96 protein-coding genes, 1 rRNA gene, 1 other RNA gene, 4 pseudogenes, 1 riboswitch and 1 other annotated feature (1 of these 104 running past the window's edge) are annotated in these 106,986 nt (G+C 38.0%); of the genes and pseudogenes, 76 read left to right on the top strand and 26 right to left on the bottom strand.

Features of this window, described 5'->3' with window-relative positions; genetic code table 11:
- The first annotated feature begins 31 nt into the window (after positions 1-31).
- The 5 genes from rrf to FTX43_RS03130 all read left to right on the top strand — a co-directional run bounded on the left by rrf (position 32) and on the right by FTX43_RS03130 (position 6,386).
- Positions 32-147: ribosomal RNA gene (rrf, locus tag FTX43_RS03150) — 5S ribosomal RNA — on the top strand.
- Between the two features lie 330 nt (positions 148-477).
- The gene (locus tag FTX43_RS03145; RefSeq protein ID WP_002314166.1) at positions 478-1,323 is read left to right on the top strand and encodes a Cof-type HAD-IIB family hydrolase; all 846 of its coding nucleotides are present in this window, start codon (positions 478-480) and stop codon (positions 1,321-1,323) included.
- Positions 1,324-1,520: 197 nt separating this feature from the next.
- Positions 1,521-2,741 (top strand): DNA repair exonuclease, encoded by a 1,221-nt coding sequence (locus tag FTX43_RS03140; RefSeq protein WP_002335238.1) that lies wholly within the window; start codon positions 1,521-1,523, stop codon positions 2,739-2,741.
- A complete protein-coding gene (locus FTX43_RS03135) occupies positions 2,738-5,458 on the top strand; it encodes an AAA family ATPase (RefSeq protein WP_002314164.1) in 2,721 nt (906 codons plus the stop codon). The genes FTX43_RS03140 and FTX43_RS03135 overlap by 4 nt, the downstream gene beginning before the upstream one ends.
- Positions 5,442-6,386 (top strand): 3'-5' exoribonuclease YhaM family protein, encoded by a 945-nt coding sequence (locus FTX43_RS03130; RefSeq protein WP_002314163.1) that lies wholly within the window; start codon positions 5,442-5,444, stop codon positions 6,384-6,386. The genes FTX43_RS03135 and FTX43_RS03130 overlap by 17 nt, the downstream gene beginning before the upstream one ends.
- A gap of 67 nt (positions 6,387-6,453) precedes the next feature.
- Here FTX43_RS03130 and FTX43_RS03125 read toward each other — a convergent pair whose 3' ends face one another.
- The 3 genes from FTX43_RS03125 to FTX43_RS03115 form a co-directional block, all read right to left on the bottom strand.
- Complete coding sequence (locus FTX43_RS03125) at positions 6,454-7,464, bottom strand: peptidylprolyl isomerase (protein WP_002316849.1); 1,011 nt, start codon at positions 7,462-7,464, stop codon at positions 6,454-6,456.
- Positions 7,465-7,641: 177 nt separating this feature from the next.
- The gene (locus FTX43_RS03120; protein ID WP_002309926.1) at positions 7,642-7,989 is read right to left on the bottom strand and encodes a YtxH domain-containing protein; all 348 of its coding nucleotides are present in this window, start codon (positions 7,987-7,989) and stop codon (positions 7,642-7,644) included.
- Complete coding sequence (locus tag FTX43_RS03115) at positions 7,982-8,416, bottom strand: HIT family protein (RefSeq protein WP_002291337.1); 435 nt, start codon at positions 8,414-8,416, stop codon at positions 7,982-7,984. Before FTX43_RS03115 ends, FTX43_RS03120 begins: the two co-directional genes overlap by 8 nt.
- 137 nt (positions 8,417-8,553) lie before the next feature.
- On the opposite strand from FTX43_RS03115, the gene FTX43_RS03110 reads away from it, so the two are divergent.
- The 4 genes from FTX43_RS03110 to trmB all read left to right on the top strand — a co-directional run bounded on the left by FTX43_RS03110 (position 8,554) and on the right by trmB (position 12,212).
- Complete coding sequence (locus tag FTX43_RS03110; protein ID WP_002309930.1) at positions 8,554-9,291, top strand: ABC transporter ATP-binding protein; 738 nt, start codon at positions 8,554-8,556, stop codon at positions 9,289-9,291.
- Positions 9,284-10,495: an ABC transporter permease gene (locus tag FTX43_RS03105; RefSeq protein WP_147606726.1), complete on the top strand. Its 1,212-nt coding sequence runs from the start codon at positions 9,284-9,286 to the stop codon at positions 10,493-10,495. The genes FTX43_RS03110 and FTX43_RS03105 overlap by 8 nt, the downstream gene beginning before the upstream one ends.
- 203 nt (positions 10,496-10,698) lie before the next feature.
- Positions 10,699-11,481 carry a phosphotransferase family protein gene (locus tag FTX43_RS03100; RefSeq protein WP_002291341.1) on the top strand — a complete coding sequence of 261 codons (783 nt, stop codon included), beginning with the start codon at positions 10,699-10,701 and terminating at the stop codon, positions 11,479-11,481.
- Positions 11,482-11,549: 68 nt separating this feature from the next.
- Positions 11,550-12,212, top strand: a complete 663-nt coding sequence (gene trmB / locus FTX43_RS03095; RefSeq protein ID WP_002314161.1) for a tRNA (guanosine(46)-N7)-methyltransferase TrmB — start codon at positions 11,550-11,552, stop codon at positions 12,210-12,212.
- A 113-nt stretch (positions 12,213-12,325) separates the two neighbouring features.
- Here trmB and ade read toward each other — a convergent pair whose 3' ends face one another.
- Positions 12,326-14,053, bottom strand: a complete 1,728-nt coding sequence (gene ade / locus FTX43_RS03090) for an adenine deaminase (RefSeq protein WP_002343940.1) — start codon at positions 14,051-14,053, stop codon at positions 12,326-12,328.
- 131 nt (positions 14,054-14,184) lie between these two features.
- Between ade and comGA the strand changes: the two are divergent.
- The 9 genes and pseudogenes from comGA to FTX43_RS03045 all read left to right on the top strand — a co-directional run bounded on the left by comGA (position 14,185) and on the right by FTX43_RS03045 (position 20,265).
- A pseudogene (gene comGA / locus FTX43_RS03085) lies at positions 14,185-15,113 on the top strand (competence type IV pilus ATPase ComGA).
- The gene (comGB, locus tag FTX43_RS03080) at positions 15,070-16,119 is read left to right on the top strand and encodes a competence type IV pilus assembly protein ComGB (RefSeq protein ID WP_002314159.1); all 1,050 of its coding nucleotides are present in this window, start codon (positions 15,070-15,072) and stop codon (positions 16,117-16,119) included. The pseudogene comGA and the gene comGB overlap by 44 nt, the downstream one beginning before the upstream one ends.
- Entirely contained in the window at positions 16,116-16,394 is a 279-nt protein-coding gene (gene comGC, locus FTX43_RS03075) for a competence type IV pilus major pilin ComGC (RefSeq protein ID WP_002309938.1), read from the top strand. The genes comGB and comGC overlap by 4 nt, the downstream gene beginning before the upstream one ends.
- A complete protein-coding gene (comGD, locus tag FTX43_RS03070; RefSeq protein WP_002316846.1) occupies positions 16,369-16,839 on the top strand; it encodes a competence type IV pilus minor pilin ComGD in 471 nt (156 codons plus the stop codon). The genes comGC and comGD overlap by 26 nt, the downstream gene beginning before the upstream one ends.
- Positions 16,811-17,158, top strand: coding sequence for a hypothetical protein (locus FTX43_RS03065; RefSeq protein WP_002345560.1), 348 nt, complete (start codon positions 16,811-16,813; stop codon positions 17,156-17,158). Before comGD ends, FTX43_RS03065 begins: the two co-directional genes overlap by 29 nt.
- Complete coding sequence (gene comGF / locus FTX43_RS03060; protein ID WP_002335232.1) at positions 17,121-17,546, top strand: competence type IV pilus minor pilin ComGF; 426 nt, start codon at positions 17,121-17,123, stop codon at positions 17,544-17,546. The genes FTX43_RS03065 and comGF overlap by 38 nt, the downstream gene beginning before the upstream one ends.
- Complete coding sequence (comGG, locus tag FTX43_RS03055) at positions 17,518-17,877, top strand: competence type IV pilus minor pilin ComGG (RefSeq protein ID WP_002343943.1); 360 nt, start codon at positions 17,518-17,520, stop codon at positions 17,875-17,877. The genes comGF and comGG overlap by 29 nt, the downstream gene beginning before the upstream one ends.
- Before the next feature lie 171 nt (positions 17,878-18,048).
- Entirely contained in the window at positions 18,049-19,056 is a 1,008-nt protein-coding gene (locus tag FTX43_RS03050) for a class I SAM-dependent methyltransferase (protein ID WP_002316844.1), read from the top strand.
- Positions 19,057-19,080: 24 nt separating this feature from the next.
- Positions 19,081-20,265, top strand: coding sequence for an acetate/propionate family kinase (locus FTX43_RS03045; RefSeq protein WP_002309945.1), 1,185 nt, complete (start codon positions 19,081-19,083; stop codon positions 20,263-20,265).
- Positions 20,266-20,518: 253 nt separating this feature from the next.
- Here the strand turns inward: FTX43_RS03045 and FTX43_RS03040 are convergent, their stop codons facing one another.
- The 4 genes from FTX43_RS03040 to FTX43_RS03025 form a co-directional block, all read right to left on the bottom strand.
- Complete coding sequence (locus tag FTX43_RS03040) at positions 20,519-20,989, bottom strand: universal stress protein (RefSeq protein ID WP_002335230.1); 471 nt, start codon at positions 20,987-20,989, stop codon at positions 20,519-20,521.
- Between the two features lie 72 nt (positions 20,990-21,061).
- A complete protein-coding gene (locus tag FTX43_RS03035) occupies positions 21,062-21,346 on the bottom strand; it encodes a hypothetical protein (RefSeq protein ID WP_002309947.1) in 285 nt (94 codons plus the stop codon).
- A 77-nt stretch (positions 21,347-21,423) separates the two neighbouring features.
- A non-coding RNA gene (gene ssrS, locus FTX43_RS03030) (6S RNA) lies at positions 21,424-21,618 on the bottom strand.
- Between the two features lie 71 nt (positions 21,619-21,689).
- On the bottom strand, positions 21,690-22,976 hold the full coding sequence (locus FTX43_RS03025) for a replication-associated recombination protein A (RefSeq protein WP_002314154.1): 1,287 nt from the start codon (positions 22,974-22,976) through the stop codon (positions 21,690-21,692).
- A 137-nt stretch (positions 22,977-23,113) separates the two neighbouring features.
- On the opposite strand from FTX43_RS03025, the pseudogene FTX43_RS15090 reads away from it, so the two are divergent.
- The 7 genes and pseudogenes from FTX43_RS15090 (at position 23,114) to FTX43_RS02995 (ending at position 30,296) form a co-directional block, all read left to right on the top strand.
- A pseudogene (locus FTX43_RS15090) lies at positions 23,114-23,784 on the top strand (DNA-3-methyladenine glycosylase).
- On the top strand, positions 23,750-24,238 hold the full coding sequence (locus FTX43_RS15085; protein WP_002309951.1) for a DUF3013 family protein: 489 nt from the start codon (positions 23,750-23,752) through the stop codon (positions 24,236-24,238). The pseudogene FTX43_RS15090 and the gene FTX43_RS15085 overlap by 35 nt, the downstream one beginning before the upstream one ends.
- Before the next feature lie 12 nt (positions 24,239-24,250).
- Positions 24,251-25,198, top strand: coding sequence for a 50S ribosomal protein L11 methyltransferase (gene prmA / locus FTX43_RS03015; RefSeq protein ID WP_002309952.1), 948 nt, complete (start codon positions 24,251-24,253; stop codon positions 25,196-25,198).
- A complete protein-coding gene (locus FTX43_RS03010) occupies positions 25,199-25,963 on the top strand; it encodes a 16S rRNA (uracil(1498)-N(3))-methyltransferase (protein WP_002309953.1) in 765 nt (254 codons plus the stop codon). It abuts the gene before it with no gap.
- A gap of 231 nt (positions 25,964-26,194) precedes the next feature.
- Positions 26,195-28,408: a bifunctional (p)ppGpp synthetase/guanosine-3',5'-bis(diphosphate) 3'-pyrophosphohydrolase gene (locus FTX43_RS03005; protein WP_065772716.1), complete on the top strand. Its 2,214-nt coding sequence runs from the start codon at positions 26,195-26,197 to the stop codon at positions 28,406-28,408.
- Positions 28,409-28,419: 11 nt separating this feature from the next.
- Complete coding sequence (gene dtd, locus FTX43_RS03000; RefSeq protein ID WP_002291377.1) at positions 28,420-28,866, top strand: D-aminoacyl-tRNA deacylase; 447 nt, start codon at positions 28,420-28,422, stop codon at positions 28,864-28,866.
- A gap of 170 nt (positions 28,867-29,036) precedes the next feature.
- Positions 29,037-30,296, top strand: a complete 1,260-nt coding sequence (locus tag FTX43_RS02995; protein WP_002335227.1) for a cytochrome P450 — start codon at positions 29,037-29,039, stop codon at positions 30,294-30,296.
- Positions 30,297-30,383: 87 nt separating this feature from the next.
- On the opposite strand, the gene FTX43_RS02990 is transcribed toward FTX43_RS02995, so the two are convergent.
- A complete protein-coding gene (locus tag FTX43_RS02990; protein ID WP_002335226.1) occupies positions 30,384-31,331 on the bottom strand; it encodes an aldo/keto reductase in 948 nt (315 codons plus the stop codon).
- 394 nt (positions 31,332-31,725) lie between these two features.
- Between FTX43_RS02990 and hisS the strand changes: the two genes are divergently transcribed.
- The 4 genes from hisS (at position 31,726) to FTX43_RS02965 (ending at position 37,935) form a co-directional block, all read left to right on the top strand.
- Positions 31,726-33,018, top strand: coding sequence for a histidine--tRNA ligase (gene hisS, locus FTX43_RS02980; protein ID WP_002291383.1), 1,293 nt, complete (start codon positions 31,726-31,728; stop codon positions 33,016-33,018).
- A 13-nt stretch (positions 33,019-33,031) separates the two neighbouring features.
- Entirely contained in the window at positions 33,032-34,801 is a 1,770-nt protein-coding gene (gene aspS, locus FTX43_RS02975; RefSeq protein WP_002314149.1) for an aspartate--tRNA ligase, read from the top strand.
- A gap of 108 nt (positions 34,802-34,909) precedes the next feature.
- Positions 34,910-35,785, top strand: coding sequence for a YitT family protein (locus tag FTX43_RS02970; protein WP_002291388.1), 876 nt, complete (start codon positions 34,910-34,912; stop codon positions 35,783-35,785).
- A gap of 266 nt (positions 35,786-36,051) precedes the next feature.
- Positions 36,052-37,935 carry an acyltransferase family protein gene (locus tag FTX43_RS02965; RefSeq protein WP_002314148.1) on the top strand — a complete coding sequence of 628 codons (1,884 nt, stop codon included), beginning with the start codon at positions 36,052-36,054 and terminating at the stop codon, positions 37,933-37,935.
- A gap of 74 nt (positions 37,936-38,009) precedes the next feature.
- Here FTX43_RS02965 and FTX43_RS02960 read toward each other — a convergent pair whose 3' ends face one another.
- Both FTX43_RS02960 and FTX43_RS02955 read right to left on the bottom strand, forming a co-directional pair.
- Positions 38,010-38,294 (bottom strand): GIY-YIG nuclease family protein, encoded by a 285-nt coding sequence (locus tag FTX43_RS02960; RefSeq protein ID WP_002309959.1) that lies wholly within the window; start codon positions 38,292-38,294, stop codon positions 38,010-38,012.
- Positions 38,284-39,018, bottom strand: coding sequence for a tRNA1(Val) (adenine(37)-N6)-methyltransferase (locus FTX43_RS02955; RefSeq protein ID WP_002309960.1), 735 nt, complete (start codon positions 39,016-39,018; stop codon positions 38,284-38,286). The genes FTX43_RS02960 and FTX43_RS02955 overlap by 11 nt, the downstream gene beginning before the upstream one ends.
- 128 nt (positions 39,019-39,146) lie before the next feature.
- Between FTX43_RS02955 and FTX43_RS02950 the strand changes: the two genes are divergently transcribed.
- The 4 genes from FTX43_RS02950 to FTX43_RS02930 all read left to right on the top strand — a co-directional run bounded on the left by FTX43_RS02950 (position 39,147) and on the right by FTX43_RS02930 (position 47,424).
- Positions 39,147-39,770 carry a 1-acyl-sn-glycerol-3-phosphate acyltransferase gene (locus tag FTX43_RS02950; protein ID WP_002309961.1) on the top strand — a complete coding sequence of 208 codons (624 nt, stop codon included), beginning with the start codon at positions 39,147-39,149 and terminating at the stop codon, positions 39,768-39,770.
- A 187-nt stretch (positions 39,771-39,957) separates the two neighbouring features.
- Positions 39,958-41,079 carry an exonuclease SbcCD subunit D gene (locus FTX43_RS02940; protein WP_002309963.1) on the top strand — a complete coding sequence of 374 codons (1,122 nt, stop codon included), beginning with the start codon at positions 39,958-39,960 and terminating at the stop codon, positions 41,077-41,079.
- A 6-nt stretch (positions 41,080-41,085) separates the two neighbouring features.
- The gene (locus tag FTX43_RS02935) at positions 41,086-44,211 is read left to right on the top strand and encodes an SbcC/MukB-like Walker B domain-containing protein (protein WP_073490493.1); all 3,126 of its coding nucleotides are present in this window, start codon (positions 41,086-41,088) and stop codon (positions 44,209-44,211) included.
- Positions 44,212-44,229: 18 nt separating this feature from the next.
- On the top strand, positions 44,230-47,424 hold the full coding sequence (locus tag FTX43_RS02930; RefSeq protein ID WP_002335221.1) for a DEAD/DEAH box helicase: 3,195 nt from the start codon (positions 44,230-44,232) through the stop codon (positions 47,422-47,424).
- Between the two features lie 145 nt (positions 47,425-47,569).
- Here FTX43_RS02930 and FTX43_RS02925 read toward each other — a convergent pair whose 3' ends face one another.
- Positions 47,570-48,277: an HAD family hydrolase gene (locus FTX43_RS02925; protein WP_086307489.1), complete on the bottom strand. Its 708-nt coding sequence runs from the start codon at positions 48,275-48,277 to the stop codon at positions 47,570-47,572.
- Between the two features lie 764 nt (positions 48,278-49,041).
- On the opposite strand from FTX43_RS02925, the gene spxA reads away from it, so the two are divergent.
- From spxA to pepF, 4 genes are all read left to right on the top strand, one after another.
- The gene (spxA, locus tag FTX43_RS02920; RefSeq protein ID WP_002296384.1) at positions 49,042-49,440 is read left to right on the top strand and encodes a transcriptional regulator SpxA; all 399 of its coding nucleotides are present in this window, start codon (positions 49,042-49,044) and stop codon (positions 49,438-49,440) included.
- A 330-nt stretch (positions 49,441-49,770) separates the two neighbouring features.
- A complete protein-coding gene (locus tag FTX43_RS02915; RefSeq protein ID WP_002309970.1) occupies positions 49,771-50,424 on the top strand; it encodes an adaptor protein MecA in 654 nt (217 codons plus the stop codon).
- A gap of 97 nt (positions 50,425-50,521) precedes the next feature.
- The gene (locus FTX43_RS02910) at positions 50,522-51,520 is read left to right on the top strand and encodes a competence protein CoiA (protein WP_002335219.1); all 999 of its coding nucleotides are present in this window, start codon (positions 50,522-50,524) and stop codon (positions 51,518-51,520) included.
- Positions 51,521-51,698: 178 nt separating this feature from the next.
- Positions 51,699-53,507, top strand: a complete 1,809-nt coding sequence (gene pepF / locus FTX43_RS02905; protein WP_002309974.1) for an oligoendopeptidase F — start codon at positions 51,699-51,701, stop codon at positions 53,505-53,507.
- A gap of 71 nt (positions 53,508-53,578) precedes the next feature.
- Here the strand turns inward: pepF and FTX43_RS02900 are convergent, their stop codons facing one another.
- The gene (locus tag FTX43_RS02900; protein ID WP_002309978.1) at positions 53,579-54,256 is read right to left on the bottom strand and encodes a ClpXP adapter SpxH family protein; all 678 of its coding nucleotides are present in this window, start codon (positions 54,254-54,256) and stop codon (positions 53,579-53,581) included.
- 117 nt (positions 54,257-54,373) lie between these two features.
- Positions 54,374-54,949 carry a CYTH domain-containing protein gene (locus FTX43_RS02895; RefSeq protein ID WP_002314142.1) on the bottom strand — a complete coding sequence of 192 codons (576 nt, stop codon included), beginning with the start codon at positions 54,947-54,949 and terminating at the stop codon, positions 54,374-54,376.
- A 130-nt stretch (positions 54,950-55,079) separates the two neighbouring features.
- On the opposite strand from FTX43_RS02895, the gene FTX43_RS02890 reads away from it, so the two are divergent.
- From FTX43_RS02890 to mgtE, 4 genes are read left to right on the top strand one after another with little or no spacing between them, the layout of a single operon-like run.
- Positions 55,080-55,787: a GTP pyrophosphokinase family protein gene (locus FTX43_RS02890; protein ID WP_002309982.1), complete on the top strand. Its 708-nt coding sequence runs from the start codon at positions 55,080-55,082 to the stop codon at positions 55,785-55,787.
- Positions 55,762-56,559, top strand: a complete 798-nt coding sequence (locus tag FTX43_RS02885) for an NAD kinase (protein WP_002315658.1) — start codon at positions 55,762-55,764, stop codon at positions 56,557-56,559. The genes FTX43_RS02890 and FTX43_RS02885 overlap by 26 nt, the downstream gene beginning before the upstream one ends.
- A 1-nt stretch (position 56,560) precedes the next feature.
- Complete coding sequence (locus FTX43_RS02880) at positions 56,561-57,460, top strand: RluA family pseudouridine synthase (protein ID WP_002335218.1); 900 nt, start codon at positions 56,561-56,563, stop codon at positions 57,458-57,460.
- 17 nt (positions 57,461-57,477) lie between these two features.
- Positions 57,478-58,839, top strand: coding sequence for a magnesium transporter (gene mgtE, locus FTX43_RS02875; RefSeq protein ID WP_002315660.1), 1,362 nt, complete (start codon positions 57,478-57,480; stop codon positions 58,837-58,839).
- 59 nt (positions 58,840-58,898) lie between these two features.
- Here mgtE and FTX43_RS02870 read toward each other — a convergent pair whose 3' ends face one another.
- Positions 58,899-59,540 carry a copper homeostasis protein CutC gene (locus FTX43_RS02870; RefSeq protein WP_002309986.1) on the bottom strand — a complete coding sequence of 214 codons (642 nt, stop codon included), beginning with the start codon at positions 59,538-59,540 and terminating at the stop codon, positions 58,899-58,901.
- Between the two features lie 108 nt (positions 59,541-59,648).
- On the opposite strand from FTX43_RS02870, the gene FTX43_RS02865 reads away from it, so the two are divergent.
- The 4 genes from FTX43_RS02865 (at position 59,649) to FTX43_RS02850 (ending at position 64,537) form a co-directional block, all read left to right on the top strand.
- Positions 59,649-60,515 carry a methyltransferase domain-containing protein gene (locus FTX43_RS02865; protein WP_002309987.1) on the top strand — a complete coding sequence of 289 codons (867 nt, stop codon included), beginning with the start codon at positions 59,649-59,651 and terminating at the stop codon, positions 60,513-60,515.
- Positions 60,516-60,735: 220 nt separating this feature from the next.
- Positions 60,736-61,239, top strand: a complete 504-nt coding sequence (gene trmL, locus FTX43_RS02860) for a tRNA (uridine(34)/cytosine(34)/5-carboxymethylaminomethyluridine(34)-2'-O)-methyltransferase TrmL (RefSeq protein ID WP_002320545.1) — start codon at positions 60,736-60,738, stop codon at positions 61,237-61,239.
- Between the two features lie 48 nt (positions 61,240-61,287).
- Positions 61,288-61,947 (top strand): histidine phosphatase family protein, encoded by a 660-nt coding sequence (locus FTX43_RS02855; protein ID WP_002309989.1) that lies wholly within the window; start codon positions 61,288-61,290, stop codon positions 61,945-61,947.
- A 19-nt stretch (positions 61,948-61,966) separates the two neighbouring features.
- Entirely contained in the window at positions 61,967-64,537 is a 2,571-nt protein-coding gene (locus tag FTX43_RS02850; RefSeq protein WP_002314140.1) for an ATP-dependent RecD-like DNA helicase, read from the top strand.
- Between the two features lie 236 nt (positions 64,538-64,773).
- On the opposite strand, the gene FTX43_RS02845 is transcribed toward FTX43_RS02850, so the two are convergent.
- Positions 64,774-65,736, bottom strand: coding sequence for a diacylglycerol kinase family protein (locus tag FTX43_RS02845; RefSeq protein WP_147606722.1), 963 nt, complete (start codon positions 65,734-65,736; stop codon positions 64,774-64,776).
- Positions 65,737-66,274: 538 nt separating this feature from the next.
- Positions 66,275-66,321, top strand: a riboswitch (PreQ1 riboswitch).
- Between the two features lie 12 nt (positions 66,322-66,333).
- On the opposite strand from FTX43_RS02845, the gene FTX43_RS02840 reads away from it, so the two are divergent.
- Positions 66,334-66,837: a QueT transporter family protein gene (locus FTX43_RS02840; protein ID WP_073490490.1), complete on the top strand. Its 504-nt coding sequence runs from the start codon at positions 66,334-66,336 to the stop codon at positions 66,835-66,837.
- Between the two features lie 55 nt (positions 66,838-66,892).
- Here FTX43_RS02840 and cbpA read toward each other — a convergent pair whose 3' ends face one another.
- A complete protein-coding gene (cbpA, locus tag FTX43_RS02835; RefSeq protein ID WP_002309993.1) occupies positions 66,893-67,537 on the bottom strand; it encodes a cyclic di-AMP binding protein CbpA in 645 nt (214 codons plus the stop codon).
- 161 nt (positions 67,538-67,698) lie between these two features.
- On the opposite strand from cbpA, the gene rpmG reads away from it, so the two are divergent.
- The 5 genes from rpmG (at position 67,699) to FTX43_RS02810 (ending at position 70,838) form a co-directional block, all read left to right on the top strand.
- Positions 67,699-67,851 carry a 50S ribosomal protein L33 gene (gene rpmG / locus FTX43_RS02830; RefSeq protein ID WP_002294578.1) on the top strand — a complete coding sequence of 51 codons (153 nt, stop codon included), beginning with the start codon at positions 67,699-67,701 and terminating at the stop codon, positions 67,849-67,851.
- A gap of 20 nt (positions 67,852-67,871) precedes the next feature.
- On the top strand, positions 67,872-68,042 hold the full coding sequence (gene secE / locus FTX43_RS02825) for a preprotein translocase subunit SecE (protein ID WP_002309994.1): 171 nt from the start codon (positions 67,872-67,874) through the stop codon (positions 68,040-68,042).
- 100 nt (positions 68,043-68,142) lie between these two features.
- Positions 68,143-68,688 (top strand): transcription termination/antitermination protein NusG, encoded by a 546-nt coding sequence (nusG, locus tag FTX43_RS02820; RefSeq protein WP_002294580.1) that lies wholly within the window; start codon positions 68,143-68,145, stop codon positions 68,686-68,688.
- A gap of 58 nt (positions 68,689-68,746) precedes the next feature.
- Positions 68,747-69,646 (top strand): alpha/beta fold hydrolase, encoded by a 900-nt coding sequence (locus FTX43_RS02815; protein ID WP_002314138.1) that lies wholly within the window; start codon positions 68,747-68,749, stop codon positions 69,644-69,646.
- A gap of 91 nt (positions 69,647-69,737) precedes the next feature.
- Positions 69,738-70,838 (top strand): lactate oxidase, encoded by a 1,101-nt coding sequence (locus tag FTX43_RS02810; protein ID WP_080491742.1) that lies wholly within the window; start codon positions 69,738-69,740, stop codon positions 70,836-70,838.
- A gap of 93 nt (positions 70,839-70,931) precedes the next feature.
- Here the strand turns inward: FTX43_RS02810 and sdaAA are convergent, their stop codons facing one another.
- Together sdaAA and sdaAB are read right to left on the bottom strand one after the other, a co-directional pair.
- Positions 70,932-71,804, bottom strand: coding sequence for an L-serine ammonia-lyase, iron-sulfur-dependent, subunit alpha (gene sdaAA / locus FTX43_RS02805; RefSeq protein WP_002309997.1), 873 nt, complete (start codon positions 71,802-71,804; stop codon positions 70,932-70,934).
- Between the two features lie 12 nt (positions 71,805-71,816).
- The gene (sdaAB, locus tag FTX43_RS02800; RefSeq protein WP_073490488.1) at positions 71,817-72,485 is read right to left on the bottom strand and encodes an L-serine ammonia-lyase, iron-sulfur-dependent subunit beta; all 669 of its coding nucleotides are present in this window, start codon (positions 72,483-72,485) and stop codon (positions 71,817-71,819) included.
- A gap of 342 nt (positions 72,486-72,827) precedes the next feature.
- Between sdaAB and rplK the strand changes: the two genes are divergently transcribed.
- The 6 genes from rplK (at position 72,828) to FTX43_RS02770 (ending at position 77,445) form a co-directional block, all read left to right on the top strand.
- On the top strand, positions 72,828-73,250 hold the full coding sequence (gene rplK / locus FTX43_RS02795; RefSeq protein ID WP_002291638.1) for a 50S ribosomal protein L11: 423 nt from the start codon (positions 72,828-72,830) through the stop codon (positions 73,248-73,250).
- A 103-nt stretch (positions 73,251-73,353) separates the two neighbouring features.
- Entirely contained in the window at positions 73,354-74,043 is a 690-nt protein-coding gene (gene rplA / locus FTX43_RS02790) for a 50S ribosomal protein L1 (RefSeq protein WP_002291636.1), read from the top strand.
- A 78-nt stretch (positions 74,044-74,121) separates the two neighbouring features.
- Positions 74,122-74,249, top strand: a sequence feature (ribosomal protein L10 leader region).
- 203 nt (positions 74,250-74,452) lie between these two features.
- Positions 74,453-74,956, top strand: coding sequence for a 50S ribosomal protein L10 (rplJ, locus tag FTX43_RS02785; RefSeq protein ID WP_002291634.1), 504 nt, complete (start codon positions 74,453-74,455; stop codon positions 74,954-74,956).
- Positions 74,957-75,008: 52 nt separating this feature from the next.
- Positions 75,009-75,377, top strand: coding sequence for a 50S ribosomal protein L7/L12 (rplL, locus tag FTX43_RS02780; protein ID WP_002291633.1), 369 nt, complete (start codon positions 75,009-75,011; stop codon positions 75,375-75,377).
- A 106-nt stretch (positions 75,378-75,483) separates the two neighbouring features.
- Complete coding sequence (locus FTX43_RS02775) at positions 75,484-76,173, top strand: TVP38/TMEM64 family protein (protein WP_147606720.1); 690 nt, start codon at positions 75,484-75,486, stop codon at positions 76,171-76,173.
- Positions 76,174-76,254: 81 nt separating this feature from the next.
- Complete coding sequence (locus FTX43_RS02770) at positions 76,255-77,445, top strand: MFS transporter (protein WP_002310000.1); 1,191 nt, start codon at positions 76,255-76,257, stop codon at positions 77,443-77,445.
- 55 nt (positions 77,446-77,500) lie between these two features.
- On the opposite strand, the gene FTX43_RS02765 is transcribed toward FTX43_RS02770, so the two are convergent.
- Positions 77,501-79,033, bottom strand: a complete 1,533-nt coding sequence (locus tag FTX43_RS02765) for an ABC-F family ATP-binding cassette domain-containing protein (protein ID WP_147606718.1) — start codon at positions 79,031-79,033, stop codon at positions 77,501-77,503.
- A gap of 233 nt (positions 79,034-79,266) precedes the next feature.
- On the opposite strand from FTX43_RS02765, the gene nagB reads away from it, so the two are divergent.
- The 5 genes from nagB (at position 79,267) to FTX43_RS02740 (ending at position 85,195) form a co-directional block, all read left to right on the top strand.
- The gene (gene nagB / locus FTX43_RS02760; protein ID WP_002287787.1) at positions 79,267-79,968 is read left to right on the top strand and encodes a glucosamine-6-phosphate deaminase; all 702 of its coding nucleotides are present in this window, start codon (positions 79,267-79,269) and stop codon (positions 79,966-79,968) included.
- Between the two features lie 258 nt (positions 79,969-80,226).
- Entirely contained in the window at positions 80,227-80,940 is a 714-nt protein-coding gene (locus FTX43_RS02755; protein WP_002290559.1) for an MgtC/SapB family protein, read from the top strand.
- A gap of 178 nt (positions 80,941-81,118) precedes the next feature.
- Positions 81,119-82,258: an AI-2E family transporter gene (locus FTX43_RS02750; protein WP_002345547.1), complete on the top strand. Its 1,140-nt coding sequence runs from the start codon at positions 81,119-81,121 to the stop codon at positions 82,256-82,258.
- Positions 82,259-82,638: 380 nt separating this feature from the next.
- Entirely contained in the window at positions 82,639-84,375 is a 1,737-nt protein-coding gene (locus FTX43_RS02745; RefSeq protein WP_087063222.1) for a DUF2264 domain-containing protein, read from the top strand.
- Positions 84,362-85,195 carry a hypothetical protein gene (locus tag FTX43_RS02740; protein WP_086307486.1) on the top strand — a complete coding sequence of 278 codons (834 nt, stop codon included), beginning with the start codon at positions 84,362-84,364 and terminating at the stop codon, positions 85,193-85,195. The genes FTX43_RS02745 and FTX43_RS02740 overlap by 14 nt, the downstream gene beginning before the upstream one ends.
- A 126-nt stretch (positions 85,196-85,321) precedes the next feature.
- Here FTX43_RS02740 and FTX43_RS02735 read toward each other — a convergent pair whose 3' ends face one another.
- The 3 genes from FTX43_RS02735 to FTX43_RS02725 all read right to left on the bottom strand — a co-directional run bounded on the left by FTX43_RS02735 (position 85,322) and on the right by FTX43_RS02725 (position 89,122).
- Positions 85,322-87,109, bottom strand: a complete 1,788-nt coding sequence (locus tag FTX43_RS02735; RefSeq protein WP_002314131.1) for a beta-galactosidase family protein — start codon at positions 87,107-87,109, stop codon at positions 85,322-85,324.
- 15 nt (positions 87,110-87,124) lie between these two features.
- The gene (locus tag FTX43_RS02730; RefSeq protein ID WP_147606716.1) at positions 87,125-88,288 is read right to left on the bottom strand and encodes a glycoside hydrolase family 88 protein; all 1,164 of its coding nucleotides are present in this window, start codon (positions 88,286-88,288) and stop codon (positions 87,125-87,127) included.
- 126 nt (positions 88,289-88,414) lie between these two features.
- Positions 88,415-89,122 carry a GntR family transcriptional regulator gene (locus tag FTX43_RS02725; protein ID WP_002290565.1) on the bottom strand — a complete coding sequence of 236 codons (708 nt, stop codon included), beginning with the start codon at positions 89,120-89,122 and terminating at the stop codon, positions 88,415-88,417.
- Positions 89,123-89,399: 277 nt separating this feature from the next.
- On the opposite strand from FTX43_RS02725, the pseudogene FTX43_RS02715 reads away from it, so the two are divergent.
- The 9 genes and pseudogenes from FTX43_RS02715 to FTX43_RS02675 all read left to right on the top strand — a co-directional run bounded on the left by FTX43_RS02715 (position 89,400) and on the right by FTX43_RS02675 (position 98,775).
- Positions 89,400-90,882: pseudogene (locus tag FTX43_RS02715) on the top strand (BglG family transcription antiterminator).
- Entirely contained in the window at positions 90,872-91,267 is a 396-nt protein-coding gene (locus FTX43_RS02710; RefSeq protein ID WP_002316826.1) for a PTS sugar transporter subunit IIA, read from the top strand. Before FTX43_RS02715 ends, FTX43_RS02710 begins: the two are co-directional and overlap by 11 nt.
- 13 nt (positions 91,268-91,280) lie before the next feature.
- Entirely contained in the window at positions 91,281-91,601 is a 321-nt protein-coding gene (locus FTX43_RS02705) for a PTS fructose transporter subunit IIB (RefSeq protein WP_002345542.1), read from the top strand.
- A 19-nt stretch (positions 91,602-91,620) separates the two neighbouring features.
- The gene (locus FTX43_RS02700; RefSeq protein WP_002310017.1) at positions 91,621-92,718 is read left to right on the top strand and encodes a PTS fructose transporter subunit IIC; all 1,098 of its coding nucleotides are present in this window, start codon (positions 91,621-91,623) and stop codon (positions 92,716-92,718) included.
- A gap of 56 nt (positions 92,719-92,774) precedes the next feature.
- Positions 92,775-93,464 (top strand): D-allulose 6-phosphate 3-epimerase, encoded by a 690-nt coding sequence (alsE, locus tag FTX43_RS02695; protein WP_002314126.1) that lies wholly within the window; start codon positions 92,775-92,777, stop codon positions 93,462-93,464.
- A 211-nt stretch (positions 93,465-93,675) separates the two neighbouring features.
- Positions 93,676-94,602, top strand: coding sequence for a PTS mannose/fructose/sorbose transporter subunit IIAB (locus FTX43_RS02690; RefSeq protein WP_002316822.1), 927 nt, complete (start codon positions 93,676-93,678; stop codon positions 94,600-94,602).
- A gap of 23 nt (positions 94,603-94,625) precedes the next feature.
- On the top strand, positions 94,626-95,423 hold the full coding sequence (locus tag FTX43_RS02685; RefSeq protein WP_002348299.1) for a PTS sugar transporter subunit IIC: 798 nt from the start codon (positions 94,626-94,628) through the stop codon (positions 95,421-95,423).
- Positions 95,410-96,216, top strand: a complete 807-nt coding sequence (locus FTX43_RS02680; protein WP_002320364.1) for a PTS system mannose/fructose/sorbose family transporter subunit IID — start codon at positions 95,410-95,412, stop codon at positions 96,214-96,216. The genes FTX43_RS02685 and FTX43_RS02680 overlap by 14 nt, the downstream gene beginning before the upstream one ends.
- Positions 96,217-96,351: 135 nt before the next feature.
- Positions 96,352-98,775, top strand: coding sequence for a polysaccharide lyase 8 family protein (locus tag FTX43_RS02675; protein ID WP_147606714.1), 2,424 nt, complete (start codon positions 96,352-96,354; stop codon positions 98,773-98,775).
- A gap of 46 nt (positions 98,776-98,821) precedes the next feature.
- On the opposite strand, the pseudogene nrdF reads toward FTX43_RS02675, so the two are convergent.
- The 3 genes and pseudogenes from nrdF to nrdH form a co-directional block, all read right to left on the bottom strand.
- Positions 98,822-99,786 (bottom strand): annotated as a pseudogene (gene nrdF, locus FTX43_RS02670) (class 1b ribonucleoside-diphosphate reductase subunit beta).
- A 49-nt stretch (positions 99,787-99,835) separates the two neighbouring features.
- Positions 99,836-101,995 (bottom strand): class 1b ribonucleoside-diphosphate reductase subunit alpha, encoded by a 2,160-nt coding sequence (nrdE, locus tag FTX43_RS02665; protein ID WP_002310024.1) that lies wholly within the window; start codon positions 101,993-101,995, stop codon positions 99,836-99,838.
- Positions 101,996-102,153: 158 nt separating this feature from the next.
- Positions 102,154-102,378, bottom strand: coding sequence for a glutaredoxin-like protein NrdH (gene nrdH, locus FTX43_RS02660; protein WP_002287795.1), 225 nt, complete (start codon positions 102,376-102,378; stop codon positions 102,154-102,156).
- Between the two features lie 401 nt (positions 102,379-102,779).
- On the opposite strand from nrdH, the gene FTX43_RS02655 reads away from it, so the two are divergent.
- The 5 genes from FTX43_RS02655 to FTX43_RS02630 form a co-directional block, all read left to right on the top strand.
- Complete coding sequence (locus FTX43_RS02655; protein WP_080491753.1) at positions 102,780-103,253, top strand: ferrous iron transport protein A; 474 nt, start codon at positions 102,780-102,782, stop codon at positions 103,251-103,253.
- Positions 103,250-105,382: a ferrous iron transport protein B gene (gene feoB, locus FTX43_RS02650; protein WP_147606712.1), complete on the top strand. Its 2,133-nt coding sequence runs from the start codon at positions 103,250-103,252 to the stop codon at positions 105,380-105,382. Before FTX43_RS02655 ends, feoB begins: the two co-directional genes overlap by 4 nt.
- A 1-nt stretch (position 105,383) precedes the next feature.
- Positions 105,384-105,518, top strand: a complete 135-nt coding sequence (locus FTX43_RS02645; RefSeq protein WP_002290587.1) for a hypothetical protein — start codon at positions 105,384-105,386, stop codon at positions 105,516-105,518.
- A 93-nt stretch (positions 105,519-105,611) separates the two neighbouring features.
- Entirely contained in the window at positions 105,612-106,256 is a 645-nt protein-coding gene (locus FTX43_RS02635; protein ID WP_002287801.1) for a GntR family transcriptional regulator, read from the top strand.
- A 186-nt stretch (positions 106,257-106,442) separates the two neighbouring features.
- Positions 106,443-106,986, top strand: partial view of a glycine betaine/L-proline ABC transporter ATP-binding protein gene (locus FTX43_RS02630; protein WP_002310029.1) — the start only. Its footprint extends 650 nt past the window's final position; the window shows 544 of its 1,194 coding nt (coding positions 1-544); the start codon lies at positions 106,443-106,445; the stop codon falls past the right edge of the window.

The raw sequence follows: 106,986 nt of genomic DNA, 5'->3' as shown, positions 1-106,986 counted from the left end.
AAAATTTACTCAATAAAAGATAACACCACAGTGTGGTGGCGATAGCGAGAAGGATACACCTGTAACCATGCCGAACACAGAAGTTAAGCTTCTTAGCGCCGATTGTAGTGAGGGGTTGCCCCTTGTGAGAGTAGGACGTCGCCACGCAAAGGTAAAAAGATGGACTAGAAATAGTTCATCTTTTTTTGTTTAAATCTTTTACTAAATTGAACTAATAGAGTTTTCTATGAATATCAAAGTTAGTTTTCACCTACTTTGTTTTTTTATAGTTGGTTATTATAAAATAACGATATAATTGATTTTGATACAATACACGTTTATTTATAAATCAAAAATATAGAGAACAGTATACAAATGTCCGTTTCTATTCTTAAAATGATTCTTATACTTACTTAAAGTTAGGTATAATTAGTATATGTTTTGTAAGAAATTTAGACTTATAATCAGTAGTGAATGTATAATTAACGTATAGGAGACATGGATAAAATGAAACTAATTGGTATAGATTTAGACGGTACTCTTTTGAATTCTGACCAGAGCATTAGTCAAAAAAATGCAAGAACAATGCAACATTTACCTAAAGACTGTTTTCCATTCATTTGTTCTGGAAGAGAAGTAGAAGACATTAATAATATTCTCAAAAAATCTGGTTTAATGGTTCCAGCAGTAGGATTAAATGGTTCTGTTGGATTTGATGGAGAAAAAAAAATATTTGAGTCTTTTTTCGATAAAAAGGATGTAAAAAAAATTGATTCTGTCATATCGAAATTTCCAACTAAAATATATACGAATCTCGGAAGTTATGAATCGCAGAACTATAAAAATAAAATGAAAAAAATCTTTCACGAGGTAGGCAGTGAATTTTCTGTCAAGGAGTTGAACTATGAGCTTGAGTATGAAAAATCTATTTGCTCTATTCCTTATAATAATATTGAGGAAATTATAGAAAAGGATGATATCAGCATTTACAAATTTTTTATTTTTATTCCCAATCGTCAATTGAAAGCGAATATATTTAACCGTTTGAAAAAGATGCTAAATGTGACTGTTACTGAATCAGCACCTGTAAACATTGAGATCGTGCCTCAAAATGTATCTAAAGGCACGGTGTTTGATCGTTTGGAATCAATCTACAATTTAAAAAAACCTTTGAGAATCGCGATCGGGGATAGTTTAAATGACTTATCTATGTTTGAGAGTGCAAATATTAGTTTTGCAATGGGAAATAGTCATCAAGAGATCATGAAAAAAGCTGATTATATTACCGTTTCAAACGATAAAGACGGAGTATCTCAAGCTTTTGAAAGAATTCTTACCATATAAACTAATTTAGGGAGTATAGTATATAAATATTTAGGATTGTGACAAAAATCATGTCACAATCTTTTTTCGAATAAACTCATTTTTTGAAGCCAACTATTTATCGTAATTTCTTTACATAATACGAACAAATTTTCGGTTATTGATGAAAAAAAACATTGAAAATGGTATGATAAAAGAAAAAGAGGAGGGAATTTTTAATGGTGAAATTTATCCATGCGGCAGATTTACATATGGATCGGTCATTTGAAGGACTGACAACTCTAGATAAAACTGTACAGGAAAAACTATTGAAGACGAATCTGACCGTTTTATCAAATATCATTGAACAGGCAATAATAAATAACGTTGATTTTGTTTTACTTGCAGGAGATAATTTTCATCAAAATCGTCCTTCATTAAAAATACAGAAACATTTTTCAGAACAGATGAAACGGTTAGAAAAAAATCATATACCTGTATTTATAATATTCGGAAATCATGATTTCTATCAAAAAGAGCGGTATTGGTTCTCCTTTCCTAAAAATGTCCATTTATTTACATCCGAAACGGTAGAGACAAAAAAAATAACGATAAAAAGTGGAGAAACTGTCTCTCTCAGTGGATTCAGTTATCGACAACCATGGATTCAAAAAGACAAAGTGATGGAATTTCCTTCTAGAGAACTCACAGATTACCATATTGGTTTGTATCATGGGGAACCTGGTACCTCGCAAAAAGGGAACTATGCCCCTTTCCAACCTTCAAAAATGCAAGAAAAAGGATACGATTATTGGGCTTTGGGGCATATCCATGTGCCAACAGTTTTAAATGAAAAGCAAACCATCGTTTATCCAGGTGCGCCTCAAGGTCACACTAAAAAAGAACAAACTTCTACATCCATTCTACTTGTTGAATTAAGTAAAGGAAGTTGTCAAATACATCCGATTAAAGTAGCAGAGGTCTATTGGAAGACAAAGGAAATATCATTGAGGCAAGCGAGGACGACAAAAGAGGTCATTGTTCATATTCGTCAGCAACTTTCAAAAGTAGAGGATGGATTTAGTTTAATTGAGATAAAATTAAAAGATTATGACCATCTCAATACAGATGTTCTAGAGCGAATACAATCAGGAGAGTTATTAGATTATCTGTTAGAGGAATTTTCAGATAGGATAAGGGATTTATTTATTTGGCGTATTTCTCTCATGGAGGATACTTTTTATACGAAGATTCCACTTGCTGCTTCTGCTAAATTGATGGAACAGCTATTTCAATACTATCAGACACCTCAAGATTTCCAACAAATTTTAAATGAAGTATATAGCCACCAAGAAGCGGCTAAAATATTGAGCGAACTGCCGGAATATCAAGAAGAAACACTTGAAAAAGCCAAGCAGCTACTTAATCAAGATTTTTTATTTGAGGAGGATCAGGAATGAAGATTTTAAGGATCGAGATTGCTGCTTTTGGAAAATGGCGTCAAAAAAGTTTTGATTTTTATTCAGGCAATCAGCTGATCTATGGGGGAAATGAAGCAGGAAAATCAACGATTTATCAATTTATCCAAGCCATCTTATTTGGATTCCCTTCAAAAGGCCGCAAAAAAAAGGATTATACACCAAAAGACGGCTCAGCCTATGGTGGCAAAATATGGCTTAAACATCCTATATACGGTGAGTTTGCTGTCGAACGCTATAAACAGCAAAATCGTGGAAAATCGAAGGTATGGCTGGGGAATCAAGTTGGAAGTGATGAATTACTAGAAAAACTGATTGCACCTTTGACGAAAGAGTTATTCCAGCAGGTATTTACTTTCCAGCAAGAACAGTTGATGGAACTAGATCACTTGAGAGAAAAAGAGCTACATGATGCACTGATTTCTTTAGGAATTACGGGCAGTTCTCAAGTATTCCAAAAAAGACAAGAATATTATCAGAAAGCACAACAGTTATTCAAGAAAAAAGGCCAAAAACTGCTGATCAATCAAAAATTAAATGAATGGAAAGAGCTTCAAGAGAAAATCCATCTAAAACAAGAACAGGAAGCTTATTTTGGCAAGTTGATCCAACAAGAACAGGAATACGAGTCGCAACAGCAACAGTTACTGGAACAACTAAATGAGGCGAATAAGCAATTTGCACTAGCCAGACAGCAAGAACTCAATTTTTCTTTATATGAAGAATGGCAATCCCTCAAAAAAAACATCGCTACAGGTCTTCCTGATGAACAACTTCTTCTTGATCTGGAGTCTTTTTCCAAACGGTATCAGCAAACAAATGAGCGTTTAGAAGAATTAGAAGCAACTCTGGAAAAGCATAGCGGGATGGATCAGCAGTCAGCTAGATATTATTTTTATTTAGAGCAGGAGCAAGAACTAAAAGACCTCCAACAACTCCAGTTTACAACGGAACAATTAAGCGAAGAATGGCAAAGACTTCAAATAGAGACTAGAGAAACAAATTCAGAATTGAAAATCTTGGAACAAAGATGGCAGTGGCAGAAAAATCCGTTACCGGAAGAATTTTTATATGAAGAAGAGTGGAAGAATCTTCTGGCTGAAGAAAGAAGGATTGCTGATCTAGAAAGCCAGATTTCTGTGCGTCTCCAGATAGCTAAAGAACAGCAAAAAATGATCGAAGCAGAAGTGAATGAGTTGGAAGAGACTTATCCAGCATTATTACAAAATCAGTCAGAGATAGCACCAACCCCTTCATCTAAACCCTATATGCTAATTGCTGGCGGAGCAATAATCATTGCAGGTATATTTGTTCCAATGCCCTTAAAAGTGATCCTTTTACTAATTGGTGCAGGCATGATTGGCTATTTCTTCTACAAACAGCAACCAAAGGTCAAAACTAAAAATGATTTCTCAGAAATAAAAGGAATGTGGCAAGAAAAACTAGGTCAGCTTGATTTAGCTTTAGCCCAATTAGCAGAAGCAGAAGAAAAACAAAAGAGAATAGAAGAAGAAAAACAGATTCTTCAGCAAGAAGTATATCGTTTTGCTGATCATCGGCACTTAGGAAAGATGGATACACTCAAACTCATGAAAGAATATGGGCAAGAAGTCATAGATTATCAGAAATTGTATGGCGTATTTGTGCGGAAACATAAAAGAGAGCAGGAAATCCAAGAAAAACTACAACAGATCGATCAGAAATTTGAGTTTGTTAAAGAATGGCTACCCATACAAGATAAGACGATCTCAGAAAAAATGGCTATGCTTTCCCGTTTTATCCAAGAAATGGAACAGATGAAATTTGCCAGAAGCTATCAGCAAAATACTTTATTGAAGCAAGAAATCAATCAATTGAAAAAGAAACAAAAAGTATGGGTACAAGAATACAGCGAACAATTGAGCCAAGCTGGATTATCTTATCCTTCGGAAGTACCTGTCTTTTTACAAAAAGCCAAACAAGCCGAACAGCAGATGAAAAGATACAATGAACTGTCAGAAATGCTTCGTCCACTGTTTCCTGAAGAACTGACGAAAGAGAAATTATCTGTAAGACTGCGGCAACTGAAAGAAAAACAAGGCCAACTCCAGCAAGAAGAAAAAGAAGCAAGTGAAAATCGGCAACGACTCCAACTTCAAGTAGAAGAGCTGCAAAGAGACGGCACATTGGACGAACTCTATCAACAAGCTAGCCGACAAAAAGCAAAATTGCAGGAATTGCTGGAGGAATGGGGCGCATTTGAAATCGCCGGAACATTCTTAGGCGATCTTTCAACAGAGATGAGTGAAAGACAATTACCACAGTTGTTAAAAGCAGCGGGTGATTATTTAGGTATTTTAACAAAAGGAAATTATCAGAAGATATTACTGAAAAACGATACACTGACTTTAACAGACGGATATACAGACTTTCCAATCTATGAGTTGTCTACAGGTACGAAAGATCAGCTGATAATGGCGATGAGGTTTGCTTACCTCTCGTTAGAAGCCAATCGTTCGATATGCCCGATCATCATAGATGATGGCTGGCTTCATTATGATCATCAGCGAAAGTATCAATTAGCTGAACTTTTAGCTAAATTTGGAGAAAAGTATCAAATAATTTGTTTTTCTTCTGATAAAGAAATGGTAAGCTATTACCATGAGATGAACCAAACCGTAAAACAATTAGAAGGAGCAAATAATGAAAAAAATTCGTGATTTAGTAATCGATGAGCAGTTTGAGCAATTTGTCCTGATCAAAAGTGCAGATGTAAGAATCGCTAAAAACGGAAAAAAATTTATTGCTTTTACTTTCCAAGATACTTCAGGTACTATCGATGGCAAGTACTGGGATGCTTCGGAAGAAGAAATCAATAAATTTACAGCCGGCACAGTCGTTTTTCTAAACGGTAAAAGAGAGGTTTATCAAGGGAACCCGCAAGTAAAGATTCTTCACATGCGTTTAACAAGGATGGATGAGCCAGGGGAACCTAGTTTATACATGGAAAGAGCCCCTTTGAAGAAAGAAGAAATGGAAGAAGAAATCAATCAATTATTATTTGAAATCACAAATGCGCATTGGAATCGGATCGTTCGCTATCTACTCAATAAATACCAAAAACAATTTTTTGAGTTTCCGGCAGCCAAAAGAAACCATCATGCATTTGCCAGTGGATTAGCTTATCATACTTTGACAATGCTTCACTTAGGAAAATCAATTGCCGATGAATATCCTGAGTTGAATCGACCATTATTATATGCGGGTATCATTTTGCATGATTTAGGAAAGGTGATCGAACTTTCCGGTCCTATGTCGACAGAATATACGCTTGCAGGGAATTTAATCGGACATTTGGTATTGATTGACGAAGAAATAACTAAAGCCTGTCTTGCGCTGAAAATCAACGAAGCTGACGAAGATGTTCTCGTATTACGTCATATGGTTTTAGCACATCACGGCCTATTAGAATATGGTTCACCTGTACGTCCAAGGATAATGGAAGCAGAAATATTACATCAAATCGACAATATTGATGCTTCCATGCAGATGATGTTGACTTCGATTCGTCAAACAGAACCAGGAAAATACACAGATCGGATTTTTGGTATGGACAACCGAAGTTTCTATGTACCAAAAGATTTATAGCAAAAATTTATTTTTTTCATTCAAAACAAAAAAGCGAGACATAAGTCTTCGCTTTTTTTGTTTTCTTTTATTTTGATGAATCAGTTGTTTCTTCAGTTGAAGATTCTTTTGTTGAATCAGTTGATTTTGTGTCAGAGCTCTTTGTTGAAGATGTGGCTTCACTTGAGTCTTTAGCACCTGATGAAGTTGTTGTGAATGCACTCAACACATTTTCAAAGGCATCGTCTTTGATTTTTACATTTGCATCTTTTAATTCTTCACCGATTACTTTAGTCGTGAATGCATTGTCACTTAATTTTGTTTCAGTAGCGATTTCTTTTAATTGATCTTTGTATTTATCCATGTCGTTGCCTTTATTTTGGTTTTTCACCATTTTGACAACATAGTATTCTGTTGCATAAGAAGTAGTATTTGTTGCAGTAATAACGTCAGAGACTTCGCCGTCTTTCAATTTGAAAGCTGCTTCTTTTACTTCTGCAGGAATGGTTGTTGTCGTTGAGTCGAATTTGACTTTACCGCCATCTTCTTTTGTCTCTGAATCAGTTGATTTGTCTTCGGCTAATTTAGAGAAATCATCCCCATCGTCCGCTGATTTTTTGACATCTTTTGCTTCATCTTCACTTGATAATTTGATGATTTGTGCTTCTACTTCTGGATGGAAAGATTCCCAAGCAGTTTTCAAATCATCATCTGTAATATCTACATGAGCCTTCAAACCAGCTTCAAAAGCTAGATTGTTACGGATATATTCTTTGTAAGAATCTTTCGTATACCCAGCAGTTTCTAATTGTGATTCAAAAGTATCACCTAAAGATTTCGCTTGTTTGTCGTATTCTGCATCCACTTGTTTATCTGTTACTTTATCGCCGTATTTGTTATTGAATACTTTATAGATGATCATCCGTTGTACTAATGATTGGTTCGATGATTCGAGCTTTGCTTCATCGTAGAAATCAGATACAGTGATCGTTCCGCCTTTCATCGTTGCGATATCTTTATTGGTATCGCCTGAACAAGCCGCTAGAGTTAAAACAGCCAACGCACTAGTAGCTGCCAAAATAATTGATTTTTTTTTCATTAATGTTTGCACTCCTGTAATTAGTTATTATTTTTTATATATTAACTATACCATACCCCATGCCCTTTAAAAGCGTTCTCGTGATAGTTTCAAACAAAATTCAAAATTTCATCACATTCCTAGGAAATGTGCAATTATTCCTCTATTAGACAGTCATATCTGTTGAGAAAATGATCATTATTGTATGTGATCAGGATACTCAGGCAGATCAGCTGTTAGTTTTTCTACTTGTTCATTGATTTGGGCGATACGTGGTTCGGCTTGGAATTTAAAATTTTCGATATCTTTGTTGATGGCTTCTTGGAAAGCGGGAATCACAGATTCAGCTGTTTCTTTTGTCTCGATCAATGCGCTTTTAAAATGATCCAAGCTGTTATTTAAATCGTTTGTCAGAGTGGTTGCTTCTTCCAGTTCTTCAATCAGTTTTTTTCTTGTTTCGTTCCCGCTCCTAGGTGCAAATAGCAGACCACCGACAGTTCCAGCAGCAGCTCCGAATAGCAGTCCTTTGAAAAAGTTTTTAATCATCGCTATGCACCTGCTTTACGATTGTTTCTTGAATAGCTTTTAGTTCTTCTGGTCCATAACTGTCTTGATGGTTGCCAAAGTGGATAGAAAAATCGTCCTCTTTGCTATAGCGAGGAACTAAATGGATATGTGAATGAAAAACAGATTGATAAGCTAATTCACGGTTGTTATTCAAGATATTAAGACCTTTCATTTCTGGAAAAGCTTTTTCTAATGCTTGAGCAATCTTAGGCACACGTGAAAAAACTTCTCCTGCAAGTTCAGGATCATATTCAAAAATATCTGCTACATGACGTTTAGGAACAACTAACGTGTGTCCTTTCGTTGCTTGAGAAATGTCTAAAAAAGCATAGACTTTGTCGTCTTCATAAATTTTATAGCTTGGGATTTCTTGATTGATGATTTTGCAAAAAATACAGTTTTCCATAAAAAACATCCTTTCCATAAAGAATAAATACTTCAGCTTAACTTTACCATAAGTTAAAGCCATTGTAAGGAAAAAAACAAAATACCGTCATTTTCTTCGTGGTATAATAAATAAAAATAAATGGCGGAGGAAAAAGAATGAGTTTAATTATCGATCATGTCACAGGAGGGTATGGCCATCTCCCTGTGTTAAAAGATATCAGTTTCAACGTACAGCCTGGAGAGATAGTAGGATTGATTGGGCTGAACGGAGCAGGGAAAAGTACAACCATCAAGCACATTATCGGTCTGTTGGAAGCTACAAAGGGAACGATAGAAATCAATCATCTATCTTTAAAGAAAAATACAGAAGAATATCGTAAACAAATTGGGTATATTCCAGAGACGCCTTCTTTATATGAAGAATTGACTTTGAGGGAACATATCGAAGTCACTGCAATGGCCTATGATATACCTATGGATACAGCAATGAAAAGAGCTGAAAAGCTGTTAGAGACTTTCCGTTTGTCTAATCGCCTTGACTGGTTTCCGGCTAATTTTTCAAAAGGGATGAAGCAGAAAGTGATGATCTTATGCGCCTTTTTGATCGAGCCTTCTTTATATATCATTGACGAACCATTCTTAGGATTGGACCCACTAGCTATCAATGCGCTGCTTGAATTGATGGTAGAGATGAAAAAAGAAGGAGCCGGTATTTTGATGTCTACGCATATTTTAGCTACTGCAGAAAAATACTGTGACCGTTTTGTGGTCTTACATAACGGAGAGATACGAGCAGATGGAACCCTTGAGATGTTGAGAAAAGAATTTCATCTGCCGGATTCTTCTTTGGACGAAATCTATATCGCTTTAACAAAGGAGCAGGCACATGAGTAGTTTTTTTCAAAAACGTTTAGCAAGGCATCAAAAGAAAATGATGAAATATATGCGCTATGTGTTGAACGATCATTTTGTTTTAGTTTGTCTTTTCTTAATTGGTGGCGTGGGATTGTACTATTCTAGCTGGTTGAAAACCTTGCATCCGCCTTTTGCACTTGGGGGAATGATAATCTCTGTATTTTGGATGCTCTGTTTATTTGTAGGCAAGATGGCTACTTTTGCGGAGGCAGCAGATATTGTTTTTTTACTTCCGAAAGAAAAAGAAATGCAGACCTATTTGGAACGAGCTTTTCGCTATTCTTGCATTTTTCCGATGATCCTTTTGATATTGGCATGCGGATTTGCTATGCCATTAGTGGTGGTTAGTACTCAGCAAGTCTTTTCGATGTTTTTCGTCTATCTGATTATATTATGGTGTTTGAAATTTAGTCATCTGCAAATTAAGCGAGCAGAATTGTTTCGGCTAGATCAACAGGTCATTCGTTATTGGAAAACAGGTTGGTTACTTTCTTCTATGCTCATTTTGCTTCTTTCATTTTATTGGCTAGTCTGGGCAGGGGTAGCAGGTGCATTGGTACAGGCAAGTCTATATTACTGGTTTTTGTGGAAGCAACAGGAAAAAGGATTGGATTGGGAGAAAATGGTGCATGTAGAAGAACAAAGGTTGCATCAAATCTATCAATTTATTAATTTATTCACCGATGTTCCCGAAATTACGGCAAAGGTAAAAAGAAGACGCTACTTGGATCCTATATTGACTCATATTAAGAGAGAATCAAAAAACACTTATCTTTATTTGTTTGCAAGAAGATTGGCAAGAGGTTCTGATTTTAGTGGTCTTTACTTCCGGTTAGTAATTATAGGTGGGGTATTGATTTTCGGAGTGATCGACTTTTATTTTAGTCTGATAATCGGTTCTTTATTTTTATATTTAATCGGTTTCCAATTGTTGCCTTTAGCGAGCCAGTTCCGTTACATGGTGCTCGTTCAGCTTTATCCAATCCATGAGAATCAGAAGAAGCAAGCAATCCAGTATCTGCTCACATGGGTATTAGTTATCGCATCGGTTATCTTTGGATTGATTGCTGCAGTCGTATTGGATGGTCAGCAGCGATGGGTTCCGCTAGCGGCTTATTTGATTGTTACGGGTCTCTTTGTTAAACTATATGTACCAACTCGTTTGAAGAAGATGTCAGACTGAAAACAAAGCTGTGTAGGATAAAAATGAACATGAAAAATAGAGCGTTGACAGTAAGAATGCTGTTCGTTCTATTTTTTTTGAGAAAAGTCGGTTTTTTGAATGGCAAATAAATGAAAAAGAACGTATATGTGCTTGACGTGTAGTGATCAGGCGACTAGAATAATAAGTACTGCAAAACAAAGAGTAAGAGGACGGGAGAATGCATGATGGAGTTTCAGTTAGACCAAGAGTGGCGGTTACGTCCCATCAAAGGCGATACAGGAAAAACATACATAGGCATGCGTGATGAAGACAAAGTCTTTATTAAACGAAACACGACTCCGATGTTGGCTGCTCTTTCAAGGGAAGGAATTACACCAAAACTTGTTTGGACAAAACGAACGGGGAATGGCGATACCTTGACAGCACAAGAATGGCTAGAAGGCCGCTTGCTAACTCCTAATGAGATTGGTCAAAGAAATGACGTGATTGATGTTTTGTACCATTTACATCATTCAAATTCTCTTAAAACCATGCTGACCCGTATCGGCGGACGTGTTATGACGCCGGAGAAGATGTTGCAAAAATATGAAAAAGAATTACCAGAAGAACTCCAGAAAAATCAATTTCTGCAAATCGTCCATCGATTTCTTCGTGAGCAGATCCCGCCGATAGATAAGGAAAATCTATCAGTGGTGCATGGAGATGTAAATCATCGAAATTGGTTAGTATGTAAAAATTATTTATATCTCGTGGATTGGGATTCAATCATGTTTGCAGACCCTGCGGTAGATATTGCAACGATTTTAGGGAATTATGTGCCTCTATCCAGTTGGAATCAATGGCTGATCAGTTATGGCATACGTCCAACTGACGAAATGCTTGAAAAGTTTCACTGGTATGCGGCCATGAATTTGCTCCAAGAAATCACTAGATACTGCAAACGTGAAGATCATCGACGAATGAACGAAGAAATTTTACAATTAAAACGAATTTTCAGTGGCTGAGGTTTGGCCCAAACTCTGCGGAGATTTGGCCAGACCTTTTTAATTAGAGAAAGGAATGGAGATAAATAATGCGTGTCCGAAATCGTCCGGGAGCAGCGGAAATGTTAGCGGCTCACCCGAATTTTGTAATTAGTGATCCAACATTGTGGAAGGGGAAATGGAATGAATTGTTTGGAAACGATCATCCAATCCACATTGAGATTGGAATGGGGAAAGGCCAGTTCATCACTGGAATGGCAAAAGCCCATCCTGAAATCAATTATATTGGAGTAGAAATGCAAGTAAGTGTTGTTTCTATAGCATTAGACAAGTTGATTGAACAACCGCTTCCTAACCTGAAGCTTCTGCATGTGGATGGATCAGCATTGACAGAATATTTCGCTGACAGCGAAGTAGATCAGATTTATCTGAATTTTTCTGATCCATGGCCGAAAAAACGACATGAAAAACGGCGCTTGACATACAAAACTTTTCTTGCTGTAGATGAACAGATCCTCCGCCCAAATGGAGAAATCCACTTCAAAACAGATAATCAAGGATTGTTTGAGTATTCGCTGGCAAGTTTTTCTCAATATGGCATGATCCTCAAACAGGTATGGTTGGATTTGCATCAAAGTCAATTTGAAGGCAATATTATGACGGAGTATGAAGAAAAATTTTCTTCGAAAGGTCAACGTATTTATCGAGTAGAAGCTCAATTTCAAGATAAGACCAAAAAGAAAAGTCTGTGAATGAACTTTTTACTTTCATAAAAATATAAATCAAATCCCAGAAAACACATTACATCTGTCATGTGCATTTTCTGGGACTTTTTTGATTTAAGATATACCTATTTCCTCGGTTTTCAACAAGGTGGAATCAATTGGAATCGAGAGAATGAAAATAATCCTTTGTCAGTGATCTTCAATTCGGGTATGACAGATAATGTTAAGAAAGAAAGTGTCAAAAAAGGATCAAAGGTTTTAGCTGCCCCTAGTTGATGTGTTTCAGCTATTAATTCATTCAGCTGTTCATTGACGAACGAAAAAGGTTCCTGTGTCATGATACCGCCTATCGGTAGAGGAAGACAAGCCATTTCCTTCTGTTTATTGACAACAGTCATCCCGCCACCTTTTTGAATCAAAAGATTAGCAGCATACAGCATATCCTCATCATTTGTCCCCACGACAACTAGATTATGAGAGTCATGAGCAATTGTTGTCGCTATCGCCCCTTGTTTCAGCTGAAATCCTTTTACGATGCCTAACCCAATATTTCCGGTTTGATGGTGACGCTCGATCACCGCAATCTTTAATTGGTCTTTTTCGATTGAAGGAATGAATCGTTCGCCTTGTCGGTCCACTTTTTCTACCAAATCGTTCGTGACGAGACTATTCGGGATAATTTCGATCACATGGGCTTGTGAAGAAGGGAGAAGCAGCTCTAACGAACGAGGATGCAATGGTTGAGCATTTAGGTTTGGTAGACAGCACATGTATGGATTTGAATAATCAGCAAATAAATGGTCTTCGAGTTGACCAGATTGGACGACCAATGTTCCCTTATAGAAAACTTCATGAATTGGCAGCTTGGTAAGATCGTCTGTTAAGAAGAAATCAGCTTGATATCCAGGAGCAATCGCACCTAGTGTTTTCAAATCAAAACATTCTGCTGCATTCAATGTTGCCATCTGGATTGCCTGTAATGGATCAATTCCCATTGAAATAGCTTGACGGACGATATGGTCAATTGATCCTTCTTTAACTAAATCATTGATGAGTTTATCATCGGTGACAAAGAAGCATCTTCTTGAATTATCAGGCGTGATCGCCGGTAGTAGCGATGCCAGATCTTTTGCAACGGTCCCTTCTCGAACCATTAAATACATACCAAGATCCAAACGTTCTTTAGCCTCTTTTGCAGTTGTAGCTTCATGATCCGTCCGAATACCAGCTGCGGGATAAACATTTAATTCTTCCATGCCGATACCAGCTGCATGTCCGTCAATCTTTTTCTTATGCTGGTGCATCAATTGGATCTTTTCTAGGATATCTGCTTCATTATTTGCTACTGCTTGATAGTTCATGACTTCAGCTAAGCCTAAAACTTCGGGATTTTGTAAAAAAGGTGCTAGATTTTTGGCATTTAGATTTGCACCATTTGTCTCAAATGGAGTGACAGGTACACAAGAAGGGAGCATAAAGAAAATATTCATAAGCGTTTGTCTTGCGTCTTCTATCATAAATTGAAGACCAGTACTCCCAGCGATGTTTCCTATTTCGTGGGGATCTGTTACTACAGTAGTAACTCCATGAAGCAAGGATACTTTTGAAAATTCACTTGGTGATAAAAGTGAACTTTCAATATGCACATGTCCATCAATGAATCCTGGTACTAGATATTGCCCCTTAGCATTATGTACGCTTTTTCCTTCATATTCACCAATCCCTACAATCATTCCTTCGTAAATCGCTACATCTTTTTCCATGATCTCTTTCGTAAAGACATTGACGATCTTAGCCTGTTTGATTACTAGATCAGCGGGCTTTTTTTTACTTGCTACTTCGATGTATCTCTTTAATGTTGATTCCAATGGAATGCCTCCCAAGATAAATTTTTATAAGTATAACATAAATTCGTTTTTTGCCAATGTTTTTTAATAAATTCATTTTATTTGAAACAAAAAGATCAAAAAGACGTATGTTTTTTGTGGAGGGGAGAATAATGGAAATAAAACGATTATCAGATCAAATGATAAGTGAAAGTTTCGCCAAACATGCCCAAGACGTATATATCTTGCCAGCTTCAGAAGTATTTTACATCTATTTTCGCTATGGCAAAAAACGAACGTTCTGGAAGGAAGTATCTTCGGCAGATGGCCAGCAATTGATTTCAAGATTTAAGTATTTGGGACAAATGGATATCGGAGAAAAAAGAAAAGCTCAATTAGGTGCATTGACCTATTCTTTAGAAAAACAGAAGGTTCGGTTACGACTGTCTTCTGTAGGAGATTACCTTCAACGAGAAAGCTTAGTGATTCGGCTATTATACGGTATTTCTGAAACACCTCATCGTTGCTTTAATTCTCGAGATTTTGCAACTATTTTGCAGAAAACCGTTAGACGTGGATTATATCTATTCAGTGGACCAGTCGGATCAGGCAAGACGCCATTAATGTATCGGTTGGCTTTGAAAGAAAAACGGCAAGTAATCACGATCGAAGATCCTGTAGAGATCGAAGAACCATTCTTTCTGCAATTGCAGATCAATCCCAAAATAGCACAGACTTATGACACACTTTTGAAGCTCGCATTACGGCATCGCCCTGATTTGTTGATTATTGGTGAGATAAGAGATGAATCAACTGCACATGCTGCGGTAAGAGCTGCACTAACGGGACATCGGGTATTCGCAACCGTACATGCACGCAATCTTGAAGGTACATTGATCAGAATCCATGAACTAACAAAGAAAAAAGAAGAGCTATCTGAATGTTTAGCTGGAGTCATTTATCAAGAACTTTTGGAAGATGCCGATCACCATCCTTCTGTCTTGTGGAGTTATCAATTTATGGAGGAAGAACCAGTAAAAAATCATGGGAGGAAAGCTATGAAGAAGCTCAGAAAAAAACTTGGCAGTCAGAACTATTTTAAAGGATTGACAAGAAGCCAGCAAAATCAGTTTGCACAAACTATGGGAGAGCTGCTTTTAACTGGTTTTAGTTTGCAAGAATCCCTTTATTTATTACTCACGATCCGTTCGTTCCAGCCTGCTATTTTGGCAAACATCCAACATCAGCTAAAGGAAGGACAACCGTTTAGTGAAGTACTTTCGCAAACAGGGTATGGAGCAGAACAACTGGTACAGATCGAATTAGCTGAACTTCACGGGAATCTGCCGGCAACTTTGTTGGAAATTGCCAAACAGTTACGTCTGGTCGAAGGATTTCGCAACGATTTGAAAAAGCTGCTCGCCTATCCGATGCTATTGCTCACCTTTTTGCTAGGTATCTTATTTAGTATGCGTTTGATCGTTTTGCCTCAGCTTATTGGTTCAGGGATGGTTATAGAAGAGCATTGGGGGATTCAGCTGATACAAGTCTTTCACTGGTACGTTCTACTATTTATCCTAGTGGTTACTTTATTGACTTTGCTAGTAAGGTATCGGCTGATGAAATTGTCTCCTATTGATCGGAGTGAATGGATAAGCAGACAATTAGTGATTGGACCAATATATTCCTTATATCAATCTGCTTATTTGTCGCTAGAGATTGGCAAACTTTTTCATGAAGGTTTCGAATTAAGGCAAATCATCGTTTGCTTGAAGGAGACGAAACAAGAAAGTCTGATTCAACACCTTGCTTCCAAGATGATACAAGGATTAGAGGCAGGTATACCATTAGCTGATCAGTTCCAGAATTACCATTTTCTATCTGAAGAATTCAGCAAGATTATTTTGCAGGGAGAGGCAAAAGGAAATTTAGGGAAAGAGCTGATATTTTACAGCGAATGGACAAGAAAACAGCTTTTCAAACGACTTCAGCACTGGCTGCATTTTATTCAGCCAATTATTTTTTTGGGCGTAGCGGTTTTGATTTTACTGGTTTATGCTGCTGTTTTATTACCTGTTTATGGAAGTATCGAGGAGGTCTTGCCATGAAAAAGAAAAGAACACCTTATTATAGCGGTTTTACATTAATCGAAATGCTGATCGTTTTACTGATCATCAGTGTACTAGTATTGTTGTTTGTCCCAAATTTGTCACGTTATAGGAATCATGTAGACCAAGAAAGTCGTGAAGCAATCATTCAGTTGGTAGACACACAAAAAGAGCTCTACGCGCTTCAAAACAATGGAAGAATCCCTACCGTGGAGGAATTATTGAATGAAGGCTATATCAAACGAGAACATGCAGACATCTACCAGCGGCCTTGAAGGAAAAACATTAGCATCAGGATATACGTTGGTTGAGTCACTCTTACTGATTTTATTGCTTACAACAATCCTTTCTTTTCCAGTTCTCGCATTTTCTGCATGGAAGAATGAATTGGCAGTCTATCAATTTTTCAGCCAGTTTGAAAAACGAATCTATACCACTCAAAAAATCGCTATTGTGAACCAAATCCAAACAGGCTTTTATTGGAACATTGACGAAAATCAGATCATTTTTCGTATGTCGCAACCCGATGAAGCGAGCTGGAAAGTATTAGATATTCCTGATGAGATTACCTTGAAACGCCATGCTTCCATCACTTTTGCTGCTGGAACTGGAAATGAAAGTTCACTAAAAGCATATCAATTTTATTGGGAAGAAAAAGGGCAAACGATTACGTATCAATTCCAGATGGGGAGTGGACGTTATACAAAAAGAATTGAATAGAAAAGGGTTTATTTTATTAGAATCCCTTACAGCGCTGATGATTGCTTCCGTCTGTGTGTACTTAGTGAGTTTTGGTCAGCTTTTTTTACTTCAGGCAGAAAACAACAGCGGGGAGGAAATGCTACTTATTCGAATGGTTTACGAAGATACCAAGACACAACGGATATATCACAAAAGACCAGAGCGAAGCGAAGAAATGACTATGTACGATATCCAAATTGTCGAAAATAATGGAGTAATCGAAAAAGTGCTTGTCAATATGGAGAAAGAAGCGATCAATATTGAAAAAACAAGAAATCCCGGCATTTACGCTGATTGAATGTCTAATCGGACTAATGATAGTAAGCAGTATATTGCTGTCATTCAATCTTTTGATCCAGCAAACTATCCAAGTAAGTGACTTTCTGCAGCGTAAAGATCAAAAAGAGTGGCTGATATTTTTAGCACAATTAGAAGAGGAACTTAACAGCAGTCACAATGTTTCCGTGAAAAATCAGCAATTGTATTACACTGTAGAGGATAAACAGTACATCATCGAAAGATATCAGACGATGATACGTAAAAGAAGAACTTCCGGCGGACATCAACCTATGTTAACAAGTATCACTGAGTTTCAATTATTGGAAAAAGAACACACAATTTCTTTTTATGTACACTTTGAAAATGGAGAAGATGGATATGCCATATGGACAAAAAACGATCAATAGAAAATGTTGTAAGGGATCTATTTTATTTTCTGTGTTGCTTTTATTTCTTTTATGTACGTTTTTATTGACGGCAGCATTAGAAAGCTATCGCTTGTCAATAGATCTGAATATACGAATAAAAAATTATTATATAGCAAAAATAATGAAACAGATGTCTCTATCGGAACAGTCTATACTTGCTGAGAAGTCGGAAGGGATTTTTTACTACACAACTGGATCTGTAACATATCAATGGGTACAACAGTCTCTATTCTTGGAGGTAGAAGTCTCGCCGTTTATCTTTCGATTCATAGAAGAAGTAAAAAATGATACAGATACTGGTACAGAATGAGGGGTTGTTCGTGAAAACGCCCTCTTTTCTGTTATAACACTGTTTTTAATAAAAAAATGTTTGCCGTTTCACAAATAAAAAACAGTGAAAACGATTGAAATTTTGTCAATTGTTCGATAGAATTAAACAGGTGAAAAAATTGTTATAATATATCTAGAAATGAGGTGCACCATGTTACCAGAAAAAATGGAACAAGGGTTCAATCAGAACCTGGAAGCTATTCAGCTTTTACAGAATGCATTGGGAACTTCCTTTTTAGAAGCCTATGTCGAAAATGCAGAAAATCTAATAGATGATTATCAAGTACGTGTGGTGGATGGAGTGCCGACAAAAGAGACAACACAACGGATCACAGCTCTTTATGAAGAGTTGAAAAAACTTTCTTTCGAGCCAGAAGAATGGCGCAGATTGTCTCAATTGCTTTTATTGAAGGGCAACCAGACAGAACATCTGCAGGCGAACCATCAACTCACTCCTGATAGTATCGGTTTTTTATTTGTTTTTCTTATTGAACAACTATACACAAATAAAAAGGAACCAGTTAAGATTCTGGATATTGCGGCAGGAATGGGCAACTTGTTATTAACAGTTCTTTTAAACCTATCGAATGCGGGGTATCAAACAGAAGGATTTGGTGTGGATATTGATGATACATTGTTGGCTGTGGCAGCTTCTACAAGTGATTTGACACAAGCAAATGTTCAATACTTCCATCAAGACGGGTTGCAGGATTTATTAATCGATCCTGTCGATTTTGCAATCAGCGATTTGCCGATCGGTTATTATCCGAATGACGAAAAAGCAAAAGAATTTTTAACAAGTACTGAAGAAGGCCACAGTTATGCACATCATTTATTGCTGGAGCAATCAATGAAATACGTGAAGCCGGATGGTTTTGGTTTGTTTTTGATGCCAAGCGGTTTTTTAGAAACGGATCAAAGCGAAGAAATCAAAAAATGGTTTAAAGAAGAAGGCTATCTTCAAGGAATGATTCAATTGCCAGATGAGTTGTTCCGCAACAAACAATCACAAAAAAGTATTTTGATCTTACAGAAAAAAGGACCACAAGCAAAACAAGTAAAAGAAGTGTTGCTTGTGAAACTTGCTTCACTAAAAGAACCAGAGAAGGTGACGGAATTTTTCAACGAGTTTAAAAACTGGAAATCATCTGCTCTGTAATCATTCAACGAGAAGGAGAGTCATATGTCTAAAACAATTGCAATCAATGCTGGAAGTTCAAGTTTGAAGTGGCAATTATATCAAATGCCAGAAGAAACCGTAGTTGCGAAAGGAATCGTCGAACGTATCGGTTTACAAGATTCTATTTTTACAATCAAGTACGGCGATAGTCAAAAATTCGAACAAATCATGGATATCGAAAACCACGAAGTAGCAGTAAAAATGCTGTTAGATCAGTTGATTGAACTGCAAATTTTAAGTTCTTATGATGAAATTACCGGTGTAGGGCACCGTGTTGTTCACGGAGGAGAAACTTATGGGGATTCAGTAGTGATCGATGAGGGAGTAATGGACCGCATTGCTGAATTAGCAGAATTTGCTCCTTTGCATAACCCTGCTAACCTGATGGGAATCAAAGCCTTTAAAAAGATTTTACCTGACATTTTGAGCGTAGCTGTATTTGATACATCTTTTCACTCAACAATGCCAAAGCAAAATTATTTATACAGCTTGCCAGTGTCTTATTACGAAGATTTCAAAGTAAGAAAATATGGCTTCCACGGCACAAGCCATCGTTATGTATCGGAACGTGCAGCAAAATTATTGAATAAACCGATTGAAGATTTAAAAATCATTACTTGCCACTTAGGAAACGGAGTATCAATCACAGCTGTAAATGGTGGTAAATCCATGGATACTTCTATGGGATTCACGCCATTAGCTGGTGTAACAATGGGTACGCGTTCAGGCGATATCGATCCGGCTGTTCTTCCATACTTAATGGAAAAATTAGAGATTGATATTGATGAAATGATCAATGTTTTGAATAAGAAATCTGGTTTGCTAGGCCTAACAGGATTGTCTAGCGATATGCGTGATCTTGAAAAAAACTATGAAAAAGAACACATTCGTTTAGCTTATGATATCTTCGTGGATCGCATCCGAAAATATATCGGCGGATACGTGACAACGATGAATGGTGTCGATGCAATCGTCTTTACTGCTGGTATCGGCGAAAATGACGGACATGTACGCAACGAAATCATTAAAGGTATGTCTTGGTTTGGCTGTGAAATCGATCCAGCGTTGAATGAATTGCATGGTGAAGAAGTAGATATCTCTACAAAAGAATCAAAAGTAAGAGTATTAGTGATTCCAACAGATGAAGAACTAATGATTGCCCGTGACGTGGAGCGTTTGCGCGGCTAAAAATACACGCGTGTTCTCTTTAGAAAATGGATAATTTTATATCCGTTTTCTAAGAGGACATGCTTTTTTATTTTTTACACAGAAGGAGCTGAATATAAAGAAGTGAGTGAATCCAAGTATTCTATGAATCGTGAGAGGAAAGACGCTCAATAAGCGACTTTATTTTTTGAAGAGCAAAAAAAGCTGTGTCCAGACAAGTGATCTTCAAAAGTTTTACTTTTGAGATCCCCTCTGAAACACAGCTTTTCATCAATTAGTCTTTTTTAGGAGGCAATTGGTTTTCTAAATCAGTTCGAACAACAAGCACATCGCAAGCCGCGTTTCTAATAACATATTCAGAAACAGAACCAATAAATAAACGTTCTACAGCATTCAATCCTGTAGCTCCTAACATAATCAAGTCTACTTGATTATCTTCTGGGATTTCTTTCGCAATAATTTGTTTTGGTGAGCCATATTCTACAACAGAGGTTACATTATTCAAGCCAGCTTTCTTCGCGTTGCTTTCATAATCTGCCAATGTTTGCTTTGCCATTTCAGTAGCTTGTTCTGCCAACATTCCATCAAAAGATGAAACGGTTTGGAAAGAACGTGTGTCAATGACATGTGCTAATAGAAGTTCTCCGTTATTTCGGATAGCTACATTGACCGCCTTTTTAAAAGCTAATTCAGCTTCATCAGAACCATCCACGGCAACCATGATTTTTTTGTATTGTTGTAACATAAGCATTCACTCCTCAAGTCAATCGTGTTGTACTCTTTTATTGTAGAACAATTTGTGGAAAAAGAGAATTATTTACTGCTTTGGTTCAGCAATTTTTTTTGCAAAGCGGATACTGAAGGTGGCAGAAACGAGAATCACAATCAATAAAAAGATCAAAGCGATGAAGCGTTGATTGAAAAAAGCGGCTAAAACACCCATAACGCCTAAAACAGCATACGCAGCTCCATAAAATTGTAGGAATCCTTGATTTTTGTCATTTTTCTTGATCAATACAAAAAAGATATCCTGTTTATTAAATAAATAATAGCTAACGAATAATAATAGTAAAGTGGCGATAATCATCAAAATCCTAATCATGAACAAATCCTCCAAAATAAGCAACAAATAGAAAAAGCAATTTGCCAAGAGCAAATTGCTTTATTCTTTAAAAGATGGTAATCTCCGTTAATGCCGTTATTTGTCCTGTAGTATTGATCCCGCGAATTCAAGCAGGTGGGTCCCATGGTCGTAGCTTCGAACTACCAAATGATAAGGCATGTTACCAGCAGTGACACAAGACGGGTCCCAAGATATCAATAAAAATGTTCGGTCAACACACAAAGAGGACAATTCGAACATCACAGATTTCCCATCTCTATAGTAGCATATGAATTTAAAAAGAGCAATGAGAGAGCTCGCAGAAATAGAACCGTTTTCTTGTTTAATTTTTTAGGGGATGTTTTTTCCACTCTTTTATGCGGTAATACTGTTGACCTAGCGCCTGTTCATATTTTCCTGTATCCTTTGGCTGATAATATTGAGCATTTTTTAACCTATCTGGTAAATATTGCTGATTGACCCAAGCATGATCGAAATGATGAGGATACTGATAACCCACACCGCGGTTGAGGGATTTCGCACCTTTATAATGGCTATCTCTCAAATGGTCGGGAACATCACCAGCTTTGCCCTCTCGAATATCAGCAAGTGCTGCATCTAATGCCATATAGGCAGAATTGGATTTTGGCGACAAGCAAAGATCAACGACGACATCTGCTAGCGGGATACGTGCCTCAGGTAACCCTAGTCGTTCAGCAGCTAATACAGCGTTTACTGTACGCGCAGCAGCAGCAGGATTGCCTAAACCTATATCTTCATAACCGATAACCATCAGGCGACGACAAATACTTGCCAGATCACCTGCTTCAACTAGACGGGCGAGATAATGAAGGGCAGCATCCACATCACTTCCGCGAATCGATTTTTGAAACGCTGAAATAACGTCATAATGAGCATCTCCATTTTTGTCATGGGTAAGAGCTTTTCTTTGGACACATTCTTCGATAATCGACAGAGTAAGATGAATCTTTCCTTCTTTATCTGGAGGAGTCGATCGTGCAGCCAGTTCCAACCCATTCAAAGCACTCCGCAAATCGCCATTCGTTGCACGAGAAAGGTGAAGAAGAGCCTCTTCATCTAACTGGATTGCTTGTTGACCAAGACCGCGTTCCTTATCCTTTAAGGCGTGTTTCACTGCCAACTGGATGTCTTGCTCTGTTAATGGCTTGACTTCAAAAATCTGTGTGCGGCTGCGGATCGCTGGATTGATAGTAATATAAGGATTTTCAGTAGTCGCTCCGATCAAGATGATTCTGCCACTTTCTAAATGAGGAAGCAGAAAATCCTGTTTTGTTTTATCTAATCGGTGTACTTCATCCAATAAGAGGATCACAGTACCACTCATTTTAGCTTCTTCCGCTACAACCTGCAGCTCTTTTTTTGAATCTGTAGCCGCGTTCAGCATGCGAAATGCATAATTAGTAGAACCGGCAATCGCACTTGCGATACTCGTTTTTCCAGTACCAGGAGGCCCATATAAAATCATGGAAGAAAGCATACGAGCATCGACCATGCGGCGTATGATTTTTCCTTCACCGACTAGATGTTGCTGACCAACGACTTCATCGATCGTTCGAGGTCGCATGCGATAAGCCAATGGCTGTTGCATAGGATTTTCCTCCTTCTTGTTTTTACATTCCTTAATTATAACATATTTAGTAATATAGCTAGAAAGAACAGCCTTCTGTTGTTTTGTTTTCATAGCTTATCCAACTAATATTGTGTATGATAAAGTAGGTGAGAAAAATGACGGATAAACAAAAGATAGATGAATTTTTTTGGAATAAAACGACGCCGGAAGTAGCGCGGGATTTATTGGGGATGTATTTGGAGCATGACACACCTGAAGGAAGATTAGCTGGATATATTGTAGACGCGGAAGCATACTTAGGTCCAGAAGACGAGGCCGCCCATAGCTATGGTTTAAGAAGAACACCACGTGTGCGGGCAATGTATGAAAAACCAGGTACAATCTACCTTTACACGATGCATACTCATCGGATTTTGAACATCATCACTCAGCCAGAAGGGATTCCTCAAGGAGTAATGATACGTGCAATTGAACCAGCTACAATGATTGAACAAATGAGTAAAAATCGTGGTGGAAAAACTGGTCCAGATATCAGCAACGGTCCTGGAAAATTAGTGGAAGCATTAGCAATTCCTCAAGAACTCTACGGACAATCTATAGCAGATAGTTCATTACGTTTAGTTTTTGAGAAAAAGAAGATACCAAAAAAATCGATGCTTTGCCTAGGATCGGTATCCCGAACAAAGGAGAATGGACAGAAAAGCCGTTGCGTTTTGTTGTGTCTGGCAATCCATATATCTCTTTACAAAGAAAAAACCAAATCGAGGAAGATTGGGGTTGGAGGAAAGAAAATGAAAAAGAAGGATCTATTAACATACTTAGATGAAATAATCGAAAAACAAGTGACGGACTATGATGTGGCTTTAGATTGGGATACAAAAAATCATACGATCGAAATCGTTGTTCGTTTGTTTGCGGAAAATAAAGCACAATTTGAGATTGATGATGCAGAAGGGATCGTTTCGCAAGAACCAATTATCGAATTTGAAGATGGCGTACTCCTTTTTAATCCTCAGAAATCTGTTTTTGATGAACAAAATTATCTAGCGGTAATCCCCTATGAAGGAAAAAAAGGATTGGCAAAATCAGTAGCTGATTCTTTAGTGGAATATTTGAATGAAGTATTAGCACAAGGGCAAAGTGATTTGCTTGATTTTTTAGATGAAGATGATGACGAAGCTGTATTCGAACTCCATTGGGATAATCAGAAACTAGCAGAGTTAGTAGAAGCAAAACAGCAAAATGAAATAGAGACTTATTTACCGTACCCAAGTTATTAAGGAGTGACAGACATGAAATGGAATGAAGTAAAAGTAGAAACCGAAAGTGAAGCAGTCGAAGCGGTCGCTAATATTTTGATGGAGGCAGGAGCGAGTGGTGTTGCGATTGAAGACTCTTTAGATGTTGAACATTTTCAATCGGATCAATATGGTGAAATTTTAGATAAAAATGATTTTACATCGTTGAAAGAAGGCGCGCTAGTCATGGCTTATTTTCCAGAAACGACTTTTTTGCCGGAAATCTTGCCTTTTATCAAAGATCGTATCACGCAATTGCCTGAGTTTGGTCTAGCGATTGGAAAAAACAAAGTAACTGTTAGCGAAGTAGAGGAAAGCAATTGGGCAACAGCATGGAAGAAATATTATCATCCGGTGCGTATTACACGAATGCTGACGGTTGCGCCAAGCTGGGAAAACTATCAGACAGAAGATCCTCTAGAAAAAATCATCACATTAGATCCAGGCATGGCGTTTGGAACAGGCACCCATCCGACGACTTCTTTGTCATTGACAGCACTAGAAACAGTATTGCGTGGTGGCGAAACATTGCTAGATGTTGGAACTGGTTCGGGTGTACTAAGTATTGCAGCAAAATATCTTGGTGCGAAAGATGTCTATGCCTTTGATTTAGACGAAGTAGCTGTTCGTTCAGCGAAAGAAAATATGGATATGAATGAAGTAGCTAAAGATGTTCACGTATCAGCTAATGATCTTTTGAAAGGAATCGAGATTGAAAGTGATGTAATCGTTGCGAACATTTTAGCAGATATCATCTTATTGATGATCCCGGATGCATGGCGTTTACTAAAACAAACAGGGACATTGATCGTTTCAGGAATCATTGAAGAGAAGAAGCAAATGGTTCTAGATGCTATGATAGAACAAGGATTCATCGTGGATCAAATTTTCCAACAAAAAGACTGGTATGCAATTATTTTGAAAAAACCAGAGGTGGAATAGATGCAGCGATATTTTTTGAAAGAATCGTATGAACCAAAAGACCATTTTATTTTAAAAGGGGAAACCTATCATCACATTGTACGGGTTATGAGAATGGAACCGAAAGATGAAGTTTTTTTGGCATTCAATGATCAGATAGCCGTTGTTGCAGAAATCACAAAAATCACCGAAGATGCTGTTTATCTGAAAGAAATTAAAAAAGAAGAAAACCAAAAGGAACTGCCAAGTTCGATAACCATAGCTAGCGGCTATCCTAAAGGAGAAAAATTGGATTGGGTTATTCAGAAGTCCACTGAATTAGGCGCACAAGCTTTTATTGGGTTTCCGGCATCAGCCTCTGTGGTTAAATGGGATGCAAAGAAACGTATGAAGCGACAACAACGGCTTGAAAAGATTGCTCAAGAAGCAGCGGAACAATCCCATCGGCAAATCGTGCCCTCAGTAGAGTTACTGGAAACGAAACGTGACTTATTTGAACGGTTAGATGATTATGATGTGGTCTTGGTTGCTTATGAGGAATCAGCAAAACAAGGCGAAAAATCAAATGTAGCCAAAATTCTTAGTGAAACAAAACCGGGCAGTCGAATCTTAGCTGTCTTTGGACCAGAAGGCGGCTTGTCCCACGAGGAAATCGATTATTTCGTAGAACACAAAGGGATACTATGTGGATTAGGACCAAGAATCCTTCGTACAGAAACAGCGCCTCTTTATTTATTAAGTGCTGCTAGCTATCAATGGGAGTTAATGGATCCCTCTCATAGCTAACATTTTTCATCAATAAAAGAGTATCGACGGAAAGAATTGAAAAAATAGGGAACAATTTGTATAATAGAAACAATTATTTGTACAATGAATACGAAAAATTGTTTGAAAAAGCTTTTTAAAAGCGAACATTTCCGTAAAAAAATGTATAACTTCACGGATTTTGGGGCAACTATCAAACAGATATTTGTCCCGATTCCTGTTTTACCGAAAAAGAAAGGGGGATCGATTCCTGTGCCAAAAGAAGAAATTTTAACGGGTCCCGGTGTCATAAAGCTCGTTAGTCAATATATGGGGCCCGAACATGTAGCATTTGTTGAGAAAGCATGCGAATATGCGACTGCTGCACATGACGGACAGTTTAGAAAATCAGGAGAACCCTACATTATCCATCCTATCCAAGTCGCAGGTATATTAGCAGATTTAAAAATGGACCCCCACACAGTGGCTACTGGCTTCTTGCATGATGTTGTTGAAGATACAGAAGTCACCTTAGAAGATCTGAGAGAAGAATTTGGCGCTGATGTCGCTATGTTAGTAGACGGAGTAACCAAATTAGGGAAAATAAAATACAAATCCCACGAAGAGCAGCTAGCAGAAAACCATCGAAAGATGCTGCTGGCAATGGCTCAAGATTTACGCGTTATCATGGTCAAATTAGCTGATAGACTACATAACATGCGTACGTTGAAACATCTGCGAGAAGATAAGCAAAGAAGGATTGCCCAAGAAACTTTAGAAATCTATGCACCTCTTGCACATCGTTTAGGTATCAGCCGAATCAAATGGGAATTAGAAGATACAGCACTTCGTTATCTTAATCCAAAACAGTATTACCGTATCGTTCATTTGATGCAGACGAAGCGAGAAGAACGTGAAAAATACGTGAATGGTACTGTTGAGGATATTCGAGTAGCAACAGAAGAGCTAGGGATTTTTGCAGAGATCTATGGACGGCCAAAACATATTTATTCGATCTATCGTAAAATGAAAGACCAGAAAAAGCAATTCAACGAAATCTATGACTTGCTAGCCATTCGAGTAATCGTAGATTCAATCAAGGATTGTTATGCTGTATTAGGTGCGATCCACACAAAATGGAAACCAATGCCTGGCAGATTCAAGGACTATATTGCCATGCCGAAAGCTAATATGTACCAATCTTTGCATACTACAGTGATTGGTCCGGCAGGAAATCCAGTAGAAATCCAAATCCGTACACAGGAAATGCATGAAATCGCTGAATTTGGGGTGGCTGCGCACTGGGCGTATAAAGAAGGAAAAAATGAAAAAGTAGAACCAGATGGTATGACGAAACAATTAAGCTGGTTCCATGAGATACTTGAACTCCAAGATGAAAGCTATGATGCCTCTGAATTTATGGAAGGTGTAAAAGGAGATATCTTTAGTGATAAAGTCTATGTCTTCACGCCAAAAGGAGACGTTACTGAGCTGCCAAAAGGATCTGGACCACTGGACTTTGCATACAGTATCCATACAGATATCGGTAATAAAACCACTGGTGCAAAAGTAAATGGCAAAATGGTGCAACTTGATTACAAATTAAAAAACGGGGATATCATAGAAATCATGACTTCTCCAAATTCATTTGGTCCAAGTCGTGACTGGTTGAAATTGGTGGCAACTAGCAAAGCAAGAAATAAGATCAAGCGTTTCTTCAAAGCACAAGATCGGGAAGAAAATGTGATCAAAGGTCACGAGTCTGTGGTCAAGTGTATTACAGATTTAGGGTTTACACCTAAAGATATTTTGACAAAAAACAAACTTCAAGAAGCACTTGATCGTTTTAACTATCAATCAGAAGATGATCTATATGCAGCTGTAGGATATGGGGAAGTCAGTCCTTTGACAATGGCCAATCGTCTGACAGAAAAAGAACGGAAAGAACAAAAAATCGAGCAGCAAAAGCAAGAAGCAGAAGAAATCATGAATCAGCCGAAAAAAGAACCTGAGAAAATGAAAGTACGTCATGAAGGTGGCGTTGTCATTCAAGGGGTAGAAAACTTACTGATTCGTATCAGCCGATGCTGTAATCCGATTCCTGGTGATGATATCGTTGGCTACATCACTAAAGGCAGAGGGATATCCATCCATCGTCGAGATTGTCCGAATGTTCAGCCTGATAAACCAAATGTAGCAGAACGTTTGATTGAAGTCGAATGGGAAGATACATCGAATACACGAAAAGAGTACGATGCAGACTTGGAAATCTACGGCTATAACCGTTCAGGCTTATTGAATGATGTACTTCAAACAGTCAATGCGCTGACGAAAAATCTCAACAGCGTCGAAGCTCGGACGAATAAAGATAAAATGGCGACAATCCATTTGACGGTTGGTATCCAGAATTTGTCCCACCTAAAAAGTATCGTGGATAAAATCAAAGCAGTACCTGATGTCTACAGTGTACGCCGGATGAATGGATAGGAGGGCCAGATATGAGAGCAGTCATTCAACGGGTGAGTCAAGCGGCAGTGTCAGTTGATCAGCAAGAGATTGGAAAAATTGGCTGTGGCCTACTCGTTTTATTAGGTATCCATGAAACAGATACGCCAAAAGATGTGGAATATCTAGTAAAAAAAATCGCACAAATGCGTATTTTTGAAGATGATCAAGGAAAAATGAATATTAGTGTAGAAGACGTAGGAGGTCAAATTTTAAGTGTCTCTCAATTCACACTATTTGCGGATACGAAAAAAGGAAATCGACCAAGTTTTGTGGAAGCCGCACGACCAGAAATAGCTATTCCTTTATACGAATCGTTCAATGAAGGAATCAGAAGTCGCGGCATCACAGTCGCTACCGGACAATTCGGAGCAGATATGTCGATTTCTCTCGTCAATGATGGACCTGTAACGATTATTATTGATTCTAAAAACAAATAAAGTCAGTTGGTTTTCATCAATAAGAAATATAAATCAAGTCGTTTAAGTTAGACTGAAAAACTCTAACTTAAGCGACTTTTTTCTCGTCTATAAAAAGCGCTTCTTTTGTCAGCAGTCAGAAAAAAAGTTAAGCTTAAATTATACAAGTTATTTTTGGGAGGTTGCTGAAGATGAAAGAAGTACCAGTAATAGATGTCAAAATCACGGATCTAAAAAGATTGTATCAAAAGGGATACAATATGTTGGAGGAGTTACGTCATGAAGCAGACGCTCCCGTTGTCAAAGCAAAGATTTTCAATAAAGAAGCTATTGTGATCTACGGATCGTCAGCGGCAAAAATATTTTATGACCCAAGAAATTTCAAACGAAAAGGTGCTATGCCAAAATTAGTGTTGAAGACACTTTTTGGTCAAGGTGGAGTACAGACTTTGGATGGAGCTGCCCATCATCATCGGAAAAATATTTTTATGGATCTGATGACCCCCGAAAGAATGGAAGATTATCATCGTATCTTAGATAAGAACCTGACGCAAGCACTTGAAACACAGCATGGTCAATTTGAATTATTTGATTTAAGCAAGATGGTTTTCTTTACATCGATTTGTGAGTGGGCAGGTATCAATTTATCTTTGCTTTCTAAGGATGAAGTCAAAAAATTAGCAGAATATCAAATCTCTATGATCAGCGGAACGTTTACTTCTCCGATTGATCACATAAAAGGTGTCGAAAATCGCAAAAAATCAGAAAAATGGGCGCAAGGCTTGATTGAAGAAGCTCGGCAAAATCCTGTGGCTGGAAAAGAAAATGTGGCATTATATGCTTTTGCCAATGCCACAGATCTAGACGGACAGCTTTTGCCTCTGGAAGTAGCAGCTGTTGAATTATTGAACATCATCCGTCCAACGGTTGCTCTAACTGTGTGGGCGGCGTTGATGGGACACGCGCTTTTCAGCAGACCTGATTTGTACCAACAATTGAAAAACGACTTTTCTACGTTGCAAGATCCGTTCATTCAAGAAATGAGACGCTATTATCCGTTCTTTCCGATGTTACCTGCGATTTCTCTGAAAGAAGTAGAAGTCGATGGTTATCGTATACCAGAAGATAGCTGGGTCATTCTAGATTTATATGGAACAGATCATGATGAACGAACGGTTGAAGCACCAGACTCCTTTATGATCAAACGATATTTAGGAAAAGCAAAAGATATTTCATATAAAGAAGAATATGAGATGATTGCCCAAGGTGGAGGAAACTTTCGACAAATGCATCGCTGCGCAGGAGAATGGATCACTCTCCACAGCCTACGTGTGTTTTCTGATCAGCTAGTAAACAAGTTTGAATTCTCTGTACCTGAACAAGATTGGACGATCCCATTCAATCAGTTTCCGACTTATCCAAATAGCCGAGCGCTACTTTATAAGAATTAGATTAGTATAAACTTATCGAAAAAAGGAAGATCAGCACTGTTTGATCTTCCTTTTTTCATACTACTATAAGTGGATAAGGTCAATTGCTCAAAATCCGTGAAATGCTTCATCAATGGTTTGATAATCCTCACTGGATAAATGCAAATCTAAAGCTTGGACATTATCAGAGACTTGCTCTGGACGTTTAGCTCCGGGTATGACTACAGACACTCTTGGATTCTTCATATACCAGGCTAGAACAAGTTGCGCAGGGGTGGCTTGGTATCTTTTAGCAATGGGGCGAAGTATGTCGACAGCGGCTAAAATTTCTTTGAAACGTTCTCCTTGAAAATCCGGATTGCTTTTTCGAGGATCTCCTTCGCCGAATTGTTTTTCCTGACCACGTTCATATTTTCCTGTCAGTAAACCGGAAGCAAGAGGAAAATAGGGGACAAAGCTGATTTTGTTTTTTTCAAGATAAGGAAATAATTCTTTTTCAGCCTCCCGATGGATCAAACTGTATTTATCTTCTACTACATCGACATATCCATCTGCATTCGCTTCTTTCAATTGTTCTAATGTGAAGTTCGATACACCAACTGCTCGGATTTTTCCTGCTTCTTTCAATTCATGCAATGCAGCAACTGCTTCATTTTTTGGTGTGCTTTTATCCGGAAAGTGGATATAAAAAATGTCGATGTAATCAGTTTGCAGACGTTTCAGTGCGTCTTCCACCGATTGTTTGAGAAATTCGGGTGAATTGTCAAATGTTCGTCCTTTATTTGGCACATGAGCAGCTTTTGTAGCAATGACGATACGTGAACGATCATATTCTTTTTCCTTCAATACCTCACCGATCAGTTCTTCAGAACGGCCGTTTCCATAAGCATAGGCGGTATCGATCAAATTGATTCCGCTATTCAAAGCTGTACGAACCACTTGTTTTCCTGTCTCGTCTTCCAAACCGTCAAAAAGATTGTGTCCCCCAACGGCATTTGCTCCTAGTCCAAGCTGTTCTGCGTAGACTTGTGAATGTCCGATTCTTATTTCTGCCATAGCTGATTCCTCCTTTTTTTCTAGTCTAAAACAAAAGAACAAAAAGCTGAACTAAAATGTTTTTGTGAGGGAAAATAGTCAGATAACTCTTGACTTTGAGATTGGTTTTTAGTAGGTTATAAGTAATATCGAAATGTCAATGAAAGAGCGAGTAAGTTTTTGAAACTTTACAAGAGAGGATCATCGAGGCTGAAAATGATCCAAAGTTTCATTAGCCCAAAGACACTCTGGAGATGGACGAGTGAAAAGCCGTCCCGCGTACGAGCGTTATTCGTAAGAGGAAAGAGAAATCTTTCAAAATTAGGTGGTACCGTGTATGAATTTCATTCACCCTTGTTCAAGATGAACAAGGGTGATTTTTTTATTTACATAGCTAAGAAAGGGAGAGAAAACTATGAGTTTCCAAAGACCAAAAGGAACAAATGATATTTTGCCAGGCGAATCAGAAAAATGGCAGTTTGTCGAAGAAACAGCACGTTTATTGTTCAGAGATTATCAGTATAATGAAATGCGTACACCGATTTTTGAACATTATGAAGTGATATCCCGCAGTGTAGGTGATACGACGGATATCGTTTCAAAAGAGATGTATGATTTTTATGACAAAGGGGAACGTCATGTGACGCTTCGACCAGAAGGTACAGCGCCAATCGTTCGTTCTTTTGTTGAGCATAAATTGTTCGGTCCAGAGTATGCAAAACCGTTCAAAACTTTTTATATGGGACCAATGTTTCGCTACGAACGTCCGCAAAAAGGACGGTTACGTCAATTCCATCAGATCGGAGTAGAAGCATTTGGATCAGAGAATCCTGCAACAGATGTGGAGAGCATGGTGATGGCACTCGATTTCTTCAAACAGTTGGGAATCACGCAAATCCGTCTAGTCATCAATTCATTGGGTGATAAAGACACACGTCAAGCCTATCGTCAAGCATTAATCGACTATCTTTTACCTTTTGAAGCAGAGTTGAGTGAAGACTCTAAACGCCGTCTTCACGAAAATCCATTGCGTGTGTTGGATAGTAAGGACAAACGAGATCAAAAATTTGTAGCAGATGCGCCATCTATCTTAGATTATTTAAGCGAACCTGCTCAAAAACATTTTGATACCGTTGTTTCCATGCTGGATGCATTGGCTGTTCCTTATGAAATCGACAGTAATATGGTTCGCGGATTAGATTACTATACGCATACGATTTTTGAAATCATGAGTGACGCACCGAAAATGGGGGCACAAGCAACGATTTGCGCAGGCGGACGTTATGACAATCTAGTGGAAGAACTGGGTGGTCCTTCAACACCTGGCTTTGGATTTGCAATGGGTATCGAGCGATTACTCTTGACTATGGAAGCAGAGGAAGTAGTTATCCCTGCATTTAATGAGTTGGATGCTTATGTGGTCGCACTCGGAGACGAAACAAATATCGAAGCATTGAAAGTGGTCCAAGCGATTCGAAACTTCGGTTTTTCAGCTGATCGCGACTTCATGAACCGTAAAGCAAAAGCACAATTTAAGACAGCAGATAAAGCGAATGCCAAGTTAGTATTGGTGATCGGTGAAGATGAGCTTGCTAGCCAAACAATCAATGTCAAAGCAATGGCAAGCCGAAAAGAAAAAAGTTTTCCATTAGAAGAAATATATGAGCATTTTGATGAAGTCTATGATGAAATGACTTTATTCGAGTAGGAGGAAAAAAGAAATGGCACAAAGAACGATTTATTGCGGATTAGTTTCCGAACAACAATTAGAACAAACAGTTACATTAAAAGGATGGGTACAAAAAAGACGAGACCTTGGGGGAGTAATCTTTATCGATCTACGGGATCGTGAAGGAATCGTTCAAGTCGTCTTCAATCCTGAAATCAACAAGGAAGCATGGGAAATCGCAGATAAATGTCGCAGTGAATACGTGATCGAAGTAACTGGGGTAGTCAGAAGACGCGGTGAAAATGCAGTAAATCCTAAAATGGCCACTGGTGAATTTGAAGTGATTGCAAGTGAAATCGTGATTTTGAATCAAGCAAAAACACCGCCATTTCAAATTGAAGATGATCAAGCAATCAGTGACGAAATACGTTTGAAATATCGTTATTTGGATCTGCGACGTCCCAAAATGACTAAAAACATCAAATTGAGAAATGCGACAACAAAAGCGATTCGTCATTATTTAGACGATAATGACTTTCTAGATATTGAAACACCTTACCTAGGAAAATCTACACCAGAAGGCGCAAGAGACTACTTAGTTCCTTCACGTGTCCATGCTGGACATTTCTATGCGTTGCCGCAATCTCCTCAACTATTCAAACAATTGCTGATGAATGCTGGGTTCGACCGTTATTATCAAATCGTTCGTTGTTTCCGTGACGAAGATTTACGTGGAGATCGTCAGCCTGAATTTACGCAAGTAGATATTGAAACAACGTTCCTAACAGCAGAAGAAATCCAAACTTACACAGAAGGATTGATTGCGAAGGTAATGAAAGAAGTTCGCGGCATTGAAGTCACATTGCCATTTCCCCGTATGACCTATGATGAAGCAATGGCTCGCTACGGCAGCGACAAACCGGATACACGTTTTGAAATGGAATTGATCGATCTAAGCGAAACAGTCAAAGAAGTAGAATTCAAAGTCTTCCAAATGGCTCTTGAAAACGGCGGAGTCGTGAAAGCATTGAATGCGAAGGGCGCTGCAGATCGCTACTCACGAAAAGATATGGATCAGTTAGGACAATATGTAGGGCAATTCGGAGCTAAGGGACTTGCATGGCTGAAAGTGGAAGAAGACGGTCTGAAAGGCCCGATTGCTAAATTCATGGGAGAAGCAACAGAAGCAATCATCAAAGCAACAGATGCAGAACCAGGTGACTTGCTGATGTTTGGCGCAGATAAAAGTGAAATCGTCGCTGCTGCATTAGGGGCTATCCGAACACGTTTAGGAAAAGAATTAGGACTGATCGATGAATCAAAATTCAATTTCTTATGGGTAACTGATTGGCCTCAATTTGAATTTTCAGAAGAAGAAGGTCGATATGTCTCTGCTCACCATCCATTCACGATGCCAAAAGCAGAAGATATCCCATTACTGGCTGAAGACCCTGCAAAAGTCTATGCAGAAGCTTATGATATCGTCTTGAACGGCTATGAATTAGGTGGAGGTTCTATCCGGATCCATACTCGGGAACTTCAAGAAAAAGTGTTGAAAACTTTAGGCTTCACAAAAGAACAAATGGAAGAACAATTTGGGTTCTTGCTAACAGCTTTAGATTACGGATTCCCTCCACATGGCGGCATTGCATTAGGATTGGATCGTTTTGCAATGTTATTAGCAGGGGAAGACAATATTCGTGAAGTCATTGCCTTTCCTAAAAACGGAAAAGCAGCCGATGTGATGAGTGATGCACCAAGTATGGTTTCACCTTTACAATTGTTCGAATTGAATATTGATGTAACCAATATAGAAGAATAGCCGATAAAAAGGCAAAAAGGATTTGTCGAATCTGCTTCTTTTGGCAACCTTGATTTAATTGAAAAACACTTTATAATGAAGCCATAACATATAAAGCGGGGCTTTTCCATGAAAAAAACATTCGAAAATTGGGCTTACCATGATTACACGACCAAACTTTCGGTATCAATCGTTTATGCGTTGATTGCATCTGTCGCATTGAATTTCTTTTATCAACCAGGACATATTTATTCAAGTGGTATTACGGGCCTGGCTCAGATTTTGACGACTTTGTCAAAATCACTGATAGGGTTCGAGGTGCCGGTATCAACCACTTTGTATTTACTGAATATACCTTTGTTCGTCTTGGCGTGGTTCAAAATCGGGAAGAAGTTTACAATTTTCACTTTTATCACAGTCACTTTGACCTCCCTTTGTATCCATATTTTACCGGAAACAGTCTTATCTACCGATCCAATCATTTGTGCGTTGTTTGGTGGGGCTGTGATGGGACTAGGGATTGGGCTAGCGTTGAGAAATGGCCTATCATCGGGTGGTCTAGATATCGTGAGTATCACGATTCGTAAAAAAACAGGAAAGTCGATTGGTTCTATCTCGATCTACTTCAATGCATTGATCGTTTTTGTTGCTGGGATTCTATTTGGCTGGCAATATATGTTTTACAGTACGTTGTCTATTTTCGTCAGTGGAAAAGTAACTGATGTCGTTTATACTAAACAAAAGAAAATGCAGGTAATGATCGTAACGAAACATCCAGAAAAAGTAGTGAATGAAATCCAAAACTGTATGCGTAGAGGAATCACGATTATCAATGAAGCAGAAGGTGCTTATAAACATGATAAGCAGACAGTATTGATGACAATCGTTACACGTTACGAACTGCCTCTACTCAGAGAAGCGATGAAAGCTTCTGATCCGCAAGCTTTTGTAAGTATTGCAGAAAATGTCCAGATACTTGGGCGTTTCTACGAGGATGGCATTTAGATCGAGTTTGACAAAAATTCATGAAATACTACTGTAGACAGACATTCGTTTGTCTGCAGTTTTTTTCTACCAAAGGATGGATCAGCAAATAGAAACTACTTTTTTATTTGAAATTTTCTTAAAGTTGAAAAAAAGCATGTTTATTTTTTAAAATTTATGGGATGATAGAAAAAAATAGTAGAGAAAGGACACGATTCTACTTGCTATTTTCACTTAATACCCGTATATTACGAATGAAAAAAGTTTATGAAAAGTTGGAATATTGAATGGAAAAACAAAAAAGGTTAAAAAACAGCCGCTACATCACTGGGTTTGATGGGCTCCGTTCATTAGCTGTGGTTGGTGTTATCTTCTATCACCTTCTGCCAACTAGTATGAAAGGCGGCTATTTGGGCGTTCCGATTTTTTTCGTCGTATCTGGTTATCTGATCACGGATCTGCTAAGGCAGGAATGGGAACAAAATGGAAAAATCAATATTTGGCAATTTTATGTCAGAAGAATGAAGAGACTCTATCCGGCACTCGTTTTTATGCTTGTTACAGCTTCGGCTTATATCACCTTGTTCCAGCGAGGATTGTTGAATAATCTTAGAGGAGTTGTCGTCAGCAGCTTACTGTATGTCAACAATTGGTGGCAAATCAATAACGGTTTATCTTATTTCGACCGATTTGCTAATGAATCACCGTTTACACATATCTGGTCTTTAGCGGTAGAAGGTCAAAACTATTTGGTTTGGCCAATCTTGTTTGTATTGTTGATGGTATTTGTTCGTAAAAGAAAATGGATCTTTTATACCGTGTTAGGTACATCTTTCCTCTCTGCGATCTTGATGATGATTTTGTATACACCAGGGGGCGATCCAACCCGTGTTTATTATGGAACGGACACCCGGCTGTTTTCTATATGGTTGGGAAGTGCGCTCGCTTTTGTTTGGCCAAGTACTCGTTTGAAGAAAAACATCCCGAAACAAGCAAAAAGTATCCTGAATATCGCTGGAGGAATCTCACTGCTGGCACTGATTCTTTGCTTCTTCTTTTTAGATGATCATTACAATTTCATCTATTATGGAGGGATGCTCCTAGTGAGTCTCTTATGCGTAGTACTAGTTGCAGTGACAGCACATCCTGGAGCAAGCTTGAATCGTTGGCTGACAAATCCAGTATTTACTTGGATTGGCAAACGAAGCTACGGGATTTATCTGTATCAGTTTCCAGTTATGATTTTTTATGAAGCAAAAGTGACTGATATTGCTGATCATGTTCTGTTCCATACTTTAGTAGAAATCACATTGATTTTAATCATCAGTGAACTTTCTTATCGATATGTGGAACGTCCGCTAGCACGTTTTGACTATGGTCGTACATTCCAAGTGATGAAAGGATGGTTCAGTAAACCAATCATCAGTAAGAGCAAACCATGGGTTGTTCCAGGCACATTACTTGTAGCAATTGCATTCGTTGGTTTCGTTACGGCACCGAAAAATGCTGTAACGGCCGATCAAAAACAATTGCAGGCAAAGATCGCTGAAAGTAAAAAATTAGCAGAAGAAACCAGAAACAATTCAGAAAATACCACTAGTTCCGTTGACCAAGCGATTCTTGATAAGTACGAGTTGTCTAAGGCTCAAGGAAACAAGGCACAAAAATTAGAGTTAACGGCATTTGGTGATTCAGTTATGCTAGATGCTGCAACTGATCTACAAGAGCTTTATCCAAAAGTAGTGGTAGATGGCGATGTGGGGCGACAATTATACGCCAGTGTACCGTATATTGAAAAATTAAAGGAACAAGATTTATTGAAAGACACTGTTCTAATTGGACTAGGAACGAATGGCTCATTCTCTGAAGCTCAGTTTGATAGCGTGATGGATGCAATCGGTGATCGAAAAGTATACTGGGTCAATGTCCGAGTACCGACGAAACGTTGGCAAAATGACGTGAATGCGATGCTTGAACAGATGACAAAAAAATACGACAATATGACGCTGATTGATTGGTATAGCTACAGTAATGACCATAGTGACTGGTTTTATGATGATCAAGTCCATCCAAATCCTGAAGGGATGACACATTACATTCACCTAGTCAGCGAAGCCTTGCTAGGAGGAAGTTCAAGTACGAACAGCAGCGAGACAAACGTATCAGAATAATAGCTACAAAAAACTTCAGGTAAAAACAGTTGTTTTTGCCTGAAGTTTTTTTATATTTATCGTGTTTTTAACAGTCATCTATTTTCAGGAAGCAAAACAGTTGAGTGTGTCTTCAAATAATGTTCTTTTTGTTTTCGGGTGAGTTTTTTGAATGCAGCTTCTGCTTTTGTTGCTTCGCTTCTTGAAGAAAATACTTCTGCATGGATCATCTTAACAGGTCTTCTTTTTTGAAGACGTGTATATTTAGCGCCAGTACCATTGTTATGTTCCCCTAGTCTCCTAGAAAGGTCTGTTGTGTACCCACCATAAAATGTCTGATCTTTACAGAATAATACGTAAAAATAATGTTTATTTGCCATAGAGCATCTCACGAATCTCTGCTGTGTATTCCCCGTCTGCATCGTAAGTGATCAATGGCGGAGCGACTTTGAATCCATCTAATTTACCTTCTTTGATTCCTTCAACTAACAAAATATTTGCCTCTTTTCCAGCTTTTGGGTAAACAAATTGGATCCGTTTAGGTGCAATCCGATGATTTTGCATAATTTGGATGATCTCTAAGAATCGTTCAGGTCGATGGACCATAGCGAAACGCCCATTTGTTTTTAGTAACTTACTTGAATTGTCGATCACTTCTTCTAATGTTGTATGGATTTCATGACGGGCGATTGCTAGGTGTTTATTAGGGTTCGTTTTATTTGTTGGCAGCCCTTTGAAATAAGGTGGATTGCAGACGACTAAGTCACAAGAATTATGCCGAATGACGGATAAGCTGTCTTTCAGATCGATGGTGTGGACTGTCATCTGTTCATCTAGATGGTTCAGCGCGATGCTACGTCTTGCCATGTCTGCTAGGCGAGGCTGAAGTTCGATAGCATCAATAGCTGCTTGAGTTCGTTTGCTTAAAAACAGGCCAACTGCACCATTACCTGCGCAAAGGTCAACAATCTGTCCTTTTTTAGGCACACGAGAGAAGTGAGCAAGTAGCACAGCATCTAAAGAAAAAGAAAATACTTGGGAACTTTGGATAATTTTGATATCTTCTGCGTATAATTGGTCGATTCGTTCGTCTTCGTGAAGCATGGATTCCCTCCAAAATGAAAAAAATAGTCGTTTGTATTATACTATTTTTATTAAAAAGAACCAAGGTGGCTTGTCAAACCTCTGTTTTTTATGCATACTATGACCATAAGAAGGGAAAGGAAGAGACTATGTTTTATCGATTTATGCGAGGGGTAGTTCGAGTACTATTAGCTTTAGTCAATGGGAATGCCCGTTATGAGAATAAAGAAGTATTACCGCAAGATGAGAATTACATACTAGTTGCCCCCCATCGTACTTGGTGGGACCCATTATATCTAGCGGTAGCTGCAGCACCGAAGGAATTCAGCTTTATGGCAAAAGAAGAACTGTTCAAAAATCCGGTTCTGCGATTTATATTAACTCGATCTAATGCTTTTCCAGTTAAAAGAGAGAATCCAGGACCAAGCGTCATTAAAACACCTGTAAAGATTTTAAAATCGACAAATTTAAGTTTAATCATGTTCCCCAGTGGGACAAGGCATGCTACAGAACTTAAAGGCGGGATGGCGTTGATTTCCAGAATGTCTAAAGCGAAAATCGTACCAGCCGTATACCAAGGTCCACTGACACTTGGGGATTTGTTCAAACGTAAGAGAGTAACAGTGCGTTTCGGTGAACCAATCGACCTATCAGATATCAAGAAAACGGATAAAGAAGGAATGGCGGAGATTGAACGACGAACACAAGCGGCTTTTGACAAATTGGACAAAGAAGTGAACCCAGATTTTAAATATGAAATCAAAAAAAAATAAAGTGATAAGTTTAGGAGTGGGCGGTCTTTTTGAATCTCCTGTTCTGTTCAGACTTTTCGATGAAAAACGAGGGAGAGACGTCAAGTCTGCCCTCTTTTTGCTTTCTAACGTGCAAAATAGAAGACAGGTGTCATGTAATGGATCAAAGTGTTATAATGATTAGAAGGACATTTTTTGAGGTGATTGGATGCGTTTTTTACATACAGCCGATTGGCATATCGGAAAAAAACTACAAGGTTATGACTTGATTGAAGACCAACGTCATGTATTATCTTCTATACTGGATATCGCGAAAGAAGAAAAAGTAGAGGCAATCGTGATTGCAGGAGACTTATATGATAGGAGTGTGCCCGCTGTCGATGCCGTAGCATTATACAATGAATTGATGGTTGATTGGAATTTAAAGGAAGGGATCCCAATTTTTGCTATATCAGGAAATCACGATAGCAGTACGCGACTTTCAGCTGGTACGCCATGGTTCAGTTATTCGAACTATTTTTTGCGAACGCAGCTAGCAGAAGCTTTCGAACCAGTCGAGTTTAACAACATACAATTTTTCTTTCTTCCTTACTTTGAACCAATTGCAGCCAGATTATATTTTGAAGATGACAGTATCCGCACGATCCAGCAAGCGGTAGCAAAAGTGATAGATAAAATGGAGGAGCTGTTCGATTCAGGGAAAAAACACGTATTGATTAGCCATTTTTTTGTAATGGGAAGTGTAAAATCTGATTCGGAAACGAAAATCGAAGTAGGGGGTCTGGATTCGATCCCAGGAGAACTACTTACACCGTTTGATTATGTAGCATTAGGACATTTGCATAATCAAGCAGCTTTAAGACAGGATAATGCTCGCTACAGTGGCTCGCCGTTGAAATTTTCTCTATCTGAGATCAACCAGAAAAAAGGCGTATGGATCGTTGACCTGGCAACAGACCTAGAGTTGAATTTTAGGGAGATCGAACCACTGCATGATATTGAAGAAATAACAGCAAGTTTTAAAGAATTGTTGGATCCTGCCTTCTATCAGTCCGTCAATCGGGAGAATTATATCCAGATCTATCTCACGGACAGAACGATCATCCCGAATATGATGAACCAGCTTCGGCAAATATATCCTCGTATTTTGGGGATTGAACGGGCAAACGGCCGAGCAGAACAAACAAAGCACAAACGAAAAGTACTAGAAATGAAAGATCCTCAAAAATTAGCAGAAGCATTTTTTAGTGAAATGACGGAAGAACAGCTAACGGCAAACCAAGAAAAATGGCTCGGAGAAACGTTGCAAGAAATCATGGAAATGGAATGATCAAGAATGAAACCGAAAAAATTAAAACTTAAAAATTTTGGTCCTTTTATCAATGAGACCGTTGATTTTTCACGATTGACAGAAGCACCGCTTTTTTTGATCAGCGGGAAGACAGGAGCAGGAAAAACGACGATTTTTGATGGGATCACTTTCGCACTTTTTGGTGAAACTTCCGGAAGACTTCGTTCTGGAAAAGAGATGCGTTCCTTGTTTGCTACACCAGAAGAAGAAACAAGCGTGACTTTTTCTTTTGAACATCAGCAGATGAGCTATGAAATCGAACGAAAACCAGAGCAAGTTTTAGCGAAACGAAAAGGAAACGGAACAAAAAAACAGGCAGCTAAAGTAACGTTGACCATTTTTGATGGGAAAGGAAAAGAAATAAAACAAATCACAAAACGTACAGAAGCAGACCAGTTGATCAGAGAACTGATGAATCTCGATGCGAAACAGTTTTCCCAAATCGTTTTACTGCCCCAAGGAGAATTCCGTAATTTTTTGGTTTCATCAAGCAGTGAAAAAGAGACTGTTTTACGTCATTTGTTCGGTACTCAGCTTTTCCAACAGTTCAATGAGCGATTAAAGGAAAAAGCAAAGCAACAGCAACAAAAACTAGATCATTTAGAGCAAAATCTTCATCTTCTGCAAAAAAGATTTGTTTTAGTCAAAGAAGAGGAAGCAGTAGCAGGGTTTGAAGCCGTTCTTTCCCAATGGACAAACCATCAGGCCATACTAGAAAAACAAATCACTAAAGAAAAAGAAGTTTTAGCAGACTATCAGGAGAAACAGAAACAATTAGAAAATTCCTACTATCGTTTTGAAACCTTGAAAAAAAGCTATGAAGAAAAAGCGACATTACTAAATAAGCAAAAGAAATTAGCCGCTCAAAAAGACGAAATAGAGGAAAAGAAACGATGGATTGGGTATTATGAATTTACACAACGCTTAATTGAACCAATCCAGCACCTGAAAGAAATAAAAGCTGAAAAAATAGAACTGTCACAAAAAAGCAATGAACAAACAAAGAAACTAGCGATGACTACGCAACATTATGAAGAGTGGCAAAAAAATGAAACAGACCGCATACATCGGCAAACAAAAATCAAAGAAGCTGCTCAACAATTGCAAAACAAACAGATGATGGTACCGATTGTCGAAGCCTTGCGTAGTAAAAAACAAGAAGCAGAACAATTAAAACATTCATTAGATAAAGAAGAAACGAACGCCGAAAAGCTACATCAAAAACAGGCTATTTATCAGGAAAGAACTCGATTTCTTCAAGAAATCTTATTAGATCAGGAAAAACTGCAGGAAGATCGTCTTGCTTTTGGACAGTTAAAATATCTAGATGAAAAACAGCAGGAAATAAAACAACAAAAAACAAAAAGCATCGAATCACTCGAACAGATAAGAGAAGAGCTCAAAAAAGCAGCCGAAGAAACAACAAAAAATAATCAGCGATTGAAACAACAGATAGAACAAGCAGAACAGCTGAAAAGCCAATGGGCAAAGCAGCAAATTGCTCGTCTTCAGTTTTTCTTGCGTCCGGGGGAACCATGTCTGGTTTGTGGGTCGACAGAACATCCCGTACAACAATCAAAACATGAACAGCCAAATAAAGAAGATATCTTGAAAGTAGAGCAACAACTGGCAGAAGCTGAGTCAGCTGTAGAAAGAACCCAGCAAATCATTGCCAAAAATGAAGCACATGAAAATAATCTTCAACAGCAATTATCTGATTTAGAACAAAAAATCATGGAAACGAATATACAACTAGCTGGACAAGAAAAACACTTACAACAGGCTTTACAACAGGCATTTCCTGAGATAACAGAACAAACAACAACTGCTCTTACAGTAGTCGAACAATCTTTAGATAAACGAAAAAGCAAGATAGCCAATGCAAGAGCAGAACTAGAAGAAATAAGCCAACAAGTAGAAAAGATTGAGCAGCAATTAGCTGTCTACAAGCAGCAACAGACAGCAAAAAATAATCAGCTTCAACAACTGCAAGGCGAAATCAAAAGTTTAGAAAAACAATTACAAGATACGGATAGCAACTGTTTAGAAGAAGAGATACGACAACTTGAAAAACAGTTAGAAGAAGACTCGAACCAACTCGCTGCTGAACAGAAAGCAGGAATGCAATTGTTGCAAGATCTGCATATGCTTCGGACACAGCTTGATCTTCAACAGGAACAAATAGAAAAAACAGATGAAAAAATAGAAAAAGAACAGCAAAGAATAGCTGAAAAGCTGGAAACCCAATCGTATTTTTCAACAACTGAGGAAGTCTGTGCATTCGCACAACAGCAAGCACAATACGAAGAGAACCAGCGCATAATCACTACTTATCATGAAGCACAATTAGTGACAGCTGACCGACTACGTCAATTAGAAAATATCCAGCTGACGGAGATAGTTCCAGATACAGAAGAGATCAGCCAGCAATTGGAAGAGATAAGAGAGATGATCGAAACAAAGCAAGAAAAGATATACAGTTTACAAGAACAAAAAATCAATAACCAGAAAATCTACGATGAATGTCTTTCGATTTATCACGCAAGCCAGACGCAATTAGATGAACTTACGCAATTACAGCAACTTTCGCAAACATTCAACGGAGAAAATCCTAAGAAAACTAGTTTAGAACGGTATGTGCTTCAAGTTTATCTACAAGAAGTGTTACAAGTAGCAAATGATCATCTCCAACGTTTAACGAAAAATCGTTATCAGTTTGAACTAGCGGATACGATCGGCAGTTATCGAGGGAAAACCGGATTAGAAATCAATATCTATGATGATCAGGCAGGCATGTCTCGAAGCGCGCATACGCTGTCTGGCGGTGAAAGTTTTATTGCAGCACTTTCTTTAGCATTAGCCCTTGCGGATGTGATCCAGACACAAGCTGGTGGGGTAGCAATCGATGCATTGTTTATTGATGAAGGTTTTGGGTCATTAGATGAAGAAGCTTTGGAAATGGCGATGGAAGCTTTAGAAACGATTGAAAGTGAAGGAAGAATGATTGGAATCATTAGCCATGTAAGAGAATTGAAAGAACGAGTATTACAGCAAATAAGAATTGATACAGAAGGTAGCGGACAAAGCAAAATACGCTATCAACTTGGATAAAAAGGGAGATTGGTAACTATGAAATGGAGTATTCCGGAAAAAGTCATTGCACGTGGGCGTCAATACTTGCAAGAAGGCCGAGTGTTATCGGTTGTCCCTGACCAAGAAGAAAACGTGTGGCATGCAGAAGTCTTGGGCAGTGAATTGTACATGGTTGATTTGGATGGGACAGCAAAAGAGATAGATTACTGCCAATGTCCATATTGGGAGGAACATAAATATTGTAAGCATACAGTTGCTGTGGAACTTTACTTACGGTCGAAAAATCTATCTCGTATCATGAAAAAAGACCAGCCGATGTTAGAACCGGTAAAAACAACAAGTGAAGGAGAAATCATTGCAAAAGGTTTTTCTCGTCTAAAAACACAAAAAAATCCTCAAGCGGTGCAACCCTTGATTATTGAATACCAAGTAGAAACGATTGAGACAAATCAGTATCATCCAGAGCTTTCTATTTTGGCGCTTTACTTACGCATCGGTTCTTTGGCATCGCCGAAAAAGACATATATCGTAAAAAACATCTATGATTTTTTACAGGCTTACACAGAAAAAGAAACCTACACAGTCAATAAGCAGTATCAGTTTCGTCTAGATAAACGGGCTTTTCAAAAAGAAGATCAAAAAATACTCGCTCACCTTGCAGGAAGTGCCCAAACGCATCAATTATTAGGCACGAATGGCTTGCAAGTCAAAGGGAAACTAGATAAAAGATACCTGCTTCTCCCAGTAGAACAAGCCCGCTTCCTGCTAGAACAGATGAATCAGACGACACGTTTGCATCTGCAAATAAATGGACAAAACGATCAAGGAATCCAATTTTCCGATCAAAACAAGCCTTTATCATTCAAAGTGGAAAAACAGGAAGAAGACTATTTATTGCAAGCATTGAATGATTTTGATTTTTTCTTTATGCATTATCAGTGGGGACTTATCCAGGGAGTATTCTATTCTCTAACGAAACATCAACAAACAGTTTATCAAACTTGGAAACAATTGATTCGCCGATTGGAGAAACCAGAAGTAATATTCAAGAAAAAAGAACTACCGGCCTTGTTTAAAGAAATCATTCCTCTTCTTTCGGAGATTGGAGACGTAGTGGTTGCCTCTGAAGTAGAAAAGGAAGTAGCGGATATTCCAGTCGAATTTATTTTCTTTTTCCGAAAAGCCAAAGGAAAAATCCAAGCTCGAGTCGATTTCGTTTATGGCGAAGTCATCTATTCGACCGATCCAAAACATGAGGTCTCGGCCAATCAGGACTTTCAGGTGCTGCGTGACAGAGCTGAAGAGAAACGAGTCCTTGATTTATTCAGGATGTATCGCTACCAGAAAAATGAAACTGGCTATGAGCGTCCGTTGCCAAGCGGGGAGGAACTGTATGCCTTTTTCCGTACAGAACTATCTGTTTTCCGTCAGTTTGGTGAAGTCAGACTTGGCAGAAAGTTGCGGGAGTTGTATTTAGATGCGCATAAACATCAACCGCAAATCGAAGTAACCGAGACTGGTTCATGGCTTGATATTCGATTCGACGTATCGGGGATAGAAGAGCAAGAGATTGATCATGTACTGCAAAGCTTGTTGCGAAACGATGCTTTTTATACATTGGAAAACGGACAGGTTCTTTCTTTTGATTCAGAGGAATTCCAACAAACAAGCCAAGTATTGCAACAATTACGGGAGTCAATACGTTCAGAAGAAGGGACGATCCATGTACCTAAGAATCAAGGACTGATCATTCAAAATCAATTGGAAAAAAGCAATGCTACTTTTAGCGAATCGTTTCATACGATGGTCCAAAATCTCATTCATCCAGAAGGGTATCAGGCACAACTTCCCAAAGGATTGAATGCAAAGATGAGAGAGTATCAGAAGCAAGGGTTCCGATGGTTGAAGATGTTGGGCCATTATCAGTTTGGCGGTATCTTAGCCGATGAAATGGGACTTGGGAAAACACTGCAGACGATTGCCTTTTTACTTTCGGAAAAAGAAGAACGGGAAAGCTTTTCTGCTTTGATCGTAGCGCCGGCCAGCTTAATCTACAACTGGCAGGCAGAGGTAAAAAAATTCGCTCCTTCTTTGAGTATCCAAGTAATCAATGGGAATAAAAAAGAACGGGAAGAATTGCTGGCTAAAGACACAGATATTCGAGTGACCTCTTATGCCAGTTTGAGACAAGATTTAGCTGATTACCAATCACAAAAAATTGATTATTTGATCCTTGATGAGGCGCAAATGGTCAAAAATAGTAGTACGAAAACTGCTCAAGCATTGAGAGAATTAGCTGTGCCTCAGCGATTTGCATTAAGTGGGACACCAATCGAGAATAATTTAGAAGAATTGTGGTCATTGTTTGCAACAATCATGCCAGGATTTTTCCCAACCAAAACAAAATTCAGAGAACTTGCCGCAGAAGAAATTGCGCAAATGATCCGACCGTTCATTTTACGGCGAGATAAGCAAACTGTGTTGAAAGACTTACCAGAAAAAACAGAAATGAATCTATATTCTGCACTGACAGAAGAACAAAAGACCGTTTATTTAGCTTACTTGCGTCAAATGCGTGAAGAAATCTCGTCAATGGATTCTGAAGCATTCAAGAAAAACCGGATCGGGATACTAGCAGGTCTGACAAGGTTGCGTCAAATTTGTTGCGATCCTCGTCTGTTTATTGAAGATTACCAAGGCGGTTCTGGCAAACTCGAACAAGTAAAAGATCTATTAGTCGCTGCCAAAGAGAACAAACGCAGAGTTCTGCTGTTTTCTCAATTTACAGGTATGCTTACTATCTTACAAGAAGAGTTAGCCGAGCTGGGGATCTCAACATTTTATTTAAGAGGCAGTACAAAACCGCAAGATCGATTAAGTATGGTAGATGCATTTAATGCAGGCGAAAAAGATGTTTTCCTGATTTCTTTAAAAGCCGGGGGAACGGGACTGAATTTGACAGGAGCAGATACGGTCATCTTGTATGACCTTTGGTGGAACCCTGCAATTGAAGAACAAGCTGCTGGTCGTGCGCATCGAATCGGTCAGAAAAATGTGGTAGAAGTGTGGCGTATGATTTCTGAAGGAACGATTGAAGAACGAATGGATTCGCTCCAACAAGAAAAACGCGAACTGTTCCAAAAAGTGATCCAAGGAAATGAAGAACAGCTGACAAAACTGACTGAAGAAGATATCCGCATGATCTTAAGTGTAGGAGAGATTGAGAAGTAAGAGATTCGAAACAATCGTTCAGTAATGGATAAGAAGATCTTTCGAAAAAAGCAGGTGTTTAGTTGATTTAAGAAATAGCAAGGAAGTTGGGTTTCCGTTTTAACCCGATTTCCTTGCTATTATTTTTTGTTTTTATTTATAGGAGTTAAGCAAAGATTGTCTTCATTGTTTCTAACAGCTGATCAAAAGAAGAAATTTCGATATCGCAAATAGGAGTCTGGTCGATTTTGCGTTCTCGATGGTTGAACCAAAGTGCTTGCCAGTCGGCACTTTTTGCACCTAGAACATCATTGTCATAATTGTCGCCAACATATAGAGTTTCTCCTGGAAGCATATGAAATTCTTTCTCAGCAAGTTGAAAAATCTCTTTTTCTGGTTTTTGGAACCCTGTTGCTTGAGAAACCAGCATGTTGTGGGAAGGAATCCAATTGTTCAATTGAAGTTGTTTTAATTTTTTTGTCTGATGGTCAGTCGGTCCATTTGTGATAATTCCTAATGGGACATTTTTTTCCTTCAAGAAGTCAAGTGTTTTTTTGACCTCCTCATGCAAACAGATATTATCAAGTTCTTCCTCGTAAATTTTTTGAAATAGGAGACCTTTTTCTTCTGTGATGTGAGGGTAGTCTAAATCTTTTAGTGATTGGCTGATTCGATGTGCTCGCATATATTCTAGCGTCCACTCTCCTGCCATTACTTTTGGAAAGTTTTCATCACTATGATGACGGAAGCGGATATATAGTGGATGCATAGCTTCATCTGAAACAAGCGGCACGACTCTTTTTACCGCGTTTCGAAATGGCTGCTGCTGATCATACATTGTATCATCAACATCAAACACAACTGATTTAATCAAAATTTTACACGCCTTTCGGTTTTCATTGATTTTTTCACAAATCCTTGACTATTGTAACAGAAAAAATTATCTAAAAAAGCTGATAAATAAAGGTTTTTCTTACTATATTTCTGTTTCCTTGACAGAATAAGGTTTTTAGATTTCAGTTTTTTTCACTAAAAATCATGAAACACGTCAATAGGTTTGATGAACAAATTAATCATTATTGTGTAACTCGGTTGGTTTATTTTAATGCAATCTCTGAGGAATTTTCGAAAGGTTTATTTTTTTAATACAGTCTCAATATAACTATTCAAACATAAAATAACGTTATTTAGTTTATTTGTTTATAGTAAATTTTATCTAGTAATCATTGCTTTAAAATATTGTGCTTATATAACAGAGAAAATAAGCGTTATAATAAAGAACAATATTATCTAAAATGACAAGAAACATTACTATCAAAGAAATAAAAAACATAAAAAATCTTAAGAAATCGGTTTCATTTGTGCTTTTAGATAAAATAATAGTACAGTTTTATTGGCTGTTTCATCGTCTTGTAAAATTTGAATTAGATTTGAAAACTCTAATTTTTAAATGATAGAAAAAGCAAGAATGCTGGTTTTACTGTATATTAACCTTAGATAACTTTCATTTTTTTAAAAAAATTATGAAAAAAAGGTAGCTATTTAAAAGTTGATTATGTATAATAGAAACAGATGGGAGACTATTATGATCTTCTGTTACAAAAAAGTGATTCTTATCACGAAAAGGAGTGGTGCACGTTGTTAACATTATATACTTCCCCAAGTTGTACTTCCTGCAGAAAGGCTCGTGCGTGGTTGCAAGAACATCAGATTCCATTTGTTGAACGTAATATTTTTTCAGAACCATTGAACAGTTCTGAATTAAAAGCGATTTTACAAATGACAGAAGACGGAACAGAAGAAATCATCTCGACACGTTCCAAAGTATTCCAAAAACTGAACATGGATTTAGATGATCTGCCGTTACAAGAACTATTGGAACTTGTGCAAAACAATCCTGGATTGCTTCGCCGTCCAATCATGATTGATGATAAACGTCTACAAGTTGGTTTTAATGAAGATGAGATTCGTCGATTCCTGCCGCGCGATGTACGACAATTAGAATTGCGTCAAGCACAATTGATGGCTGGATTATAGAAGATAAAATGAAACTTGGAAAAACTATTACGATGATAGTTTTTCCAAGTTTTTTTGTTTTTATAAATAGCGTTCTTTATTGTGGGCACAAAAAAGGGTGTGAGAGTGGTCATGGTATGAAAAACAGAAGTGATTGATTAGCTAAAAAGTCGGCTATATAGTATTCATCTCCCAAAAATGTTATAGTTAAATAAGATAGCTTGAACGATTGAAAAAATCTGCTGGTTTTATTAAATTCACTTAACAGCGGGATTTTTTTTCTTTACATTTAAGCTGATTTCGCTACAATGAATCTATATTGAACATTGCGGCAAAGTGAGGTGTAGCAAAATGGAAATGGAACACATTAATGAAAATACGATCCGTGTACTGATAGGTCATGAAGATTTAGAAGAACGGGGCGTTTCATTTTTGGATTTACTTGGCAATCACAAAGAAATCGAAAATTTCTTTTATAGTATTCTGGAAGAAGTTGATATCGAAGAGGAGTTCCGAGGAAGCGAAGCTGTCACTTTCCAAGTTTTGCCAAAAGGAGACGGATTAGAACTGTTTATCAGTAAAAACCTGCCAGATGAAGAAATTTCTCAATCAGAAGATTCTGCTGTTGATTCAGAAGACGTGAGCGAATTTCTCCGTCAGCAAATTATTGGTAGCGATCCGGAAGAAGAATTATCTGGAAGCGCCCTAGAAGAACAGGAAAGACAAGCAATTTTTGCTTTTGAAGATTTTGAGCAAGTGATCCAGCTGGCAACAGACGTTGAACTAGAGTCTGCTTGGACTGATTTGTACTTATTTGAAGAGCGTTATTACCTAGTCGTTCATTTCTGGATGGAGAATCTCAACCAAGCGGATGTAGAGAATCAGATTGCTCGAATTTTGGAGTTTGCAGAAAAGAGCGATCGTACACCAGAAACATTGAGTGAATATGGAAAGTGTCTGATGGCGCGTAATGCTATCGAGCGTACGAAATTTTATTTTGTATAAATCACTATTATAGTAAGAGCCATATCGATCATATATCGATATGGCTCTTTTTCGTGTAAATAAATGGCTAGACGTAAATAAGTTCAGAGGGAGAAAAATGCTGCTTGCGATGAATGAATATCATGAATGCTGTTCTGCTAAATATGCAGAAAAAGAGAAAATGTATTATTGTCGTAGTTGTCGGAAAAGAGTGGTTTTGAAAAAGGGAAAGAAAAAATGTGCTCATTTTGCCCATCGAAAAACCGAAAACTGTTCGGTTTTTAGTGAGGGGGAATCAGAAGAACACTTGCAGTTAAAGGAATGTTTCATGGATTGGCTGGGACAGTCAGCAGAACCTGTATTTTTGGAAGCTTATTTGCCAAGATTGAGGCAGAGACCAGATATTTTATTGGCTAATCTAGCATTAGAAATCCAATGTTCTAGGTTGTCTCATCAGAGATTTTTTGAAAGAACCAAAAATTATTTGAACAACGGTTACCAAGTATGGTGGATACTTGGTCATTCTTTTCTTGGACAACGGCAATTTTCATTGATAGAAAAAAGTTGCTGCTATTATAATAGAAAAAGGGGGGTACATTGTTGGAAAGCTGACCTTAAGAACCAAAAACTTTATTTATATCATCATATTACAGAGACTGTATCAGGTCACATTTCTTTTTTCAGTAGCTGCTGGACTTTTTCTGGTAATGATCTTAAAAAAATATTTACTAATAATGAGATCAAAATAAATCAGATGAAGAAAACAGACAAGTTAAGCGAGGATGGGAAGAAGTGGTTGGCGCGCCAGCTGATTTACAAACAAAAAAATACAGTATCCATACAAGAACAGTGCTACTTGCGTCACAAGCACCTTTTGTATCTATCACCGTGGATCTATCAAAACAGTCGGTTTTTCTTTTATTTACGAGAACAGGTTTTTCTTTATCGAATGTTGTACGAAGAATCCTTAAAGCAACAGAAAGTACCTGATTTTAGCTCATGGTTTTGCCAAGTAAAAGAATATAAAAGGGAGTGGCTTTTCCCTATGATTGAGGAAGAGATGGTCTATCGGCAATTTTTTGATGAATGCACACATTTATCCTCTTGGAAAATATAGTAAGTATAAAAATAGAACAGGAACCGGTTTTCTATGTAAAACAAGTTTCAGTTGTGCTAAAATTGATAGAAGCAGACACATAGATTAGTAGAAAAATCAGACGCTGTAACATGTGGATGTGAGACGAGGATCTATTTTGAAAGACCGAGACAAAAGGATATAAAAAGGAGTGGATTTCATGGAAGTAAAGCAGTTGCCAAAACGCGAAGAATTGCCTGAAAATTTAACTTGGGACTTGACCAAGATCTTTTCAAGCGACAAAGAATTTGATGAGAAATATCTAGAATTATCAGAAAAGTTAAAAAAATCTGAAAAATATAAAGGAACACTTAATCAAGGCGCTTCTCAATTTCTTGATGCGATTGAATTTGTGTTGAGTGTTTATCGCCAAACCGAAATCATTTATGTCTATGCACACCTTAAAAACGATCAAGATACTGGGAATACAGAATATCAAGCGCTTTATGCAAGAGCAAGTAGTTTGTTTTCAAAGGTTAGTGAAGCTGTTTCCTGGTTTGAACCAGAAATATTGCAGTTATCAGATGAACGGATTTGGCAATATTTCAAAGAAGAACCGAAGTTAGAAGTCTATCGTCACTATATCCAGCAAATAGTAGATAATCGTGCCCATGTTTTATCTGCCGATCAGGAATCGCTTCTTGCAGGAGCAGGAGAAATCTTTGAGGCTTCAAGTGATACATTTGCTGTTTTGAATAATGCAGATTTAGTTTTCCCAACGATCGAAGGAGAGAATGGTGAAAAAGTCCAATTATCTCATGGTGTGTACGGTCAGTTGCTAGAAAGCACGGATCGAAGTGTTCGCGAAGCCGCATTTAAAGGGTTGTACAGTGTTTATGAGCAATTTAGAAATACGTTTGCTTCTACTTTAAGTACGCATATAAAAGGACATAATTTTAAAGCAAAAGTTCGTAATTACAGCTCTGCCAGAGAAGCATCTTTGAGCAATAATCACATTCCTGAAAGTGTATACGACACTTTGGTAGATGTAGTAAACAAGCATTTGCCTTTGCTGCATCGATATATGGAATTACGGAAACGTTTATTAGAAGTGGAAAAACTGCACATGTACGATCTTTATACACCGGTCTTAGGAGAAGCTCCAATCACCTTTACGTATGAAGAAGCAAAAGAGAAAGCTTTGGAAGCACTGAAGCCAATGGGCGAAGAGTACATGACTATTGTAGAAAAAGCATTCTCTGAACGTTGGATCGATGTTGTCGAAAATAAAGGAAAACGAAGTGGTGCCTATTCTTCGGGAAGCTATGACACAAATCCATATATTTTATTGAATTGGCATGATACATTGGATCAATTGTTTACGCTTGTCCACGAAATGGGACATAGTGTCCACAGTTATTTCACACGATCGAGCCAACCTTATGTATACGGTGACTACTCCATCTTTTTAGCAGAAATAGCTTCGACAACGAACGAAAATATCCTAACAGAATATTTATTGGAAACAGAAAAAGACCCTCGCGTCCGAGCTTATGTGCTCAACCATTACTTGGATGGATTTAAAGGAACAGTTTTCCGCCAGACACAATTTGCTGAATTCGAGCACTTCATGCATACGGAAGATGAAAAAGGTGTGCCATTGACTAGTGAATATCTAAGTGATAGTTATGGTAAATTGAATGCAAAATATTATGGTCCGGCAGTCGAAGAAGACCCAGAAATCAAATTTGAATGGTCACGGATCCCGCATTTTTACTATAATTACTATGTCTTCCAATACTCGACTGGTTTTTCTGCTGCTTCAGCGTTGGCGAAAAGAATACTTAGTCAGGAACCAGATGCGCTAGAGAACTATTTGGCTTATCTAAAAGCTGGTAACAGTGATTATCCTGTTGAAGTGATGAAAAAAGCAGGAGTAGATATGACACAGGCTGCGTATATCGAAGATGCAATGTCGATGTTTGAACAACGACTAAACGAATTAGAAGAATTGATTGATCGTTTATAAGATTTTTGATTTTTTCGAATAGAAACGAAAAAAATACGTCGGCTCTCTTGTAAGGGAGTCGACGTATTTTTTTAATTAGAAAGCAAGTGTAAATGGCTAGTTCGTGAATGGAACTGAGAATCATTTGTATGTAAATGTTCACCATTAAAAACTTGATACGAGTTATCTGTTGTTTTACACAGCTCTTTGATTCTCCAAAGGCTGCTTGTGCCTTCTACTTCTACTAAAACACCAAAATCACGATCGCAAGCGTAATTGTAAACGACTGCGGAAGGATGTTTCGTGATGCCCATTTCTCGAGCAATTTTTTGATCGGAAAAGAATACTTCTTTAACAAAGTCAGATTGCCGATCTTCTTTAAACATATTCAAATCGCCGCCAATCTCTTCAAATATCGATTCAGCAAGTGCATGAGAATATGGTATGTTATTGCAGCCGACTGCTTCTTGCAGTTTGATCAAAAAATGGCGGCCTTTTTTCTTTCCTTGGAATTGAGCCGCTTTGCAGTCTAATGCGGCAGAATAAGTCGTTGAGAATAAGTGGTTGCGTTTCTCAAGATTGTTTTGAGAAATTCCTTTTTGTTGCATGACATCCCCAATTGTCTGCAAATTGACCAAAGGAAGAAAGCGAAATTGCATCTTTTCTTTTGATGGTGTTCCGTACTCTTCTTCAATAAATTGTAATAACTGTTGCTCCATTTTGAAACAATATTCCCCTAAAGGATTAACAAATAAATAGATTTCGATCATATGAATCTCCCCCAAAATAGATTCTATACAACTAGTGACTAGATTCTTTCACATCCTATAACTTAACAGAAAAAAGTAAAAAAATGAACTCAAGTGCCTCGTGAAAATGAAAGGTTTCTAATTTTTAGCCTCAAGCATACGTTGAATCTTGTTCTTAGCAGGACGATAAGGCAAAGAAAAACGTTTTAAAAAATTTATAAAAGCAATTTTTCCCGCAGATGCATCCACTACCTCTAGTTCTAGTTCAAAATCGTGAAGATTGTCTCCCCAGCTTTCATCGATAGCTAAAAGTCCTTCTTTAATGGGGAACTCAGCCCGTTTTGTTGTAAGCTTTCCTGTTTGGATCAATGAAGCAGGATCGATATTCAAATCAGAAAGTTTTTGAAAAACTGCGCCTGAGCGAGGCAAACGTTTTTGAAAGATGAATGCTTCTGCTTCTTCTGTTACAAAGGTATCCGTCGTTTCGAGACGACCTTCCTCAGCAGGTGTTTTTAATGTATATTCAGCTTGATGACCAACGAAACGGATTCGTAGGCCACAATTTTGTTTCTTCAGCTGTTCATCAACGGTATCGAAGTAAATATTAGTCTGTACACGGAAATCATTATCTGTTAATTGATAGTGAGCGATGAATATCTCGTACTCTTGCTTTGTCAGCATAGATTTATATTCGATTTCAAGCATTTGCGTCATTTGATCGACTCCTTTTTGTCTATTTTGCCTAATTTTCTTTTTTTGGTCAATGCATAACTCAAGAGTACGAAAAAACTTTGCATATATGGTAGAATAAACAATGAATGTTAATGAAGTAGAGGTATCAGCTATGGAACGAGATTGGGAAGCATTTTTAGCACCATATGAACAAACTGTATCAGAATTGAAAGTGAAACTGCGGGGAATCCGTAAACAGTTTCGTGAACAAAATCGTCATGTTCCAATTGAATTTGTCACTGGGAGAGTCAAACCAGTTGACAGTATCGTAACAAAGTCACAGTTACGTCATATTCCAATGGGACGCTTAGAAGAAGAAATGTCTGATATTGCCGGCTTAAGGATCATGTGTCAGTTTGTAGAAGATATCCATCAAGTTGTTGAGATTATCCGTAAAAGAAAAGACATGAAAGTTCTTCAAGAACGGGATTACATCACTAATAAGAAAGCAAGCGGCTACCGTTCGTATCATCTGGTGATCGAGTATCCTGTACAGCTGATCAGTGGTGAGAAGAAAATTTTGGCGGAAATCCAAATACGGACCCTTGCGATGAATTTCTGGGCAACGATCGAGCATTCGCTGAATTATAAATATCAAGGCGTTTTTCCAGAAGAAATGAGCGAACGACTTCAGCGTGCGGCAGAAGCTGCGTATCAACTGGATGAAGAGATGTCCAGTATCCGTGAAGAAATCCAAGAAGCACAGCGATTGTTCTCCCATGGAAGAGGAAAATCAGATGATGTCTACTATCGAACGCTTTTGAAGAAAGAAAGCGAAAGAGAGGAGGCAGGGGATGAAAGTAGCGATCGTTCACAATAAAGAAGCAAAGACTATAGAAGTGGCTGAGCGCTTGAACACACTATTAGAACAAGCTGGGATCCAGAGAGATGATCATGAACCAGAGTTGGTCATCTCAATTGGTGGAGATGGCACATTATTATCGGCATTTCATCACTACAGTCATTGTCTGAATGATGTGCGTTTCTTAGGCGTGCATACAGGTCATTTAGGGTTTTATACTGATTGGCGAGATTACGAGCTGGAAGAACTAGTAGACAGCTTGCGAACAAATCGGGAACAAAGTGTCAGCTATCCCTTGCTGGATGTTCGGATCAGTTATTTGGATGAAACGCCTGATCAGCATTTTTTAGCACTAAATGAATCAACGATTAAACGGGCCAATCGTACGATGGTAGCCGATGTATACATTAAAAATGAATTGTTTGAAAGTTTCAGAGGAGATGGATTGACGATTTCTACACCCACTGGTTCGACTGCCTATAATAAAAGTGTCGGCGGTGCAGTGATCCATCCTAGTATCAATGCCTTTCAATTGGCTGAGATTGCTTCGCTGAATAATCGAGTGTTTCGTACTTTGGGTTCTCCAATCGTGATTGCCCATGATGAGTGGTTAGAAATAAAATTGGAAAATACAGAAGATTATCTTGTAACGGTTGATCAATTGAATGTCGCAAAAGCCGATATCCGTTCTATTTATTATCGAATAGCAGAAGAACGGATCCATTTTGCTTCTTATCGACATATGCATTTTTGGCATCGCGTGAAAGATGCCTTTATTGGTGAGGATTAATATGCAGTTTACATGGGATTATGAGAAAGATCATTCTCAGCAGGTAAAATATTTTTTAAAAGAAAAAGGGATCTCAAAAGGTCTGTTAGCGAAAATAAAATTTCAAGGCGGTCAAATCAAAGTCAATGATCAAGTAGAAAATGTCTTGTTTTCTCTAGCCAAGGATGATAAGGTAACCATTGTGATTCCTGCTGAAGGAGAACATGAAACCGTACTTTTGGACGAAACGCCGATCGATATCGTGTATGAAGATGAACATGTTCTGGTAGTAAACAAACCAGCAGGCGTTTCGTCCATTCCTGCCCAATACCATCCAAATGGGACAATGGCTAATCGTGTAAAGGCTTATTACAAAAAACAAGGGTACGAAAACCAAGTAATCCATGTAGTTACACGACTAGACCGTGATACGTCTGGCTTGATGCTTTTTGCCAAGCATGGGTTTGCGCACGCAAAATTAGACACGCAACTTCGTGAAAAGAAGTTTGTAAAAAAATATCAGGCATTAGTCAGTGGAATGCTTTCAAATTTATCGGCACATGGTCATATCGATTTGCCGATTGCCCGAGATTATTCTTCGCTACTGAAGCGAATGGTCTCTGATGAAGGACGTTCTGCACAGACGGAGTACTGGATAGAGAAGCGACTAACAGAAATCGCGTTAGTTGATATCCAGCTGCATACAGGAAGGACACATCAAATAAGAGTTCATTTTTCCGCCATTGGCTGTGCACTGCTCGGTGATGATATGTATAGCGGACGAATGGATCTGGGAATAAAAAGACAAGCCCTTCATTGTTATGATCTGCGTTTTTACCACCCATTTACAGAAGAGCTGCTAGAGTTCAAGCAGCCTTTAGCCGCAGACATGGAGGCAGTTGTGAGACGGTTTGAAGAATAAGGCGAGGTGAGATTGGTTTGGATGAAAATCAAGAATTAGAGGAAAGATTTGCCCAGTTGACTCAAGATTTAAGGGAAAATAATATTCAGGCATTCAGAAACAGTTTTTTAGAGATGCATATCTATGAGCAGGGGCAATTCTACCAATCTCTTACAGAAGAGAACAGGCAGCTGATCTATTCCTATCTGTCGCCTAAAGAATTAGCGGATATGTTCGATGTGATTGAAGAAGACAACGAACATATGAAAGAATATCTGGATGAGATGCGTCCTAGCTATGCAGCAGATATGCTTTCTGAGATGTATACAGATAATGCTGTCGATTTGCTTAATACGTTAGATAAAAAGCAAATTGCTAAATATTTAAGTTTGATGTCTGCAGACGATGCCAGTGAAATCAAGGAATTGCTCCATTACGAAGACGAAACAGCTGGTGCAATCATGACTACTGAATTTGTTTCGATCGTAGCAAATCAAACCGTTCGCTCTGCGATGTATGTGCTGAAGAATGAAGCAGATGTTGCTGAAACAATCTATTACATCTATGTCGTTAATCAAGAAGGTCAACTAGTGGGGGTTATTTCTCTACGCGACCTAATCGTGAATGATGATGATGCTATGATTTCTGATCTGATGAGCGAGCGGGTGCTTTCAGTTCATGTAGGCGACGACCAAGAAGATGTGGCACAAACATTCAGGGATTATGACTTCTTAGCTCTTCCTGTTACCGATTATGATGATCATTTGTTGGGAATCGTCACAGTTGATGACATCATTGACGTTATTGATGATGAAGCTGCCAGCGATTATTCAGGACTTGCCGGGGTCAATGTGGAAGAAATCAATGAAAATCCAGTAAAGGCAGCATCTCGACGTTTGCCTTGGCTAATCACTCTGTTGTTTTTAGGTATGTCTACTGCTTCTTTGATCAGTCATTATGAAGACTTGGTAAGTGAAGCGAGCATTTTAGCGGTCTTCATTTCGCTGATCACAGGAACAGCTGGTAATGCTGGAACCCAGTCGCTGGCTGTGGCTGTCCGTCGACTTGCAATCTCTGATGACAAAGATCACGGGTTTGTCCGACTTGTTTTGGCTGAAGTCTTGACCGGCGTCGTAACAGGAGCTGTTACAGGGATTACGATTTTTCTGATCGTGGGCTTTTGGAAACATAATTTTATCTTAGGATTTGTGATAGGGATGGCCATGTTGTTTGCGATAACAGTGGCGAATCTTGCAGGTAGTTTGATTCCGATGCTGATGGATCGTCTAGGATTTGATCCAGCGGTAGCAAGCGGTCCATTTATCACGACTTTGAGTGATTTGACAAGTGTACTGATTTATTTCAATATTGCCTCTTTATTTATGGGGTATTTTATGTAAAAAGCAAAAACATTGGCAACAAGTATACTGCTTGTTGCCAATGTTTTTTGTTTATAAGATTATGGCTGAAGTTCAACGATTTTAGTTCCGTGGACTTCACTCACGTTTAATTCTTTAGCTACATGTGCTGCATTCGCTGCTGTTACGCCACCACCGGGCAAAATGATCAAACGGCCATCTGCATAGTCAATCAATTCTTTGAGCCGTGGGAAATGTTCTTCAATCGTTTGATCAGCAGGGCCGCCATGCGTTAAGATACGGTCAACACCGTGCGCTGCTAGCCAATCGATTGCTTCAAATTGCCGTTCTTCAGGAATACTGTCAAAAGCCATATGGAAGGTGATCTGTACGCCTTCTGCGGTTTCGATCAATAGTTCCAATGCTTCTTCGTCTAGCCATCCTGAGGGAGTAAGACAACCAAAAACTACGCCATCCGTCCCTAATTTCTTTGCTTCAATCAAATCAGTATGCATAATTTTCAATTCGATATCGTTATAGACAAAATCGCCCCCTCTAGGACGGATAATCGTCATTACAGGGATATTTTTTTCCCCTGCGTAACTTAATGTTTCTTCGATCACACCAGTACTTGGGGTCGTTCCGCCGACCGCTAAGTTGTCACATAATTCGATTCGGTTAGCTCCTCTGGCAATTGCCAGAGGAATAGATGTGTAGTTTTCAGCACAAAATTCTTTGATCATCTGATCTTCTCCTTTGTCTTTCGCTTTCTTCTAGGCATTGTATCATATTTTTACCAGTTGCCAAAGTGAGCATCTAACGGTAAGATAAAACAGAAATGAGGGGGAACTATGTTAAAAAAAATTGACCGAGGACGCCAGTTTTTGGCAGAAAAACATCAGCTGTTCCGCTGTCCAGTTTGCCAAGAAGAGGTAGAAAAGTCTGATAATGGCTTGATATGCAAAAATAATCATCGTTTTGATCTGTCCAAAAAAGGAACACTTTACTTTTTATCCCACGCGGTTAAAACAGAATATGATCAAGAAATGTTCGTTCCAAGGCGTAGAATGATCCAATCAGGCATGTATCAGCCCGTTATTGAGACTATCGCACAGTATCTGCCTAATGAAATCTCGCTATTAGATGTCGGCTGTGGAGAAGGAAGCTTCTTGAATGAACTTTCAAAATTGAAAAAGATTCAAACTGCTGTTGGATTTGATATTTCAAAAGAAGGGGTCTATGCAGCTACGGAACAATCTGTCGAGGCATTTTGGTGTGTAGCGGATTTGACCAATTTGCCATTTGCTGATCAGACATTTAACACGATCTTAAATATCTTTTCGCCTTCTCATTACCAAGAATTCCAACGTGTACTGTCAGAAGATGGAGAGGTGCTGAAGGTAGTGCCGCAAGAAAATTATTTAAAAGAACTGCGTCAGGCTTTTTATCCGAATCAACCTGAAAAGCAAAGTTATTCTAATGATCGTGTAGTCGCAAAGTTTACTGAATCGATGAAACTAACTGAACGTCAGCGTGTGACTTATGAATTTGAGATACCAGAAGAAAATCGAAAAGATCTTTTAGCAATGTCGCCCTTAGAGTGGCAAGTCGAGGAGGAAATCAAAGCAGACTTGTACAAGAATCCTTTGAAAAAGATTACAATTGACATAGAATTATTAAAAGGAACTAAGAGAAAACGGTTTTCTAGTAGTTTTTAAAGAGTAGAGGTTGCAAAAGTAAGTTGAGGGTGTTATAGTAGCAACAAGTTGTTTTTTCATTGGTTTTTATCAGGTTCCTGTTCTGATAAAAGTTAGTGAGAAGAGCTTCACTAACGTAACGACTCGCAGTGACTGACACCGAGTTGATACGTTTTTTTTTATGCAAAAATCAAATTGTCAGAAAATAGAAACGAACATAAATATGAGAGGAATGATCCTGATGAATCATATCGTTTTATTCGAACCGTTAATACCTGCAAACACCGGAAATATTGCCCGTACGTGTGCGGCCACGAATACGCCGCTTCATTTAATTGAGCCCCTAGGTTTTTCAACGGATGACAAACACCTGAAACGAGCAGGGTTAGATTATTGGAACGATGTAAATATTACTTATCACAGTGATTTAGAAGCTTTTTTAACATTTTTAGGTGATCGTAAACTACACTTGATCTCAAAATTTGCTCATAAGGTATACAGTGAAGAAAATTTTGCTGATGGAGAAGAGCACTTCTTTTTATTTGGAAAGGAAACAACTGGCTTGCCAGAAGCGTTTATGCGCGAAAACGAGGAAAAGTGTTTGCGCATCCCTATGAATGATGAGCATGTTCGTTCATTGAATTTATCGAATACAGCTGCAATGATTGTGTACGAAGCACTTCGTCAGCAAGGATTCCCTAATTTAGAATTAACGCACCATTATGAAAATGACAAGCTGGATTAGACAGTTTATTATAGAGTAAAATAAAAGAAAGACAGGAGTTTGCTGCGTATGGAACTATATTTTACCCGACATGGGAAGACACAATGGAATCAGGAAAGACGTTTTCAAGGGAGCAATGGCGATTCTCCGCTTTTGCCTCAAAGTTACGAAGAAATCAAAGCATTTGGGAAAAAAGTAAAATATGTTCCTTTTAAAGCAATTTATTCCAGTACAGCAAAACGAGCATGCGATACAGCAGAAGGTATCAACAAAGAGCTTGCTAGTCCGGTAGAGATTTTCTATACAGATAAACTGCGAGAACTAGGGCTAGGTACTTTAGAAGGACAATCAATCGATGAAATGTATCAGAAATACCCAGAGAATTTGCCGAATTTGCGTAATCACTTAGATCTATATGATCCTTCTCCTTTTCATGGAGAAACGATTGAATCAGCAATCACACGTATTGAAACTGTTGTAGCGGATGCGGTTGCTCAACATAAAAACGGACCTCTTTTATTCGTAGGTCATGGGGCCTCATTAACTGCTGCCATTCAATGGATGACAGGGAAAGAGCTAAGTGAGTTGCGGGAAATGGGCGGTTTGTTCAATAGCAGCCTGACGATTTTAGAGACTGAAGAGCCTTGCAAATTATTGCCGTATAAACTGAAAGTATGGAACCAAACAGATTTTTTAGGAACTGAAACAGCACCAGAACCTTTACTATAGAAGAAGGAGGCGGCTTCCGATGCAGCCAGAAGAAATGCCTTATTTCGTTGGTACAGTTGCCGCGATTTTTTTTCAAAATCCTAGTAATTTTTACAAAGTGCTTTTGGTACACATCAGCGAAACTACAGCTGATTACCGTGAAAAAGAGATTGTAGTTACCGGAAGCTTTGGCGATATTCAAGAAAATGAGACCTATCGTTTTTATGGAGAACTAGTGGATCACCCTAAATACGGAAGACAGCTTAAAGTCGAAAGATATGAGCAAGAAAAACCAACAACTGCGAATGGGATCGTAGCTTATCTTTCCAGCGAAAAATTCCCTGGGATCGGTAAGAAAACAGCAGAGAAAGTCGTCGAGTTGCTGGGAGAAGATGCTATCGAAAAAATCATTGCTGATCCTTCGGTATTAAAACAAATCGCTGGTTTAACGAAGCCAAAAAGAGAAATGCTTGCTGAAACGATTCGTCTAAATCACGGGATGGATCAAGTAATCATGGGATTGAATCGTTATGGATTCGGTAGTCAGTTAGCTTTCAGTATTTATCAGACCTATAAGAACGAGTCTTTGGATATCATCGAAGAAAATCCGTATCAGCTAGTCGAAGACATAGAAGGAATCGGGTTCAAACGCGCAGATAATCTAGCCGAACAAATCGGTATTGCAGCAGATTCACCTAGAAGAATCCGAGCAGCCATCTTGCATCAGATTTTTCAGCATGCTGTTCAAACAGGAGATACATACGTACCGGCGGAAACATTGCTTCAGCAAACCATCCGTATTTTAGAAACAAGTCGTCCAATAGAAATTCTGCCTGATCAGGTTGCTACTGTGATTATCCAGCTTGTTGAAGAAGGAAAAATCCAGCAAGAAGAAACGAATCTTTACGAAAACAGTTTGTATTTTTCTGAATGGGGTATCGGCAATTCCATCCAACGTCTGCTCAGCCGTAAAAAAGAAATCCATTATCCTGAAAAAGAAGTGCAGAAAAATATTCGGCGTATCGAAAAAATATTTGGTATACAGTATGGACCTTCGCAAGAACAAGCAATCGCTGAAGCCATCCGTTCTCCTCTATTTATTTTAACAGGAGGACCAGGTACGGGGAAAACTACTGTGATCAATGGGATCGTCAATCTTTTTGCAGAGTTGAATGGTCTGGAATTGGATCCGTCAAAATATACCCAAGAAATTTTTCCTATTCTGCTTGCAGCACCTACTGGCCGGGCAGCTAAACGAATGAACGAGACAACAGGTCTGCCTGCCAGTACAATCCATCGTTTACTTGGGCTGAATGGACGGGAAAAAACACCTTCAGTCAGCACGAAAGAATTAGAAGGCGGACTTTTGATCGTTGATGAGATGTCTATGGTCGATACATGGCTGGCTAACACATTATTCAAAGCGATTCCGACGAATATGCAGGTTATTCTAGTAGGGGATAAAGATCAGCTTCCTTCTGTCGGTCCTGGACAAGTGCTACATGACCTTTTGGAAATCGAACAAATTCCTAAAATGGAACTCAATCAGATTTATCGACAAGGTGATGGTTCTAGTATTATTCCTCTTGCCCATGAAATCAAAGAAGGACGTCTACCAAAAGATTTCACAAAGAATCAAAAAGATCGTTCCTATTTCCGAAGCGATGCTTATCAAATTGAACCCTTGATTTCTAAAATTGTGGAAAAAGCGAAAAATAAGGGATTCCGTGCACAAGATATCCAAGTATTAGCACCAATGTATCGGGGACCAGCAGGGATCGACGCGTTAAATAAAATGATGCAAGAGATATTCAATCCAGGGAGACCTGGGAAAAAGGAAGTACATTGGAACGACACCGTTTATCGGATAGGAGACAAAGTACTCCAGTTAGTCAATACTCCTGAATTGAATGTATTCAATGGAGATATGGGAGAAATCACGGGGATTATCTTGGCAAAAGATTCGGAAGATAAAGTGGATGAATTAGTTATCCAGTTTGATGCAAATGAGGTCACTTATAAAAGAAACGAGTGGAATAAAATTACTCTTTCTTATTGTTGTTCGATCCATAAATCACAGGGCAGTGAATTCAAAATGGTCATTTTGCCCATGGTTCATCAATATCAGCGAATGCTTCAGCGTAATCTACTCTACACGGCTGTTACTCGGAGTAAGGAACTGTTGATTTTGTTAGGGGAAGAGCAAGCGTATGCCACTTGTGTAGCGAATGAATCGGCAAGCCGAATGACTACGTTGAAATCAAGAATCATCGATAATGGAAAAATGACTATCACTCTGCGGACAAAACTAGCAGCTTATGAAGATTCTTTGATTGGAAATGATCCATTTGAAGATGGGACCTATACAAAAGAGTCGCAGGACATAAAAGAAAAGTTACCTATAAAAGACGACAGTGGAACGAATGAATCGAAAAACCAAGTAATGGAAACAGTGGAACCAGATCTATTTTCTTCATCGGTTGTAGAAGAAAAGAAAGAAGAGATAGAACCTGCTGTTCCCAAGGAGTTCGTTCTTACTGCAGAAGCGATTAATCAGAAATTAGTAGATCCAATGATTGGTATGGAAAACATTACACCGTATACATTATAAAAGAATCTGACGATACGTATGCGCTATTTGTCGGCAATATTGATCACTTAAAAAGCGGATGTGACACGACTTGTGCCTCATCCGCTTTTTGAAATTATTCTTGGTGACTTGTAGTGAAATTGTAGGCTCATGCCGTCTTGGTAAACGGTGTTCAAAAGACAGTTTCTTGGTATGAAGTCAAATTTTTGCAAAAATGTGAACAGGCATTTCCACAAAATTTTTCTACAAACTCGAAACTACTTGAAAAATAACTGGTTTTTTGTAGAAAATTGCAGATCAAAAGGACGAGGAGCGACATCTTCTCCATCTTCTTGACCATATTGCGGCGTTGGTGAAACGATTCGTAATCTGTTTGTTGTGTAGTGATGGAAATATTTCGATTTCAATTGTTTTTTCTGCATAAGTAAAAGGATAAGCCATATGATTTTAAAAATATTGATTCGTTCGACCATGACAAAATCAATGACTGGTTTAGTCGCATCTGCAATTGGAGCGATTGCGATTCCTCCTCCAAAAAAAGGATGCTTCGTTGCTGTACATAAAAATGCATTTGAAAAACTTAACTGCTTTCCTCCTGCATCCACTAGAATTGGAAATCCTTTTTGAGTAAATAAAGTCCGGAGAATAGAGAACAAATACGAAAAAGAACCTAAGTTGTATTTGTTCAATCGTTCTTTTGTAGAAGAATGATTTGTCGCGTGGACGATAGCTGCGTCTAATCCAATACCAAAATTATTAACAGCTATTCCTTTTTTTTCACTTATTTTTTCTTCATAAGCCATTATATGGACTTTATCTGGTGATTGAGCTGCTAAAATCAGCTGAAGTGCTTTTTTAGGATTCTTAGGAAGTCCCGCTCCTCGAGCAAAATCATTTCCAGAGCCTGCTGGAATATAAGCGACAGGAAATTCAACTTCCATCTGATAGAAAGTATCAAGTACCTGATGCAAGGTTCCGTCTCCTCCTACGATGATCAAAAGAGGGAAAGTTTCGATTGTTTCCTGTTCTTCTGTCCAAGGTACTAATGTTTCTTTTGCCAGAATTTCAGCAATCTCCGCATCATGTCCTTTGTATTCACTGTAATGAAGGGTATAGTTGACATGTTTGTTTTTTAATATCGGCAAGATTTTTTCTGCTACTTTATGGCCGTTTCCACTGCCTGCCGATGGATTGATCAATAAATGATAATGGAATTTCATATTTTCCTCCTGCTATTCAATAAAACAAGATATTTTAATCATCCTGTTTGCTGGTTAACCAATAATTAGCAAGTTTTTTCTATTTTTGGAATGAAAGAAACTTGTTTTTACAAAAAAACACCTGTTACAAAATTAATTCTTGGTTATTATAGCAGAAGACTAGGAGAATGAAAAAGGTCTGGAGACCGAAACACACAAAAAAGCCTAGCAAGCGCATCATCCATTACTTACGTAAGGAGAAGTTCCAAGGTTCGGTATGTCCACTTAGACCTTCAGCTGCCTGCTAGACTATTCTCTAGTAAGAGGTTGCTCAAATTCCCACATCCTTTTTTATTTATTTAAGTTTCACAACAATTCTGTTCGTGCAGAACCTACTTCGTCTGCTTTACTGGGAATTCTTATGACCCTTACATTTATCTTATACCATATTTTGAGACTTTTAGCAAACGTTTACATTTTTGCTTGTTTACTTTTTTCAAAAGTAGATAAGACAGATTGAAATAGATGAAAAGTCTGTTATAATTATTGTTTGTTTCACATAATCGCGGTTCATCAACCATCCCGCGTTAAAAAAACTAGGAGAAATGAGGAGAGAAAATGCAAAAAACGAAAAGCAGACAACGGTTGTCCGTAATCGTTTTCAATGGTATCATCATGGCTCTTTATCTAGCGCTAACTATTTTAGTTGCGCCTGTATCCTCAGGGCCAATCCAGTTTCGTATTTCAGAAAGTTTGAATCATTTAGTTGTCTTTAACCGTAAATTACTTTGGGGAGTTTTGGGCGGGGTCATCGTCTATAATGCCTTCTTTGGATTTGGTATCATGGATGTGGTTTTTGGTGGTGGCCAAACATTGCTTTCTTTAGGTCTGACAGCTTTGCTGCAAAACAAAGTGAAAAATGTAAAGATGCGTTTAGTATTGAACACGATCTTCTTTACTATCAGCATGGGATTGATTGCTTACATGCTAGTTCCGACAGGTGGCCAAGCATTTTGGACAACCTATGGTACACTTGCATTAAGCGAGTTCATCATCATGGCTGTTTCAGCACCACTGATGTATTATTTAGATCGTTCGCTTGATTTTGAAAAGCGTGTCTAATTGTAAAAAAACGACAAAAGAAAGCAGCTGAGCTGTATTTCTTTTGTCATTTTTATTATGCTTCTTGGTTTTGCAAATTTTCGATTTCTACCACTTTATAATTCTTTTTCTCTAAGTGGTTGATGATCGTTTCACATACTTTCGGTTCAGTGTTCGCCGGCAGCGTAATCAATGTACGTCGGATGTATTCGTCTTTTTCAATATCAAGAGTAATGCAGCTGGCAATGCTACTGTATTTTGAAATGATTTTTGCGATAGCAGCCAGATCTCCTTGCTTTCCTGTAGAAGCAATTGTCAGCACATAGCTTCCTTGTTCTACGCTCCAAGATTGAGAGAGCATATTAAGTAATGTGCTATGTGTCAAAATACCATAAAAATGATTTTCACTGTCAAGGACAGCAATATAAGGAAGCTCTTTGATCGTAAAGAATACTTTGAAGAAAGAAGTATCCAGATAAATGAACTTTGTGGCATTTTTCAAAAGATGAGTGACAGGAAGCGTCATATCACCGCCGTTTGCTTTATGACGATAGATGTGCATTTTGTAAATATTTCCACGGAAAATATTCCCTGAAGAATCTAAGATCGGTACACAACGGTATCCGGAAGTTTCTAAAATTTTTAATGCTTCTTCTAATGTACTAGTCTCTGTAACGGTTGTCAGATCTTTTTTCTTATATACAAGTGTTTTTAATAGCATCGCTATACCTCCAATTGTCTCATTTTAGCTTAATTTCAAATTAATCATATCATAATTTTATCTAAAACAATAGATAGTTTATTTCACAAATTGACAAGTAAAAAGTTACGTGATACTGTTATTAAGTATAAGTCTGATTCTCAGCAAGGGGGCAGAAGTAAATGGCAAAGAAAAAAGCAGCACTCGCTTGTTCCGTTTGTGGGTCTCGTAACTACACAAAATCAGTCAGTGAAGGAAAAAGCGGTGAACGTTTAGAAATCAACAAATTTTGTAAATATTGTAATCAATATACATTACATAAAGAAACGAAATAAACAGCAAAGGAGGGTGTCTCATGAAATTTCTAAAAAGCGTAAAAGATGAAATCAAACAAGTAACTTGGCCAAACAGAAAACAACTTCGTAAAGATACGTTGGTAGTTATCGAAACTTCTATTCTTTTCGGGTTGATGTTTTACGTAATGGATACAGCAATCCAAAGTTTATTTGGCTGGATCTTAAAATAACTCGCTAGCCACAACGTGCTTTTAGTGCTATAATGAAGCGAAAGAAAAACTTCGGGTGTACTGAGGTTTTTTTATTTTACAATGAAATGAGGAGCCTTCAATGGAATCTTTTGAAAAAAACTGGTATGTCTTGCATACATATTCAGGATATGAAAACAAAGTAAAAGCAAATATCGAATCTCGTGCGCAAAGTATGAAAATGGCCGACTTTATTTTCCGTGTCGTTGTTCCTGAAGAAAAAGAAACAGAAGTCAAAAATGGGAAAGAGAAAGAAATCGTTCATAAAACATTTCCAGGATATGTTCTTGTTGAAATGATCATGACAGACGCTTCCTGGTATGTTGTCCGTAACACACCAGGCGTGACAGGATTCGTTGGTTCACACGGAGCTGGAAGCAAACCAGCACCACTACTTCCAGAAGAAGTCAATCATATCTTGCGTTCTATCGGCATGAGTCTACGACAAAATGATTTAGAAGTAGAAGTTGGCGAAGTTGTGAAAATCATCGAAGGCGCATTTGCTGGATTAGAAGGACAAGTAACAGAAGTTGACGGAGAAAAAGAAAAATTGAAAGTCAACATCGATATGTTTGGTCGTGAAACAAGTACAGAACTTGATTTCGATCAAGTAGATAAAATCGATTAATAAAGAGACTTGAAATGTCGATCATACGATTGACCTTTCAAGTCTTTCTTTTTTCTATATGGAAAGGAAGAGGCGAATGACAAATCGAATCAAAAATGTATGCAAACATGCGGCTACAGCAGCTTTAGTGCTTATCAGCTTGTTTGCGATAAGTGGTTGCCAGACGACGAAGACTACTGCAGTTTCTGATAAAGAAAAAACGGTAGAATCCAGTAAAGTGATAGAAAAAACCACTATTCCAACACTTTTTTTCCATGGCTACAGCGGGACAGAAAATTCCTTTAAAGGGATGTTGCAACGTTTGGAAAAAAATCAAAAAGCAGTAAAAGAATTGGTTCTAATAGTAGAAGCCGATGGACAAATACAAGCAGAAGGAGACTTATCTGGAAAAGCAGACAATCCGATGGTCCAAGTATTGTTTGCAGATAATAAAAACAACGAGTGGAATCAAGCAGAATGGATCAAATCTTGTCTTTTGTATCTGAAAGAAAACTATAGCATAGACAAAGTCAACATCGTGGGACATTCAATGGGAGGAGTTAGCGCGTTACGCTATTTAGGAACATATGGACAGGATACGTCATTGCCGCAAGTTCAGACATTTACGGCAATTGGTGCACCTTTTAATGATTTTGTCGATGACAGTGGGCAATCTCTGACAGAGGAGTTAGCAAAGGGTCCTGCTGTTGTTTCTAGCCGCTATCAAGATTATCAGCAAATAATCGGAAATATGCCTACAACTACTCGATTTTTCCTGATTGCCGGACAATTGGACGAAGCAGACTTGAGTGATGGGACAGTACCGTTAAACAGTGCATTAGCTGTCTATGCGTTGTTGAAACAACACGGAAATGAAGTAGAAGAAAAAATAGTAAAAGGCGAAAATGCCGCTCATAGTATGCTTCATGAAAACCAAGAAGTAGATCAGCTTGTTAGTCGATTTGTTTGGAATGAATAGCAAGAAAAGGATCCGAGAGTAAATGTTTGGTTACTTTTTGTAAGAATAGTATGATTTACATGTAATCAAGAAGATGAAAGAAGGATCTACTATGACTTATCATACAAGTAATGAAGAACATCCAATCGATATTGTAAACATTGCCTCGCTAGAAGGTCGTGTAAAAGAGCGAATGGAAGCAGGAGCTTTTGGCTATATTCGCGGTGGTTCTGAAGATGAGTGGACGATGAAAGAAAATACGACTTCTTTTAATGCAAAAAAAATCATGCCACGGATATTACGCGGAATCGACTCAGCAGATTTGCATACATCAGTTTTTGGAATTGAATTAGACACACCGATTATCCAAGCGCCATCAGCGGCCCAAGGATTGGCACATGAAAAAGGGGAAGCTGATACAGCTAAAGGGGTAGCTGCTGCTGGATCAATCTTTTCCATCAGCACTTATGCGAATACGACAATCAAAGATGCAGCAGATGCAGCGCCAGATGCACCGCAGTTTTTCCAATTATATATGAGTAAAGACGATGGATTCAATGAGTTCATTTTGAACAAAGCAGTAGAAGCAGGGGCTAAAGCCATCATTTTAACGGCAGATTCAACGCTCGGTGGTTACCGTGAAGAAGATGTGATCAATCAATTCCAATTTCCATTACCAATGCCTAATTTAGCTGCTTATAGCGAACAAAGTGCAAGTGGGAATGGCGAAGGAAAAGGAATTGCAGAAATCTATGCAGCTGCAAAACAAGGCTTGACACCAGATGACATCAAAACAATCAAAGAAATCACCAATCTTCCAGTCATCGTAAAAGGAATACAATCGCCAGAAGATGCAGTCATCGCTATCTCTGCAGGGGCAGATGGTATCTGGGTATCTAATCATGGGGGACGACAATTAGATGGAGGTCCTGCTTCCTTTGAAGTATTGCCAAAAATTGCCGAAGTAGTCAATAAACGTGTACCAGTGATTTTCGACTCTGGCGTCCGTCGAGGAGAACATGTCTTTAAAGCTTTGGCAAGTGGTGCTGACTTAGTTGCGATTGGCCGACCAATAATCTATGGATTGAATCTAGGTGGGGCAGAAGGAGTAACCTCTGTTTTTGAACACCTGAACAAAGAATTGTCGATCACGATGCAACTTGCAGGAACAAAATCGATTGATGAAGTAAAAAATACGAAATTGATGGATTAATAAAAAAAACGAAGAGAGGCCTAACTGTGCGTCTCTTCGTTTTTTTGTGATAGAAATAACTAATCTCTTAATACTCGAAACTAGGTAACTTTTTTACGACCTCTTATTTAAAATCTCTTCTGTAAGTCGCTTAGCAGTTGGCGTAACAGCTAAGCCGCCTTCTGCTGTCTCTTTGAAAATCGATGGCATTTGTCGTCCGACTTGATACATCGCAGCAACGACTTCATCCGGTGGAATGACACTTTCGATACCCGCTAATGCCATGTCAGCAGAGATGAAAGCTTGAGAGGACCCTAAAGCATTACGTTTGACACAAGGTACTTCAACTAAACCTGCAACAGGATCGCAAATCAGTCCCATCATATTTTTCAATGTGATGGCTACTGCTTGAGCTGCTTGATGAGGAGTCCCGTTTTTTGCACAAACCAAAGCCGCCGCCGCCATTGCACTTGCAGAACCAACTTCTGCTTGACAACCCCCTTCTGCGCCACTAATAGAAGCGTTGTTCGCGATTACTAACCCGAAAGCGCCAGCAGTAAACAAGAATTCCAATTGCTGTTCATGTGACAAACCAAGCCGATCTCGGACAGCCATTAACACACCAGGAACAACCCCCGCACTTCCAGCAGTCGGCGTAGCACAAATCAATCCCATTTTTGCATTGACTTCGTTAACAGCTACAGCGTTGCGTACAGCCTTTAAGATCGTTTCTCCGCTCAAAAAATCTGCTTCGTTCAAATAATCATCTAATTTTTTTGCATCGCCACCGGTAATCCCTGTGACGGAGGTGACACCTTCTTTTCCCTCGTTGATCGATTGTTCCATTACTGAAAGATTTTTTTCCATAATCGCAATGATCTGACTACGGGAACGGCCGCTCATTTCCATTTCAACTGCAATCATCAATTCTGCTACACTTGAATAAGCTTTCGCTTGGTCTACTAATTCTTCAATCGATAAAAACATTTTTTCAGCTCCTTAATCGAAATAGTTTACGCTGTCGATATTTGGCAGATGTTTGAGTCTTCTTACTGTTTCTTCAACTTGAGGATTATCTACTTCAATGATCATGATGGCGCTTTCGCCTTTTGATTCCCGTGTCACTGTCATAGTACCGATATTCGTATTGGTTTCAGAAAGTATACCAGTCACTTTAGCGATCATCCCTGGAACATCTTGGTGAACAACGATCAAGGTAGGTGTTCCCATGCTTAAAGAAATTTTGAATCCATTCAATTCAGAAATCTGGATATTGCCACCGCCAATCGAAATGCCAGTAACTGAAAGCTTTCGTGTTCCTTTTTTTAGAAGCATCTTTACAGAATTCGGATGTTCGGCTTTTTCACTCTTAGGAACAAACAAGACTTCCATGCCAGCCTCATATGCCAATTTCAAAGAATCAGCTAAACGTTCATCATCAGGTTCCATTCCTAATAGACCACCAACTAATGCAATGTCTGTTCCGTGACCTCGATAGGTTTTTGCAAATGATTCATATAGATAAATATCTACAGAATCAGGTTGATCGCCAAATATACTGCGTATGATCTTCCCAATTCTAGCTGCTCCGGCTGTGTGGGAACTACTTGGACCAATCATCACAGGTCCAATAATATCAAAGACACTTCTATACCTTAAATCTTTCATTTTCTCCACCTCATTTTGTTATGTAGGAATCTTTGTACAAGGGTCTAAAAAACCGCGTTATTGTTTGCTTTCATCTGTTGAACCATGCTAGCGCAAGTGTAACATAAAAGAAGAAATGGGAACGAAAAATTGTTGTTTTTTTAGAATAAATTTAGCGTTTATTCAAGCAAAATGTAAAAATAGCAGAAAAAAATCTTGAAAAAACAAATAAATTTGCTATACTGTACCAGTGTGCATTGTTTTGCACATTATTTGTCTGGATTTTTTCAGATCAGATAAAACGTGGGAGGAGAAATATGCATCTCCAATTAACCACATCACGGACTTAAGGAGGTATGTCTCGTGGCAAAGAAAGTAGAAAAAATCGTTAAATTGCAAATTCCTGCAGGGAAAGCAACTCCAGCTCCACCAGTAGGTCCTGCACTAGGTCAAGCGGGTATCAATATCATGGGATTCACAAAAGAATTCAACGCTCGTACAGCTGATCAAGCAGGTTTGATCATTCCGGTTGTTATTTCTGTATACGAAGACCGTTCATTCACATTCGTTACAAAAACACCACCAGCTGCTGTTCTATTGAAAAAAGCAGCTAAAATCGAAAAAGGTTCAGGTGAACCAAACAAAAATAAAGTTGCGAAAGTTTCTAGCGATCAAGTAAGAGAAATCGCTGAATTAAAAATGGAAGACCTAAACGCAGCTAACGTTGAAGCAGCAATGCGCATGGTTGAAGGAACTGCACGAAGCATGGGGATCACTGTAGAATAATCTCTATACCCTAAGACAGCAGCTTCTCAGTTGGCTCTATATTGAAAGATATAGAACACGTGGGAGGTACAACCGTTATAACCACAATCAAGGAGGAACCAAAATGGCTAAAAAGAGCAAAAAAATGCAAGATGCATTAAAAAAAGTTGATTCAAGTAAAGTTTATCCTGTTGCCGAAGCAGTAGCTTTAGCAAAAGAAACAAACATTGCAAAATTTGATGCAACAGTTGAAGTTGCATACCGTTTGAACGTAGACCCTAAAAAAGCAGACCAACAAATCCGTGGTGCTGTTGTATTACCAAACGGAACTGGTAAAACACAAACTGTTTTAGTTTTTGCTAAAGGAGACAAAGCAAAAGAAGCTGAAGCAGCTGGTGCAGATTTCGTAGGTGACGACGACATGGTTCAAAAAATCCAAAACGGATGGTTTGACTTTGACGTAGTTGTTGCAACACCTGATATGATGGCTACTGTAGGTCGTCTAGGACGTGTATTAGGACCAAAAGGCTTAATGCCAAACCCTAAAACTGGTACAGTTACAATGGATGTAACAAAAGCAGTAAACGAAGTGAAAGCTGGTAAAGTAACTTACCGTGTAGACAAAGCTGGAAACATCCATGTACCAATCGGAAAAGTTTCATTTGATGATGAAAAATTAGTTGAAAACTTTGCAACAATCCATGATGTATTGCTAAAAGCTAAACCATCAGCAGCTAAAGGTCAATACATGAAAAATGTAACGATCACAACAACATTTGGACCTGGTATCCATGTTGACCAAGCTTCTTTCTAATCAAATATTAGAACGTTGATTGATCCAACTGAAAAATAATTCTTGACTCAACTAGTTTAGCATGCTAAGCTAGTTGAGGTTAATAATTAACTTGTACCGAAGACAGTAGGTGGCGCCAAGCCTTAATTTCCTACCGAGGACGTTTATTGAATATATTCAATAGTCCCTCTATGTCTGCGGTGGCATAGAGTTTTTTATTGTGAATCACTATGAACGAAGAGAATAGATGATGAACAATACTGGTTGAGCAAAGCGAAAGGAGTTTCCTTTCGAGCAAAGCGAGTAGAATCACTATGAACGAAGAGAATAGATGATGAACAATACTGGTTGAGCAAAGAAACTATACAAGTGATTTGCCTTTTCAGTTCAAAAAACTCTTCCATCAAAATTCAGGAGGTGAAACTCAAAAATGAGTGAAGCAATTATCGCAAAAAAAGCAGCAATCGTTGATGAAGTAAGCGAAAAATTTACAGCAGCTGCATCAGTAGTAGTCGTTGACTACCGCGGATTAACAGTTGATGAAGTAACACGTTTACGTAAACAACTTCGTGATGCTAACGTAGAAATGAAAGTTATCAAAAACTCAATTCTTTCACGTGCAGCTAAAAAAGCTGGCCTTGAAGGTATGGACGAAGTATTCACTGGACCTACAGCCGTTGCATTCAGTAACGAAGATGTAGTTGCACCAGCGAAAATCATGGACGAATTTGCTAAAGAAGCAAAAGCATTAGAAATCAAAGGCGGTATCATCGAAGGTAAAGTATCTTCATTGGAAGAAATCACAGCATTGGCAAAATTGCCAAATCGCGAAGGACTTCTATCTATGTTGCTATCTGTACTACAAGCGCCAGTCCGCAACGTGGCTTACGCTGTCAAAGCAGTGGCAGACAAAGAAGATGGAGATGCAGCTTAATTGCCGCATAAAGTATTAAATAAAAAAGAACATTTAAACGGAGGAAATTATAATGGCATTGAACATTGAAAACATCGTTGCTGAGTTAAAAGAAGCAACTATCCTAGAACTTAACGACCTAGTTAAAGCTATTGAAGAAGAATTTGGCGTATCTGCTGCTGCTCCTGTAGCTGTAGCTGCTGCTGGTGGCGCTGCTGCTGCTGAAGAACAAACAGAATTCACTGTAGAATTAACTGCAGCTGGAGACCAAAAAGTTAAAGTTATCAAAGCAGTTCGTGAAGCAACTGGCTTAGGCTTGAAAGAAGCTAAAGCTGTAGTTGATGGCGCTCCTGCACCAGTTAAAGAAGGCGTATCTAAAGAAGAAGCTGACGAATTGAAAGCTAAACTTGAAGAAGTTGGCGCATCTGTAACTGTTAAATAATTTTTTAACTATTTAAAAGCACTGAGATCCTATCTTGGATTTCGGTGCTTTTTTGTTTTTATGTTAAACTATTATTTAATGAATATAGTTTTTTTCAGGAGGTAATATGAAAAAGAAAAAAATCCGATTGATTTTGATCACGTTGGGAGTCGTTCTGATACTTATGGTGGGCTATCGGTTGTATTTGGAATATCAGACAGATATACAATTATTTTTAAACCCTAGAGCAAGTAAGGAAGAGCTGCTTGCACATATTCGTTCTCATGGTTTTTCTGCATCGCTACTCTTGATTGTGTTGACAGCGGTGATGTGTGCTGTTCCGGGTATCCCTACTTCGGTTATTGGTGTCATTGCCGGATTGAGCTTTGGTCCGTTTATTGGGGCAGGTATCAATGTTTTAGGGAATGCTCTGGGCAATATTTCCGCTGTGTTTTTGATGCACCGATTGAAGTTTTTAGACAAGAAAACTGAAAAAAATCATTGGGTGCAATCCATTCGGCAAATGAGACATCCCAAAATAGGCGTAATGTTAGGTTACATGATACCGGTGATCCCATTTTCTATGGTCAATTTTGCTGCAGATGCGATGAAATTGCCTCTTCAGCAAATCGTAATGTCGATCGTGATTGGAGTCATCCCTTCATCTGTGTTGTATGCGTGTGGGGGAGAAGCTCTGTTTCACGGATATAACAAAACTGCAGTCACGTTGGTTGCAAGTGTTACTGTGTTAGTAGGGTTAGTTGTCTTCATTTATAAAGATCGCAAGAAAAAACAAGGAAAACAAAGACAAAAATAATAAGTATGGCGAATAGTTGTATTTTTCTATTTCCAATCTTTTCCATAAGTTGTAAACTAAGATAGGAAATGGGGGAAATCAATGGAGAGTAAAGAAAAAACACCTTTAACAACATCGCTTATTTTATTATTATCAATCACTTGCGGCGTCGTTGTTGCCAATATGTATTATATCCAGCCGATTGGAACAAAAGTAGCAGCTAGTTTATCTGTTAGCACAAGTGCAGTCGGGATATTGACAATGTTGACCCAGTTGGGCTATGCACTAGGGCTACTGTTTTTAGTTCCTTTAGGAGACGTGGTGGATCGTCCAAAATTAATTATACGAATGGCAGCGTTATCTGCTATCTCGCTGTTGGCCGCTTTTTTTGCGCCTTCGTTTGCGTTATTTGCATGCGCTTCTTTTTTAATAGGATTACTTTCAATCGTGCCGCAAATTATCATTCCTTACGGTGCGGTACTAGCAGGACCAAAAGCAAGAGGAAAAGTCATGGGAACATTGCTTAGCGGTTTACTCGTGGGGATTTTGCTTTCTCGGACTGTATCTGGTATTGTTGCCAGTCTTTTTTCTTGGCGGATGATCTATTTATTTGCTTTATGTGCCGTCGGGATTCTTACACTTCTGCTTTACTGGAAGATGCCGCGTTCTGTCCAGCAAAGTAGTACATCTGTTTCATACCTTGATTCACTCAAAAGTTTGCCGCATTTAGTTGCCTCTCAACGTTTATTAAGAGAAGCGGCAGTCAGCGGATTTTTTATGTTTGGCACATTTTCAATCTTTTGGTCTACGTTGATTTTTTATATCAGCAGTCCCGCTTACAATTGGGGGACTTTTGAAGCAGGGATATTAGCGATTTTTGGGTTGTCTGGAGCAGTCGCTGCACCTATCGTGGGACGACTGGCAGATTCTTATTCTGAAAGAAAAATTGTATATATGGGACTTGTTATGCAAACAATAAGTTTTATTGCTTTATTGGTTGGCGGAAGCCATTTGGCCATTTTGCTTTTAGCTATTATTTTATTAGACGTCGGGAATCAATTTGGTCAAGTCGCCAACCAAACACGAGTACAAGGACTAGGTGAAGCAGCAAGCAACCGAAATAATACTGTATTTATGTTTATGTACTTTATTGGAGGTGCGGCTGGTTCATTGCTAGGGACGACCATGTGGCAACAGTATGGTTGGTTAGGTGTAACGGTTAGCGGACTTGTTTTTCAGGGATGTGCGTTTTTCTTTCAGTTCGTTGTTTTTCGAGAGAAAAAAGAAAACTGAACAACAAAAAAACTGATGATCATGCTATCATCAGTTTTTTTGTCTTTTTGTCTCATTACTTTGGTTCAATCTCAATGACTCGTTGAACAAGATCTTGATAAAATTCTTGTTCATGAGAGACGATGATCACCGTTCCTGGAAATTTCCGAATGCCATCTTGTAAGCTTTCTTTTGTTTCTTGATCAATATGGTTCGTCGGTTCATCGAGAATCAGTAAATTACCTTGGTTCATTGTCAACTGTGCAAGTTTCACCTTGGTTTGTTCTCCACCACTTAGTGTAGTGAGAGGTTCGCTTGCTAATTGATTGACTAGTCCAGCTTTAGCTAATTGGCGACGTAATTCTTTGATAGTCGCTTTTGGAAATTGACTGCTTAAGTATTGCAGTGGTGTTTCTAATGGATTTTCCCAGTATAGATCTTGTGAAAAGTAATTGATTTTTGTGTTATCTGGGAAGTGGAAATCGCCACTTATTTTTTCGATCTCACCAATCAATGTTTTTAACAAAGTAGATTTCCCAATCCCGTTGAAGCCTCGAATGGCAATATTTTCACCAAACCGGATGGTCAAATTAATGGGCGCAAGTAGCGGTCGATCATAGCCGATGACTAAATCAGTTGTTTCCACTGCCAACGTCGTGACAATAGGCGAGAATGGAAAATCAAAGACAGCTTTACTTGCTGAAGCGGGAGGCGTCAACCGTTCGATTTTATCTAATTGTTTTTGTCGGCTTTTTGCCATCGTTGATCGGGAACCGGCTTTGTATTTCCGAATATAAGCTTCAGTCTTTTCGATTTGTTTTTGTTGAGCATGATATTGGCGCAAATAGCTTTCACGATTTTGTTTCTTTTGTTTCAATGCTTGTTTTAGATGGCCAGTATACTTAGTAATCTTTCCAAACTCGATGTCTGCGATATGGGTGGTGATCTGATCAAGAAATTCTTGGTCATGGGAAATCACGATATACGCACCGTCAAAATCCTGAAGAAACTGCGTCAGCCATTGGATGTGCTGATCATCTAAGTGATTGGTTGGTTCATCTAAGATTAGAACATCTGGGTTTTCTAAAAGTAGTTTTGCTAAAATCACCTTTGAACGTTGTCCACCACTTAGATTTTTCAACAGTGAATCTAAACCTAAGACATCGATCCCCAACCCGCTGCTCATCTCAGCAACTAAGGTGTCGATTTGATAAAACACTCCTTGGTCTAATTCCGTTTGGAGTTTCCCAGCTTTTTCTAGCAAGGAATCATCGAAGGTCTCGCTATATGTTTGGTAAAGAAAAGCAATTTTTTCTTCTTTTTCGTATTCTTTTGCGTACGCAGTTTTTAGAAATTCTTCGATCGATAATGTTTCATCGACTTCTACATATTGATCAAGGTAACCTTTATGAATATTTTTTTGCCAATGGATCTGTCCATCATCTGGCAGGATCTCACCAGTGATGATTTTAATCAATGTACTTTTGCCGGCTCCGTTTTGTCCGATCAGCCCAAGATGCTCGCCAGCGTTTAATTGCAGATCGACCCCTTCGTAGAGGATTTTATCGCCGAACTGCTGGGTGATGTTGTTTAATGTCAGTATACTCATAATAACTCCTTTTTCATAAAAAAACTGCAGACATAAAGTGTCCACAGTGAATCAATTGCTTGGTTTTCATGCAACATGGATTGTTTGATTGAACCATCTTATGAAACCTAACACGGATGCCCTTTTGTTGTCAAGAAAATGAAAAAAATAGAATTTGGTCTATACTGATTATTGTAAAAAGAAAAAAAGAATGCTATAATTGGGCTATACCAAAACACAAAGGAGCAATCACTATGGAAATCATTCGTGTAAAAAACGCTGAAGAAGGCGGAAAAAAAGCATTTGAAATCATCAAAGAAGGTATGAACAAAGGTGCAAAAGTATTAGGATTGGCAACAGGAAGCACACCAGTTACTTTATATAAAGAAATGACTTCAAGCGATTTGGATTTCAGTGAAATGACTTCTGTAAACTTAGATGAGTACGTTGGACTAGGTGGTTCAGATGAACAAAGCTACCGCCATTTCATGGATGTCCAATTATTTGATAAAAAACCATTCAAGGAAACATTTGTACCAGATGGGAAAGCAGAAGATCTGGAAGCAGCATGCAAAAAGTATGATCAAATCATCGATGCTCATCCAATCGATATCCAAATTTTAGGAATCGGGCAAAATGGACATATCGGGTTCAATGAACCTGGTGCTTCATTTGACGGAACAACTTCAGTAGTTGATTTGACAGAATCAACGATCAATGCAAACAAACGATTCTTTGATAAAGCAGAAGATGTACCAACAAAAGCTGTTTCAATGGGAATTGGCTCAATCATGAAAAGTAAAGAAATCGTCTTGATGGCGTTTGGCGAAAGCAAAGCTGATGCAATCAAAGGGATGATTGAAGGACCTGTAACGAATCATTTACCAGCAAGTGTATTGCAAAACCACGACAATGTCGTTGTGATCATCGATGAAGAAGCAGCAAGTAAATTGTAATTTACCAAAGAGGCTGGGACAGAAGCGTTTAACTCCAAGAAATAAGAAGGAATTCACGAAAATTGCTTTTCAAATTTCTGTGAATTTCAGCTTATTTCCGAAGGAGTTGCTTCTGCTTCCGCCGTTTACACATGTTTAGAGTGTGTGACAAAAGTTTTTCTTTACTTTTGTCCCACGCTCTTTTTCGTAAGAGGTAAAAATTGCACTTTTTTTGTCTGCTCCTTTCAGACATGATATATTGGACTGGAGGGTGTTTAGATGAATGATATGGTATTGACAATTCCAGAGATTATTTTACGTTTAGGGATCGCTATGCTATTTGGCGGAGCAATTGGCTTTGAGCGACAATATAAAAATCGTCCAGCAGGAATGCGTACGCATATTTTAGTTTGTATGGGAGCATGTATCATTGCATTGATCCAAGTCGAGATCGCTAGTGGAGCATTAAGAGATGCTTTAGCGTATCCACAGCTTGCTGGAACGATCCGTTCAGATGAAGCAAGGCTGATTGCTCAAGTAGTGAGTGGCGTCGGTTTCTTAGGTGCAGGAACGATCATCGTCACGAAACAATCAGTGACGGGACTTACGACTGCCGCTTCTTTATGGGCTATTGCCGGATTAGGGATCGCCATCGGCATGGGTTACTATTCCATTGCGATCATCAGTTTTATCGGGATTGCTATTGCACTCACAGTAGTGAAACGCGTGATCCATGTACCTACGACTAAAAAGTTAGAAATCCAATTTATCCATAGAAAAGAAACCAAAGATTTTCTTACCGATTATTTTGAAGAGAAAAATATCGTGATCGAAGATGTGAATTTTGATGTGAAATTCGTTGATGACTATCGTGTATATAAAAATATATATACGATCGATCTTCCTAAAGGACTCACTTATGCCGATGTAATCGAGGAATTGTCCGTGCACAAAAATATCACAAAGCTACATTTAGTCAGTATTGCGCAATAAACGATCTGCCCAAAACGATTTTTATTTTGGGCGGATCGTGTTTTTGTTGAAGTACTCTTCTGATCAGTAAAATACCTTTCCTTTTTTATTTTGTTTTTTTTAAGCAAATGAAAATCTCAGCGCGTAATTCTTTGTTAAATGATAGAATAGAAGTATCAAAGGAACTTGGAGGAGAGGTATGCAATCACGTTTTAAACAATCAAAATTATTTTTCTGGACAGTGGAGCTAGTACTCACGATCGTCGGTGTGTATTTCATTTTACAAATGCCGAATATTTTTAGTCCAATATTGAAAATGCTTTCGGCTATTTTTTTGCCGTTGCTTGTTGCTGGTTTTATCTATTATATGTTCGATCCAATCGTTGTTTTTCTCGAAAAACATCGGATTCCGAGAGTGTTGGGTTTTTTATTGACATTTTTGGTCGTAATCATTTTAGTTGTTTTGGCTGTCATGAATGTAGTACCTCAGTTAGTGGAGCAGACGATTCAATTGACTCAGAGCCTGCCAATCTATGCAGATGAAACAAGCAAATGGCTAAATGAATTGGCGCAGCGAGAAGAGTTTAAAAATTTCAATTTGGAAGAACAATTAGCATCAGCGAATTTATCTCTCAGTAATTTGTTCAATATCATATTGGTCAGCTTATCTGCAAGTGTCACTAAAATCATTTCATTCATGATGCAATTTTTTATTTTGTTATTTACGGTTCCATTTATTTTGCTGTTTATGTTCAAGGATGGACACAAATTTATTGATGCGTTGTCTCATTTCTTTCCGAAAGCGATTCGTAAAGAGTTGCGACAAACAGTGAAAGAATTAAATGAAACATTATCTGCCTATATCAGCAGTACGATCTTAGATGCTTTGATTATTGGTGTGATGAGCTTTTTGGCAATGAGAATATTCAATCAGCCTTATAGCTTATTGCTTGCGGTCATTTGCGGCATCACGAATATTATCCCATATGTCGGCCCTTTTATTGGAGCAGTACCAGCAATCATTGTCGGTTTGTTTATCTCTCCATTTCAAGCTTTGTACATGGCGTTGTCGATTTTAGTGATTCAGCAATTAGATGGAAATTTGATCAAGCCGTTGTTGTTTGGAAAATCAATGAATATCCATCCACTGACGATCATCTTGGTATTGATTGGAGCAGGAAGTGTCGCAGGAATATTAGGCATGCTGATTTGTATACCTGTCTATGCAGTGATTAAGACAATAATATTAAATATTCGGAAAATCTATTTATTGAGAAAAATGGAACATGTTTCTGAAAAGTTAGATAGTCCAAAAGTGCTGGAAGAAACAAGTGAATAAGCCTATTTAAAAAGGGATCTTAGCGTTCATTTTATTTAGATGTACGTTGAGATTCTTATTTATATGATCCAGTTGATGCTTTTTTATAATCTAATCGATCCGTCCTGTTTAGGGTGGACGAATGAGCAAATCATGGGGTAAATATTGTTTACTGGAAATGGCTCAAAGGTATATTAGATTTCTTTCATTTTAGATAGAGTAAGTAAAACGAAGAAACCACAAGAAATGCTTCCAAGAGAAAACAATACTAAGCGTGTTAACATATTAAGTTTTGACTATCCTGTTTTCTCACTCATTTCATTTTCATCTCACTCAGAAGTCTCTCCTGAAACCGATTTTCTACCATGGTATCCTAAAGAAAAAGAATTCGGAGGGTTGTCATGAATCAGTTAAAACAAAATCTATTTTTGACGCGGCGCGATTTTGAAGAAGCACTAGAGGAGATAATTCTGCCTTTAAAACAGGAACTATTCAATAGTGAAAAACCAGGAGTACGTCTAGGGAGTAGCGGCGCGGTTTATGACGAGAAGAGAGCAGAAATGGAGGCATTTATTCGTCCATTATGGGGATTGGCACCTTATTGGATGAACCATGAGACGAAAGATGAGTTGAAAGACGTCTATCGAAAGAAAATCTTGAAAGGGATGAATCCAAAAGATTCTTTTTATTGGGGAGATATTAACGATTATGACCAATATATCGTAGAAATGGCAGCGTTATCTTTGAATCTGTTATTGAATCGAAACTATTTCTTTGATGAACTGTCAGGCACTTCCAAACAACAGTTGATTCATTGGCTAAAACAAGCCTTAGATAAAAAAATACCTAAAAATAATTGGACATTTTTCAAAATTTTGATCCGAATCGCTTTAAAACATTGTGGTGAATCATTAGATAAAGAAAAAATGGAAGCAGAATTACGCTTTATTGATACGATGTATGTAGGAAAAGGCTGGTATATCGACGGTAAATCTTCGCAAAAAGATTACTATGTTCCTTTTGCTTTTCATTATTATGGATTGATTTTTGCCAAGTTAATGAAAGACGACTTTCCTGAATGGTCAGAAAAATTCATCTATCGTGCAAAAGAGTTTACGAAGGACTATATTTATTATTTCGACTCCGATGGAGAAGCGTTACCTTATGGACGAAGTCTCATCTATCGATTTGCACAAGGTGCTTTTTTTTCTGCATTGATTTTTGCAGAAGTGGAAGCAATCCCTTGGGGTCAGATAAAGACGCTTCTTTCCAACCATATGAAGCAGTGGATGTCACACGATATCTTTACTTATGACGGACGGCTATCCATTGGGTATCATTATGAGAATCTTGTGATGGCAGAAGGTTATAACGCACCGGGGTCTCCCTATTGGGCATTAAAAGTATTTTTATTACTAGCAACTAAAAAAGAACATCCGTATTGGGAAGCCAAACCTGAACCAGTCAATACCAAAGAGAAAAGATTGATTGATAATGGAAATATGCTTTTGTGTCAGGCAAAAGAAGGAAAACATGTACTTGGTTATCCACATGGTTTGATGATCGATGGCCAAGCGCATGCCCCAGCGAAATATAGTAAGTTTGTCTACTCTACTAAATTCGGCTTTAGTGTGCCAAAAGCGGGAATCACATATGAAGAAGGGGCATTTGATAATACATTAGCTCTTTCAAGAGACGGTGAATATTTCAGGACAAAGAAAAAGGTACGAAGTAGTGAAGCAACAGAGACTTTTGTTATGTATGAATGGCAACCATTCCAAGAAGTGCTGATCCAAACAGAAATTTACCCATTTGGTGAATGGCATGTTCGATTCCATGAGATATATACGACGATTCCTTTAGAGATAAGAGAAGGCGGATTTAGTCTTTTGGTAAAAGAACCAGAAATAACTTTGTCGAAAGACTGTGCGAAAATAAAAGAAACGCATGTGTCTCAAATCATTGCAATCGAGGGGTATGAAGAAGCAGGTATTCAGGTACTAGAACCAAATACTTCTGTATTCTTTCCAAGAACCAATCTTCCCTATTTGAAAAAGAAAATCGAACCTGGCACCCATCGCTTTATTTGTTTAGTTGGCGGAATAATAAATGGAGGAGAAAAAAATGATCCAAATTGAACTAAAAAATAAAAATAATCAAGTAGTTATTGGCAAAATCGATCACGAGAAAAAAGAAACCGTATTTTCTGCAAATGGAGAAGAAATAGCAGTTTTAGCAATCAAAAATCACACATATGAAGTAGGAGACAAACTGGTCATAACGAAAGAGAAAAATGATTACTATTTTGTTGTGCAATTAGATGAAACATTGGCACCAACACTTCTTTATATTCCAGAGAAGAAATGGGAATATGTGATTCCGCTAGAAGAAACGAAAGCTTCAGTAGAGACGGGATTTCGTTCAAAAAGACATCACATATATGTTCGTAAAGCCTATGATTTTGAAGTGGAAAGCTATCGAAATGTATCTACAAACCCTCATGATCAAAAATTGATCAGTGGAGCATATCCACATGCATACGCTAATGTAGAGACGAGAAATGATGTGACTTTTTTTGCTAAAAATGCGATTGACGGAAAGTTTGGTAATCGCTCACACGGATCCTATCCATTTACTTCTTGGGGAATCAATCAGCAAAAAGATGCAACTTTGACGATCGACTTTGGACGCTCAATCCAAACCGATCGAGTAGATCTTTTGTTTCGAGGAGATTATCCACATGATAGCTATTGGACAGAAGTTTCTATTTGTTTTTCTGATGGAGAAACAATAAAAGTATCAACAACAGATACGCTTGAATTTCAATCGTTTTACTTTCCCGAAAAAATGACGAGTTCAGTTACTTTGAAAAATTTGAAAAAAGCAGAAGATACATCACCATTCCCAGCATTAACACAAATTGAGATTTTCGGACGAGAAGTAATCACTTGTACTTGATTAAGAGAAATAATGATAGAAAAGCTATTCACTATATAAGGGAATCCGCTTTGAAAATCGAACAATGATTTTCGTAGGACTCCCTTTTTGTATAAGCTAATTTACAGGATGATTATTTTGGATCGTTCATGACAAATCTTTTTTTATTGGTTGATCTGAAAAAATCAATGTATCAATTGATATACCTTCTGTTTCAAAAATAACCACTTCATTTCTGCCTTTTTTTAGTACATCTTTTGGACAATATAGTGATAAAACAGGCCCATGATTCCAGTACCTCCCGAGATTGAATCCATTGACGATGACGATCCCCTTACCATATAAAGAACAATCGATATAAGCATCTGCTTCTTCAGCAAGATCAAACTCAAATTGATAAAAAGAAGGCTGTGATGGGTCTTTGCCAGCGGAATAGTCGATTTTATCTAGTTGAGCTTGTTCGAAAGTCAATGGGTAATGGCGGTATCCAAGATGGAAATGGATATCTTGCATGACACCATTGCGAATCCCTTTTGATTGGGAGGGACTATTCAATTTTGCACCGTAATTAACTCTTCCTAAATTCTCAACTAGAACATCTAATGCGATAGTGGGCTGATTTTTTTGTCCTTCAATCATCATTTCATCACCCAGTGTTTCTTGTGTTTGCGTTTGGTCGTATTTGCCGTCAATATATATTTGTGCACGATCGTTTGTTTCGATTAAACGTAATTTATTTTTATGTCCGTAATTTTTTAAGGTAAGTGAATATAATAAATAGCCGTAGCCATTGCTTGCTTGTTCCATTGTCAAAGGGTAATCTGTTTTGATTTCTTCACAGATCTGTTCTTTTATATGAAATAGAGAAACGCTTCTATTTACCGGATAAGTCCCTAGATTTTTTAACGTTTTTGTTCGGGGCTCTGCTTGCCAAACAGATGGACAAACTTCTTTGATGACCCTTTGAACTGCATAATATTTCTCAGTAGGTTGTCCAGCTTCGTTTAATAGTGCATCGTAATCATAGCTTGTGATTTGCGGAAGATCTGTATTGCCTCGAGCAGAACACCCATTATAAAAACCAAAATTTGTTCCCCCGTGGAACATATAAAGATTCAAGGAACCAATTTCTAACATCTCTTTTACTTCAGTTGCTAATTCTTCGGGATCACGCGTAATGATAGGTTCTCCCCATCGATTAAACCATCCATCCCAATACTCCATACACATGATCGGCCAATTTTTTTGATGATTCTGCATAAATTCTTTTAAGACCTGCGCATTTTCTTTTGAGTGGCTTCCAAAATTACCAGTCACAAAAATGTCTTCATCAATTAATGTACCAGCATCTAACACCTCTAGCCAAGCACCATCGGAGGTAAATAAAGGAACATCAATCGAATGTGCAAGCATCAATTCTTTTGTTTGGCGTAAATAAGATTTTTCCATTCCGTAAGAACCGTATTCATTTTCGAGCTGCATCATGATGACTGGACCACCTTGTGTGATCTGAAGAGGTGCAAGTTTTGGTAGAAGTACTTGATAATAATTTTTCAATTTTTCCATAAATCGAGGATCGGTAGAACGTACTCTTATATTAGGTTCTTTCAATAACCAAGCAGGTAATCCACCAAATTCCCATTCAGCGCAAATGTAGGCGCAAGGACGTAAAATTACCATCAAGTCTAATTCTTGTGCAATTTTTACAAATCGAACGACATTTTTGAATCCGGAAAAATCAAAGGAACCTTCTTGTGGTTCGTGAAGATTCCACGGAATATAAGTTTCAACCGTATTTGCTCCTAGTGCTTTTAAATTATATAAACTGTGCTCCCATTGAGAAGGGGGTATTCTGAAATAATGGATTGCCCCACTAATGATTTTTGTAGGAATACCGTCGACTAAAAATTCGTCTTTTATTTTAAATGTTTGCATGTCTATTCATTCTCCTTACCAGTAAGTGTTCCATTCAGGTTTTGCTAAACGCATAAGCGCTTCTAAATAAAAGTAGTCGCCCCATAGATTTGGCTCATCGACTCCTTTTCCTTCCGCATGAGCATAAACGCTATGTAAAAGAATTCCTTCATTTTCTGGATCATTTTTAGCAGTATAGTGTGTTCCTAATTGATAAATCATTCCTTTTGCTATTTCTTTTGCTTCAGGATACGCTTCCATTTTTTCTGCTTCTAATAATCCACATGCAGCAATCGCTAGAGAAGAACTGTCTTTATCTGATGGAAAATCATCATTGAAATCAAAATCCCAGTAAGGTACAAGATCTTGAGGTAAATGTTCTAAGAAAACATCGACGATCGCTTTGTAGTTCAACGGAAAAGGAACAGAATGCAAGTATCGCTCGTTTAGTGGAATCCCTAAAATCGCCCAACTTTGCCCTCTAGCCCAGATCGACTCATCACTATGACCTTGATGTGTTGCACCATGTGTTGGAACTCCTGTGTTTGAGTCAAAATAATAGGTATGGAAAGTCGTGGCATCTTCACGAATCACGGTATGCAACAATGTCTGGTAATGCTTGAAAGCCACTTCTTTATAATGTGGGTCATTAGAAAGCGTACATGCTTGGAACAACAAAGGAAGATTGATCAAAGAATCAATAATCAAGCGGTATTCGAGAGGATCACCGTATGCTCCCCAAGCTTGGATAAAATTCCCTTTGTTCTGAAATCTTGCCACTAAAATATTCGCAGCTTGTAAAAGCGATTCTTTACACAACTGACTATCCACGACTTTATACCCGGCTCCAGCAGATAAACTATAAAGAAAACCGATATCATGATGATCAAGGATGAAGTGTTGGTCTAAGCGTTTTTGAAAGCTATGGATATTTTCCATTGCACGTACTAGAAATTTCTCTTCTTTTGTCCATTCATAAGATAACCAAAGCATTCCCGTCCAAAAACCATTTGTCCAATCATCATTTTTTTTGATTCGATATTTTCCGTTTGTTGCACAAGCTGAAGGGAAATCTAACCCGAAACGAACCATATTTTTTTTGATACGCATCATGCACCATTCAAATTGTTCATCCAACCAATTTTTATCTACAAATGTTCCCAATTCAATCAACATTTCCTTTTTTTGTTGAAGATTCATAGCTACCTCCTCTTAAAATGTTAACATATTAACTTTAAAATAGTATAACGTATTTAGAAAAAAAAAGCGAGTATTCAAGAGGATTTAAAAAAGTTTCTTAGAAGAGAGCAAACAAAAAAGTGAAAGCTATTCCGCTTCCACTTCAATTTTTGTTTTAAAGTATTTCCAATGTTTATAACTGATGATATATTCTGCTACACTTTGATCTGCTAAGTAAGAGTGTTTGATTTGTTGTACAACAGGTTCTCGGAAACTTAGATTCAATAGATTAAGTAGTTCTGCATGCTCTGGGAAAACAATTTCATTTGTTTCCACAGAAGCAAGGGAAAAAAGATCAATCCCAAAATCTTTACGAACTTTTTCGTATATACTTGAATAGACAGAAATATCTTTTGCTATTGGTTCTTTCACTAATTTTTTTGGTAAGTGAGTGATGTGGACCAAAAAGGGTGTGTCTTCAAAGAAACGAACACGTTTAATTTTATAGTAAGAAGCATTTGCTGGTAAGCCTAATTCCTTTAAAATATCCATTTCATTTTCTTCCTCAATCGAGAGTACTTTAACTTTTTCTTTATCTAAAGAATGTAGTTCGATATCAGAGAATTTCACACTTTGAGAAACTTTTGATTTTGAAACGAATGTTCCTTTTCCTTGGATACGATAGAGATAGCCTGCAGCAGTTAGTTCATTGAGAGCCTTGACTGCAGTAATTGAACTAACAGAATATTTCCGTTTGATATCTGCTTCTGAGTAAAATTTATCACCAGGAATAAAGTGGTGGTTTTTGATTTCTTCAAGTAAGTCTTGCTTGATTTGCTCGTATTTAGGAATCATACTAGAAGTCTTCCTTTCTTTCATCATCATTATCTAATAGGATAACATGTTAACATATCCAAATCAATTAAAACCCATAAAGTCTGCTATTGCAGAAGTAAATAAAATTATGACGGTAGATGAATTTAGTGGAACTTTATAAAAATAATAGAAGTAAATTGGGATAAAACATCACATTTTAGAAAGCGGATACAAAAATGTCTGATGCAATGGACAAATTTCAGTGAAACAGATGGGGTAAAAATGGTTATGATAAAGATACAAAGGGGGAAGGATCATGACTAGTCAAATGAATCGAGAAAATAAATTAGTGCTACTATTGTCAAAACAAAATCATTACATGACTTCAGAAGAATTAGCTGATTTATTAGATACCTCGACTAAAACGGTCTACCGCTTAGTAAAAAAATAAATACAGAATTTCAAAATGGTCACTTGATTTTATCAGAAAAGGGGAAAGGGTATAAATTAGACTACGAAAAATTTATTGAACGAAACAAAGAAACAAATAATCTATCAATTAGTCTATCGCCAAATGAACGTCAGAATCGTGTAATGGAGGAACTTTTACTGTCTTCACCAAGAGCAATCAGGATATCTGAGCTTTTTAATGCCTACGAGGTGGGTGATTCGGCAATTTCCAATGATGAAAAAAGTATCGCCCAAAAGTTGAGGAAGTTTGATCTTCAATTGATTCGAAAAAATCGGACATTAGCCATCAAAGGTTTAGAAGAAGATATACGTAGAGGGCTTGCAGAAGTTATTTGGCGCATGAATATCCTTGATATAGATGAAATAAATGCTTCGAAAACGTTCAATTTCAATCGTTACGATGTCTTGTTCGTTTCAGATCAATTAAAGCTAATCGAAAAAATATTAGAAGGTGGACTTCCTTATCCTTACAATGTCAATATTTTTTCACATCTGTATATCTTGATCAGTCGCTCAAGGAAAAGGAGTGCTCCCGCCAGAGAAGAGGAACTAACCACGGAACAAATTGAATTCTTTGAAAAAGATAACCAAATTAAAAAAACAGCCGAAATCGTTATACAAAATGTTGAAAAATATCTGGCAACTTCGTTATCTGTGAATGAATCTTACTATCTCTATCAGTATCTAGTTTCCTCAAGAATGGAAAAAACAACAAAAGAAATAAAAAAATTTCCAGAAGAGGTAGAAAAAATCACTACTTACTATTTAGAAGAAGTAGGCAAACGAATCAATATGAAAGTGACAAATGAAAGTATTTTTATTGATCTAGCCAATCATATCAAACCAATGATCAATCGCTTAAAAAACCGTATCCACGTAAAAAATGGCTTGTTGGACCAAATTCAGCTGACCTATGAAAAAATCTATAACAGTGTGTCTGAAGTATCTAAAGAAGTCAGTCAGCACTTCAAATTACCTCTAATCATGCAGATGAGATTGGCTTCATAACGTTGTATTTCGCACGGATGTTAGAAACACAACAATTACCGATTCAGACATTGATTATGTGTACGACAGGTATTGGAACTTCTGAATTGTTGAAAGCAAAAATCATCAAAAAATTTCCAGACTTAAATATAGTAGATGTCATTGCGACAAAAAACTATCGTACGGCTTTAGAAAAAAATCCGAACATCGAATTGATTTTGACAACAGTTGGAATCCGCTCACGATTAGGAGTCCATACATTACTTGTTAGTGCGATGCTAACAGCAGATGATCAATCACGAATCCAGAAAAAGATTGGGGAAATCTATAATGAAAGATGAGTTCATCGAAAGAATCGAAGTATCCGTTACTTCTCAACGAGAGGCATATCATTGGTTAGCAAGTTCACTTTACCCTGGAGAAGAAGAGAAAATAAGCATATTGATGGAAGCTTTTCTTATGCGTGAACAAAATGGAAATATTCAAATCGAAGAGGGGATCATTCTTCCTCATATTGAACATGAGTTGATCACTGAATCAAAAATCATCATTTTGTATCCCCAAAAAACCATTATTCAATGGAACGAAGCAATCGAACAAGTCGATTTGATTCTTTTTGTATTGCTTTCGCCAAACGAAACTACGGAAAAAAAGAAGAAAATAGCGAATTTCATGAGATGTTTAGCGGACGAAAGATTTATTCAAACATTAAAGAAAAGAAAATAAGGAGAGACAAAAGATGAAAATCGTAGGAGTAGCCGCATGTACAGTTGGGATTGCCCATACGTATATTGCACAAGAAAAATTAGAAAATGCAGCCAAAAAAGCAGGACACGAGATGCACATCGAAACGCAAGGAACGATTGGAATCGAGAATGAATTAACCCCAGAGCAAATAAAAGAAGCAGATCTCGTGATTCTGGCAATTGATGTGAAAATAAGCGGCAGAGAACGATTTGAAGGAAAACGTATCATTCAAGTCCCCACTGAAATCGCCGTAAAGTCACCCAATAAACTGATCGAAAAAGCACAAGAAATAATTGAAAAACAACTTGCTTGATCATAAGGAGGGAAAAAAGATGGAAAAGATAAAAAAGTTAAATTTAAAGGGACATTTATTGACAGCGATTTCTTATTTGATTCCAATCGTTTGTGGAGCAGGATTCTTGATTGCTATCGGGATGGCGTTCGGTGGGACAAGTCAAGGAACACTGGTACAAGGTGAATTTTCTTTTTTTGATGCTTTAGCAACAATGGGAGGCGCTGGTTTAGGGTTACTTCCTGTAGTCATTGCAACGGGGATTTCTTATTCTATTGCAGCAAAACCAGGGATTGCTCCAGGGTTCATCATCGGATTGACAGCGAATGCTATTGGGGCTGGTTTTATTGGAGGGATATTAGGTGGCTATCTTTCTGGATTTCTCGTGTTAGCTATTTTAAACCATGTGAAAGTCCCAAATTGGGCAAAAGGACTGATGCCAACATTGATTATTCCCTTTGTTGCTTCTATCCTAGGTGGGTTAATCATGGTCTATATCATTGGAACTCCTGTTGCCTTGTTTACGTCTATTCTTACGAATTTCTTAGAAGGATTAGGTAATTCGTCCTTGTTGATTTTTGGCGGTGTGATCGGCTTACTAAGTGGCGTTGATTATGGTGGACCAATTAACAAAACGGTTTTTGCTTTTGTTCTCACAATGCAAGCAGAAGGAATCAATGGGCCAATTACAGCCCTCCAATTGGTGAATACGGCGACGCCTATCGGGTTTGGATTAGCTTACTTTGTCGCAAAAATATTTCGGAAAAACATCTATACAAAAGTGGAAGTCGAAACATTGAAATCAGCTGTTCCAATGGGTGTGATCAATATTGTCGAAGGTGTGATCCCACTAGTGATGAATGATATCGTCCGAGGTGTGGTTGCTACGGCTATTGGCGGATTTGCTGGTGGTGCAACGACAATGATCCTAGGCGCCGATGCAACAGTACCCTTTGGCGGTGTATTGATGATTCCGACGATGTCCAGACCTTGGGCAGGCGTGATAGCAATCTTAGTGAATGTTCTTGTGACAGCCGTTGTTTTGGCAATTATTAAAAAAGATGTGGGAAAAGAAGTCGAATCCGTAGTGGAAAAGGAAGAAGAAGATATTGACTTGGGAGACATTCAGATTTTCTAAGTCCTTCATTTAGTCGGGGATTCAATCATTGATTTTTAAATAAAGGAGTCTTATATATGAGTAAAGTTTTGTTCTCACCATCTTTAATGACGATGGATCTGGATAAATTTAAGGAACAAATTGAGTTTTTGAATCAGCATGTCGATTCTTATCATATCGATATCATGGATGGCCATTATGTACCTAATCTGACATTGTCTCCATGGTTCATTGAGGAAGTGCGAAAAATCAGTCATTTACCAATGTCTGCCCATTTAATGGTCACAGACCAAAGTTTTTGGGTGAATCAATTGATTTCACAAAAATGCGAATGGATTTGTATGCATGTCGAATGTTTAGATGGGCTAGCCTTTCGATTGATTGATCAGATCCATGCTGCAGGACTAAAAGCAGGAGTCGTATTAAATCCTGAAACACCTATTGAAACTATTTTCCCTTATATTGATTTAGTGGATAAAATCACTATCATGACAGTCGATCCCGGTTTTGCTGGACAGCGCTTCATCGAAAGCACATTAGATAAAATCGTTGATTTAAGAAAACTTCGTCAAGAAAAGGGATATCATTATTTGATTGAAATGGACGGATCTTCGAATCGAAAATCATTTAAGCGAATTGATCATGCCGGACCAGATATCTATATCATCGGCCGTAGTGGATTATTTGGTTTAGACGAAGACATTGAGAAATCATGGGCCATCATGAAAAGAGACTATGAGGAAACAACTGGAAAAAGTATAGAATAAGGAAATAGTTAAAAAGGTGAGAGGCAAAAGTTTAAGAGTTACTTTTGCCTCTCACCTTTTTGTATGCTGATACTTTTTAGATAATTGTACAGAAATAAAAAAACATAATATGTTAAGATGTTAGGTTTACGAATGAGATAAACTATGTTATAGTGTGCTTGTACAAAAGATAATATGTTAAGTAGGATTTTATTTTTGGGGAGGAAAATTGATGCAGAATATTATATTGATTAGTCATGGCAGTATGGCTGAAGGCGTCAAGGCAAGTTTAGAAATGATCGTCGGAAAGCAAGATCATGTTCATGTCGTTGCGTTGACGCCTGATGGGGACAATCGGCAATTCGAAGAAGAATTATTAAAAAAAATGAAAGCCCTTAACGGCTCATCCTTGATTATTGCAGATCTTTTAGGTGGTACGCCATGTAATGTAGCATTAAGTAACTATCTAGAATCAGAAAATGTAGAAATTATTGCAGGGATGTCTTTACCATTAGTCATAGAAGCAACGTTGAATTCAACTGCTACGGTAAAAGAATTGATCCAAGCAGCAACAACTGGCATTGTTGATGTGAAGCAAAAAATGAAACAAACAGAAATCGAAAAAGAACCAAGCCTACCAAAGGATAATAGCCAATTGTATGAGGCATATAAAGGAAAAGAAAATATCGTGAATGTCAGGATAGACGAGCGTTTGATCCATGGACAAGTTGCGGGCATCTGGGCGCCCAGTTTGCACACACAGCGTATCATTGTAATCAACGATGAAGCAGCAGCAGATTCGTTACAAAAATCTTCCTTAAGAATGGCAGCGCCTACATCGATGAGACTTTCAGTTTTGCCGGTTGAATCTGCTGCGAAAAATATACGTTCAGGAAAGTATGGAAAACAGCGTCTATTCCTAGTATTCAAAAATCCAACAGATGTCTTACGTTATTTGAAAGCCGGAGGAAAGCTAACACACGTAAATGTTGGAAATATGAGTTATAAAGAGGGATCAAAAGACATAACAAAAAGTATCAAAGTATTAGAAGAAGAAATTGATGTGTTCGAATCAATTGCAGCAATGGATATAAATGTAACCGCTCAATTGGTACCAAATGATCCAGTTGTTGACTTCATGGATAAACTGAGAAATTAAATAAAAATGAGGAGGAAGAAAGTATGCACTTAGCAGCGTATCAAATTATTCTTATTACGGTTTATGCTTTTATTGCAATCAATGATTCGCTTATTTCAAATACATTAACACAACCAGCCATCGCAGGTATGATTTCAGGAATGATTATGGGAGACTTAAAAACAGGATTGATGGTTGGAGGTACATTGCAACTAATGAGACTAGGGATTGCGGCTTTCGGTGGGGCATCAGTTCCTGATTATTTCACAGGAGCCGTCTTGGGAACAGTATTTGCGGTTATCTCTGGGAAAGGTGCAGAGTATGGTATAGGATTGGCTGTTCCAGTATCTTTATTGATGTTGCAACTTGATGTAGTCGCTCGCTTTTGTAATGTTTATCTCTTGCATCGTGTAGATAGAGCAATTGATGATATGAAAATCAATCGTATACCGCGATTAGTCTTATCTGGCTCTTTTCTTTGGGGATTATCACGAGCCATTCCGATTTTATTGATGCTTTTAGTCGGTGATGCTGCTGTTTCAACGATCACAGAAAATACACCAGAATGGTTGATGAATGGACTAAAAACTGCTGGTGGGGTGTTACCAGTCGTGGGTGTGGGAATCTTGTTGCATTACCTTCCAACAAAACAATATATTCCTTATTTACTATTGGGTTTCTTTTTAGCCGCTTATTTACAAGTGCCAATGCTTGGTGTCTCAATCGTCGGTGTGATTGCTGCAATTATTGTATTTAAAAAAGATAGTGAAAAAGCAGAACATCCGACAGTGACAGCCACAAATAATGGAACATTTGAAGGAGGATATGATGGGGATGAATAACCAGAAATTAACAAAACAAGAGCTGAATGCGATTAGTTGGCGCTATATTTTAGGAAGTCAGCTGAACTGGAACTATGAACGAATGATGAGTTCTGGCTATTTATATGGGATATTACCAGTATTGAAAAAATTCTATGGTAATGACGAATCACACTTACAAGATATGATGCGTACACATAATCAATTCTTCAATACCAACGCGATTTTCGGAAATTTGATCATGGGGATTGATGTGGCAATCGAAGAAGAAGATGGTTACAAAGCAAAAGACACAATCATTGCCTTAAAAACAGCTTTAATGGGTTCTCTTGCTGGCGTAGGTGATTCATTGTTCCATGTGATTTGGGGAACGATTTTTGGATCGATTGCAGGAACATTAGCTCAAAGTGGCTCAATTGTTGGATGTGTGATTTGGGTCATCGCGAATATCGTTTTGTTATTTGGACGGGCTGCGTTATTACCATTAGGATACAAACAAGGAGTCAAACTTGTCACAACTTTGAAAAACAAATTATCTGCATTCACTAATGCCGCAACAGTTTTAGGTGTCACGGTAATTGGTGCTTTGATTCCTTCCGTGGTAAAGGCAACGATCCCATTTGTTTATAAAAAAGATGGTGTGGAATTAGTTATTCAAGATACATTAGACGCTATTTTACCCTCTCTTGTTCCGGTGTTACTTGTTTTATTAACTTATTGGATGTTGGGACAAAAGAAATTGAATTCCACACGAGTAATCTGGATCATTTTGATTCTTTCCATTGCATTAAGTGCGTTTGGTATTTTAGCTTAAAAAAGGAAAAGTGAGATACGTCCGTTCACATATTTGTCCAAAAAGTAGAGGTTAAGCGGTTTTCTCATTCACTAAGATAAATGTGATTTTAGCCTCTGTATATTCATACAATCTGATGAGAAAGAGGGAGCAAAGATGGAGAAGGAGAAAAAAGGTTTGGGTAGAAGGATTCTTTTGATGAGTATGCTTAGTTTAATTAGTTTATTTGGAATGAGTATATCAACCTTTGCCGAGGAAGATGAATTTCAAAAGATGGAAGAACGATGGAAAAGTCAACTTGTCTTTGAAAAAGAAAGTCCGGAAAATGAGTCATTAAGAGCATATATAGAAGCGTTATCAAAAGAAGAGGAAAATTTATATCAAACATTGGATCAATCACCTGACCGGACCTATCTATGGCCACTTGAATCGGGAAATACTTCTTCAGCAGATTTGACGACACAATTTACGAAACTCCAGAAACTTACTTATGCCTATAAGACAAAAGGGACAACACTTTATCAACAGCCAGAGGTTGCTGCAGCAATTAAAGAGGGAATCGATTTTATGATTACCAAAAAAGGATATGATGGGAAAAAGTATTATGGAAATTGGTGGGATTGGCAAATTGGTATCCCACAAAAATTTGTGAATATCCTTCTACTGTTGCACCAAGAGCTATCCAGTGAAAAAATCCAACAATATACAGCTATTTTAAATCAATATGTACCTGATCCATTCCAGCAATTATATACTAAACCACAAGATTCATTTGTAGACCTTGCATTTATCCCTAACTTTTCAACGACTGGTGCCAATCGAACAGACTTATCATTGACTGTTTTAGGAGTAGGTATTTTACAAAAAGATGCCACAAAAATCCATCAAGCAGTGAATGGGATCAAAGATGTTTTTCAACTCGTGACAAGTGGAGATGGGTTTTACGCAGATGGTTCCTTTATCCAGCATAATGATATTCCTTATACAGGTTCTTACGGGAATGTACTAATCAAAGGAGTCGGACAGATTTTTACGATTGTGGATGGGACTTCTTATGCAGCAGCTTCTGATGACATTCACGCTTTCGTAGAAAATGTAGAGAAGGCCTTTATTCCTTTGATTTACCAAGGTGAAATGCTTCCCATGGTGAATGGACGCGCTATTTCGCGTGCGCCTTCAAAGACGAAGGTAGGATACGGGTCTTCAACGATGTATAATTTATTGATTGTTTCAAAATTTGCACCAGAAGATAAGCAAAAGGAACTAAAAGAAGCAGTTAAATATTGGATGCAATTGAACCCTTCGTATTATATAACGAATGTAAGAGATTATAATGATCTGGTCATGACACTATCCTTATTAGAAGACCAGACGATTTTAGGGAAGGATTTACCATTCGTAGGGACAAAAATGTATCATAAAATGGATCGTTTTGTTCAGCGTACCAGTAAGTATATGGTAGGAATCAGTATGTATTCGAACCGTATCTCTTCTTTTGAAGCAGGAAATAAAGAAAACAAACGTGGTTGGCATACATCGGATGGGATGGTCTACTTATATAATGAGGATGATGTACAATTCGGTAAGAGCTATTGGCCGACTGTCGATCCTTATCGATTGCCAGGAACAACGGTCGATACAGTCCCTTTAAAAGATGAAATCTCTTCTTTTACGACTGTGCGATCAAATGAGAAAGCCGTTGGCGGTGTATCAAATGAAGGTCAGGCAGTGGTAGGTATGGCTCTAAATAAAACTGGAACAAAGAATAATGGGACAGTTTTGCCAATGGATGTCAAAGGGAAAAAATCGTGGTTTGTGCTTGACGATCAATTGATTGCGCTTGGTTCGGGAATTACCGGTAACACAAATGCGTCTATTGAAACGATTATAGATAATCGTTTATTAAACGATCAGTTTACTTATAAAGTTGTAACAGAAACAGGAGAAATTACCCAGCCAACCGAACAAAGTGAAAAAGAATGGTTATTGTTACAATCAAGTCAACCAGAAACATCGATCGGTTATTATTTTCCTGAGAAAGAAACAGTAAAAGTGATAAGTGAAGCACGGCAAGGTAATTATAGGGAAATCAACGAATCATTTCCTAGTGATGAAGTTTATCATGGAAGTTATCGGAAGTTTTTGATCAATCATGGAAAACATCCAATCAATGAAGCTTATGCATATGTGACATTACCCGGAGTGAACGAAAAAGGTTTAAAAGAATATGCAGAAAAAGAACCAGTTACTATTCTTCAAAATACTCCAAAAATTCAAGCAGTAAAAGTAAAAGAATCCGGTTATTTGGGTATCAATTTTTGGGATAATACTGGTGGAGAATTAGATGGATTAAAAACAGATAAACCACTTTCTGTATTAAAGAAAATAAACGAACAAGAAAAAAGTTATACGTTTGCTGATCTTGCTCATACAAAGACGAAAATAACGATTGAATTACCAAATGATTTTGAAGCTATTCAAAGCATGAGTGAAGGAATTACCTATGATGAGCAGATGGGTCGCTTTACTATTGATTTTTCGCAAACATCGGATACACAAAAACAAATTGTCGTGGAATAAAAAAAGCGCACAAGAATAGAATATTCTTGTGCGTAATTTTTTATCCTTATTCCAATCCAATCAAATAATCGTCATCTTTCATCGCTTCTACATGACCTAACAAATAGCCGTTTCCGACTTGTGAGAAGAAGTCATGGTTGCTTGTGCCTGTTGAAATCCCGTTCATTACGATTGGGTTGACATCATTGGCAGTATCTGGGAAGAGTGGGTCCATCCCTAGGTTCATCAATGCTTTGTTGGCATTATAGCGTAGGAATGTTTTGACTTCTTCTGTCCAACCGATTGGATCGTATAATTCTTCTGTATAACGTTCTTCGTTTTCATAAAGCTCATAAAGAAGATTGTACATCCAGTCTTTCAACGTTTCTTGTTCTGCTTCAGGTAATTCGTTGAAACCTAATTGGAATTTGTAACCGATATAGGTTCCATGTACCGATTCATCTCGGATGATCAGTTTGATGATCTCTGCTACGTTTGCCAATTTGTTGTTTCCTAAATAATAAAGAGGAGTATAAAAACCTGAATAGAACAAGAATGTTTCTAAAAGACGCTGGCAATTTTCTTTTCTAGCGGTGTACCGTGTTTGTAGATTTCATTAATACGCTCAGCTTTTTTTTGCAGATAAGGATTCGTATTCGTCCAGTCAAAAATTTCTTCGATTTCTTTTTTCGTGTTCAGTGTACTAAAAATAGAAGAATAACTTTTGGCATGGACGGATTCCATGAATTGGATATTGTTCAAAACGGCTTCTTCATGGGGAGTACGGACATCTTTACGCAACTGATCCATACCGCTTTCAGATTGGACAGTATCCAGCAGTGTCAAACCGCCGAATACATGTCCTACTGTATCTTTTTCCAATTGAGACAATGTGCGCCAATCATCTAGGTCATTTGAAAGTGGGATACGTGTATCTAGCCAAAATTGCTCTGTCAGCTTCTCCCAAGTGGATTTATCAATGATATCTTCAATTTCATTCCAGTTTATTGCTTCATAATATGTTTCTGACATGAGAATGCTCCTTTAATTAAAATATGAATAAGCGAATCTATCTATGATATTAGATTACGCAGCTTTCACATTGATTGCTTCCGATTTCTTCTGCATCATCAGTAAAGGTACGTACATAATAAATGGATTTGATTCCTTTATGGAAAGCGTAATGTCTTAAAATATTCAAATCACGTGTCGTTTGCTTCGTTGTTGTCTTCCATTCATAAATACCTTCTGGGATTTCAGAACGCATGAATAAAGTCAAACTCATGCCTTGATCGACGTGTTGTTGTGCCGTTGCATAAACATCGATTACTTTACGCATGTCCATATCATAAGCAGAAGTGTAATATGGAATCGTCTCATTGGATAAATAAGGCGCTGGGTAATAAATTTTACCGATTTTCTTCTCTTGGCGTTCTTCGATCATGCGAGTGATAGGATGAATGCTTGCACTCGTATCATTGATATATGAAATTGAGCCATTTGGTGCTACTGCCAAGCGATTTTGGTGATATAGCCCATCTTTCATTACTGCTTGTTTCAAGGTATTCCAATCTTCAGCAGTTGGAATAAAAATCCCTTCAAACAATGCTTTGACTTTTTCTGATTTTGGCTGGAATTCTCCAGTTACGTATTTTTCGAAATAAGTGCCATCAGCATAAGCTGATTTTTCAAAATTATGGAAAACTTGTTTTCTTTCACGAGCGATATTGTTGCTTTCAACAAGTGTCCAATAATTCAACAGCATGAAATAAATATTTGTAAAGTCTAATGAATCCTCTGAGCCATATTCCATTTGTTCTTTTGCAAGATAAGTGTGTAAGCCCATGGCACCTAATCCAATCGTATGATTCAGCTTATTTCCGTTTTGGATCGGTGGTACGACATCGATATCAGATGCATCTGTAATAAATGTCAATGCACGAGTCATCGTACGCACAGATTGACCAAAGTTAGGGCTTTGCATCAAATTCACGATATTTGTCGAACCTAAGTTACATGAGATATCTGTTCCTAATACTTCATACTCCTGTTTGCCGTTGATCACAGAAGGCGTTTGAACTTGTAAAATCTCTGAACATAAATTACTCATGATAATCTTGCCGTCGATTGGATTCTCGCGGTTCGCTGTATCAATATTGATTACGTAAGGATAGCCAGATTCTTGTTGTAATTTTGAGATTTCATTTTCAAGATCACGCGCTTTGATTTTTTGTTTGCGAATGTTTGGATTTGCAACTAGACGATCATACTCAGCTGTAATATCTACATAAGAGAATGGAACACCATATTCTTTTTCGACACTATATGGACTAAATAAATACATATCTTCGTTTTTACGTGTCAATTCATAAAATTTATCAGGTACGATCACACCAAGAGAAAGAGTTTTTACGCGAATCTTTTCATCTGCATTTTCTTTTTTTGCTGAAAGGAAAGCAATAATGTCTGGATGGAACACATTCAAATAAACCACACCAGCTCCTTGACGCTGACCTAATTGATTAGAATAGCTGAAACTATCTTCGAATAATTTCATGACTGGAACGACACCACTCGCAGCACCCTCGTATCCTTTGATAGGAGCGCCGGCTTCACGAAGATTTGATAAAGTAATCCCTACGCCGCCACCAATACGGGACAATTGCAAAGCAGAGTTGATTGAGCGCCCGATAGAGTTCATATCGTCAGTGACTTGAGTCAAGAAACAAGACACCAATTCGCCCCGACGTTTACGTCCAGCATTCAAGAAAGAAGGTGTAGCTGGCTGATAACGTTGATGGATCATTTCATCTGCAAGAGCAAGTGCTAATTCTTCATCCCCGTTCGCAAAGTAAAGCGCATTGAAGGCTACTCGATCTTCATAAGTTTCCAGATAAGCGGAACCGTCGTTGGTTTTCAACGCATATTGAGAATAAAATTTGTAAGCAGCCATAAAAGATTTGAAAGAAAAATGTTGTTCGTCCAAAAATTGATATAGCTTTTCAATAAATGATGGTGAATATAATTGGATGAATTCTGCTTCTATATATTCTTGTTCGATCAAGTAATTGATTTTTTCCATAATAGATGGAAAAGTCATCGTATTTGGTTTGACATTTTCTTCAAAAAAGGCAGCCAAAGCTTCTTTATCCTTATTCAAAGGGATTTGACCATTGACTGGTCGATTGATTTCATTATTCAGCTTGAAATAACTGACATCTTGTAAATTTTTAAGACTCATACGTACGCCCAACCTTCATTTCGTATTTGATGATGCTTGATTGCAAATCATTGCATTGTTTTTAAGCTTTAAAAAAGGATTTGGAAGTTTGCGACAAAAACTGGTGCTGTCTCAAGCCCTTCAAATCCATGTATCTTGTTTTGATTCTTTTAGTCATGTTAGCTGGCAAGTTTACGCAACTGATCAGGACGGAATCCGATAACTGTTTCTGCATCGGAAGTAATGACAGGAACACTTTGGAATCCTTGTGCTTTCAACCAGTCTACTGCTTCCGGTTGTTCATCGATATTGACTTCTTCAAAAGCAATTTGATTTTCTGTTAAAAAACGTTTGACCATCTTGCATTGCATGCAATTATTTTTAGAAAAGATTTTTACGTTCATGATGAGTGCCTCCTCTAAACACATTCTTATTATCTATAATAGATAGTATAAAACTCTTAGTAAAAAAGTCAAACAACAAACACTACATATTGTGTTGTGGAAACTGTGGAATACTAAGTTTTGTGTTTTTGAAAAAAGAGCTGAAAACAAGTATCGTGTGGGAAAATAGCAAATCTAATAGAGAAAAAATTGTGGAAAACTATGAAGAAATATTTTTTTCTCATTTTTATCTATCAATAATAAAGAATCGCTCATAATATCACAAGTGTAATTGACATTCTCAATTACCGAGAGTATTCTATGTGAGAATGATTCTCATTTATTTGCGTAATACGTGAGAAAACTAGAACATAGAATGAATGATTTCAATACATGATTTATTTCACAAGAGAGGAATCAATATGCAGACCTTAGCTCAGGCAAAGCAAAACTTCGTTTATCAAGTCGAACGAATCGAAACAGAAGAAAAAACAAAACGCCATTTGCAAAATATTGGGGTCGTTGCCGGAAGTAAAATCGTCGTCGTCAATTTATCAGGCAACAATGCCATTTTACTGGTAAAAAGTCATCGAGTGGCAGTAAGTCGGGAAATACTAAGTCAGATCTTTGTCAATAAAAATATTGCTTCCTCTGAAAGCTGGACCTCTCTTGATCAATTAAAAGCAGGAGAGACTGGGATCGTCGTAGCCATCCACGGACAAGGCGCAGTGAAGCGGCGGTTGATGGATATGGGATTGACGCGAAATGTAAAAATAGTCATCCGAAAACTAGCCCCTCTAGGAGATCCAATCGAACTGACAGTGCGAGGATATGAATTGACGTTACGAAAGTCAGAGGCTGAATTAGTCTTGGTACAAAGGGAGGAAAACGAATGAATATCGCGTTAGTCGGAAATCCAAACAGCGGAAAAACGAGCTTGTTCAATCTTTTGACTGGTTCGAATCAATATGTAGGGAATTGGCCGGGCGTAACAGTAGAAAAAAAAGAAGGATCGTTGAAAAAAAATCCGAACATTCATATTCAAGACCTACCTGGCATCTATTCTTTGTCTCCTTATACACCCGAAGAAGTGATTGCAAGAGATTATTTGGTTCATGAACAGCCTGAACTGATCATCAACATTATTGATGCTACCAATTTAGAGCGGAATCTATATTTAACTACGCAGTTATTGGATTTAGGCATTCCTATGATCATTGGTCTGAATATGATGGATATCATCAAAAAAGAAGGAAAAAAAATCAACCTAGAAAAGCTTTCCTATGGTCTTGGTGTACCAGTTTTACCAATCAGCGTATTGAAAAAGCAAGGAATCGAAAAATTAATCGAAAAGATTCAGGAGGCTGCAAAAAAACGGCTTTCTATTCCTGTTCCCTGTACATACGATCCGCGTTTAGAAGCAGCTTTACATGAAATTGAAGATGTACTAGGAGAAAAAAGTAGCAAGAAACGCTGGTATGCAATGAAATATTTTGAAAGAGATCAGAAGGTGAATGAGGATGATGAGATAACAAATTCTCAGCAAAAAGAAATCGAACAACTGATCCAGTTGACAGAGAAACTATTGGATGACGATAGTGAAACGATTCTAGTCAATGAACGTTATGAATTTATTACCCAATTATGTGCACTATCTGTCGTGTCAAATGATTCTTTCCAATTATCGATGAGTGACAAAATCGATCAGATTGCAACGAATCGTTGGTTAGCCTTGCCAATCTTTGCATTTGTGATGTGGCTGATTTATTACTTGTCTATTCAAACTGTAGGAACAATGGGGACAGATTGGATCAATGATACATTGTTTGGAACGTGGCTACCAGAACATGTTGGCAGACTGTTAGCTGAATGGCAAGTAGCGGAATGGATGCAGGAGCTGATCTTGAACGGCATCATCGCAGGCGTGGGAGCAGTATTAGGATTTTTACCGCAATTGATCGTATTGTTTTTATGCTTGAGCTTTCTAGAAGACTGCGGATATATGGCGAGGATCGCTTTTGTCATGGATCGACTTTTCCGGAAATTCGGGCTTTCAGGAAAATCCTTTATTCCTATGCTGATTGCCACGGGATGTGGCGTACCAGGGGTCATGGCTACTCGCACGATTGAAAACGAGCAAGATCGTCGTTTGACGATCATGGTCACGACATTCATGCCTTGTTCTGCAAAGTTGCCGATTATTGCCTTAGTAGCAGGGGCCTTTTTTCCTCACCAATCTTGGGTAGCCCCTTCTGCCTATTTTCTTGGGATGACTGCAATTATTTTCTCTGGAATCAGCTTGAAAAAAACGCGTTTGTTTGCTGGAGAAACAGCTCCGTTTATCATGGAATTACCCACATATCATTTTCCTCAATGGTCAACGATCCTAAGACAAACCTATGACCGCAGCAAGTCTTTTGTTAAAAAAGCAGGAACGATTATCTTTGTTTCTAGTATCGTGATCTGGTTTAGCTCTTCTTATAATTTTTATGCTCAACCTGTTCCTGAAGACCAAAGTATCCTAGCCTTTTTCGGACGAATCCTGGCTGTTGTTTTTCAGCCGCTTGGTTGGGGGAATTGGCAAGGAACTGTCGCAGCGATTACAGGATTAGTTGCTAAAGAAAATATTATTAGCACATTTGGTATTTTGTTTGGACATGCGGAAGTATCCGAAAATGGTAGAGAAATCTGGCAAGTGCTACAACACACATATACTCCCGCAGCAGCTTATTCATTGTTAGCCTTCAATTTACTTTGTGCGCCTTGTTTTGCGGCAATTGGGGCTATCCATCGGGAAATGAATGCCAAGAAATGGACTTGGATCGCCATAGGCTATCAATGCGGTTTAGCTTATTTAGTTAGTTTTGTGATCTATCAGTTGGGACACTTATTGGAGGGTGGACAGGTAGCATCAGGGACGTATCTTGCTATTTTACTGATGATAGGACTCGTTTATGTTTTGTTCCGCCAGCCAAAATCCAAGAACCAGTTTTATACTATATTGTCATTAGAAGGAGAGGAATAGGATGGCGACATTCTTATTAAGTGTATTAATCTTTGGAAGTGCAGGAGCGATTGTCTATACTCGTTTAAAATCCGGAAAGAATTGTGATGACTGTCAAACAGCCTGCCCAGTAAAAAAGGAACAGATCAAGCGATGATCAGTCGTTGCAAGAGGCTGTTCTCCCCTTTTTTGCTTATTTTGCTAGAGCATAGTAAGATGAGGGAAAGTAAAAAAAGAAAGAGGAAAGAAAATGTCTGGAAAGAAAAAAATCGTCCGCCCGCGCTATCAGCAGATTGCTGTTGATTTAGCCGAACGTATCGTTGAAAACCGATATAAAGTGGGTGAGAAGATCCATGCTCGCTCAACGCTTGCCAGTACGTACAATGCTTCTCCTGAGACCACCCGAAAGGCTATCAATGTGCTGGTAGATCTTGGGATCATGGAAGTACGGCATGGGAGTGGGGCATTTGTTGCCTCGAAAGAAAAAGCAAAAGATTTCCTATTGCAGTATCAAGATGTACAATCTATCCAAGATACAAAAGCAGAAATCATGGCGAGTGTGGAGAAGCAACAAGATGAGCTGAATCATTTTTCTCAATTATTGGATCAGCTGGTCAATCAAACGAAGCGAATACATAAGATGAACCCTTTACTTCCGTTTGAATTGTCTTTATCAGAAAAAGCAATGCATCTGGACCGTTCGATTAGCGAGTTGAATATCTGGCAGGCGACTGGTGCTACAGTTATCGCAATTTCTCATAACGAAGAACTACTTGTTTCACCTGGACCTTATGCTAAATTTACGGCAGGGGATATCGTTCATTTTATTGGAAATGAGTATACGCTACAGCGTATGACAAACTTTTTTTACCCGGAACATCAGCTTGCAGAATGATTGTGTGAAATATTATAAAAATATTAACTTGGCTAAACCTTTTATTTATAAAGATTTAACCAAGTTTTTTTCTGTTTAGACAAGCAAATTTCTTTCATTTTTGACAAAGTGACTACATGATGTTAACATAGTGTGGTCACTTTTTTCAGAAAGAAAAATGAATTTACATAAAAAAGGAGAATTTGTTTGGTAAAAGTAGAAGTAAAACATTTAACAAAGATATTTGGTAAAAAGACACAAGCCGCTTTAGATATGATGAATGATCACCAGCCGAAAACGGAGATTTTAAAGAAAACCGGTGCGACGGTTGGTGTGTATGACGTGAATTTTGACGTAAAAGAAGGAGAAATCTTCGTGATCATGGGGCTTTCCGGGAGTGGGAAATCCACATTGATCCGTCTATTGAATCGTCTGATCGAACCAACTTCGGGCAGTATCTATATTGATGGAGAAGATGTATCGAAGTTAAGTAAAGAAGAATTGCGAGAAGTCCGTCGTCATAAAATCAATATGGTTTTCCAAAACTTCGGTCTGTTTCCACACCGAACGATCTTGGAAAATACAGAATACGGGTTAGAAGTCCGTGGTATACCTAAAGAAGAACGACAAGAAAAAGCAGAAAAAGCATTAGAAAATTCTAGTCTGCTTTCATTTAAAGACCAATATCCTAATCAGTTATCTGGTGGGATGCAGCAACGGGTCGGCTTAGCCAGAGCTTTAGCGAACGATC

The sequence above is a fragment of the Enterococcus sp. DA9 genome (assembly GCF_008000875.1).
Classification (GTDB): domain Bacteria; phylum Bacillota; class Bacilli; order Lactobacillales; family Enterococcaceae; genus Enterococcus_B; species Enterococcus_B lactis.
The sequence above is the reverse complement of the archived record's forward strand: the minus strand, read 5'-3'. Positions and strand labels throughout refer to the sequence as shown.

What these genes read in the sequence shown, in the direction of transcription:
- FTX43_RS02950 (WP_002309961.1), top strand. Translation starts at nt 39,147, where the DNA reads ATGTTTTATCGATTTATGCGAGGGGTAGTTCGAGTACTATTAGCTTTA.
- alsE (WP_002314126.1), top strand. Translation starts at nt 92,775, where the DNA reads ATGAGTAAAGTTTTGTTCTCACCATCTTTAATGACGATGGATCTGGAT.
- FTX43_RS02970 (WP_002291388.1), top strand. Translation starts at nt 34,910, where the DNA reads ATGAAAAAAACATTCGAAAATTGGGCTTACCATGATTACACGACCAAA.
- FTX43_RS02885 (WP_002315658.1), top strand. Translation starts at nt 55,762, where the DNA reads ATGAAAGTAGCGATCGTTCACAATAAAGAAGCAAAGACTATAGAAGTG.
- FTX43_RS02750 (WP_002345547.1), top strand. Translation starts at nt 81,119, where the DNA reads ATGCAATCACGTTTTAAACAATCAAAATTATTTTTCTGGACAGTGGAG.
- FTX43_RS02965 (WP_002314148.1), top strand. Translation starts at nt 36,052, where the DNA reads ATGGAAAAACAAAAAAGGTTAAAAAACAGCCGCTACATCACTGGGTTT.
- FTX43_RS02900 (WP_002309978.1), bottom strand. Translation starts at nt 54,256, where the DNA reads ATGATCGAAATCTATTTATTTGTTAATCCTTTAGGGGAATATTGTTTC.
- comGD (WP_002316846.1), top strand. Translation starts at nt 16,369, where the DNA reads ATGCAGACATCTACCAGCGGCCTTGAAGGAAAAACATTAGCATCAGGA.
- FTX43_RS03145 (WP_002314166.1), top strand. Translation starts at nt 478, where the DNA reads ATGGATAAAATGAAACTAATTGGTATAGATTTAGACGGTACTCTTTTG.
- rpmG (WP_002294578.1), top strand. Translation starts at nt 67,699, where the DNA reads ATGGCAAAGAAAAAAGCAGCACTCGCTTGTTCCGTTTGTGGGTCTCGT.
- FTX43_RS03105 (WP_147606726.1), top strand. Translation starts at nt 9,284, where the DNA reads ATGAGTAGTTTTTTTCAAAAACGTTTAGCAAGGCATCAAAAGAAAATG.
- FTX43_RS02645 (WP_002290587.1), top strand. Translation starts at nt 105,384, where the DNA reads ATGGCGACATTCTTATTAAGTGTATTAATCTTTGGAAGTGCAGGAGCG.
- FTX43_RS02675 (WP_147606714.1), top strand. Translation starts at nt 96,352, where the DNA reads ATGGAGAAGGAGAAAAAAGGTTTGGGTAGAAGGATTCTTTTGATGAGT.
- cbpA (WP_002309993.1), bottom strand. Translation starts at nt 67,537, where the DNA reads ATGCTATTAAAAACACTTGTATATAAGAAAAAAGATCTGACAACCGTT.
- FTX43_RS03010 (WP_002309953.1), top strand. Translation starts at nt 25,199, where the DNA reads ATGCAGCGATATTTTTTGAAAGAATCGTATGAACCAAAAGACCATTTT.
- FTX43_RS02815 (WP_002314138.1), top strand. Translation starts at nt 68,747, where the DNA reads ATGGAAAGGAAGAGGCGAATGACAAATCGAATCAAAAATGTATGCAAA.
- FTX43_RS02865 (WP_002309987.1), top strand. Translation starts at nt 59,649, where the DNA reads ATGTTAAAAAAAATTGACCGAGGACGCCAGTTTTTGGCAGAAAAACAT.
- FTX43_RS03110 (WP_002309930.1), top strand. Translation starts at nt 8,554, where the DNA reads ATGAGTTTAATTATCGATCATGTCACAGGAGGGTATGGCCATCTCCCT.
- FTX43_RS15085 (WP_002309951.1), top strand. Translation starts at nt 23,750, where the DNA reads ATGAAAAAGAAGGATCTATTAACATACTTAGATGAAATAATCGAAAAA.
- FTX43_RS02740 (WP_086307486.1), top strand. Translation starts at nt 84,362, where the DNA reads ATGATCCAAATTGAACTAAAAAATAAAAATAATCAAGTAGTTATTGGC.
- feoB (WP_147606712.1), top strand. Translation starts at nt 103,250, where the DNA reads ATGAATATCGCGTTAGTCGGAAATCCAAACAGCGGAAAAACGAGCTTG.
- FTX43_RS02770 (WP_002310000.1), top strand. Translation starts at nt 76,255, where the DNA reads ATGGAGAGTAAAGAAAAAACACCTTTAACAACATCGCTTATTTTATTA.
- nrdH (WP_002287795.1), bottom strand. Translation starts at nt 102,378, where the DNA reads ATGAACGTAAAAATCTTTTCTAAAAATAATTGCATGCAATGCAAGATG.
- rplA (WP_002291636.1), top strand. Translation starts at nt 73,354, where the DNA reads ATGGCTAAAAAGAGCAAAAAAATGCAAGATGCATTAAAAAAAGTTGAT.
- FTX43_RS03115 (WP_002291337.1), bottom strand. Translation starts at nt 8,416, where the DNA reads ATGGAAAACTGTATTTTTTGCAAAATCATCAATCAAGAAATCCCAAGC.
- FTX43_RS02635 (WP_002287801.1), top strand. Translation starts at nt 105,612, where the DNA reads ATGTCTGGAAAGAAAAAAATCGTCCGCCCGCGCTATCAGCAGATTGCT.
- FTX43_RS02960 (WP_002309959.1), bottom strand. Translation starts at nt 38,294, where the DNA reads ATGGCAAATAAACATTATTTTTACGTATTATTCTGTAAAGATCAGACA.
- dtd (WP_002291377.1), top strand. Translation starts at nt 28,420, where the DNA reads ATGAGAGCAGTCATTCAACGGGTGAGTCAAGCGGCAGTGTCAGTTGAT.
- FTX43_RS02730 (WP_147606716.1), bottom strand. Translation starts at nt 88,288, where the DNA reads ATGAATCTTCAACAAAAAAAGGAAATGTTGATTGAATTGGGAACATTT.
- nagB (WP_002287787.1), top strand. Translation starts at nt 79,267, where the DNA reads ATGGAAATCATTCGTGTAAAAAACGCTGAAGAAGGCGGAAAAAAAGCA.
- FTX43_RS02850 (WP_002314140.1), top strand. Translation starts at nt 61,967, where the DNA reads ATGCAGCCAGAAGAAATGCCTTATTTCGTTGGTACAGTTGCCGCGATT.
- FTX43_RS02745 (WP_087063222.1), top strand. Translation starts at nt 82,639, where the DNA reads ATGAATCAGTTAAAACAAAATCTATTTTTGACGCGGCGCGATTTTGAA.
- FTX43_RS02990 (WP_002335226.1), bottom strand. Translation starts at nt 31,331, where the DNA reads ATGGCAGAAATAAGAATCGGACATTCACAAGTCTACGCAGAACAGCTT.
- secE (WP_002309994.1), top strand. Translation starts at nt 67,872, where the DNA reads ATGAAATTTCTAAAAAGCGTAAAAGATGAAATCAAACAAGTAACTTGG.
- FTX43_RS02765 (WP_147606718.1), bottom strand. Translation starts at nt 79,033, where the DNA reads ATGAGTATACTGACATTAAACAACATCACCCAGCAGTTCGGCGATAAA.
- sdaAB (WP_073490488.1), bottom strand. Translation starts at nt 72,485, where the DNA reads ATGAAAGATTTAAGGTATAGAAGTGTCTTTGATATTATTGGACCTGTG.
- FTX43_RS03035 (WP_002309947.1), bottom strand. Translation starts at nt 21,346, where the DNA reads ATGATTAGGATTTTGATGATTATCGCCACTTTACTATTATTATTCGTT.
- FTX43_RS02710 (WP_002316826.1), top strand. Translation starts at nt 90,872, where the DNA reads ATGAAAGATGAGTTCATCGAAAGAATCGAAGTATCCGTTACTTCTCAA.
- FTX43_RS02890 (WP_002309982.1), top strand. Translation starts at nt 55,080, where the DNA reads ATGGAACGAGATTGGGAAGCATTTTTAGCACCATATGAACAAACTGTA.
- FTX43_RS03135 (WP_002314164.1), top strand. Translation starts at nt 2,738, where the DNA reads ATGAAGATTTTAAGGATCGAGATTGCTGCTTTTGGAAAATGGCGTCAA.
- FTX43_RS03040 (WP_002335230.1), bottom strand. Translation starts at nt 20,989, where the DNA reads ATGTTACAACAATACAAAAAAATCATGGTTGCCGTGGATGGTTCTGAT.
- FTX43_RS03140 (WP_002335238.1), top strand. Translation starts at nt 1,521, where the DNA reads ATGGTGAAATTTATCCATGCGGCAGATTTACATATGGATCGGTCATTT.
- FTX43_RS02655 (WP_080491753.1), top strand. Translation starts at nt 102,780, where the DNA reads ATGCAGACCTTAGCTCAGGCAAAGCAAAACTTCGTTTATCAAGTCGAA.
- comGG (WP_002343943.1), top strand. Translation starts at nt 17,518, where the DNA reads ATGCCATATGGACAAAAAACGATCAATAGAAAATGTTGTAAGGGATCT.
- comGB (WP_002314159.1), top strand. Translation starts at nt 15,070, where the DNA reads ATGAAGAAGCTCAGAAAAAAACTTGGCAGTCAGAACTATTTTAAAGGA.
- sdaAA (WP_002309997.1), bottom strand. Translation starts at nt 71,804, where the DNA reads ATGTTTTTATCGATTGAAGAATTAGTAGACCAAGCGAAAGCTTATTCA.
- FTX43_RS02685 (WP_002348299.1), top strand. Translation starts at nt 94,626, where the DNA reads ATGCACTTAGCAGCGTATCAAATTATTCTTATTACGGTTTATGCTTTT.
- FTX43_RS02915 (WP_002309970.1), top strand. Translation starts at nt 49,771, where the DNA reads ATGGAAATGGAACACATTAATGAAAATACGATCCGTGTACTGATAGGT.
- FTX43_RS02895 (WP_002314142.1), bottom strand. Translation starts at nt 54,949, where the DNA reads ATGACGCAAATGCTTGAAATCGAATATAAATCTATGCTGACAAAGCAA.
- FTX43_RS03120 (WP_002309926.1), bottom strand. Translation starts at nt 7,989, where the DNA reads ATGATTAAAAACTTTTTCAAAGGACTGCTATTCGGAGCTGCTGCTGGA.
- FTX43_RS03050 (WP_002316844.1), top strand. Translation starts at nt 18,049, where the DNA reads ATGTTACCAGAAAAAATGGAACAAGGGTTCAATCAGAACCTGGAAGCT.
- FTX43_RS03125 (WP_002316849.1), bottom strand. Translation starts at nt 7,464, where the DNA reads ATGAAAAAAAAATCAATTATTTTGGCAGCTACTAGTGCGTTGGCTGTT.
- nrdE (WP_002310024.1), bottom strand. Translation starts at nt 101,995, where the DNA reads ATGAGTCTTAAAAATTTACAAGATGTCAGTTATTTCAAGCTGAATAAT.
- FTX43_RS02810 (WP_080491742.1), top strand. Translation starts at nt 69,738, where the DNA reads ATGACTTATCATACAAGTAATGAAGAACATCCAATCGATATTGTAAAC.
- comGC (WP_002309938.1), top strand. Translation starts at nt 16,116, where the DNA reads ATGAAAAAGAAAAGAACACCTTATTATAGCGGTTTTACATTAATCGAA.
- FTX43_RS02735 (WP_002314131.1), bottom strand. Translation starts at nt 87,109, where the DNA reads ATGCAAACATTTAAAATAAAAGACGAATTTTTAGTCGACGGTATTCCT.
- FTX43_RS02995 (WP_002335227.1), top strand. Translation starts at nt 29,037, where the DNA reads ATGAAAGAAGTACCAGTAATAGATGTCAAAATCACGGATCTAAAAAGA.
- prmA (WP_002309952.1), top strand. Translation starts at nt 24,251, where the DNA reads ATGAAATGGAATGAAGTAAAAGTAGAAACCGAAAGTGAAGCAGTCGAA.
- FTX43_RS02690 (WP_002316822.1), top strand. Translation starts at nt 93,676, where the DNA reads ATGCAGAATATTATATTGATTAGTCATGGCAGTATGGCTGAAGGCGTC.
- aspS (WP_002314149.1), top strand. Translation starts at nt 33,032, where the DNA reads ATGGCACAAAGAACGATTTATTGCGGATTAGTTTCCGAACAACAATTA.
- hisS (WP_002291383.1), top strand. Translation starts at nt 31,726, where the DNA reads ATGAGTTTCCAAAGACCAAAAGGAACAAATGATATTTTGCCAGGCGAA.
- FTX43_RS02855 (WP_002309989.1), top strand. Translation starts at nt 61,288, where the DNA reads ATGGAACTATATTTTACCCGACATGGGAAGACACAATGGAATCAGGAA.
- FTX43_RS02935 (WP_073490493.1), top strand. Translation starts at nt 41,086, where the DNA reads ATGAAACCGAAAAAATTAAAACTTAAAAATTTTGGTCCTTTTATCAAT.
- FTX43_RS02775 (WP_147606720.1), top strand. Translation starts at nt 75,484, where the DNA reads ATGAAAAAGAAAAAAATCCGATTGATTTTGATCACGTTGGGAGTCGTT.
- FTX43_RS02680 (WP_002320364.1), top strand. Translation starts at nt 95,410, where the DNA reads ATGGGGATGAATAACCAGAAATTAACAAAACAAGAGCTGAATGCGATT.
- FTX43_RS02955 (WP_002309960.1), bottom strand. Translation starts at nt 39,018, where the DNA reads ATGCTTCACGAAGACGAACGAATCGACCAATTATACGCAGAAGATATC.
- FTX43_RS02700 (WP_002310017.1), top strand. Translation starts at nt 91,621, where the DNA reads ATGGAAAAGATAAAAAAGTTAAATTTAAAGGGACATTTATTGACAGCG.
- FTX43_RS02940 (WP_002309963.1), top strand. Translation starts at nt 39,958, where the DNA reads ATGCGTTTTTTACATACAGCCGATTGGCATATCGGAAAAAAACTACAA.
- trmB (WP_002314161.1), top strand. Translation starts at nt 11,550, where the DNA reads ATGCGTGTCCGAAATCGTCCGGGAGCAGCGGAAATGTTAGCGGCTCAC.
- rplL (WP_002291633.1), top strand. Translation starts at nt 75,009, where the DNA reads ATGGCATTGAACATTGAAAACATCGTTGCTGAGTTAAAAGAAGCAACT.
- FTX43_RS03025 (WP_002314154.1), bottom strand. Translation starts at nt 22,976, where the DNA reads ATGCAACAGCCATTGGCTTATCGCATGCGACCTCGAACGATCGATGAA.
- rplJ (WP_002291634.1), top strand. Translation starts at nt 74,453, where the DNA reads ATGAGTGAAGCAATTATCGCAAAAAAAGCAGCAATCGTTGATGAAGTA.
- FTX43_RS02870 (WP_002309986.1), bottom strand. Translation starts at nt 59,540, where the DNA reads ATGATCAAAGAATTTTGTGCTGAAAACTACACATCTATTCCTCTGGCA.
- FTX43_RS02840 (WP_073490490.1), top strand. Translation starts at nt 66,334, where the DNA reads ATGCAAAAAACGAAAAGCAGACAACGGTTGTCCGTAATCGTTTTCAAT.
- trmL (WP_002320545.1), top strand. Translation starts at nt 60,736, where the DNA reads ATGAATCATATCGTTTTATTCGAACCGTTAATACCTGCAAACACCGGA.
- FTX43_RS02755 (WP_002290559.1), top strand. Translation starts at nt 80,227, where the DNA reads ATGAATGATATGGTATTGACAATTCCAGAGATTATTTTACGTTTAGGG.
- FTX43_RS03100 (WP_002291341.1), top strand. Translation starts at nt 10,699, where the DNA reads ATGATGGAGTTTCAGTTAGACCAAGAGTGGCGGTTACGTCCCATCAAA.
- FTX43_RS03130 (WP_002314163.1), top strand. Translation starts at nt 5,442, where the DNA reads ATGAAAAAAATTCGTGATTTAGTAATCGATGAGCAGTTTGAGCAATTT.
- nusG (WP_002294580.1), top strand. Translation starts at nt 68,143, where the DNA reads ATGGAATCTTTTGAAAAAAACTGGTATGTCTTGCATACATATTCAGGA.
- FTX43_RS02845 (WP_147606722.1), bottom strand. Translation starts at nt 65,736, where the DNA reads ATGAAATTCCATTATCATTTATTGATCAATCCATCGGCAGGCAGTGGA.
- FTX43_RS02725 (WP_002290565.1), bottom strand. Translation starts at nt 89,122, where the DNA reads ATGATTCCTAAATACGAGCAAATCAAGCAAGACTTACTTGAAGAAATC.
- FTX43_RS02930 (WP_002335221.1), top strand. Translation starts at nt 44,230, where the DNA reads ATGAAATGGAGTATTCCGGAAAAAGTCATTGCACGTGGGCGTCAATAC.
- FTX43_RS02880 (WP_002335218.1), top strand. Translation starts at nt 56,561, where the DNA reads ATGCAGTTTACATGGGATTATGAGAAAGATCATTCTCAGCAGGTAAAA.
- FTX43_RS02705 (WP_002345542.1), top strand. Translation starts at nt 91,281, where the DNA reads ATGAAAATCGTAGGAGTAGCCGCATGTACAGTTGGGATTGCCCATACG.
- FTX43_RS02910 (WP_002335219.1), top strand. Translation starts at nt 50,522, where the DNA reads ATGCTGCTTGCGATGAATGAATATCATGAATGCTGTTCTGCTAAATAT.
- FTX43_RS03045 (WP_002309945.1), top strand. Translation starts at nt 19,081, where the DNA reads ATGTCTAAAACAATTGCAATCAATGCTGGAAGTTCAAGTTTGAAGTGG.
- pepF (WP_002309974.1), top strand. Translation starts at nt 51,699, where the DNA reads ATGGAAGTAAAGCAGTTGCCAAAACGCGAAGAATTGCCTGAAAATTTA.